At 56.6% G+C, this 113,589-nt stretch carries 111 protein-coding genes, 4 tRNA genes, 1 rRNA gene and 1 pseudogene (1 of these 117 only partly in view); 48 read left to right on the top strand and 69 right to left on the bottom strand.

Going from position 1 to position 113,589, the window contains the following annotated elements; all coding sequences use genetic code 11:
* The 6 genes in view from OSH03_RS19250 to OSH03_RS19225 are tightly spaced (at most 42 nt apart) and all read right to left on the bottom strand, a layout consistent with a single transcriptional unit that may run on beyond the window.
* Positions 1-716: the 5' portion of an amidohydrolase/deacetylase family metallohydrolase gene (locus OSH03_RS19250; protein ID WP_266179836.1), read on the bottom strand. Its footprint begins 418 nt before the window's first position; the window shows 716 of its 1,134 coding nt (coding positions 1-716); it begins with the start codon at positions 714-716; its stop codon lies beyond the left edge, outside the window.
* 42 nt (positions 717-758) lie between these two features.
* Entirely contained in the window at positions 759-1,400 is a 642-nt protein-coding gene (locus OSH03_RS19245; protein ID WP_003856081.1) for a DUF4310 family protein, read from the bottom strand.
* A 13-nt stretch (positions 1,401-1,413) separates the two neighbouring features.
* Positions 1,414-2,190 carry a DUF4311 domain-containing protein gene (locus tag OSH03_RS19240; protein ID WP_023310182.1) on the bottom strand — a complete coding sequence of 259 codons (777 nt, stop codon included), beginning with the start codon at positions 2,188-2,190 and terminating at the stop codon, positions 1,414-1,416.
* A gap of 23 nt (positions 2,191-2,213) precedes the next feature.
* Positions 2,214-2,513, bottom strand: a complete 300-nt coding sequence (locus OSH03_RS19235; protein WP_006810338.1) for a DUF4312 family protein — start codon at positions 2,511-2,513, stop codon at positions 2,214-2,216.
* A 2-nt stretch (positions 2,514-2,515) separates the two neighbouring features.
* Complete coding sequence (locus tag OSH03_RS19230; RefSeq protein ID WP_023293430.1) at positions 2,516-2,878, bottom strand: SFCGS family glycine-rich protein; 363 nt, start codon at positions 2,876-2,878, stop codon at positions 2,516-2,518.
* A 10-nt stretch (positions 2,879-2,888) separates the two neighbouring features.
* Complete coding sequence (locus OSH03_RS19225; RefSeq protein ID WP_119917024.1) at positions 2,889-3,227, bottom strand: PRD domain-containing protein; 339 nt, start codon at positions 3,225-3,227, stop codon at positions 2,889-2,891.
* Between the two features lie 417 nt (positions 3,228-3,644).
* Between OSH03_RS19225 and OSH03_RS19220 the strand changes: the two genes are divergently transcribed.
* A complete protein-coding gene (locus OSH03_RS19220; protein ID WP_041911460.1) occupies positions 3,645-3,800 on the top strand; it encodes a Hok/Gef family protein in 156 nt (51 codons plus the stop codon).
* Between the two features lie 70 nt (positions 3,801-3,870).
* Here the strand turns inward: OSH03_RS19220 and cybC are convergent, their stop codons facing one another.
* Both cybC and pmbA read right to left on the bottom strand, forming a co-directional pair.
* Positions 3,871-4,257 carry a cytochrome b562 gene (cybC, locus tag OSH03_RS19215; protein WP_028015297.1) on the bottom strand — a complete coding sequence of 129 codons (387 nt, stop codon included), beginning with the start codon at positions 4,255-4,257 and terminating at the stop codon, positions 3,871-3,873.
* A gap of 40 nt (positions 4,258-4,297) precedes the next feature.
* Positions 4,298-5,650, bottom strand: a complete 1,353-nt coding sequence (gene pmbA / locus OSH03_RS19210) for a metalloprotease PmbA (protein WP_061099436.1) — start codon at positions 5,648-5,650, stop codon at positions 4,298-4,300.
* Between the two features lie 96 nt (positions 5,651-5,746).
* On the opposite strand from pmbA, the gene yjgA reads away from it, so the two are divergent.
* Entirely contained in the window at positions 5,747-6,298 is a 552-nt protein-coding gene (gene yjgA / locus OSH03_RS19205; protein ID WP_028015295.1) for a ribosome biogenesis factor YjgA, read from the top strand.
* Positions 6,299-6,400: 102 nt separating this feature from the next.
* Here the strand turns inward: yjgA and mpl are convergent, their stop codons facing one another.
* A complete protein-coding gene (gene mpl / locus OSH03_RS19200) occupies positions 6,401-7,774 on the bottom strand; it encodes a UDP-N-acetylmuramate:L-alanyl-gamma-D-glutamyl-meso-diaminopimelate ligase (protein ID WP_061099437.1) in 1,374 nt (457 codons plus the stop codon).
* A gap of 197 nt (positions 7,775-7,971) precedes the next feature.
* Here mpl and fbp point away from each other — a divergent pair, with 197 nt between their 5' ends.
* Positions 7,972-8,970 (top strand): class 1 fructose-bisphosphatase, encoded by a 999-nt coding sequence (gene fbp / locus OSH03_RS19195; protein WP_010427386.1) that lies wholly within the window; start codon positions 7,972-7,974, stop codon positions 8,968-8,970.
* Between the two features lie 150 nt (positions 8,971-9,120).
* Positions 9,121-9,477 (top strand): helix-turn-helix domain-containing protein, encoded by a 357-nt coding sequence (locus OSH03_RS19190; RefSeq protein ID WP_061099438.1) that lies wholly within the window; start codon positions 9,121-9,123, stop codon positions 9,475-9,477.
* Here the strand turns inward: OSH03_RS19190 and OSH03_RS19185 are convergent.
* The 5 genes from OSH03_RS19185 to ytfQ all read right to left on the bottom strand — a co-directional run bounded on the left by OSH03_RS19185 (position 9,449) and on the right by ytfQ (position 15,730).
* Positions 9,449-11,020 carry a methyl-accepting chemotaxis protein gene (locus OSH03_RS19185; protein WP_151413008.1) on the bottom strand — a complete coding sequence of 524 codons (1,572 nt, stop codon included), beginning with the start codon at positions 11,018-11,020 and terminating at the stop codon, positions 9,449-9,451. The two genes, OSH03_RS19190 and OSH03_RS19185, sit on opposite strands and share 29 nt — an antisense overlap.
* 93 nt (positions 11,021-11,113) lie before the next feature.
* Entirely contained in the window at positions 11,114-12,115 is a 1,002-nt protein-coding gene (yjfF, locus tag OSH03_RS19180) for a galactofuranose ABC transporter, permease protein YjfF (RefSeq protein WP_266179833.1), read from the bottom strand.
* On the bottom strand, positions 12,102-13,127 hold the full coding sequence (ytfT, locus tag OSH03_RS19175) for a galactofuranose ABC transporter, ATP-binding protein YtfT (protein ID WP_162196517.1): 1,026 nt from the start codon (positions 13,125-13,127) through the stop codon (positions 12,102-12,104). Before ytfT ends, yjfF begins: the two co-directional genes overlap by 14 nt.
* Before the next feature lie 10 nt (positions 13,128-13,137).
* Entirely contained in the window at positions 13,138-14,640 is a 1,503-nt protein-coding gene (gene ytfR, locus OSH03_RS19170) for a galactofuranose ABC transporter, ATP-binding protein YtfR (protein WP_253540460.1), read from the bottom strand.
* Positions 14,641-14,773: 133 nt separating this feature from the next.
* Positions 14,774-15,730, bottom strand: a complete 957-nt coding sequence (ytfQ, locus tag OSH03_RS19165; protein ID WP_021240696.1) for a galactofuranose ABC transporter substrate-binding protein YtfQ — start codon at positions 15,728-15,730, stop codon at positions 14,774-14,776.
* A 309-nt stretch (positions 15,731-16,039) separates the two neighbouring features.
* Here ytfQ and ppa point away from each other — a divergent pair, with 309 nt between their 5' ends.
* Positions 16,040-16,570: an inorganic diphosphatase gene (gene ppa / locus OSH03_RS19160; protein ID WP_041911466.1), complete on the top strand. Its 531-nt coding sequence runs from the start codon at positions 16,040-16,042 to the stop codon at positions 16,568-16,570.
* A 58-nt stretch (positions 16,571-16,628) separates the two neighbouring features.
* Here the strand turns inward: ppa and OSH03_RS19155 are convergent, their stop codons facing one another.
* The 3 genes from OSH03_RS19155 to tamA are packed head-to-tail and all read right to left on the bottom strand — an operon-like array spanning position 16,629 to position 22,482.
* The gene (locus OSH03_RS19155; RefSeq protein WP_008501424.1) at positions 16,629-16,973 is read right to left on the bottom strand and encodes a gamma-glutamylcyclotransferase family protein; all 345 of its coding nucleotides are present in this window, start codon (positions 16,971-16,973) and stop codon (positions 16,629-16,631) included.
* A 2-nt stretch (positions 16,974-16,975) separates the two neighbouring features.
* Positions 16,976-20,752, bottom strand: a complete 3,777-nt coding sequence (gene tamB / locus OSH03_RS19150; RefSeq protein WP_266179832.1) for an autotransporter assembly complex protein TamB — start codon at positions 20,750-20,752, stop codon at positions 16,976-16,978.
* Positions 20,749-22,482 carry an autotransporter assembly complex protein TamA gene (gene tamA / locus OSH03_RS19145; protein WP_266179831.1) on the bottom strand — a complete coding sequence of 578 codons (1,734 nt, stop codon included), beginning with the start codon at positions 22,480-22,482 and terminating at the stop codon, positions 20,749-20,751. Before tamA ends, tamB begins: the two co-directional genes overlap by 4 nt.
* 223 nt (positions 22,483-22,705) lie before the next feature.
* On the opposite strand from tamA, the gene msrA reads away from it, so the two are divergent.
* Positions 22,706-23,347, top strand: coding sequence for a peptide-methionine (S)-S-oxide reductase MsrA (msrA, locus tag OSH03_RS19140; protein ID WP_061099445.1), 642 nt, complete (start codon positions 22,706-22,708; stop codon positions 23,345-23,347).
* Here the strand turns inward: msrA and OSH03_RS19135 are convergent, their stop codons facing one another.
* Positions 23,348-24,406, bottom strand: a complete 1,059-nt coding sequence (locus tag OSH03_RS19135) for a LacI family DNA-binding transcriptional regulator (protein WP_253540456.1) — start codon at positions 24,404-24,406, stop codon at positions 23,348-23,350. It lies immediately after the preceding gene.
* A gap of 193 nt (positions 24,407-24,599) precedes the next feature.
* On the opposite strand from OSH03_RS19135, the gene OSH03_RS19130 reads away from it, so the two are divergent.
* From OSH03_RS19130 to paeA, 6 genes and pseudogenes are all read left to right on the top strand, one after another.
* Complete coding sequence (locus OSH03_RS19130) at positions 24,600-25,751, top strand: Gfo/Idh/MocA family protein (RefSeq protein ID WP_061099447.1); 1,152 nt, start codon at positions 24,600-24,602, stop codon at positions 25,749-25,751.
* Between the two features lie 15 nt (positions 25,752-25,766).
* Positions 25,767-26,951 carry a Gfo/Idh/MocA family protein gene (locus tag OSH03_RS19125; protein WP_266179830.1) on the top strand — a complete coding sequence of 395 codons (1,185 nt, stop codon included), beginning with the start codon at positions 25,767-25,769 and terminating at the stop codon, positions 26,949-26,951.
* The gene (locus OSH03_RS19120) at positions 26,948-28,015 is read left to right on the top strand and encodes a Gfo/Idh/MocA family protein (protein WP_061099449.1); all 1,068 of its coding nucleotides are present in this window, start codon (positions 26,948-26,950) and stop codon (positions 28,013-28,015) included. The genes OSH03_RS19125 and OSH03_RS19120 overlap by 4 nt, the downstream gene beginning before the upstream one ends.
* Positions 28,016-28,027: 12 nt before the next feature.
* Positions 28,028-29,051 (top strand): annotated as a pseudogene (locus tag OSH03_RS19115) (Gfo/Idh/MocA family protein).
* 79 nt (positions 29,052-29,130) lie between these two features.
* Positions 29,131-30,678 (top strand): MFS transporter, encoded by a 1,548-nt coding sequence (locus tag OSH03_RS19110; protein WP_266179829.1) that lies wholly within the window; start codon positions 29,131-29,133, stop codon positions 30,676-30,678.
* 195 nt (positions 30,679-30,873) lie between these two features.
* Positions 30,874-32,211, top strand: coding sequence for a polyamine export protein PaeA (gene paeA / locus OSH03_RS19105; protein WP_028015283.1), 1,338 nt, complete (start codon positions 30,874-30,876; stop codon positions 32,209-32,211).
* 75 nt (positions 32,212-32,286) lie between these two features.
* Here paeA and OSH03_RS19100 read toward each other — a convergent pair whose 3' ends face one another.
* Complete coding sequence (locus tag OSH03_RS19100; protein WP_008501430.1) at positions 32,287-32,493, bottom strand: DUF1107 domain-containing protein; 207 nt, start codon at positions 32,491-32,493, stop codon at positions 32,287-32,289.
* Between the two features lie 324 nt (positions 32,494-32,817).
* On the opposite strand from OSH03_RS19100, the gene OSH03_RS19095 reads away from it, so the two are divergent.
* On the top strand, positions 32,818-33,375 hold the full coding sequence (locus OSH03_RS19095) for a YtfJ family protein (protein ID WP_063154911.1): 558 nt from the start codon (positions 32,818-32,820) through the stop codon (positions 33,373-33,375).
* Here the strand turns inward: OSH03_RS19095 and cysQ are convergent.
* Positions 33,369-34,109: a 3'(2'),5'-bisphosphate nucleotidase CysQ gene (cysQ, locus tag OSH03_RS19090; RefSeq protein ID WP_061099453.1), complete on the bottom strand. Its 741-nt coding sequence runs from the start codon at positions 34,107-34,109 to the stop codon at positions 33,369-33,371. The two genes, OSH03_RS19095 and cysQ, sit on opposite strands and share 7 nt — an antisense overlap.
* 190 nt (positions 34,110-34,299) lie before the next feature.
* Between cysQ and OSH03_RS19085 the strand changes: the two genes are divergently transcribed.
* Positions 34,300-36,243, top strand: coding sequence for a bifunctional 2',3'-cyclic-nucleotide 2'-phosphodiesterase/3'-nucleotidase (locus OSH03_RS19085; RefSeq protein WP_266179828.1), 1,944 nt, complete (start codon positions 34,300-34,302; stop codon positions 36,241-36,243).
* A 40-nt stretch (positions 36,244-36,283) separates the two neighbouring features.
* Here the strand turns inward: OSH03_RS19085 and OSH03_RS19080 are convergent, their stop codons facing one another.
* Complete coding sequence (locus OSH03_RS19080; protein WP_266179827.1) at positions 36,284-36,670, bottom strand: winged helix-turn-helix transcriptional regulator; 387 nt, start codon at positions 36,668-36,670, stop codon at positions 36,284-36,286.
* 84 nt (positions 36,671-36,754) lie between these two features.
* On the opposite strand from OSH03_RS19080, the gene OSH03_RS19075 reads away from it, so the two are divergent.
* The 3 genes from OSH03_RS19075 to OSH03_RS19065 all read left to right on the top strand — a co-directional run bounded on the left by OSH03_RS19075 (position 36,755) and on the right by OSH03_RS19065 (position 39,550).
* Positions 36,755-37,603 (top strand): SDR family oxidoreductase, encoded by an 849-nt coding sequence (locus tag OSH03_RS19075; protein WP_266179826.1) that lies wholly within the window; start codon positions 36,755-36,757, stop codon positions 37,601-37,603.
* A gap of 81 nt (positions 37,604-37,684) precedes the next feature.
* Positions 37,685-38,509 (top strand): AraC family transcriptional regulator, encoded by an 825-nt coding sequence (locus tag OSH03_RS19070; RefSeq protein WP_266179825.1) that lies wholly within the window; start codon positions 37,685-37,687, stop codon positions 38,507-38,509.
* A gap of 75 nt (positions 38,510-38,584) precedes the next feature.
* Positions 38,585-39,550 carry a DMT family transporter gene (locus tag OSH03_RS19065; protein WP_266179824.1) on the top strand — a complete coding sequence of 322 codons (966 nt, stop codon included), beginning with the start codon at positions 38,585-38,587 and terminating at the stop codon, positions 39,548-39,550.
* 39 nt (positions 39,551-39,589) lie between these two features.
* Here OSH03_RS19065 and OSH03_RS19060 read toward each other — a convergent pair whose 3' ends face one another.
* Positions 39,590-41,239: a methyl-accepting chemotaxis protein gene (locus OSH03_RS19060; RefSeq protein ID WP_266179823.1), complete on the bottom strand. Its 1,650-nt coding sequence runs from the start codon at positions 41,237-41,239 to the stop codon at positions 39,590-39,592.
* A 244-nt stretch (positions 41,240-41,483) separates the two neighbouring features.
* On the opposite strand from OSH03_RS19060, the gene ytfE reads away from it, so the two are divergent.
* Positions 41,484-42,146 (top strand): iron-sulfur cluster repair protein YtfE, encoded by a 663-nt coding sequence (ytfE, locus tag OSH03_RS19055; protein WP_266179822.1) that lies wholly within the window; start codon positions 41,484-41,486, stop codon positions 42,144-42,146.
* 87 nt (positions 42,147-42,233) lie between these two features.
* Here ytfE and cycA read toward each other — a convergent pair whose 3' ends face one another.
* Both cycA and fklB read right to left on the bottom strand, forming a co-directional pair.
* Positions 42,234-43,643, bottom strand: a complete 1,410-nt coding sequence (gene cycA / locus OSH03_RS19050; protein ID WP_266179821.1) for a D-serine/D-alanine/glycine transporter — start codon at positions 43,641-43,643, stop codon at positions 42,234-42,236.
* A gap of 311 nt (positions 43,644-43,954) precedes the next feature.
* On the bottom strand, positions 43,955-44,575 hold the full coding sequence (gene fklB, locus OSH03_RS19045) for a BamJ family beta-barrel-assembly machinery protein (RefSeq protein ID WP_008502892.1): 621 nt from the start codon (positions 44,573-44,575) through the stop codon (positions 43,955-43,957).
* 233 nt (positions 44,576-44,808) lie between these two features.
* On the opposite strand from fklB, the gene OSH03_RS19040 reads away from it, so the two are divergent.
* Positions 44,809-45,453, top strand: a complete 645-nt coding sequence (locus tag OSH03_RS19040; RefSeq protein ID WP_163330679.1) for an OapA family protein — start codon at positions 44,809-44,811, stop codon at positions 45,451-45,453.
* Between the two features lie 46 nt (positions 45,454-45,499).
* On the opposite strand, the gene OSH03_RS19035 is transcribed toward OSH03_RS19040, so the two are convergent.
* From OSH03_RS19035 to rpsF, 5 genes are all read right to left on the bottom strand, one after another.
* Positions 45,500-46,429 carry a DMT family transporter gene (locus OSH03_RS19035; RefSeq protein WP_266179820.1) on the bottom strand — a complete coding sequence of 310 codons (930 nt, stop codon included), beginning with the start codon at positions 46,427-46,429 and terminating at the stop codon, positions 45,500-45,502.
* A 152-nt stretch (positions 46,430-46,581) separates the two neighbouring features.
* Positions 46,582-47,031: a 50S ribosomal protein L9 gene (gene rplI / locus OSH03_RS19030; protein ID WP_006810372.1), complete on the bottom strand. Its 450-nt coding sequence runs from the start codon at positions 47,029-47,031 to the stop codon at positions 46,582-46,584.
* Positions 47,032-47,072: 41 nt separating this feature from the next.
* Positions 47,073-47,300 (bottom strand): 30S ribosomal protein S18, encoded by a 228-nt coding sequence (gene rpsR, locus OSH03_RS19025; RefSeq protein ID WP_000135199.1) that lies wholly within the window; start codon positions 47,298-47,300, stop codon positions 47,073-47,075.
* A 4-nt stretch (positions 47,301-47,304) separates the two neighbouring features.
* Positions 47,305-47,619 carry a primosomal replication protein N gene (priB, locus tag OSH03_RS19020; RefSeq protein WP_028015270.1) on the bottom strand — a complete coding sequence of 105 codons (315 nt, stop codon included), beginning with the start codon at positions 47,617-47,619 and terminating at the stop codon, positions 47,305-47,307.
* Positions 47,620-47,625: 6 nt separating this feature from the next.
* Positions 47,626-48,021, bottom strand: a complete 396-nt coding sequence (gene rpsF / locus OSH03_RS19015) for a 30S ribosomal protein S6 (RefSeq protein WP_014068637.1) — start codon at positions 48,019-48,021, stop codon at positions 47,626-47,628.
* A 340-nt stretch (positions 48,022-48,361) separates the two neighbouring features.
* On the opposite strand from rpsF, the gene yjfY reads away from it, so the two are divergent.
* Complete coding sequence (gene yjfY / locus OSH03_RS19010; RefSeq protein ID WP_151412998.1) at positions 48,362-48,637, top strand: DUF1471 family protein YjfY; 276 nt, start codon at positions 48,362-48,364, stop codon at positions 48,635-48,637.
* A 138-nt stretch (positions 48,638-48,775) separates the two neighbouring features.
* Here yjfY and OSH03_RS19005 read toward each other — a convergent pair whose 3' ends face one another.
* The 6 genes from OSH03_RS19005 to ulaA are packed head-to-tail and all read right to left on the bottom strand — an operon-like array spanning position 48,776 to position 53,183.
* A complete protein-coding gene (locus OSH03_RS19005) occupies positions 48,776-49,462 on the bottom strand; it encodes an L-ribulose-5-phosphate 4-epimerase (protein ID WP_266179819.1) in 687 nt (228 codons plus the stop codon).
* Positions 49,455-50,315, bottom strand: a complete 861-nt coding sequence (locus tag OSH03_RS19000; protein ID WP_266179818.1) for an L-ribulose-5-phosphate 3-epimerase — start codon at positions 50,313-50,315, stop codon at positions 49,455-49,457. The genes OSH03_RS19005 and OSH03_RS19000 overlap by 8 nt, the downstream gene beginning before the upstream one ends.
* A 9-nt stretch (positions 50,316-50,324) precedes the next feature.
* On the bottom strand, positions 50,325-50,975 hold the full coding sequence (gene ulaD / locus OSH03_RS18995) for a 3-keto-L-gulonate-6-phosphate decarboxylase UlaD (protein ID WP_061099467.1): 651 nt from the start codon (positions 50,973-50,975) through the stop codon (positions 50,325-50,327).
* A gap of 12 nt (positions 50,976-50,987) precedes the next feature.
* Positions 50,988-51,455 (bottom strand): PTS ascorbate transporter subunit IIA, encoded by a 468-nt coding sequence (ulaC, locus tag OSH03_RS18990; protein ID WP_061099468.1) that lies wholly within the window; start codon positions 51,453-51,455, stop codon positions 50,988-50,990.
* A 9-nt stretch (positions 51,456-51,464) separates the two neighbouring features.
* On the bottom strand, positions 51,465-51,770 hold the full coding sequence (ulaB, locus tag OSH03_RS18985; protein WP_003856022.1) for a PTS ascorbate transporter subunit IIB: 306 nt from the start codon (positions 51,768-51,770) through the stop codon (positions 51,465-51,467).
* 12 nt (positions 51,771-51,782) lie between these two features.
* The gene (gene ulaA / locus OSH03_RS18980; RefSeq protein WP_266179817.1) at positions 51,783-53,183 is read right to left on the bottom strand and encodes a PTS ascorbate transporter subunit IIC; all 1,401 of its coding nucleotides are present in this window, start codon (positions 53,181-53,183) and stop codon (positions 51,783-51,785) included.
* Between the two features lie 359 nt (positions 53,184-53,542).
* Here ulaA and ulaG point away from each other — a divergent pair, with 359 nt between their 5' ends.
* Both ulaG and ulaR read left to right on the top strand, forming a co-directional pair.
* Complete coding sequence (gene ulaG / locus OSH03_RS18975; RefSeq protein WP_006810379.1) at positions 53,543-54,607, top strand: L-ascorbate 6-phosphate lactonase; 1,065 nt, start codon at positions 53,543-53,545, stop codon at positions 54,605-54,607.
* Positions 54,608-54,717: 110 nt separating this feature from the next.
* Positions 54,718-55,473 (top strand): HTH-type transcriptional regulator UlaR, encoded by a 756-nt coding sequence (gene ulaR, locus OSH03_RS18970; RefSeq protein ID WP_024907324.1) that lies wholly within the window; start codon positions 54,718-54,720, stop codon positions 55,471-55,473.
* Here ulaR and yjfP read toward each other — a convergent pair.
* The gene (gene yjfP / locus OSH03_RS18965) at positions 55,470-56,192 is read right to left on the bottom strand and encodes an esterase (protein WP_061099470.1); all 723 of its coding nucleotides are present in this window, start codon (positions 56,190-56,192) and stop codon (positions 55,470-55,472) included. The two genes, ulaR and yjfP, sit on opposite strands and share 4 nt — an antisense overlap.
* Positions 56,193-56,329: 137 nt before the next feature.
* Between yjfP and bsmA the strand changes: the two genes are divergently transcribed.
* From bsmA to OSH03_RS18950, 3 genes are all read left to right on the top strand, one after another.
* Positions 56,330-56,659: a biofilm peroxide resistance protein BsmA gene (gene bsmA, locus OSH03_RS18960; RefSeq protein ID WP_028015263.1), complete on the top strand. Its 330-nt coding sequence runs from the start codon at positions 56,330-56,332 to the stop codon at positions 56,657-56,659.
* A 136-nt stretch (positions 56,660-56,795) separates the two neighbouring features.
* Entirely contained in the window at positions 56,796-57,083 is a 288-nt protein-coding gene (gene yjfN / locus OSH03_RS18955) for a DUF1471 family protease activator YjfN (protein WP_032644956.1), read from the top strand.
* A 171-nt stretch (positions 57,084-57,254) separates the two neighbouring features.
* Entirely contained in the window at positions 57,255-59,186 is a 1,932-nt protein-coding gene (locus OSH03_RS18950; RefSeq protein ID WP_061099471.1) for a methyl-accepting chemotaxis protein, read from the top strand.
* On the opposite strand, the gene OSH03_RS18945 is transcribed toward OSH03_RS18950, so the two are convergent.
* Complete coding sequence (locus OSH03_RS18945) at positions 59,183-60,805, bottom strand: isovaleryl-CoA dehydrogenase (protein ID WP_266179816.1); 1,623 nt, start codon at positions 60,803-60,805, stop codon at positions 59,183-59,185. The two genes, OSH03_RS18950 and OSH03_RS18945, sit on opposite strands and share 4 nt — an antisense overlap.
* A 194-nt stretch (positions 60,806-60,999) precedes the next feature.
* Between OSH03_RS18945 and OSH03_RS18940 the strand changes: the two genes are divergently transcribed.
* Positions 61,000-62,274: an MFS transporter gene (locus OSH03_RS18940; RefSeq protein WP_266179815.1), complete on the top strand. Its 1,275-nt coding sequence runs from the start codon at positions 61,000-61,002 to the stop codon at positions 62,272-62,274.
* A 90-nt stretch (positions 62,275-62,364) separates the two neighbouring features.
* Here OSH03_RS18940 and rlmB read toward each other — a convergent pair whose 3' ends face one another.
* From rlmB to nnr, 14 genes are all read right to left on the bottom strand, one after another.
* Positions 62,365-63,099: a 23S rRNA (guanosine(2251)-2'-O)-methyltransferase RlmB gene (gene rlmB, locus OSH03_RS18935; protein ID WP_041911487.1), complete on the bottom strand. Its 735-nt coding sequence runs from the start codon at positions 63,097-63,099 to the stop codon at positions 62,365-62,367.
* Between the two features lie 65 nt (positions 63,100-63,164).
* A complete protein-coding gene (gene rnr / locus OSH03_RS18930; RefSeq protein WP_151412993.1) occupies positions 63,165-65,606 on the bottom strand; it encodes a ribonuclease R in 2,442 nt (813 codons plus the stop codon).
* Between the two features lie 38 nt (positions 65,607-65,644).
* Positions 65,645-66,070 carry a nitric oxide-sensing transcriptional repressor NsrR gene (gene nsrR, locus OSH03_RS18925; RefSeq protein WP_061099476.1) on the bottom strand — a complete coding sequence of 142 codons (426 nt, stop codon included), beginning with the start codon at positions 66,068-66,070 and terminating at the stop codon, positions 65,645-65,647.
* Positions 66,071-66,262: 192 nt separating this feature from the next.
* On the bottom strand, positions 66,263-67,561 hold the full coding sequence (locus OSH03_RS18920) for an adenylosuccinate synthase (RefSeq protein WP_024907332.1): 1,299 nt from the start codon (positions 67,559-67,561) through the stop codon (positions 66,263-66,265).
* 104 nt (positions 67,562-67,665) lie between these two features.
* Positions 67,666-67,863, bottom strand: coding sequence for a DUF2065 domain-containing protein (locus OSH03_RS18915; protein ID WP_003855996.1), 198 nt, complete (start codon positions 67,861-67,863; stop codon positions 67,666-67,668).
* 71 nt (positions 67,864-67,934) lie between these two features.
* Positions 67,935-68,939, bottom strand: coding sequence for a protease modulator HflC (gene hflC, locus OSH03_RS18910; RefSeq protein ID WP_266179814.1), 1,005 nt, complete (start codon positions 68,937-68,939; stop codon positions 67,935-67,937).
* 2 nt (positions 68,940-68,941) lie between these two features.
* On the bottom strand, positions 68,942-70,201 hold the full coding sequence (gene hflK, locus OSH03_RS18905) for an FtsH protease activity modulator HflK (RefSeq protein ID WP_028015254.1): 1,260 nt from the start codon (positions 70,199-70,201) through the stop codon (positions 68,942-68,944).
* 56 nt (positions 70,202-70,257) lie between these two features.
* Entirely contained in the window at positions 70,258-71,538 is a 1,281-nt protein-coding gene (gene hflX, locus OSH03_RS18900; protein ID WP_151412992.1) for a ribosome rescue GTPase HflX, read from the bottom strand.
* Positions 71,539-71,611: 73 nt separating this feature from the next.
* Positions 71,612-71,923, bottom strand: coding sequence for an RNA chaperone Hfq (gene hfq, locus OSH03_RS18895; RefSeq protein WP_008502919.1), 312 nt, complete (start codon positions 71,921-71,923; stop codon positions 71,612-71,614).
* An 85-nt stretch (positions 71,924-72,008) separates the two neighbouring features.
* Positions 72,009-72,959 carry a tRNA (adenosine(37)-N6)-dimethylallyltransferase MiaA gene (gene miaA, locus OSH03_RS18890; RefSeq protein WP_116343615.1) on the bottom strand — a complete coding sequence of 317 codons (951 nt, stop codon included), beginning with the start codon at positions 72,957-72,959 and terminating at the stop codon, positions 72,009-72,011.
* Positions 72,952-74,796, bottom strand: coding sequence for a DNA mismatch repair endonuclease MutL (mutL, locus tag OSH03_RS18885; protein ID WP_266179813.1), 1,845 nt, complete (start codon positions 74,794-74,796; stop codon positions 72,952-72,954). Before mutL ends, miaA begins: the two co-directional genes overlap by 8 nt.
* Positions 74,797-74,805: 9 nt before the next feature.
* Positions 74,806-76,140: an N-acetylmuramoyl-L-alanine amidase AmiB gene (gene amiB, locus OSH03_RS18880; RefSeq protein WP_266179812.1), complete on the bottom strand. Its 1,335-nt coding sequence runs from the start codon at positions 76,138-76,140 to the stop codon at positions 74,806-74,808.
* Positions 76,141-76,156: 16 nt separating this feature from the next.
* Positions 76,157-76,618, bottom strand: a complete 462-nt coding sequence (tsaE, locus tag OSH03_RS18875; RefSeq protein ID WP_028015250.1) for a tRNA (adenosine(37)-N6)-threonylcarbamoyltransferase complex ATPase subunit type 1 TsaE — start codon at positions 76,616-76,618, stop codon at positions 76,157-76,159.
* Positions 76,611-78,134, bottom strand: coding sequence for a bifunctional ADP-dependent NAD(P)H-hydrate dehydratase/NAD(P)H-hydrate epimerase (gene nnr / locus OSH03_RS18870; RefSeq protein ID WP_266179811.1), 1,524 nt, complete (start codon positions 78,132-78,134; stop codon positions 76,611-76,613). The genes tsaE and nnr overlap by 8 nt, the downstream gene beginning before the upstream one ends.
* On the opposite strand from nnr, the gene queG reads away from it, so the two are divergent.
* A complete protein-coding gene (queG, locus tag OSH03_RS18865) occupies positions 78,133-79,272 on the top strand; it encodes a tRNA epoxyqueuosine(34) reductase QueG (protein ID WP_061099483.1) in 1,140 nt (379 codons plus the stop codon). The genes nnr and queG overlap by 2 nt on opposite strands.
* Before the next feature lie 270 nt (positions 79,273-79,542).
* Here queG and OSH03_RS18860 read toward each other — a convergent pair.
* The 4 genes from OSH03_RS18860 to orn all read right to left on the bottom strand — a co-directional run bounded on the left by OSH03_RS18860 (position 79,543) and on the right by orn (position 80,705).
* Positions 79,543-79,618, bottom strand: a tRNA-Gly gene (locus OSH03_RS18860).
* A 157-nt stretch (positions 79,619-79,775) separates the two neighbouring features.
* Positions 79,776-79,851 (bottom strand) — tRNA-Gly (locus OSH03_RS18855).
* 36 nt (positions 79,852-79,887) lie between these two features.
* A tRNA-Gly gene (locus OSH03_RS18850) sits at positions 79,888-79,963 on the bottom strand.
* Positions 79,964-80,159: 196 nt separating this feature from the next.
* The gene (orn, locus tag OSH03_RS18845; protein ID WP_061099484.1) at positions 80,160-80,705 is read right to left on the bottom strand and encodes an oligoribonuclease; all 546 of its coding nucleotides are present in this window, start codon (positions 80,703-80,705) and stop codon (positions 80,160-80,162) included.
* A gap of 107 nt (positions 80,706-80,812) precedes the next feature.
* Here orn and rsgA point away from each other — a divergent pair, with 107 nt between their 5' ends.
* From rsgA to mscM, 3 genes are all read left to right on the top strand, one after another.
* Positions 80,813-81,865 (top strand): small ribosomal subunit biogenesis GTPase RsgA, encoded by a 1,053-nt coding sequence (gene rsgA, locus OSH03_RS18840; protein ID WP_248037420.1) that lies wholly within the window; start codon positions 80,813-80,815, stop codon positions 81,863-81,865.
* A 97-nt stretch (positions 81,866-81,962) separates the two neighbouring features.
* Positions 81,963-82,931, top strand: coding sequence for an archaetidylserine decarboxylase (asd, locus tag OSH03_RS18835; RefSeq protein WP_151413451.1), 969 nt, complete (start codon positions 81,963-81,965; stop codon positions 82,929-82,931).
* A gap of 19 nt (positions 82,932-82,950) precedes the next feature.
* The gene (gene mscM, locus OSH03_RS18830) at positions 82,951-86,274 is read left to right on the top strand and encodes a miniconductance mechanosensitive channel MscM (RefSeq protein ID WP_266179810.1); all 3,324 of its coding nucleotides are present in this window, start codon (positions 82,951-82,953) and stop codon (positions 86,272-86,274) included.
* Between the two features lie 37 nt (positions 86,275-86,311).
* Here mscM and yjeM read toward each other — a convergent pair whose 3' ends face one another.
* Together yjeM and epmA are read right to left on the bottom strand one after the other, a co-directional pair.
* Positions 86,312-87,811, bottom strand: coding sequence for a glutamate/gamma-aminobutyrate family transporter YjeM (gene yjeM, locus OSH03_RS18825; RefSeq protein WP_266179809.1), 1,500 nt, complete (start codon positions 87,809-87,811; stop codon positions 86,312-86,314).
* A gap of 199 nt (positions 87,812-88,010) precedes the next feature.
* Entirely contained in the window at positions 88,011-88,988 is a 978-nt protein-coding gene (gene epmA, locus OSH03_RS18820) for an elongation factor P--(R)-beta-lysine ligase (RefSeq protein ID WP_061099488.1), read from the bottom strand.
* A gap of 310 nt (positions 88,989-89,298) precedes the next feature.
* Between epmA and frdA the strand changes: the two genes are divergently transcribed.
* From frdA to frdD, 4 genes are read left to right on the top strand one after another with little or no spacing between them, the layout of a single operon-like run.
* Positions 89,299-91,089: a fumarate reductase (quinol) flavoprotein subunit gene (gene frdA, locus OSH03_RS18815; RefSeq protein WP_116344014.1), complete on the top strand. Its 1,791-nt coding sequence runs from the start codon at positions 89,299-89,301 to the stop codon at positions 91,087-91,089.
* Positions 91,082-91,816, top strand: a complete 735-nt coding sequence (locus OSH03_RS18810) for a succinate dehydrogenase/fumarate reductase iron-sulfur subunit (protein ID WP_041911494.1) — start codon at positions 91,082-91,084, stop codon at positions 91,814-91,816. Before frdA ends, OSH03_RS18810 begins: the two co-directional genes overlap by 8 nt.
* 10 nt (positions 91,817-91,826) lie before the next feature.
* Positions 91,827-92,222 (top strand): fumarate reductase subunit FrdC, encoded by a 396-nt coding sequence (gene frdC / locus OSH03_RS18805; protein ID WP_028015239.1) that lies wholly within the window; start codon positions 91,827-91,829, stop codon positions 92,220-92,222.
* Positions 92,223-92,232: 10 nt separating this feature from the next.
* Entirely contained in the window at positions 92,233-92,592 is a 360-nt protein-coding gene (frdD, locus tag OSH03_RS18800) for a fumarate reductase subunit FrdD (protein WP_045331442.1), read from the top strand.
* A 29-nt stretch (positions 92,593-92,621) separates the two neighbouring features.
* Here frdD and ampR read toward each other — a convergent pair whose 3' ends face one another.
* Entirely contained in the window at positions 92,622-93,497 is an 876-nt protein-coding gene (gene ampR / locus OSH03_RS18795; RefSeq protein ID WP_061099491.1) for a LysR family transcriptional regulator AmpR, read from the bottom strand.
* Between the two features lie 132 nt (positions 93,498-93,629).
* Here ampR and blaACT point away from each other — a divergent pair, with 132 nt between their 5' ends.
* Positions 93,630-94,775 (top strand): ACT family cephalosporin-hydrolyzing class C beta-lactamase, encoded by a 1,146-nt coding sequence (blaACT, locus tag OSH03_RS18790; RefSeq protein WP_266179808.1) that lies wholly within the window; start codon positions 93,630-93,632, stop codon positions 94,773-94,775.
* A gap of 106 nt (positions 94,776-94,881) precedes the next feature.
* Positions 94,882-95,412, top strand: coding sequence for a lipocalin family protein (locus OSH03_RS18785; protein WP_119917119.1), 531 nt, complete (start codon positions 94,882-94,884; stop codon positions 95,410-95,412).
* On the opposite strand, the gene sugE is transcribed toward OSH03_RS18785, so the two are convergent.
* Positions 95,409-95,726: a quaternary ammonium compound efflux SMR transporter SugE gene (sugE, locus tag OSH03_RS18780; protein WP_266179807.1), complete on the bottom strand. Its 318-nt coding sequence runs from the start codon at positions 95,724-95,726 to the stop codon at positions 95,409-95,411. The genes OSH03_RS18785 and sugE overlap by 4 nt on opposite strands.
* A gap of 257 nt (positions 95,727-95,983) precedes the next feature.
* Between sugE and OSH03_RS18775 the strand changes: the two genes are divergently transcribed.
* On the top strand, positions 95,984-96,583 hold the full coding sequence (locus OSH03_RS18775; protein ID WP_151413448.1) for a helix-turn-helix transcriptional regulator: 600 nt from the start codon (positions 95,984-95,986) through the stop codon (positions 96,581-96,583).
* A 37-nt stretch (positions 96,584-96,620) separates the two neighbouring features.
* On the opposite strand, the gene ecnB is transcribed toward OSH03_RS18775, so the two are convergent.
* The 3 genes from ecnB to efp form a co-directional block, all read right to left on the bottom strand.
* Positions 96,621-96,767: a lipoprotein toxin entericidin B gene (gene ecnB / locus OSH03_RS18770; protein WP_003025482.1), complete on the bottom strand. Its 147-nt coding sequence runs from the start codon at positions 96,765-96,767 to the stop codon at positions 96,621-96,623.
* 108 nt (positions 96,768-96,875) lie between these two features.
* A complete protein-coding gene (locus OSH03_RS18765) occupies positions 96,876-97,007 on the bottom strand; it encodes an entericidin A/B family lipoprotein (protein ID WP_028015234.1) in 132 nt (43 codons plus the stop codon).
* Between the two features lie 58 nt (positions 97,008-97,065).
* Entirely contained in the window at positions 97,066-97,632 is a 567-nt protein-coding gene (gene efp, locus OSH03_RS18760) for an elongation factor P (RefSeq protein ID WP_003855940.1), read from the bottom strand.
* 40 nt (positions 97,633-97,672) lie between these two features.
* On the opposite strand from efp, the gene epmB reads away from it, so the two are divergent.
* Positions 97,673-98,701, top strand: a complete 1,029-nt coding sequence (gene epmB, locus OSH03_RS18755; protein WP_061099497.1) for an EF-P beta-lysylation protein EpmB — start codon at positions 97,673-97,675, stop codon at positions 98,699-98,701.
* 65 nt (positions 98,702-98,766) lie between these two features.
* Here epmB and OSH03_RS18750 read toward each other — a convergent pair whose 3' ends face one another.
* Positions 98,767-99,120: a DUF4156 domain-containing protein gene (locus OSH03_RS18750; protein WP_014882205.1), complete on the bottom strand. Its 354-nt coding sequence runs from the start codon at positions 99,118-99,120 to the stop codon at positions 98,767-98,769.
* A 234-nt stretch (positions 99,121-99,354) separates the two neighbouring features.
* On the opposite strand from OSH03_RS18750, the gene OSH03_RS18745 reads away from it, so the two are divergent.
* Genes OSH03_RS18745 through iadA form a run of 3 tightly spaced genes read left to right on the top strand, consistent with a single transcriptional unit; the run spans position 99,355 to position 101,636 of the window.
* A complete protein-coding gene (locus OSH03_RS18745) occupies positions 99,355-100,020 on the top strand; it encodes a nucleoside recognition domain-containing protein (RefSeq protein WP_061099498.1) in 666 nt (221 codons plus the stop codon).
* A complete protein-coding gene (locus OSH03_RS18740) occupies positions 100,001-100,462 on the top strand; it encodes a YjiG family protein (RefSeq protein WP_266179806.1) in 462 nt (153 codons plus the stop codon). The genes OSH03_RS18745 and OSH03_RS18740 overlap by 20 nt, the downstream gene beginning before the upstream one ends.
* 10 nt (positions 100,463-100,472) lie before the next feature.
* On the top strand, positions 100,473-101,636 hold the full coding sequence (gene iadA, locus OSH03_RS18735) for a beta-aspartyl-peptidase (RefSeq protein ID WP_266179805.1): 1,164 nt from the start codon (positions 100,473-100,475) through the stop codon (positions 101,634-101,636).
* Positions 101,637-101,700: 64 nt separating this feature from the next.
* Here iadA and groL read toward each other — a convergent pair whose 3' ends face one another.
* Complete coding sequence (gene groL / locus OSH03_RS18730) at positions 101,701-103,344, bottom strand: chaperonin GroEL (RefSeq protein WP_023310114.1); 1,644 nt, start codon at positions 103,342-103,344, stop codon at positions 101,701-101,703.
* A gap of 31 nt (positions 103,345-103,375) precedes the next feature.
* The gene (locus OSH03_RS18725; protein WP_003855929.1) at positions 103,376-103,669 is read right to left on the bottom strand and encodes a co-chaperone GroES; all 294 of its coding nucleotides are present in this window, start codon (positions 103,667-103,669) and stop codon (positions 103,376-103,378) included.
* Between the two features lie 177 nt (positions 103,670-103,846).
* Here OSH03_RS18725 and yjeH point away from each other — a divergent pair, with 177 nt between their 5' ends.
* Positions 103,847-105,094 carry an L-methionine/branched-chain amino acid transporter gene (gene yjeH, locus OSH03_RS18720; protein WP_266179804.1) on the top strand — a complete coding sequence of 416 codons (1,248 nt, stop codon included), beginning with the start codon at positions 103,847-103,849 and terminating at the stop codon, positions 105,092-105,094.
* A gap of 22 nt (positions 105,095-105,116) precedes the next feature.
* Here yjeH and OSH03_RS18715 read toward each other — a convergent pair whose 3' ends face one another.
* Complete coding sequence (locus OSH03_RS18715) at positions 105,117-105,581, bottom strand: FxsA family protein (protein ID WP_028015228.1); 465 nt, start codon at positions 105,579-105,581, stop codon at positions 105,117-105,119.
* Between the two features lie 335 nt (positions 105,582-105,916).
* On the opposite strand from OSH03_RS18715, the gene aspA reads away from it, so the two are divergent.
* The 5 genes from aspA to OSH03_RS18690 all read left to right on the top strand — a co-directional run bounded on the left by aspA (position 105,917) and on the right by OSH03_RS18690 (position 111,512).
* The gene (aspA, locus tag OSH03_RS18710; RefSeq protein ID WP_003855923.1) at positions 105,917-107,353 is read left to right on the top strand and encodes an aspartate ammonia-lyase; all 1,437 of its coding nucleotides are present in this window, start codon (positions 105,917-105,919) and stop codon (positions 107,351-107,353) included.
* 116 nt (positions 107,354-107,469) lie between these two features.
* Entirely contained in the window at positions 107,470-108,771 is a 1,302-nt protein-coding gene (locus tag OSH03_RS18705) for an anaerobic C4-dicarboxylate transporter (protein ID WP_008502949.1), read from the top strand.
* 113 nt (positions 108,772-108,884) lie between these two features.
* On the top strand, positions 108,885-109,208 hold the full coding sequence (gene cutA / locus OSH03_RS18700; protein WP_014168278.1) for a divalent cation tolerance protein CutA: 324 nt from the start codon (positions 108,885-108,887) through the stop codon (positions 109,206-109,208).
* Positions 109,184-110,887, top strand: a complete 1,704-nt coding sequence (locus OSH03_RS18695) for a protein-disulfide reductase DsbD (RefSeq protein ID WP_266179803.1) — start codon at positions 109,184-109,186, stop codon at positions 110,885-110,887. Before cutA ends, OSH03_RS18695 begins: the two co-directional genes overlap by 25 nt.
* 49 nt (positions 110,888-110,936) lie before the next feature.
* Entirely contained in the window at positions 110,937-111,512 is a 576-nt protein-coding gene (locus OSH03_RS18690) for a transcriptional regulator (RefSeq protein ID WP_028015225.1), read from the top strand.
* Here OSH03_RS18690 and OSH03_RS18685 read toward each other — a convergent pair.
* Positions 111,509-112,099, bottom strand: coding sequence for a LysE family translocator (locus OSH03_RS18685; protein ID WP_266179802.1), 591 nt, complete (start codon positions 112,097-112,099; stop codon positions 111,509-111,511). The two genes, OSH03_RS18690 and OSH03_RS18685, sit on opposite strands and share 4 nt — an antisense overlap.
* Positions 112,100-112,136: 37 nt before the next feature.
* Entirely contained in the window at positions 112,137-112,982 is an 846-nt protein-coding gene (locus OSH03_RS18680; protein WP_253540404.1) for an AraC family transcriptional regulator, read from the bottom strand.
* 168 nt (positions 112,983-113,150) lie between these two features.
* Between OSH03_RS18680 and OSH03_RS18675 the strand changes: the two genes are divergently transcribed.
* Positions 113,151-113,226: transfer RNA gene (locus OSH03_RS18675), tRNA-Phe, on the top strand.
* A gap of 208 nt (positions 113,227-113,434) precedes the next feature.
* Here OSH03_RS18675 and rrf read toward each other — a convergent pair.
* Positions 113,435-113,550, bottom strand: a 5S ribosomal RNA gene (gene rrf, locus OSH03_RS18670).
* Positions 113,551-113,589 lie beyond the last annotated feature (39 nt).

Genomic DNA, 113,589 nt, shown 5'->3' with positions numbered 1-113,589 from the left:
ACGTCCAGACGCACGCCGCGCTTCAGGGCGGAGGTGATGGAGGCGCGCAGCTCGCCGGAAGGCGTCAGAATGCGGTTGGGCTTGCCGTTGTAGCAGTGGGTAATGATGTCGCCGGAACTCAGCAGTTCAGCAATTTCGTCGAGGTTTGGCGGGTTGTTGCCAATATGCACCATCAGCGGCAGGTCGCCGTTCTCTTTCTGAATGGCCTTGGCGCGCTCCAGCGGCGTGATGCCGTTTTCACCGACCACGCTGCTGCTCATGCGCGCCTTCAGGCCGACGATAAAATCCGGGTGGCGCGTCACCGCCTGCTTCACCGCGTCGGCGTCAATATTCGCCATATTGGCTAGCTCGTTCTGGGCAATCAGCCCCACGCGGGAGATGTTCAGCAGGGTAAAGACTTCGGTGGAGGCTTTGCGGGTGATGTCGTAAAAATCGTCCACGTCGTCGGCCCCGGTACTGCCCGCGTCCACCACGGTGGTGACGCCGGTGGCAATGCCCACGCTGTCCGGCTCGTCGTGGTAAATCGGGGAGTTCGGGTAGCAGTGAACGTGGGAATCAATCCAGCCTGCGCTGACGTACACGTCACCGTGAAGCTCAACCGTCTTGCGGGCGGGAGCGTCAATTTCGCCCGTCGCGGCGATCTTCCCGTCCTGAATGGCGATATCGGTCAGGGTATCGTCGGCGAGGCGCGCACGGCGCAGGAGTAAATCAAACATGAGGATCTCCTGATAAGGCGGGCGCCGGAGCGCCCGCGGGTATTAAAGGGCGACCGGGAACAGCCAGCCCAAAATCATTGCGCCGAGGATGGCGCCACCGGTAATCGGCTTCTGCCAGATGTAGAACAGCAGCGCACCGACCAGAGAGCCAACGCCGATTGGAATGGAGGCGGTCATGGCGCTGAGGATAATCAACGGCCCGAGGAAGCGGCCGGAGGCGTTGCCCGCGCCCATCATCACGTCTGCGCCGTAGGTGGAGTTGCTCTGGTTGATGGTGAACTTACGCGCCAGGATGATGACGTAGCCGATCGCCAGGCCAATCACCAGGCCGGTAATCAGCGAGGCGATGAAGTTAGTCACCGGGAACATGATCCCCGCGCCCAGCAGCAGCGCCGGTACGCCGAGGCCCACGCCGGTCTGGATCGCCCCGCCGATGTCGAGAATACCCACCAGCGACCCTTCGATAATGCGGGCGAACAGGAAGCTTGCGCCGAACGCCGCCACCGCGCCGTAGACGCCGGTATCGATCCCCGCTTTCAGCATCGCCACGAAGGCCACTTCGTTAAACGCGCCGATGCCGTAGAGGTAGTACATGTGCGTCCCGGCGAAGACTCCGGAGGAGAGCAGGCCAACGAAGATCGGGAACGACCAGTCGGCATACCAAAAACCTTTATTCTGTTCCATGTAGAGGCTCCTGTTATTTACCGCTGAGCGAGTTGTGGATCATGTCGAGCCAGTTCGGCACGGTCAGATGGAAGGATTCGATCATCTTCATGTCGAAGCCGCGGAAGAAGCCGCTCAGCACGAAGAGCAGGACGATGGCCGCCATCATCACTTTGGTGACGTGGTTCCAGCCGCTCTCTTCCACGCCTTTACCGATCAGGATCCCCAGCACCAGGCCCGGTACGGCGTTGCCCATGATCAGCTGCGCCGCGCCGCCAAAGATGGTGGCCCAGAAGCCCGATTTTTTACCCGCGTCGATGGCCGCCAGCCAGAAGATCACCGGCATTACGGTGTTAACCAGCAGGTTAGCCGCAGGCACCAGCACCTTCACGGCGGTGACCTGAAGCGCTGCCGGCACGGAGGAGGCGGTCAGGTTCAGGAAGGTGACGACGAGCATGCCTATCACGCCGCAGGCAATCGCCATTTTGCGCGGGTCGTGCAGCGTTTCGCCGACGTTACGGTTTTTGATCATCAGTGCAGCAGCACCCCAGTTCGGGATGATGCGGTGGTCTACGTCCTGTGTGAAGGCACCCGCAGCCACGGAAGAGGCCCAGGCGTTAAAGAAGAAACCTAACCCAAAGGAGAAGTGGGACGCCGGATCCCCTTCACAGGAGTTCAGTTCCCCCAACGTACGAAACGCGCCCATACCCTGAGTGGTAGGCGCATGAAACATGCGTGCAGCCCCGGCTCCGACACCGACGCCAACCAGGCCGCCAATGATGAGCGATTTTATTAATATAATTAAGAACATCAGTCTGCCCTTTTTATGAATAATCAGCGTTGCGTGACGAAATCCACCTGGTCGAGATTGATGGCTGTCACGTTGACGGTCACATCCAGCTCCACGCTGTAGGTGCGTCTTTCCCGGCGCAAAAAGAAGAACAGAAACGCTTCTTTACGCACCGCTTCTTGCGCCTGAACAACCTGCACATCCTGTGGCTCAATACGCAGTAAGATATGCGGTGAGGCTTTCATCACCGCGGCCTGAACGTGGTTGAGCGCGTCGGCAAAGGCGCGCGCTTTGGCATCGCCCTTCCCCTTCACTCTCACCGTGGTTGTGAACTGTTCTTTCATGCTTATGCGCCGTATTTTTTCTGCCACGCCTGCACAAGACGCTCGCCCAGCTCTTCTTTATCCATAAAGCCGAAGCCCAGCACGTTGCAGCCTTCGTTGATGGCGGTCACGCCCTCTTCAACCGAACGCATGCCGTATTTGGCCTTGTAGCCATATTTGGTTTGCGCGGTGATAGCGCCCGCGCCGCCGCTGCCGCAGAAGGAGATACCGAAGGTGGCGTTTTCCGCTTTCATCACGTCGCCGAGCTTCATATCCGCCGCCATGCCCGGCACGACAACCGCGCGTCCGCCTGCTTTTTCCACGCCGGCAGCCACTTTCTGACCTTTGCCCAGGCGATCGCCAATCACGACTGTAATCTGTTCCATGTGTTGCTCCTTAAAGGTTGTCTTTCGCGACTTCAAAGTGAACGGAGAGCAGCCAGGCCTCTTCATCAGGAAGGTTGCCAAACTGCGCCACCACTTCACGGGCAAGCTGCATTGAATCTGGTGAAATTTCGTCGAACAGCTCTGCTTCTACCTCCGGCAGCGGCTCGCCGGTTACTGACCGGTGCGCCATTGCGCGCACGTGGGAGGTGAGCATCTGCTCCTGTACCGCATTGGGGATGATGTTGTGCCGGGCCAGCAGGGCATAAACCTGCTGCAGCATGGTGGTCGCGAGCTGTTCTGTTTGCACCGCCTGTTCCCCAACGTCGTTCATTACCGCTCCGTTAATCACTCGTCTTACCCCGTTAATGGCTCTGGAATAAAACTAACGTTGCAAGGGAATGGTTTGTAGCGAGTTGTTTTCCACTTCGAAGTGGAAAGGCGAGCCGCAGCAGTGATCTGTGCCACATAAATGTGGTGAATATGGTTAAACCGATGTATTTACGTGATGAATATCACGCTATTAAGCGGTACTAAACAGGTAAGCAGAGTGGAAAAGTTTACGAGCAGGCTCGTAGAAATGTGACGTGGATAAGGTTTTCTTATGGGGATTCGCTAGAGTGGCTGCGGGTGCTTGAGACTGACCGTCTCAGGCATGGGACGGAAAGTGGAAAGCCCCGCTTGATAGAAAATCAGGGCGGGGGCTCGAAACGACACGTCACGACCGTGGAGTTCGCTACCTCGCCCGCTTTAAAGCAAGGAGGCATCCATGAAACGCCAATCCCCAATTATCCGGGTTTCGATGATTGTTGCTTTGACAATAATCATTTTAACGCTGGTGACGAGGAAAACACTGTGCGAGATCCGTTTTCGAAACGGCTCGCTTGAAGTGACAGCGCGGATGGATTGTCGCTCCGGCCAGTAGGGAGCAAGGATGCGGGGGCGCTTAGTGCGCCTCCGCATACGGGGAAAGGACGTACAGCTCAGGCACCCAATTAACGATATTTCTTGTGATACGTGTTACGCGTCGCCACAAACTGGTCAGCCGCCGCCTGGGCTTCCTTCACTTTGCCTTCGTTAGCCAGCTTCAGCGCGCCGTCGATCTGGCCGACCAGCACGTCAAAGCCGTGGCGATAGTCCTTCATCTCTGCGCTGTCTGCCGCTTTGCTTTCCAGCTTTGGCGGCGTCGCTTTTTGCGCGTCCAGCGCCGCTTCACGCATTTTGGTCAGTGCGCCTTTCATTTCCGCCGCATTGTCCGTTTTCTGCACGACCTTCAGGTTTTGACTGAGGATGTCCATGTTGTCTTCGAGATCGGCAGCAAACGCAGAAGAGCCAAGAACCAGCGTTGAAGCCGCGACGATCGCTAACAGGTGTTTACGCATTGCTCACTTCCTTTTTTATTATTAAAACGCTTTTCGGGTATTACTGGCCGGCGATTTTCATTTCCGGCAGTAATACAGAACCACACTGTATATTGCTACGTGTTTCAATATCGTTACCGACCGTAACGATGTTGCGCCACATGTCCTTCAGGTTGCCGGCGATGGTAATTTCGCTCACCGGATACTGAATTTCGCCGTTTTCGACCCAGAAGCCCGCCGCACCGCGCGAGTAGTCGCCGGTGATGCCGCTTACGCCCTGGCCCATCAGCTCGGTGACGACCAGGCCGGTGCCCATCTCTTTCAGCATCTGCTCAAAGCTCAGGCCCTGACCGGCAATGCGCCAGTTGTGGATCCCGCCCGCATGTCCGGTGCTTTTCAGCCCCAGCTTGCGCGCGGAGTAGTTGGTCAGCAGCCACTGGGTCAGAATGCCGTCTTTAACGATATCGCGGCGTTCCGTACGCACGCCTTCGCTGTCGAACGGCGTGGAGGCCAGCCCTTTCAGCAGGTGCGGATGTTCTTCGATAGTCAGCCAGTCCGGCAGGATCTGCTTGCCCAGCGAGTCGAGCAGAAAGGTCGATTTACGATAAACCGAGCCGCCCGCGATAGCGCCCACCAGATGGCCAAACAGGCCGGTCGCCACTTCATTGGCAAAAATGACCGGGGCTTTCATGGTGGAGAGCTTACGCGGCGACAGGCGAGACAGCGTGCGTTCGGCACACTCTTTACCCACCCACTCAGGGGACTGTAAATCCCCCAGCGCGCGGCCAATGGTGTAGGCGTAGTCTCGCTCCATGTCGCCGTTCTCTTCGGCGATGACGCAGCTTGAGAGCGAGTGACGGGTTGAGCAGTAGCCCTGCAGCATGCCATGCGAGTTGCCGAAGACTTTGATGCCGTAGTGGCTGTTGAAGCTGCCGCCTTCAGTATTCGTGATGCGCTTGTCGGCCTGCAAAGACGCCTGCTCGGCGCGCGCGGCCAGTTCAATGGCTTCATCCGGCGTCACTTCCGCCGGGTGGAAAAGATCGAGATCCGGCGCGTCAAACGCCAGCAGATCTTTATCCGCCACGCCTGCGTAAGGATCCGGCGAGGTATAGCGGGCGATATCCAGCGCCGCCTGCACCGTGCGGGCGATGGCATCCGGGCTGAGATCGGTAGACGACGCGCTGCCTTTGCGGTTCTGGTGATACACCGTGATCCCAAGCGCGCCATCGCTGTTAAATTCTACATTCTCCACTTCGCCATAGCGGGTGCTCACGCTAATGCCGGTGGTTTTGCTGACCGCCACTTCGGCGCCATCTGATTTACCTGAAGCGAGCGTCAGCGCGGTGGAGACGGCTTCTTCCAGAATCTTACGCTGCGCTTCAACTTGTGAGGTTACTTTCATCGCAAATGCCATACTGTAAGAGAGAGTGAAGTGAAGTCTAACAGAGAACCGTTTTTCAGTGCGCGTCTTAACTGGTAACATTAGCCTCTTTTTTTTAAGGAGCCTGACATGACTAAGCAGCCCGAAGACTGGCTCGACGACGTTCCCGGTGATGACATCGAAGACGAAGATGATGAGATCATCTGGGTCAGTAAAAGTGAAATTAAACGTGACGCCGAAGAGTTAAAACAGCTTGGCGCGGAAATGGTAGAACTGGGTAAAAACGCGCTGGATAAGATCCCGCTCGACCAGGATCTGCGTGATGCCATTGAACTGGCACAGAAAATCAAAAAAGAAGGCCGTCGTCGCCAGCTTCAGCTTATCGGTAAAATGCTGCGTCAGCGCGACGTGGATCCGATCCGTCAGGCGCTGGACAAGCTGAAAAACCGCCACAACCAGCAGGTTGCGCTGTTCCATAAGCTGGAGCAGATCCGCGATCGTCTGATTGAACAGGGTGATGATGCGGTACCGGAAGTGCTGAACCTGTGGCCGGATGCCGACCGCCAGCAGCTGCGTTCTTTGATCCGCAACGCGAAGAAAGAGAAAGAAGGGAATAAGCCGCCGAAGTCCGCGCGCCTGATTTTCCAGTATCTGCGCGAGCTGTCTGAGAACGCAGAGTAATATCGAACCGCCTGTTTCCCCCTCACCCCAGCCCTCTCCCCATAGGGGAGAGGGAGAAGAGTAATGTAGGCCCGGTAAGCGCTAGCGCCACCGGGCTTTATTTTACTCTGCGGCCTCGGCTTTCTTCGCCAGACCGTCCAGCAGCTTCTGATGGATCCCACCGAACCCGCCGTTGCTCATCACCAGAATGTGGTCGCCAGGCTGTGCGGCTTTCACCACCATATCCGCTAAGACATCCACGTCCGCGCTCCAGTGCGCAGGCTGAATGCAGGCGTCGGCCACTTCAGCCACCTGCCACGGAATATGCTGCGGCTGCAGCAGGAAGACTTCGTCGGCGCGTCCCAGGGACGGCGCGAGGTCGTCTTTGCAGATGCCCATTTTCATGGTGTTCGAGCGCGGTTCCAGCACCGCCAGAATGCGCGCGGTGCCGCCAACCTTGCCGCGTAACGCCGCAAGCGTCGCCAGAATGGCGGTTGGGTGGTGCGCGAAATCGTCATACACCGTCACGCCGTTCGCTTCACCGCGCAGCTCCAGACGACGGCGGGCGTTGATAAACGTCCCCAGCGCATTAGCGGCATCCGCAGGCAGCACGCCCACGTGGCGCGCCGCAGCGATCGCCATCAGGCCGTTGTGCATGTTGTGCTCGCCCACCAGGCCCCACTTCACCTCGCCCACTTTCTCACCGTCGAGCAGCACTTCCCACTCGGAGGCATCCGCGTTGAGCTTTTTCGCCTGCCAGTGACCCTGCTCGCCCACCAGCTCCTGCTCGCTCCAGCAGCCCATCGCCATGGTCTGCTTCAGATTGATGTCGTTCTCCGGCAGGATAATGCGGCCCTGGCCCGGAACAATGCGCACCAGGTGGTGGAACTGTTTCTGAATCGCTTTCAGGTCGTCAAAGATGTCCGCGTGGTCAAACTCAAGGTTGTTGAGGATCAGCGTGCGCGGGCAGTAATGCACGAACTTGGAGCGCTTGTCGAAGAATGCACAGTCATATTCATCCGCTTCAATCACGAAGAACGGGCTGTCGCCGAGACGCGCAGAGACGTCGAAGTTACCCGGCACGCCGCCAATCACGAAGCCCGGCTTGTAGCCGCAGGCTTCGAGGATCCAGGTCGCCATGCCGGCGGTGGTGGTTTTGCCGTGGGTACCGGCAACGGCAACCACCCAGCGGTCGCGCAGGACGAAGTCATGCAGCCACTGTGGGCCGGACATGAACGGAATATTGCGTTCCAGCACCGCTTCAACGCACGGGTTGCCGCGGGTCATGGCGTTGCCAATGATGACCAGATCCGGCTCCGGATCCAGCTGGCTGGCATCGTAGCCCTGAATCAGCGAGATGCCCTGTTTCTCCAGAAGCGTGCTCATCGGCGGATACACATTGGCGTCCGAACCTGTCACTTCATGGCCCAGCGAGCGCGCCAGCATTGCCAGTCCGCCCATGAAAGTGCCACAAATCCCCAATATATGAATGCGCATACGTCACTATCCTTCTTCAATGTGGCGCACATTTTACTCACATGTTAGCGGCTGTGAAACGCATTTCAGGTAAATCCGTATATTGCTGGCGCGATTCACCTCTGCGCTACTATTTGAATATTTGTTAAGATTGTTGGGCTTTAGTCGTTTTAGTGAACATACAATCGCTCTACTCACAAAGATGCAGGGAAAGTGTTATGAAAACGTTAGGTGAATTTATTGTCGAAAAGCAGCACGAGTTCTCTCATGCTACCGGTGAACTCACTGCTTTGCTGTCGGCAATAAAGCTGGGCGCTAAGATCATCCACCGTGATATCAACAAGGCCGGTCTGGTCGATATCCTGGGTGCCAGCGGTGCCGAGAACGTTCAGGGCGAGGTTCAACAGAAACTCGATCTGTTCGCAAATGAAAAACTGAAAGCTGCACTGCGCGCGCGCGACATCGTTGCGGGTATCGCCTCCGAAGAAGAAGATGAAATTGTTGTTTTCGAAGGGTGTGAACACGCGAAATACGTCGTACTGATGGATCCGCTCGACGGCTCCTCCAACATCGACGTTAACGTTTCTGTCGGTACCATTTTCTCCATCTACCGCCGCGTTACGCCTGTTGGCACGCCGGTAACCGAGGAAGATTTCCTGCAGCCGGGCAGTAACCAGGTTGCGGCCGGTTACGTCGTCTATGGCTCCTCCACCATGCTGGTCTACACCACCGGCTGCGGCGTTCACGCCTTTACCTACGATCCGTCGCTGGGCGTGTTCTGCCTGAGCCAGGAACGTATGCGCTTCCCGGAGAAGGGCAACACCTACTCCATCAACGAAGGCAACTACATCCGATTCCCGAGCGGCGTGAAGAAGTACATCAAATTCTGTCAGGAAGAAGATAAAGCGACCCAGCGCCCGTACACGTCCCGCTATATCGGTTCTTTGGTCGCGGATTTCCACCGTAACCTGCTGAAAGGCGGTATCTACCTCTACCCAAGCACCGCAAGCCACCCGGACGGGAAGCTGCGCCTGCTGTACGAATGCAACCCGATGGCGTTCCTGGCCGAACAGGCGGGCGGCAAGGCGAGCGACGGTAAAGAGCGTATTCTGGACATCGTGCCGGAAAGCCTTCACCAGCGTCGTTCGTTCTTCGTTGGCAACAACCATATGGTTGAAGACGTTGAACGTTTTATCCGTGAGTACCCGGACGCGTAATACCTCTTTCCCGGGGAGCCAGTCTGGCTCCCCAACACATTTATATATTTTACCGTATAAGTGTTTATAAAAAACACGCTTTAATATTCACCCCTGCTCCTGCATTATTTCCATAACAGTTTGACAATTATTTCCTGGAGCAGAATTGCAATGAAAAATTATTCCCGGGCTAATACCGGCATTGATTTAAATCTTATTCCTGTATTTATTGAAGTCGTCCGCTGCGGCAGTATGGCAAAAGCCTCTTTGCGCCTGGAGATGTCCCGTCCTGCGGTGAGCCTGGCGTTGAAGCGCTTTAATCAACTGTTTGATGAGCCGTTATTTTTCCGCAAAGGTTTATATCTTGAGCCGACTGAAAAAGCGTTAGCGTTAACCAGCTCGCTGGAAATATTAATGGGTGATATTCACGATAATATTGCGGCGATAAATTCTGCGAGAAATAAAACCCCGGCACAGAACGCCCCGGGGCTGGGGAATATTATGCCGCAGTCTGAGCCGTCACTTTAAATGATGACATGGCTTCCATCAGCTGACGCGACTGCTCCTCAAGGGAGCGGGTCGCGGCGGAGGATTGCTGCACCAGCGCCGCATTCTGCTGCGCGGTTTCATCCATCTGGTTCACCGCAATATTCACCTGCTCGATGCCGCGGCTCTGCTCCTGAGACGCGGTGGCAATTTCGCGCATTAATTTGGTCATGCGCAGCACTTCGGTAGCAATCTCGTCCATCGTTTCACCCGCCTGCTGGGCCAGCTCGCTGCCCTCGTTAACGTGGGTCTGCGAATCGCTGATAAGAGAACGGATCTCTTTCGCCGCGTCGGCGCTGCGGCTGGCAAGGTTGCGGACTTCACCCGCGACAACGGCAAACCCGCGCCCCTGCTCGCCCGCGCGCGCCGCTTCCACGGAGGCGTTAAGCGCCAGAATGTTGGTCTGGAAGGCAATACCGTCGATCACGCTCAGGATGTCGGCGATGCGCGCCGAGCTGCCGGAGATATCGCGCATTTTTTCAATCACGTAGCAGACCATTTCGCTGCCGTGATCGGCGGTGTCGGAAACGGACTTCGCCAGCTGGTGCGCCTGCTCGGCGTTGTCGGCGTTGAGCTTCACCGTGGCGGTGATCTGCTCCATGCTGGCGGCGGTCTGCTCCAGCGACGTGGCGGTGGATTCGGTGCGCTCGGCAAGATCCCGGTTCCCCGCCGTCAGCTCGCGGCTGCCGGTGTCAATTTGCGAGCTTGCGTCACGTACCCGCAGAACCGAGCTCATCAGCGACTGACGCATCTCCTCTATCGCCGCGTTGAGGCGGTTAAACTCCTGGCTCGCCGGGGCATTCAGCGTGTGGGTTAAATCTCCCGCCGCCACGTTCTCCAGCTGCGCAATGGAGGCCGACAGCGGCTTAAGCAGCATATGGCGCAGCACCAGCCAGGCGAGCACGATAATGCCCGCCGTCAGCAGCGCGGCGACGATAATCAGGATCAGCACGCGGGTTTTGCTCGTCTGCACGGCGCTCACTTCCGCCTGGCCTCGCGCTTCGCTCCATTTCTGAAACGCCTGCATATCGTTATCGAACTGCTTCGCCACCGGGATCAGCGTGTTCTCCAGCAGATCGTAATAGCTGTCCGCGCTCTGGTCATTCAGAGTTTTTAGCATCGGGCCGATCCCCTGCTGGTTATACGTCGCCAGGCTGGCCGCGACTTTATCGAGAAGCTGCTGCCCCTGCTCGTCAGCCACGCCGCCGTCAATCACGCCTTTTAACGTTTTCTGGGCCAGGGCGACTTCCTGATTGATGTTTTTTACCGCTTTGGCCGCATCGTCCAGCATGCCGATTTCCATCATGCGGACGGCCTGCCCCGCCTCATTGCGCGCGCGCAGGATCAGCGTATAGCCGGTATTCAGCTGCACCATCTGCTCACCCTGAAGGTGATTAATGCGCTGCAGTGAAGAAGAACTCTGTGTGAGGGCATAAATGCCGATGCCGCTGACGATCAGCAGCAGAAGGGTCATAACGGCCAGTAAAGAGAGCAAGCCGGTACGAATCGATAGCGTTTTAAGCATGATGTTATTTCCGGTAGCGAGATATTTCTGGGCATAAAAAAAGAGTATCGGCCGCTACCGGAAAATGTTTAGAGTTTAAGCAATTTCAGCATGTTATGGCTCTGTTACCGATGTGTTCACGCGGGTAACAGGTGAGCTTTGCCGGTTCTCCCAGAGCACCGTCAGGCCGCGCTGCAGGGCAATAAAAATAAACAGCAGAATGCCGATGGCGATTTTGGTCCACCAGGAGCTGAGCGTGCCGTCGAAGTTGATATAGGTCTGTATCAGCCCCTGGATCGCCACGCCGAACAGCGTGCCGAGCACCGTCCCTACCCCGCCGCTGAGCAGCGTGCCGCCGATAACCACCGAGGCAATCGCATCCAGCTCCACGCCGACGCCTGCAAGGGCATAGCCCGCCTGGGTATACACCGAGAAGACAATACCTGCCAGCGTCGCCAGGCCGGTCGAGAGCATATAGATGCGGATGGTGGTACTGCGGGTTGAGATCCCCATCAGGTTTGCCGACGTAGCGTTGCCGCCGATGGCGTAAACCTGATTGCCGAACCGGGTGCGGTGGGCGAGGAAGATGCCAATCACGACCACGCCCAGCATCAGCAGCCCCATCGCGCTTAAACGACCGCCGCCGGGGATTTTCCACGCCAGGCTGGAGAGCGTGTCGTACACCGGGTGGTTAATCGGAATCGACTCTTCCGATACCAGATAGCTCACCCCGCGCAGGAAGAACATTCCCGCCAGGGTAATGATAAACGCCGGGATTTTCAGCGCGTCAATCAGCAGCCCCATGAAGGCACCAAACGCGCAGCCCATCGCCAGCACCAGCGGAAACGCCACCAGCGGAGAGATGCCCCAGAAGCCGATCGCCTTCGCGAGGAATACCCCCGTGAACGCGATCACCGAGCCAACGGAGAGATCGATCCCGCCAGAGAGGATCACAAAGGTCATACCGACCGCGATAATGCCTAAAAAGGCGTTGTCCGTCAGGATGTTGCAGATCACGCGCGTCGAGGCGAACCCCGGGAACTGGGTCAGGCAGTAGAGATAGCCCAGCACAAACACGCCCAGCGTGATCATTAACGGTAAATTACGTTTTATCATGGCCACGGATCCCCTTAATGATGCTGACAAAGCGCGGCGACTGGACGATCAGCACGCAGAGTACAACTACCGCTTTTACCACCTGGTTGAGTTCCGGCTGGAACCCCGACAGCAGGATCCCGGTGTTCATGCCCTGAATAATCAGCGCGCCGATCACCGAGAGCAGCAGGTTAAAGCGCCCGCCCATCAGCGACCCACCGCCAATAACCACCGCGAGGATCGCATCCAGCTCCAGCCAGAGTCCGGCGTTGTTGGCATCTGCCCCGCGAATATCGGCGGCGACGATGACACCGGCAATGGCGGCGCAGACGCCGCTCAGCACGTAGGTCAGCATCACCATCAATCGGGTGTTGACCCCGGCGTTGCGCGCGGCGCGGATGTTGATCCCCACCGCCTCAATAAACATGCCGAGTGCCGTTTTGCGGGTGAAGAGCCAAAAGACAACGAGCGTGACCAGAGCAATAATCACCGGCGTCGGGAAGAACAGAAGGTTGCCGCTACCGAGCCACGCCAGGCTCGGGGAGTTGAAGGTGACAATCTGTCCGGAGGTAATCAGCTGCGCCACCCCGCGCCCGGCCACCATCAAAATGAGGGTGGCGACGAAGGGCTGAATTTTCAGTACCGCCACCAGAATACCGTTCCATAGTCCGGCCAGCACGCCGGTGCCTAAGGCCGCCAGCAGCACCACCGGCAGGCTGTGACCGGCCACGGTCATGGAGGCTGCCGTGGCGCCGGCGATAGCCATCACCGCGCCGACGGAGAGATCAATCCCGCCGGTGGCGATCACCAGCGTCATCCCAATCGCCAGCAGCGCCACGGGCGCGGCGCGGTTTAAAATATCGATCGGACTGCCAAACAGGCGGCCATCCTGAACAATAATCTGGAAGAAATGCGGTGCGACAAGGCTGTCTACCAGCAGCACCACCAGCAGCGCCGCAATTTGCGGCGTGCCGGTTGGCCAGCTAAAGCGGCGCTTTGACTCACCGGTTTGCGAAAGCGAACGGGACATCACGATTCACTCCTTACGCCGCGATGGCATTCATGATTGCCGGAACGGACAGTTTATCCAGCGGGATCTCTGCCACCTGTTTGCGATCGCGCATGATGATGACGCGATCGGCATAGCCCACCAGCTCCTCCAGCTCGGATGAGATAACCAGCAGGGCCAGCCCGTCCGCACAGAGCGTTTCGATAAGCCGGATAATTTCGGCGTGCGCGCCCACGTCGATACCGCGCGTCGGCTCGTCGAGGATCAGGAACTGGGGTTTGGTCAGCAGCCAGCGGGAGAGCAGCACCTTCTGCTGGTTACCGCCGGAGAGAAATTCAATTGGCTGTTCCGCGCTCGGGGTGCGGATGCCGAGCTGGCGGATAAAGCGCTCGGCGATGGCGTTTTGCTCTTTACGGGGGATCGGGCGTAGCCAGCCACGCTGCGCCTGAAGCGCCAGAATGATGTTTTCGCGCACCGAGGCGGCGGCAATGATGCCGTCCGTTTTCCGGTCTTCCGGACAGAAGCCGACCCCAAGGCAGGAGGCCTGATGCGGCGATCGCAGCGTTTGCGGTTTGCCCTTGATCAGCGCGGTGCCGCTGTCGGCAGGCTTGATCCCGAAGATCACCTCGGCGGTTTCGGTCCGGCCGGAGCCCAGCAGGCCCGCCAGCCCGACTATTTCGCCGGGACGCACTTCCAGGTTAAACGGCGCGATAGTGCCTTTTTTGCCGTAATCGCTGAATGCGGCGACCGGTTTCTCGCTCAGCAGCGTGCGGCCCGCGCGCTGGAGCGCGTTGGTTTCCAGCTCTCGGCCCAGCATCATTTTCACCAGCTCGATCTGCGGCAGCTCGCGGGTTTCGCGGCAGCCGACAAAGCTGCCGTTGCGCAGCACCGTAATGCGATCGCTCACCTCATACACCTGATCGAGGAAGTGCGTAACGAAGATCAGGCTCACGCCCTGATCGCGCAGCTGGCGCATCAGGGTGAAGAGCATCTCCACTTCCTGGGTATCGAGGCTGGCGGTGGGTTCGTCGAGGATCAGCACCTTCGCAGAAAGATCGATAGCCCGGCAGATGGCGACGATCTGCTGCATCGCCACGGAGAAGCGGTTCAGCGGCTCGCGGACGTCGAGGGAGAAGCCGTACGATTCCATCAGCTTCGTGGCGCGCGCCTCCATCTCTTTGCGGCGGAGCAGGCCAAAGCGGCGTGGCTCGCGGCCAATAAACAGGTTATCCGCCACCGACATATTCGGCAGCAGGTTCACTTCCTGGTAAACCGTTCCGATCCCCAGCTGCTGGGCATGGGCGGTGTTTTTTGGCGAAATGGCGTTGCCTTCCAGCCAGATGGTGCCGCGATCGGCGTGATACACGCCGGTCAGCGATTTAATCAGCGTCGATTTTCCCGCGCCGTTCTCGCCCAGCAGCGCCATGATCTCACCGCGCCGCAGGCTGAAATCAACGCTATCCAGCGCCTTTACGCCGGGGAAGAATTTGCTTAAGCCCTCTGTGCGGAGGATTTCCTGGTGTTGTTCAGTGGTCATGGTTTTCCCCCTCACCCTGACCCTCTCCCCGGAGGGGAGAGGGGACTATTCGTGCCAGTCTTTCATTTTCTGCCCAAACCGCCCTTTTCCCTCTCCCCTCCGGGGAGAGGGCTAGGGTGAGGGAGACTGGGGCTTAGTAGCCCATATTTTTCTTCTTCTCTAACTCTTCTTTCGCCGTATCCGGCAGGTAGAGGGTGGATTTGGTGACCGTCACCTTCTCAGGCATCGTGCCGTCTTTCTTGAATTTCTCCAGCGCGTCGAATGCCGGGCCCGCCATGTTCGGCGTCAGCTCCACGCTGGCGTTGGCTTCACCGTCGATCATCGCTTTGTAGATGTCCGGCACGCCGTCGATAGAGCCGGTGAGGATATCTTTGCCCGGCTTCAGGCCCGCTTCTTTAATCGCCTGAATCGCCCCGATCGCCATGTCATCGTTGTGGGCGTAAACCATGCAGATGTTCTTGCCGTTGTTTTCAGCCTTGATAAAGCTCTCCATTACCTCTTTACCCTTACTGCGGGTAAAGTCGCCAGACTGAGAGCGGATAATCTTGATGTTTGGCGCTTTGGCAATGGCCTCAGCAAAGCCTTTCTTACGGTCGATGGCCACGCTCGCGCCGACGGTGCCCTGCAGTTCAACGACGTTGCACGGCTTGCCGTCGACCTGCTTAATCAGCCAGTCGCCAATTAACTGCCCTTCAAGCACGTTGTTAGCGGTGACGGTGGTCATATAGAGAGATTTGTCTTTTACGTCGATGGAACGGTCGAGCAGGAAGACCGGAATTTCAGCGTCTTTCGCTTCCTTCAGAACCGGTTCCCAGCCGGTCGCCACCACTGGCGCAATAAAGATGGCATCCACGCCCTGGGCGATAAACGAGCGCACGGCTTTGATCTGGTTTTCCTGCTTTTGCTGACCATCGGCGATTTTCAGGGTGATGCCGCGTTTCTGGGCCTCGCTTTTCGCAACGTTGGTTTCTGCCGCACGCCAGCCGGATTCAGAGCCAACTTGCGAAAAACCTACGGTTAAGGGAGCGGCCATCGCCATAGACGACATGGCTGCCGAAACTGCTGTGACAAGAAGTAAGCGCTTCCACATATGAGCGTCCTCGTAGGGGTGTTTATTGTTGGTTAAAAGATGTTCTGCGAAATGACTATAGCCAATGAAATATGTAACGAATTGCGTTACATCACACTTCAGAAAAGTGAATAAAACGTTAATCACAAGTTTGTAATCGCTTTCATTTCACCATTAAAAATGCGGCTGAGTTTATGGATTTTCCTGTCATGGAAACGGTCTGAAAAGTGGGGCTAGCGGGGAGAGAAAGCGAAAAGAGGCGGAGACATTCAGCGTGAGTTGGCTATAATACCTGCCACTTGTTTACCATCCATTTTAAAGGACACCGACATGAGCTTACTCAACGTCCCAGCGGGTAAAGAACTGCCAGAAGACATCTACGTTGTTATCGAAATCCCGGCCAACGCAGATCCAATCAAATACGAAATCGACAAAGACACCGGTGCGCTGTTCGTTGACCGTTTCATGTCTACCGCCATGTTCTATCCGTGCAACTACGGCTACATCAACCACACCCTGTCTCTGGACGGTGACCCGGTTGACGTGCTGGTCCCAACGCCATACCCACTGCAGCCAGGCTCCGTCATTCGCTGCCGTCCTGTCGGCGTGCTGAAGATGACTGACGAAGCGGGTGAAGATGCGAAGCTGGTTGCGGTACCGCACACCAAGCTGAGCAAAGAGTACGATCACATTAAAGATGTGAATGACCTGCCAGAGCTGCTGAAAGCGCAGATCGCCCACTTCTTCGAGCACTACAAAGATCTCGAAAAAGGCAAATGGGTTAAGGTTGACGGCTGGGACAACGCAGAAGCGGCGAAAGCAGAAATCATCGCCTCCTTCGAACGCGCTGCTAAGAAGTAATTCTTACTGCTGCTAAGACACAAAAAACAACGCCACCTCACGGTGGCGTTGTCGTTTTTCAGTACTGGTCTCTGTCTAACCAGTTACCGCTTACAATCCGCGTTAACCCGTCGACCGGACGCTGGTAGACATACATCCACGCGCTTCCGTACGGTGTCTGGATCAACTGGCGAGCGTATTCACCGCCCCTGGTGCGCAAGGCATCAAGTTCGGCAAGTGTCGCATTATCAATACGATAAACTTCACCCTGTACTGTTCCTTCGCCGGGAACCGCGCCTGGATAGTGGCCCAGGCTGTACAACTGGTAGTTCTCGATATTGTAATTCCCCAGTAGCTGGGCATTGGTCATCCAGTGACTGTTGCCTTGCCTGGTTCGTAAACTGCCGTAGACAAATATTCGCATTGCTAAAACTCAAACTGATAGAGCAGATCAAGTGCCTGGTCTACGCCGGACACTGCTTCCAGATATAGCTTAGGCATCAGGCGATAGCGTAACGTGAGTGTTGCCAGTGAGTCAAAGATCCCCACACCATATTTTACCTGCAGACCCGGCAGTACATAGCCGCTGACCACCACCTGCGAGGAGTCACCCACGCCCTGGGTGTCCAGCGCCAGATTGCTTACGCCGAACGTCTCGCCGATTTTACCCACAACCTGCCCACTTTGTGCAACCCCCAGACCGACCAACATTGAGGTCATCGCCGCGCTGTCGCTTTGTCCGCTGTCCAGCCCTTGTCCGCGCAGCAGATAAGAGAGGGCTTCCTGCTGCGACATCGCCGGGTCAGAGAAGATCTCCGCCTTCGGTTCATCGGCAGAGCCGGTGACGCGTACGCCAGCAATGACGTCGTTTTCCGTCGCTTCCGGGTTACGAATTGCTTCGATGTTCAACAGCGGCTGATCCGGTGGGCCGGAGAACAGCAGCTCGCCTTTACGGACAATCAGATCCTGACCATAGGCATGGAAACGCCCTTCAGGAATATTGATCTGCCCGTTGAGGCCAAGCCCTTGTTTATCCTGCGCCACTTTCAGGTCGCCCGTGAGCCTCGCCTTCAGCCCAAACGCATCCAACCGCACGTTATTTCCCACGTGCACGATAAGGTTACTATTAATCGGTATGCCAGCGCTCTTCTCTTCGGCAGGTTTCAGATTTTCATTGAGCATAACTTCATCACTGGAGACGCCGACCGCGCTTTCCGGCACCTCGTGAACCACGATGCGCGCCCACGGCACGTCCACGCGGCCATCCAGGGTGAAGAGGCTTGGCGTCGCCTCAAAGACGACGTCTGGCGAGACGTCCAGGCGCACCATTGGCGGTACGGTGATGCGCACCTTACTGCCTTTCGCGGCAATACGGGCGCGCCAGTTGTCGAGCTGGCTCCAGTCCGCGTCGCCGCTCAGGTTGATTTGCCCCTGCTGAGTTAATACCGAGCCGTTCAGCGTTGAGCTCATGCCGTTGAAGTTCATCGCGATCTGGCTGGGCTGCATATCAAACGGCATGAAGTTACCGTCGATATCCACGCCGCTAAGCCGCAGCTGGCCGAACAGCTGCGGGCTTTGCGCGTCGCCGGCCAGACGCAGATTGGCATTCACCATGCCCTCGGCTTTTTCCCCGCGGGCGAAAATCGGGTTGACCATCGCCAGGTTGAAGTTGCGGATATTGACGTTACCGCCCAGATTGCGCCGCCCCTGCGGATCGGTAATCTGTATCTGCCCGTCCATCTGGCCGTTGTTGGTCAGGCGGATAAGCCACCCCAGCTCCGCACGGTTGTTATGCAGGTCTGCACTCAGGTTCAGGGTGTCGAAGGCCACCGGCAGCGGCGCGTCGTTCACCTCCTGCGTCACCTTCACGTTGCGGCCGGAAAGCGTGACGCTGCCCTGCGGCAGCCCCTCTTTGGTGGTGTCCCAGGCAACATCGGCTTTCCCGCTGAAGACGCCGCTGGCCTGCGTGGTATCCGGCATAAACGGTTTCAGCATCGCCAGATCGAAGCGGTTGAGGTTGATCTGCGCGCGCCCTTCCGCGCCCGCATCAATGGTCTGCGGCACGCACAGTTCCGCGTTCGGGTTGGTCCAGCAGTGCGGCCCAATGCTGATCTTCTGCTCGGCGTTGCGGTAGTCCAGCGCAATGGAGCGCGACAGCACCAGCGGCCCCACCGGGGTGTTGAAGCGGGTGTTGTCCAGCGTCCCTTTCCAGCGCGTGTCTTTGCGGTCGAAGCTGCCGGTCAGGTGAAGCTGGCCGGAGACGGGCTCGCCCTGCACGCGCAGCTGGAGATCGTGCTGCTTCTCGTTCCCTTTGGCGTCCAGAGTGACCAGGCTAATGTTCACGTCCGGCTGGGAAATGCGCTCCACGCGCAGGTTCAGGTTACCGCCGATCTGATCGGTGGATTTCACATCCCCTTCCACGCGGACGCGGGCGACGCTCAGCTCCTGCCAGCGCAGATTATTGGCGGTGATATCCGCCAGCAGCTGCGGCGCCTCCACGGTGCCGCGCACTTTCACGAGCCCTTTCGCCGTGCCGCCCAGACCCGGCAGGGCGTTATCCAGATTCGGCGCGTCGATGGTGGCGTCAAGATTGAGATCTTTCACCCCCAGCTCGCCTTTGATATCCGCCGTGTTGCGGCCCAGCGCCACGTGCAGCCCCGGAATTACCCACTGCAGATAGCTGTTGCCTTTCACCGAGCCTTCAACGTTCACCTTGTTCTGTTTCACGTTCCCGGTGAGCTTGATTTCCGGCACGTCCATCTGCCACGTGCCGCCGTAGAGGCTGCCGCGGGTTTTGATTAGCCCGTCCAGCTTAGACGGCCAGTCCGGCACCTCTTTGGCGGTGTTAATCCCCGTCAGCTTCAGCTCGCCGCGCCAGCTGATTGCCTGCTGCCAGTCGAGCAGCGCGGTCAGCTCGGTTTTGCCCTCCAGCGCCGCAACGGTCAGCTTGTCGAGGTTAACCTGCTGTTCGTTACCTTTTGCATCCAGCGTGATGGTGGCCGGCGGCACGCCCTGCCCCTTCACCGCGGTGCGGAACGAGAGCGTGTAGTCGGTCATTTTGCCGCTCAGCTTCAGCTTCAGATCGTCGGCCTGGTACTGTTTTTCGCCGGTAAACGGCCAGTACAGCTGCTTGCTGACCACCTCAAGATTGAGCGGCAGTCCGGCTTCCGCCAGCTGGGTTTGCGCACGCAGGGCCATGTCTACCGGGCCGGAGAGATTGACTCCGATATCCAGCTTCTCGCGCAGCGCCCCGCCCACTTTGACCTTCACTTTTTCGCCTTTGAGCGGGTCGATGTTCAGGGCGCTATTGAGGGTGATATCCACCGGCCAGCTGTCGCGCAGCAGGGCGTTGCCTGACGCGTTAACCGAGCCCTGGTTGGTGTCGATGTCCAGCGCGTCGAGCTTCATGTTGCCGTCAATGCTGCTGACTTTCAGCAGCATGTTAAAGACCGTCAGATCCGTATCGCCGGTCAGGCGCAGCTGTTCGCCTTTAAACTCCTCAATGTTGAGGTTCAGCGGCAGATGAACGTCGGTCATTTCAGGCAGGACAGGCTTCGAGAAGAGGTCTTTCAGCGTTTCGCCCAGCGGCTTCTCTTCCGGCTGCGGGTTCTGGATTTTTGGCTCGACGATCTCTTCCTGCGCCACGTCCGCCACTTTTGGCAGCGCGATCAGCAGCCCCTGCAGCGAGGTTGGCGTCAGGGTGAGGTTTTTCTCCTGCCAGCGCAGGCCGGAGGTGAAATCCATCACGGAAACGGTGGTGTCATCAATTTTGATATTGACGTTATCCAGCGCCACCCGATAGAGAGCAATCGGGTACGGCGTGGAGAGATTCAGCGGGCCGCTGTCCTCTTCCTCGACCGGCGCAGACGGCGGCATTTTTTTCGAATCTATCGCGACGTTAACGTCTTTTAGCGACAGATCGTTTACGCAGAGCTTGCTGTCCCGCAGGCAGCCCAGCTTCACCGCGAGGTGGAATTCCCCGGCGTTGACCGCCACGCCCGGCTGCTCGTAGCGGATGTTCTTCAGACGCAGGTCGCGCCAGCCGCCCGTCACCTGGCCAATCTCCAGCCCCGGCACCCAGCGGTTCGCGGCGTTAAACAGCAGATGCAGCCCGGTCGTCGTTCCCACCAGAAACGCCACCGTACCGAGCAGCAGCACGATAAAAATCAGCACCCCGAGGCTTATTTTCTTCCATAAACTCATAATTCAGGCCCCAGACCGATGTAAAACTGTAATCCGTGTTCGTCTTTGTCGCCGACCGGCACGGCGAAGTCGAGCTTGATGGGCCCGACGGGTGACTGCCAGCGTACGCCCACGCCTGCACCGGTTTTGAAATCGCTGCGGCGGATATCGTTCACCGCTTCACCGCCGTCAACAAACATGGCGCCCCACCACTTGCCGCTGACGTTGTACTGATACTCCAGCGAGCCGGTCGCCAGTTTGGATGCCCCAGTCAGCTGGCCCTTTTCGTTTTCGGGTGAAATCGATTTGTACTTATACCCGCGGATGCTGCGGTCGCCCCCGGCGAAGAAGCGCAGGTCCGGCGGAACGCGCTCGAAATCACCCGTCTCAATCCAGCCGAGATTGCCGCGCATCACAAAGCGGTGTTTGTCATACAGCGTGCGGATCCAGACGTTTTGCGCCTGAAAGACGGAGAAGTCCACGTCGGAGCCCCAGGCGGTGTTGGAATAATCGATGGAGTAGCGCTGGGAGTCGCCCCAGGTTGGCATCAAGCCTCCACGCGAGCGGGTACGGCTGATCATCACCCCCGGATAAAGCAGCATGGTGGTGTTGGTGACGTTGGCCTGGGTAAAGTGATCGAGGCTCCAGCGCAGGTTAATGGCGCGCTGCCAGCCGCTGGAGAGATCCCAGAAGCGGGAGACCGCAAGCGTCGTCGAATCCTGCTCGGTGTCGTTCAAATCGGTGCGCTTAAAGCCGCCCTGCACAAGGTAATACTGCTCAAGCGGATTTTTCAGCAGCGGCATTTTGTAGCTGAAATCCAGCTGCTGCTCGGGCGCAGAGAGGCTCAGGCTGGTGGTCAGGCTGTGACCGTACGAGTTCATCCACGGTTTTTTCCACGAGGTTTTCACCCGTGGCCCAACGTCCGTCGAGTAGCCAACACCGGTCTCAATGGTGTTCTCGGTGCGCGGCGAGACAACGCCATGCAGCGGCAACACCTTGGTTTTGCGAGACTTATCAAATTCCGGTGCGACAACCACGGAGTTAAACCAGCCGGTAGCGGAAAGACGACGGTTCAGCTCCGCCAGATCGCTCGACTGGTAGTAATCGCCTTTTTTAAACGGCACGAGGTTTTGCAGATACTCTTCACGAATTTGCGAACCTTCAAACGTTACATCGCCAAAGCGGTAGCGCTCACCGCTGTCGTAGTCGATATCCCAGAACGCCTGACGTCGCGCCAGCGCGATGCCCAGCTGGCTTTTATTAAACTGGCTGTCGAAGTAGCCCTTGCGCAGGGAGACGCTCGTCAGCTCTTTTTTGAAGCGATCGTAGTCGCCATGGTTGAGCACGGTGCCGATTTTTGGCCGCGTGCTGAGCAGATCCAGATAGTCACGGTCGGTACGCGCGCCGCCGCGCAGGATGACGTTCGTGCCGCCAATCAGCACCGGCTCGCCCGGCGAGACGCGGGCAATAAGCACCTGACGCCCCTTCTTTGGCGGCGGGCGGAGATCGAAATCAATGGTGGGTTCGTAATACCCCAGCGCTTTTAGCCCTTCACGGATCGCGTCATCCACGCGCGCGCGAAAACGCCGGTCCGGCGTCACCTCATCGCTCTGGATGGTCGACAGCTGCGCACGCACGTTTTTTTCCAGCGTCCCGGATAACCCCTCAACCTGCAAACGGACATTCGCCGCGCTGGCAACCCCGCTTGTCAGCAATAGACTGACTAAACATAACTGGCGGATTTTTGTCACGTTTTCTCCTGAATATCCCTTTTCCACCCTGGAAGCAAATGAAGTGCCGCGGTGCGGCAAAATACGGCCCGGAAGCCAAAAACCCAAATCGTGGGTTGAAAACGGGTGTAACACCCAAATATTTCTTATGATTAAATCTAGTCTCATTCAGCGCATTTATTGTGTTCAATTAAACGCTTCGTGACAACCTTAACCGAAACATCGCACCCCGGGAGGCCCCACCGTGAGTTTATTCGACAAAAAGCATCTGGTTTCACAAGCTGATGCATTACCGGGACGCAACACCCCTATGCCCGTGGCGACCTTACACGCCGTCAATAACCATTCAATGACCAACGTTCCTGATGGAATGGAAATCGCCCTGTTTGCCATGGGCTGCTTCTGGGGCGTTGAGCGCCTCTTCTGGCAGCTACCCGGCGTTTACAGCACCGCGGCCGGCTACACGGGCGGTTACACGCCGAATCCAACCTACCGCGAAGTCTGCTCCGGCGAAACCGGTCATGCGGAAGCGGTCCGCGTGGTGTACGACCCTGCGGTCATTAGCTACGAACAGCTCCTGCAGGTCTTCTGGGAAAACCACGACCCGGCGCAGGGCATGCGTCAGGGCAACGACCACGGCACGCAGTACCGCTCGGCGATTTATCCGCTCACACCTGAGCAGGATGCCGCCGCCCGCGCCAGCCTTGAGCGTTTCCAGCAGGCCATGCGTGAGGCGGGCGATACGCGCGACGTGACGACTGAAATCACTACCGCAAAACCGTTCTACTACGCCGAGGACGATCACCAGCAGTATCTGCATAAAAATCCGTACGGCTACTGCGGTATCGGCGGTATCGGCGTCTGCCTGCCGCCACAGCTGGCCTGATCAGCGCTCCAGCGCCACGCGAGCCGCGTGGCGCGTCGCGTTGCTGACCGAACCGTAATCCATCACCTTTCCCTGCAGCAGCAGGTTAAAGACCGGCGCCTGCGGTCGGTTGAGCCGCGTTTGCAGCAGGTGTACGGCTTCAATCCCCAGCTCGCGGCAGGGCACCGTCACGCCCGTGACCGGTTTTTCCAGACGGTGCGCCAGGTTCCATGCAAAATCGGTCGTAATGAGCGAAATGTCTTCCGGAATGCGCAGGCCGTGGCGGGTTAACGCCCTGATCACCCCTTCCACCATGCTGGTGCTGTTCGGGAAAATGACCTCCGGCCACTGGGATCTGTCATGACTCATCAGCCACGCGTCCAGTGCCCGCTCGGCCTCCTCTGCGGTAAACCACTCCGTCACCAGCAAATCGCGTTGGGGATCAAAAGCCACGTGAAAATGGCGGTACGCCTCTTTGATGCCGTCCAGCCGCGCATACAGCGTCTCACGCCGCAGGCAGGTGAGGGTTAATACTCGCCGGTGTCCCTGCTCAAAAAGATACTGCATGGCGGTGAAGCCAATCGCCCGGTGGTCGGGTGAGACGGCATCCAGCTCCCGATCCCGGTCAACGGAATTAATTAATACGCAGGGCTTATTCAGCGTGCTGGCGAGTTTAAATATGGTGGAATCATCAGTCCCAATAATAATTATCGCGTTAATATTCTTCTGACTGGCCTTTTCCATAAATAATTTCACATCGGCGTGCTGCTCTTCTAATCCACAGCAGCTGACCCACACGTTGTGTCGCGCGCAGGCTTCAGCAATCCCTTTCGTCACCTCCAGATAAAAAATATCCCCGCGTCCCTGAAAGGTTCTTTCTGGCGCAAAAACAGCGATTCCGTTAATTAATAGTCTGCCGCTCGCCATGGACTCCAGGACGCCTAATTCTCTGGCGGTGCGAACGATCGCCTCCCGGGCTTTATCGCTGGTATACGATTTGCCGCTTAATACCCGCGACACAGTACTGACGGAATAGCCCGTCAGGGCCGCAATTTCCTCCATTTTTAACCTGCCGGGCATAGTGTGACCTCGCTCTCATTCAGTTTTTGCAAATATTTGCAGAAACAGCCTTTTGATTTTAAAACTAAATTTCAGAAAGCCTGGAGATTACTTAATCACCTTGCGAGTATTCTCACAAAAACACATTGTCGCTGCGGCTCGCCTTTCCTATTTTCCGGTCATCACTTCTTTTCAACAGAAATTAAGGTGTGACATGGAGAAGGTACGTTTTGGCATTATTGGAATAGGTAATATCGGTACGGTCCACGCACGCTATTTGCTGGCGGGTACCGTCAGCGACGCCTGCCTGGCGGCGGTTTGCGATAATGCCGTCGAAAAGCACCCGGCGATTCGCCAGCTGGTCGGCACCCTCCCGTTGTTCAGCGACGCGCAGGAGATGCTCCAGAGCGGGCTTATCGACGCGGTAATTGTCGCCACGCCGCACTACGAGCATCCGCGCCTGTCGATGCTGGCGATGCGCAACGGCATCCATACCCTGTGTGAAAAACCGGCGGGCGTGTATACGGCGCAGGTGCAGGAGATGAACGCCTGCGCACGTGAGTGCGGCGTGGTGTTTGGCATCATGTACAACCAGCGCCCCAACCCGCTTTACCAGAAGGTGAAAGATCTTATCGACAGCGGCGAGCTGGGTGAGATCCGCCGCTCCAACTGGATCATCACCAACTGGTATCGCTCGCAAAGCTACTACAACTCCGGCGGCTGGCGCGCCACCTGGAAAGGTGAAGGCGGCGGCGTGCTGCTCAACCAGGACCCGCATCAGCTCGATCTCTGGCAGTGGCTGGTGGGGATGCCGGTCCGCCTGCGGGCGTTCTGCCAGTTCGGCAAGCATCGCGATATCGAAGTGGAAGACGAGGTCACCGCCTACGCGGAGTATGCCAACGGCGCGACCGGCGTGTTTATCACCACCGTGGCGGAAACGCCCGGAACCAACCGGCTGGAAATCGTCGGCGACCGCGGCAAGGTGGTCGTCGAAGAGGGCAAGCTGCGCTACTGGCGGCTGCGCGAATCCGAAACCGCCTTCAACGCCCGCTGGCAAAACGGCTTTGGTGAACCCGAATGCTGGGAGGTGACGCTCCCCGTTGCCCCGGAATGCAGCGAACACCACGTCATTACCGCCAACTTTGCTGCCGCCATCCTGCGCGGTGAAACGCTGATTGCGCCGGGTCTGGAAGGGATCCGCGGGCTGACGCTCTCCAACGCCATGCACCTCTCCACCTGGACAGACGACTGGGTCGACCTGCCGCTCAACGAGAAACAGTATCTGCGCCTGCTTCAACAGCGTATCAGCACCTCAGTGGCTAAAGAGACCGCCAGCATCACGCTGGACGCCTCTGGCACCTGGTAACTTCGGAGATAAACGATGTTAAATGTCGCCATCGTGGGAACAGGGAATATCTCGCATAACCATATTCAGGGCTATTTGCAGTTTGGCCAGCGCTGCCGGATCGTCGCGCTGGTCGATATCTACCCGGAAAAAGCCCACGAGAAAAAAGCGCGCTACGGCCTGACGGACGCCCGCGTGTATGCAAGCCACCAGCAGATGCTGGCGTCAGAGACGGATATCGACATTGTCGACGTTTGCACGCCGCCCTACGTCCATGCAGAGATCGGCATTGATGCCCTGAACGCGGGGTGCCACGTGCTGTGCGAAAAACCGATGGCCGCCTCGCTGGAGGAGTGCGACGCGATGATCGCCGCGCAGCAGGCCAGCGGCAAGACCCTCTCCATCATTGCCCAGAACCGCTTTACCGATGCCTTCTGGCGTCTGAAAGCCGCGCTCGATTCCGGCCTTGCGGGAAAAACCTGCCACGCGCAGGTGGATTCGTTCTGGTGGCGCGGGCACTGCTACTACGACCTGTGGTGGCGCGGCACCTGGGAAAAAGAGGGGGGCGGCTGCACGCTTAACCACGCGGTACACCATATCGACGCTATGCAGTGGATGCTCGGCTTCCCGTCCGAGGTGGTGGCGATGATGACCAACGTGGCGCACGACAACGCCGAAGTGGAAGACCTCAGCGCGGCAATTTTCAAATATCCCGGCGGCGCGCTCGCGCAGCTTACCGCCTCGGTCGTGCACCACGGCGAAGATCAGAAAATTATTATTCAGGGCGATAAGGCGCGCATCTCCGCGCCGTGGCAGGCCTTTGCCAGCGTCAGCGCCGATAACGGCTTCCCGCAGGAAACCAACGACCAGCAGCGAGAAGCGCAGCTCAACGCCGTTTTTCAGGACACGCCGAAGCTCGAGTGGACGCTGCACGCCGGGCAGATTAACGACCTGCTTTATGCCATTGAGCACGGCACGGCGCCGTTAGTGGATGGGCTACAGGGCAAACGCTCGCTGGAGCTGATCGCCGCGATTTATAAATCCGCCATTACGCGCAGCGTCGTCACGCTGCCGATTCAGCGCGATGACCCGTTTTACCGTACCGGCGGGATCAACGCCGTCGCCCCCCGTTTTTATGAGAAATCCGCAAGCGTCGCCAACTTCAGCGAAGTGGGCGCTATCCCCCTGGGCAAAGATTTGGATCGAGGAGTGTCAGCATGAACAAGAATGACGGAATGAACTATGCGCCTGTCGGCAAACCCCAGCCGGTGGTTCGCGAGGGGGAATTTGTGTTTGCCGCCGCCGCGCTCGACCACGGCCATATCTACGGGATGTGTAACGGCCTGATTGAAGCCGGGGCCACGCTGAAGTGGGTGTACGACCCCGACCCGGCGAAAGTGGATAAATTCCTTCAGCAGTATCCGCAAGCCAAAGCGGCGGACTCGCTGGACGCGATCCTTAACGACGATGAGGTGCGTCTGGTGGCGGGAGCCGCCATCCCGTCCGAGCGCTGCGCGCTGGGGCTGAAAGCGATGGCGGCGGGCAAGGACTACTTCACGGATAAAGCGCCGCTCACCACCCTTGACCAGTTGGCGGACGCCAAAGCGATGGTGGAGAAAACCGGGAAGAAATACGCGGTGTACTACAGCGAACGCCTGCACGTCGAGAGCGCGGTTTTTGCCGGACAGCTGGTGCAGCAGGGCGCGATTGGCCGCGTGGTGCAAACCCTCGGAACCGGCCCGCACCGGGAAGGCACCGGTCGCCCCGACTGGTTCTACGATCGTCGTTACTTCGGCGGCATTCTGTGCGATATCGGCAGCCACCAGATTGAGCAGTTCCTGTTTTACACCGGAAACAGCGAGGCCTCCGTGGTGGCAAGCCAGGTTCGCAACGTTAAACACCCGCAGTACCCGGCATTTGAAGATTTTGGCGATGCCATGCTGAAAGGGGAAAACGGCGCCAGCGGCTATTTCCGCTGCGACTGGTTTACGCCGGACGGGCTTTCTACCTGGGGCGACGGTCGCCTGACGCTGCTCGGCACCGAAGGCTATATCGAAATCCGTAAATATGTCGATCTCACCCGCGGCGAGCAGGATGTGGTTTACCTCGTCAATAAAGAGGGGGAATTCCGTTATCCGGTGGCCGGGCAGGTCGGCTTCCCGTTCTTTGGCGAGCTTATCCTCGACTGCCTGCACCGAACCGAAAACGCCATGACGCAGGCGCACGCCTTCAAGGCGGCGGAGCTCTGCGTGAAGGCGCAGATGCTGGCCAACGCGACGGCATAACGGGAGGTAACGATGACGATCCTGAACACGGCGGTTATCGGCGCCGGCGCGATTCACGGCTGCCATGTGAACGCCTTACGCCAGATCCCCAACGTCGCGCTGCGCGCGCTGGTAGACATCGACAGCGTCAAAGGACTGAAGCTGGCGATGGATTACCAGTGCCGTTTTTATCAGGATTACCGGGAAATGCTGCTGGACGATGCCATCGACGTGGTCCATATCTGCACGCCGCATTTCGAACATAAGCGCATGATCCTGGACGCGCTCTCTGCCGGGAAGCATGTGTTCTGCGAAAAACCGGTAGGGATGAACAGCAGCGAACTCGACGATATCGCCCGCGCCGCTGAGCAGGCTCCGGGCCTGCTTGGCGTTTGCTATCAGAACCGGCTCAACCCCAGCAGCCTGCGCATCCGGCAGGCGCTGAGCGATGGCGAACTGGGGGAAGATGCTCAGTATGAAAGCGGTGCTGACGTGGTCACGCTCGGGGGCGTACTACACCGAAAGCCCGTGGCGCGGGCGGCTGGCAACGGAAGGCGGCAGCCTGCTGATCAACCAGGCGATCCATACCCTTGACCTGATGCAGTGGTTCGCCGGCGGCGTGACGCGCCTGAAAGGCGTGGTGGATAGCGGTGAGCTGGCGGACGTCACCGAAGGAGAAGACAGCGCGATGGCAACGCTGCACTTTGCCAACGGCGCGCGCGGCCTGTTTTATGCCAGCAACTGCAATACCGTGGATTCCCCTCTCTGGCTGGAAATCCACTGCGAGCGGGGCTCGCTGTTATTGAATGACAACGTGCTCTGGCGCATCACCCCCGGCGAGCGTCGCAGGCTGGTGAGCGATGACTCCCCTGACGGCTCGGTCAAAAGCTACTGGGGGCTGGGACATCAGCAGGCGATCCGCCGTTTTTATCACGCCATTAATCACTCGGGAGAAACGGACTACACCGATATCCATTCTGCCGGAAAATCACTCACGCTTGTGGAGGCTCTCTATCGCTCATCTCAATTAAGACAATGGATAGATATCAATAATTAGAACGTAATGTGTCGTCCAGCAGTAAATAAAAATACGACCTGAAAAACAGGTTAATCATTACCCTACACTGGATATTATTATGGTCAAACCAACTGAACGTAGAGTTGGTTATGGCGTAGCGCTTGGCTACGGCATAACCGATCTGTTTGGCGGAGGCGCTTTCGCCATTATCGGCACCTGGCTGCTATTTTTTTACACCACCTATTGCGGGCTCTCGGTTATTGAAGCGGGTTCGATATTCGCGATTGCCCGCGTCATTGATGCAATCTTAAGCCCGATTATGGGCTATATCACCGATAATTTCGGCAATACGTGGCTCGGCCGTAAATTTGGCCGTCGCCGCTTCTTTTTATTACTCAGCTCCCCATTAATGTTTTTGTATGCCCTGCTGTGGCTGACGGATATGGGCTACTGGTATTACCTGGGAACCTATCTCTCGATTGAACTGCTGTCGGCGATGGTGCTGGTGCCCTGGGAGACGCTGGCGGCGGAAATGACCAACCGCTATGAAGAGCGTAGCCGCCTCTCCGGCGTGCGTATGATCTGCTCCCAGTTGGGCGGTTTCCTTGCGGTTTCCGTCCCCGGCGTGATCATGCAGTTCACGGGGAAAGACAATCCGTTTACCTATACCCTCACCGGGCTGATATTTTCCTGCGTATTTTGCATCGCGGTATTTATTACCTGGTACACCACCTGGGAAGCCAAAGATGTGCAGCAGGAGTCCGATTTTAAAGTGGATAACCAGCGCAGCAGCGGGATGCTTAATCATCTGAAATATCTGGTACTGGATCTCTTTTCCTCATTCCGCATTCGCGCGTTCCGCCTGCACATTATTATTTATATCTTTTCGTTTACGGCGATGGACGTATTCGGGTCGGTGTTTACCTATTATGTCGTGTACTGTCTGAGCCAGGATGCGGCTGCGGTATCCGGCTGGTTGAGCATTGCGGCCTTCGCCTCGGTGCCCGGCACGTACGGGTTTATGCTGCTGCTGAACCGGCTGAATGTTACCCCTTCGGCCGCTCTGCGCCTCTCCTACGGCTGTATTTTCTGCGTGCTGGTATTCCTGTTCACGGTCTATCTGACCAAAACGCAGGTGCCGACGCTGCTGTTCTCGGCGGTCTTTATTCTGCTGGGGGCCGCCCGTTCCGGGCTCTACTATATTCCGTGGAATATTTATAGCTTCATTCCGGATATCGACGAGATGGTGACGCAGCAGCGCCGCGAAGGCATTTTTGCCGGCGTGATGGTCCTGACCCGCAAAAGCACCGTGGCGATTGCCATCATGATTATTGGCCTGGTGCTGCAGGAGTCCGGTTTCGTGAAGGGCAGCGGCGCACAGCCAGAAAGCGCGCTGGGGGCAATTATCGGCCTGATGATCTTCGCAACGGCAGCCCTTCTGGCGGTGAGCTTCTTTACCACCTACAAATTTAAGCTCACCCGCGAGACGCATAAGCTGCTGCTCAAGGAGATCGCTCGCCGGAAATTGGGCGGAGATTACCGCGACTGCGATACCAATACCCGCGTGATCATCAAGCAGTTAACGGGTTATGAGTACGATAAGGTGTGGGGAGGCGATGCCACGCGAAGGACGGTGGGGAGTGCCCACTTGTCTCCCGTGAAATAGCCTTGCGTACCGGGCAGCGCCCCGCTGTCCGGTCTGTTTTTATGCCAAAAACGTGACCTCTGGCAGATTTACACGCCTTTACGCTATACTACCGCTGAAATAATCGGCTCAACGCTACGAGCTGACGTTCTACGTGTTTTCACACAAATGGTATCAACTCCCCTTCTGAGGATCTGGCGAGAAGCCGGATAAACTATGTTAAACAGTATTTTAGTAATACTTTGTCTTATTGCCGTCAGTGCATTTTTCTCGATATCTGAGATCTCGCTGGCCGCGTCCCGAAAAATCAAACTTAAGCTGCTTGCCGACGAGGGCAACATCAATGCCACCCGCATCCTGAAAATGCAGGAAAACCCCGGCATGTTCTTCACCGTGGTGCAGATTGGCCTTAACGCGGTCGCCATTCTCGGCGGTATCGTGGGCGATGCGGCCTTTTCTCCGGCGTTTTATAGCCTCTTTGTGAAGTACATGTCCGCTGAGCTTGCCGAACAGCTGAGCTTTATTCTCTCCTTCTCGCTGGTAACCGGCCTGTTCATCCTCTTTGCAGACCTGACCCCGAAACGCATCGGTATGATTGCGCCAGAAGCTGTGGCTTTGCGTATCATCAACCCGATGCGCTTCTGTCTGTACGTGTTTCGTCCGCTGGTGTGGTTCTTCAACGGCCTGGCGAACGTGATTTTCCGCATCTTTAAGCTGCCAATGGTGCGTAAAGACGACATTACGTCTGACGATATCTATGCGGTGGTGGAAGCCGGCGCGCTGGCCGGGGTGCTGCGCAAGCAGGAACACGAGCTGATTGAGAACGTATTTGAACTGGAATCCCGTACCGTGCCATCTTCCATGACGGGCCGAGAAAACATTATCTGGTTCGATTTACATGAAGATGAGCAGAGCCTGAAGAACAAAGTGGCGCAGCATCCGCACTCCAAGTTCCTGGTCTGTAATGAAGATATCGACCACATCATCGGCTACGTCGACTCCAAAGACCTGCTGAACCGCGTGCTGGCAAACCAGAGCCTGGCGCTCAACAGCGGCGTGCAGATCCGCAATACCCTGATCGTGCCGGACACCCTGACGCTCTCCGAAGCGCTGGAAAGCTTCAAAACCGCCGGGGAAGACTTCGCGGTGATCATGAACGAATACGCGCTGGTGGTGGGCATCATCACCCTGAACGACGTCATGACCACGCTGATGGGCGACCTGGTAGGCCAGGGGCTGGAAGAGCAGATAGTTCAGCGTGACGATAATTCATGGCTGATCGACGGCGGTACGCCGATTGAAGACGTCATGCGCGTGCTGGATATCGACGAGTTCCCGCAGTCCGGTAACTATGAAACCATCGGCGGCTTTATGATGTTTATGCTGCGTAAAATCCCGAAACGCACCGACTCGGTGAAGTTCTCCGGCTACAAGTTTGAGGTGGTGGATATTGATAACTACCGCATCGACCAGCTGCTGGTGACGCGCATCGACAACAAGCCGACCGTGCTGGTGCCGAAACTGCCGGACGCGGAAGAGAAAGTGTCAGCGTAACGTTCCTGCCCCCACAAACATCAACGGCTCCCATCGGGAGCCGTCTTTTTAACTACTTACTGCATAGCACGTTGGTTAAGCCATCTCAGTTTGCAGACGCATAACCTGACGGTTGACTTCGGACATCACAGACAGGTGCTGTTTGTCCTTCACTTTTGGGACAAGGATCTTGCCCTTATCAAACTCAAAAGCGCCAACATCCTTGATGTACAACCGTCCACGGAACAGGATCTTCACGTACTTCGCCACCTGAAGCGGGTTGTAGCGTTGGAAAATTTTCATTCTTGTATCTCCTGCGAATCATACGCTCTTGCGGTGCCACAATCGGCCCGACTGTCCTGAGCGCAAATTTTGATGCCCAATGACTATAGACCAGAACTACGGTGTTACCCAGTGTGCATAAGTTTATTTACCGTTTGATTACAATTATTCAGAATAATCTTTGCAAAGCGTGACAGGGAGCAGTATAAGCCGTCGTTTTTTCATGGATATGTGCGTTCACCCGCAAACTGGCATCGGGATTGCGGGAAAACCACATTGATCGCACTTATGATTAAAAGCGTATGACCAAGTGGTCGGATCACCTGCAAACAATAAGGAAACGCCATGACCCTACGTAACATCCTTGCGGCAGCTTGCCTGCTGCTGCCCCTGTGGGCTTCCGCTCACAGCATTGAAAAAGGACAACGTGTACCGCCAGTCGGCATTGCTGACCGGGGAGAATTGATTCTCGACAATGATAAGTTTAGCTATAAAGCCTGGAATAGCGCACAGCTCGCGGGCAAAGTGAGAGTTGTACAACATATTGCCGGTCGTACATCCGCAAAAGAGAAGAATGCCAACCTCGTGGAGGCGATCAAGGCCGCAAAATTCCCCCATGACCGCTACCAGACCACCACGATTGTGAACACCGATGACGCCATTCCAGGTTCCGGAATGTTTGTGCGCTCAAGCCTTGAGAGCAACAAAAAGCTCTACCCGTGGTCGCAGTTTATCGTCGACAGCAACGGCGTGACGCGTAAGGCCTGGCAGCTAGAGGAAGAGAGTTCCGCGATTGTCGTGCTGGATAAGGACGGCCGCGTGCAGTGGGTGAAAGACGGCGCGTTAACGCAGGAAGAGGTGCAGCAGGTTGTCGCCCTGCTGCACAAGCTGCTGGCTCAGTAAAGAGAGACGCGGAAGCCGGGGTTGAGGAATGATTCGCGCGGGGTATAGTCCAGCGGCTTGCCCTGCCAGTCATGCACGTGCGCCCCGGCGGCCGCAGCCACGGCGTGACCTGCCGCGGTATCCCAGACGTTGGTTGGCCCAAAGCGCGGATACAGCTGCGCCTGACCTTCCGCCACCAGGCAGAACTTCAGCGACGAGCCAATCGAGGTGGTCTGGTGTTCACCCAGCTGTTGCAGGTATTCCTCCAGCTCGCTGTCGCTGTGCGAGCGGCTAATCACCACCAGCGGCGGACGCGCATCGCGCACCTGGATCTGCTTGCGTACGCCGCACTCCTCTTTCCAGGCCTTGCCTTCTGCGGCGCTGTACATCACGTTCATTACCGGCGCGTAGACTACGCCGAGCACCGCTTTACCCTTCTCAATCAGGGCGATATTGACGGTGAATTCACCGTTGCGCTTGATGAACTCTTTTGTCCCGTCCAGCGGGTCGACCAGCCAGTAACGCTGCCAGTGCTGGCGTTCATCCCAGCTTTGCGGCGCTTCTTCTGACAGTACGGGGATCTCCGGCGTTAAGGCCTGCAGCCCCTGCAGGATCACCTTATGCGCGGCGATATCGGCCGCCGTGACCGGGGAGTCGTCCGCCTTGCTGACGACCTCCATCGGTTTTACACCGTCATACACCTGCATGATGGCATCTCCCGCATCCCGTGCGAGCTGACAAATCTTATCTAGCATTTTCCACCTCTTTGTTAACGCAGTGAGGTTAACTCTTTGTTTTAGTTATATCGTAATGTGAACAATTCCGCTATCTGTGAAGCAATTCCGGTTTCAGTGCGCTTTTTTCTGTCAGGATTCACATTTCTGTAAGCAACAAGCGATAGATACATACTCTTTTGTGGAACGGATCGAAAAAAGGACTCCTCTGATGATTAAGTTTAGTGCAACGCTTCTGGCGACGCTGATTGCAGCGAGCGTGCAGGCGGCGACGGTAGATCTGCGTATTCTGGAAACGACCGATCTGCACAGCAATATGATGGACTTCGATTACTACAAAGATACCCCTACGGAAAAATTCGGACTGGTACGCACAGCAAGTTTGATTAACGCCGCGCGCGGTGAAGTCAAAAATAGCGTGCTGGTGGACAACGGCGATCTCATTCAGGGCAGCCCGCTCGGCGATTACATGGCGGCGAAAGGCCTGAAGAAAGGCGAGATCCATCCGGTTTATAAAGCGATGAACACGCTGGATTATGCCGTCGGTAACCTTGGAAACCATGAATTTAACTACGGCCTGAAATACCTGCATGATGCGCTGGCCGGCGCGAAGTTCCCGTACGTTAACGCCAATATCATCGACGTTAAGACGCAAAAGCCGCTCTTTACTCCTTACCTGATTAAAGAGACTAAAGTTGGCGATCGGGACGGGAAAAAGCAGACGCTGAAAATCGGCTATATCGGCTTCGTACCGCCGCAGATCATGACCTGGGATAAAGCCAACCTCGACGGCAAAGTGACCGTTAACGACATTACCGAAACCGCGCGCAAGTACGTGCCGGAAATGCGTGCGAAAGGTGCGGATGTCGTTGTCGTGGTGGCTCACTCAGGACTGTCAGCCGACCCGTACCAGGCCATGGCTGAAAACTCCGTTTATTACCTGAGTGAAGTCCCGGGCGTTGACGCGATCCTGTTCGGCCACGCTCACGCCGTTTTCCCGGGCAAAGATTTCGCCGGCATCAAAGGGGCGGATATCGAGAAAGGGACGCTCAACGGCGTGCCGTCCGTGATGCCGGGCATGTGGGGCGACCATCTCGGCGTGGTGGATCTGGTGCTGAATAACGACGGCGGCAGCTGGAAGGTGACGCAGTCAAAAGCCGAAGCGCGCCCGATTTACGACGCGGCGGCTAAAAAATCCCTGGCGGCTGAAGATAAAAAGCTGGTCGACGTGCTGAAGCACGACCATGACGCCACCCGCGAATTCGTCAGCAAGCCGATCGGCAAATCCGCCGACAATATGTACAGCTTCCTGGCGCTGGTTCAGGACGATCCGACCGTCCAGGTGGTCAATATGGCGCAGAAAGCCTATGCCGAACACTTTGTTCAGGGCGATCCGGATCTGGCCAAACTGCCGGTGCTGTCTGCCGCTGCGCCATTCAAAGTAGGCGGACGCAAGAATGACCCGGCAAGCTACGTTGAGGTCGAAAAAGGCCAGCTGACCTTCCGTAACGCCGCCGATCTCTACCTCTACCCGAATACCCTGGTGGTGGTTAAAGCCACAGGGAAAGAGGTGAAGGAGTGGCTGGAGTGCTCCGCCGGGCAGTTTAACCAGATCGATCCGAACAGCAGTAAACCGCAGTCGCTGATTAACTGGGACGGCTTCCGCACCTACAACTTCGACGTGATCGACGGCGTGAATTACCAGATTGACGTCACCCAGCCGGCGAAATATGACGGCGAGTGCCAGGCCATTAACCCGCAGGCGGAGCGCATTAAAAACCTGACCTTCAACGGCAAGGCGATCGACCCGAATGCCACTTTCCTGGTGGTGACCAATAACTATCGCGCCTACGGCGGCAAGTTTGCCGGTACGGGAGATAGCCACATCGCTTTTGCGTCACCGGACGAAAACCGCTCCGTACTGGCGGCGTGGATCGGCGCGGAGTCGAAGAAGGCGGGCGAAATTCACCCGGCGGTGGACAACAACTGGCGTCTTGCGCCAATTCACAGCGAGACGAAACTGGATATCCGCTTTGAAACGTCACCGTCCGATAAGGCAGCCGCGTTTATTAAGGACAAGGCGCAGTACCCGATGAAGAAGGTTGCGACGGATGATATCGGGTTCGCGATTTATCAGATGGATTTAAGCAGGTAGCGATGATTGTGCCGGGTAAGGCGAAACCGCCCCCCGGCTTTTACGCCGCCCGCTCTTCCCGATTCGCCATCACCTTCGGCGTATTGACCTCAATCCAGTCCGCCAGCGCGGCGACTTTCTCACTCACCTCAACACCCATCGGCGTCAGGCTATACTCAACGTGCGGCGGTACGACCGGATACGACACGCGGTCGACAAACCCGTCCTGCTCCAGCGCCTGAAGCGACTGGGACAGCATCTTTTCGCTCACCCCACCCATTTTACGGCGCAGATCGCTGAAGCGGTGCGTTCCCTCCCGCAGGGCCAGCAGAATCAGTACCCCCCAGCGGCTGGTCACGTGCTTGAGCACCTCCCGTGAGGGGCACTGTTCCGCGAAAAGATTGCCATCGCGCATTTGTTCGCTGAGCGTCGGTATCGTTGTTTTCATACTTACCTTTTTGTACGTACTTACTAAAAGTTAGCTATGGTGATAGTGTGCCACAACACCAGACAAACACGAAGGAGATTCATCATGATCGCGATTACCGGCGCTACCGGCCAGCTTGGCCATTTCGTTATCGAGCAGCTGTTAAAAACCGTACCGGCCAGCCAGATTGTGGCCATCGTGCGTAACCCGGCGAAAGCTGAAGCGTTGAGCCAGCAGGGTATTGTGGTTCGTCAGGCGGACTACACCGACCAGGCGGCGTTCACTGCCGCACTGAACGGCGTGGATAAACTGCTGCTGATCTCCTCCAGCGAAGTGGGCCAGCGCGCAACCCAGCACCAGAACGTCATTAACGCCGCCAGGGCGGCAGGCGTGAAATTTATCGCCTACACCAGCCTGCTCCATGCGGACAAATCACCGCTGGGTCTGCACGTTGAACACGTTGCCACTGAAAAAGCGCTGGCGGCGTCCGGCATTCCTTATGCCCTGCTGCGCAACGGCTGGTATACCGAAAACTACCTGGCGAGCGCGCCGCCCGCGCTGGAGCACGGCGTATTCATTGGTGCCGCAGGCGAAGGCAAAATTGCCTCTGCGACCCGTGCAGACTATGCCGCGGCGGCCGCCAAGGTTATCGCTGAAGAGGGTCATGCGGGCAAGGTATACGAGCTGGCGGGGGATCACGGCTGGACATTGAGCGAACTGGCGGCGGAGCTCAGCAAGCAGAGCGGGAAGCCGGTAACCTATCAGAATCTCAGCGAGGCGGATTTCGCCGCCGCGCTGAAGGGCTTTGGCCTTCCTGCAGGGCTGGCGGATATGCTGGCGGACTCCGACGTGGGCGCGTCCAAAGGCGGCCTGTTTGACGACAGCCGTACCCTGAGCAAGCTGATCGGCCGTCCAACCACGCCGCTGGCGGATAGCGTCAAAGCCATTCTGTAATTGTTACGGATTGGTTATTTTTTGTGGCATCCCCTCGGGTCATCTCTGATAATGAAGCGATGACCCATGAGGAGGCTCAACGTGCAAGGCGTACCGGAACAGTTCATTGATGAGAGAGACAGCGCGCGCTTTCGCCATCTGGCGCAGCTGCCGGGTCTTGAACTCTATCACGCGCATATCTCTGACTACGCCTTTGAGCCCCACACCCATGAAGCCTTCGGGATCGGCACGATTGAAACCGGTGCCGAACGCTTTCGCTATCGCGGCACCCAGCATCTCGCACCTGAAAAATCCGTTGTGACCATGAACCCGGACGAGATCCATACCGGGGAGTCCGCGACCGAAGACGGCTGGCGCTACCGGATGGTTTACATCGAACCTGACCTGCTGGAAGAGGTAACCGGCCTGCGCCACTGGTGGTTCAGCGACGTAACCCGCTATGACCCGCTGCGCTCGCAGCAGATCGGCCAGCTGATTTACGGCCTGTGGCATACGGACGATCCGCTGGCGCAAAAAGGCCTGTTGCTGGATCTGATCGAGACCTTTCAGCCGCTAGCCCATCACGCGCCGGTGGTTCAGGAAGGCGCACACCGGTTCGAACGCGTGCGCGAGTATCTGCACGACAACTATATGCACGCCCTGACGCTGGACGAGCTGGCGAACGTTGTCTCGCTCAGCCCGTACCATTTCCAGCGCCAGTTCAAAGCCCACTTTCACGTTACGCCGCACCAGATGCTGATGGCGATTCGCCTGTGGCGCGCCAAAGCGTTCCTCACCCACGGCATGCCCGCCGCCGAAGTCGCCGCCGCAACGGGGCTGACCGACCAGTCTCATTTAACCCGCGCGTTTACCCGCCGCTACGGCATTACTCCCGTTCGCTACCAGAAGCAGGTCACCCGGCGCTAATGAGCAATCTCATACAATACGCGCCTGTTTGCCCCTCCTACACTGACTGCAACGTGAATCACTCTGGATGGAAAAATGATTAGCGGCGTGTTGTATGCCCTGCTTGCGGGTTTAATGTGGGGGCTGATCTTTGTCGGCCCTCTGATCGTGCCGGAATACCCGGCGATATTGCAGTCGACCGGACGTTATCTGGCGCTGGGGCTGATTGCCCTTCCTCTGGCATGGCTGGGTCGCACGCGCTTGCGCCAGCTCAGCCGTCAGGACTGGGGCACCGCGCTGGCGCTGACCATGATGGGCAATCTCATCTATTACGTTTGTCTGGCAAGCGCCATTCAGCGTACCGGCGCGCCGGTCTCTACCATGATTATCGGCACGCTGCCGGTGGTCATCCCCATCTTCGCGAATCTGCTCTATAGCCACCGGGACGGCAAGCTGGCGTGGTCAAAAATGGTGCCCGCCCTGGCCTGCACCGCAGTGGGGCTGGTGTGCGTCAATATCGCCGAGCTGCGCCACGGGCTGGGCGATTTCAGCTTGTGGCGTTACGGTTCGGGGATCGTTTTAGCGTTCATCTCTGTGGCGTGCTGGGCCTGGTACGCCCTGCGCAATGCGCGCTGGCTGCGGGAAAACCCGGACAAGCACCCGATGATGTGGGCGACGGCGCAGGCGCTGGTCACCTTGCCCGTTTCACTGGTGGGGTATATCGGCGCGTGCGTCTGGTTAGGCCATCAACAGCCAGACTTCGCCCAGCCCTTCGGGCCAAGACCGTGGATATTTATTGGCTTAATGGTTGCGATTGCAGTGCTGTGTTCCTGGGTGGGTGCGCTGTGCTGGAACATTGCCAGCCAGAAGCTGCCGACGGTGATTTTAGGGCCGCTGATTGTCTTCGAAACCCTGGCCGGGCTGCTGTATACCTTCCTGATGCGCCAGAGCGTGCCGCCTTTGCTAACGGCCTGTGGGATTGTGCTGCTGGTCATTGGAGTGGTGATGGCGGTGAGGGCGAAGCCGGAAAAACCGAGGGTCGTTCCGGCGTCGGAGATGTGATTTTTGCCGGGTGGCGGCTACGCCTTACCCGGCATGATGTTAAAACGTTTCCCAGTTCGCTTCAGCTACGGTCGCAGCAGGCTGCGCTTTTGGCACATAGGTTTTCACCGGCGCCGCTTTAACCGCCTGGCTGCGGGTGATTTTAAACACCGCCACCGCTTCGTTCAGGCGTGCCGCCTGATCTTCCAGCGCCGCCGCCGCGGCCGCAGACTCCTCCACCAGCGAGGCGTTCTGCTGGGTCACGCGGTCCATCTCGGCCACCGCCTGACCTACCTGGTCGATACCGCGGCTCTGCTCGTCAGAGGCAGAGGCAATTTCGCCCATGATGTCGGTCACGCGGGTGACCGCATTGACGATCTCCGCCATCGTCGCGCCCGCTTCGTTCACCAGCTGCGAGCCGGCGTTCACGCGCTCGCCGGAATCATCGATCAGCGCTTTGATCTCTTTCGCCGCCTGGGCGCTGCGCTGGGCAAGCGTTCGTACTTCCCCTGCGACTACCGCAAAGCCACGACCCTGTTCGCCCGCGCGCGCCGCTTCCACCGCCGCGTTCAGCGCCAGAATGTTGGTCTGGAAGGCAATACCGTCGATCACGTTAGTAATTTGCGCAATTTTGCTGGAGCTGGTGGCGATTTCGTCCATCGTACGCACCACGCCTTCCACCACGTTGCCGCCCTTCTTCGCGGTTGAGGAGGCATCCAGCGCCAGACGAGACGCCTGACGCGCGTTATCGGCGTTCTGCTTCACGGTTGCCGTCAGCTGTTCCATGCTGGCTGCCGTTTCTTCCAGAGACGCGGCCTGCTGCTCGGTGCGGGAAGAGAGGTCGTTACTCCCGGCAGAAATTTCACCGGCACCGGTGTAGATGGTGTCCGCGCCTTCACGCACCACGCCCACGGTGTTCGCCAGCGAGGTCTGCATCTCCTGAACGTTACGCGCCAGGATCGCCATTTCGTTTTTACCTTCAGCCTGAATCGGCTGGGTTAAATCCCCCGCCGCGATGGCGCGAATATGGTTGATCACCTCTTCCAGCGGCAGGAGCAGCACGCGGCGCATGGCGATCCAGCTGGAGATAATCACCACAATCACCAGCAGCATCACCGCAGAGAGGATCCACAGGATGCGCTTGTAGTCGCTTTCGTTATCCTGAATGCCTTTATCGGTAAGCGTCGCCTGTGCTTCGCGCCACTCGCGGTAAACCGCCTGCATCGCGGTCTGTTTCTGCTCCGCGTTCTGCTTGAACATGTCTTCCAGATTGCCCTGGCTCAGCAGGACGTTCATTTGCGTCAGCGTGGAGGAGTAAATGCGGTACTGCTCTTCCAGACGCTTGGCCAGGTTCTCGTCCAGACCCGGCGTATTCGGCAGGGCGTAGTATTTATCGTAATGGACCTGCGCATCGGCCAGCAGATTTTTCGCGGTGTTAACCAGCTCGTTCAGCTGCCCACCGTTAATCTGGGAGGCCATGCTGCTTTGCAGGCGCAGCATGCCGCGGTTTAGCGTCACCCGCGCCTGGTTGAGGCTGATCCACGCATCGGTAAACTCCGCCACGTTTTTGCTGGAGAGCTGGGATACGGTGAAGTTGTCTTTATCGTTATTCAGCGCGTTGATAAAGATACCCGCGGAAATCACTTGCATGATGCCGAGCACAAGCAGCACCGAAATAAGAAGAGTAATGACTTTTATACGTTTAAACATACGTTGCCTTTGTTATATGCAGGTTTCTCTGACGAGTATCTATCGGCACGCGCGGCGGGTTGTTTACTGTTTCTCCACCTTTAAAAAGTTTCTAAACCACTTTCCTAAGTCCATTCAGGGAGTTAAATGGGACATTTTTTTGTGACCGGTATCGCACTTTTCCCCTTCCCTCTAAAGGGTTATAGCGCCACCTTAAAGATGTATTTAATATACATCTTATATTCTTAATGACGAGGTAACTGCTATGGCCTTTCGCGACCAACCCCTCGGCGAGCTGGCGCTCTCCATCCCTCGCGCTTCCGCGCTGTTCCGCAAATACGATATGGATTACTGCTGCGGCGGTAAACAGACCCTGGCGCGAGCGGCCTCTCGCAAGGAACTGGACGTGGAGGCTATCGAAGCGGAGCTGGCACTTCTGGCCGAACAGCCTGTCGACAAAGACTGGCGCACCGCCCCGCTCGCGGAAATCATCGACCATATCATCATGCGTTACCACGACCGCCACCGTGAACAGCTGCCTGAGCTGATCCTGCAGGCAACGAAAGTTGAGCGCGTACATGCCGACAAGCCTTCCGTACCGCGCGGTCTGGCAAAATACCTGACCATGCTGCACGAAGAGCTTTCCAGCCACATGATGAAAGAAGAGCAGATCCTCTTCCCGATGATTAAACAGGGAATGGGCAGCCAGGCGATGGGGCCTATCAGCGTAATGGAAAGCGAGCACGATGACGCGGGCGAACTGCTGGAGGTGATCAAACATACCACCAACAACGTCACGCCGCCGCCGGAAGCGTGCACCACCTGGAAAGCGATGTACAACGGCATTAACGAGATGATCGACGACCTGATGGAGCACATCAGTCTTGAGAATAACGTGCTGTTTCCGCGGGCATTGGCGGGGGAATAAAAAAGGCCGCTGCGGCCTGCAGATGCCCTCACCCTCTGGGAGAGGGTGCAAAAACCAGAAACGGCAACCGAAGTTGCCGTTTTGCTTTTATCTTACGCCAGCCATACGCTTCTTGCCGATAAACAGCCAGCCCAGCCCCAGCGCGATAAACCACAGCGGCGTGACGATCAGCGCCTGACGGGTATCATCTTCCAGCGTCAGCAGCACCAGCACAAACACGAAGAACGCCATGCACACCCAGCACATCAGCTTGCCCAGCGGCATCTTGTAGCTCGATTTCTCGTGCAGGTGTGGACGCTGTTTGCGGTACACCAGGTACGAGCACAGGATAATGGTCCAGACGAACATGAACAGGATCGCAGAGACCGTGGTGATCATGGTGAACGCGCCAATCACGCTTGGGTTCACGTAGAGCATCACCACGCCACCCAGCAGGCACATGCAGGAGAAGGTCAGCCCTTTCGCCGGCACCGCACGTTTAGAGAGCTTCGCAAAGGCGCTCGGTGCCACGCCCTCCTGCGCCAGACCAAACAGCATACGGCTGGTTGAGAACACGCCGCTGTTCGCAGACGATGCCGCAGAGGTCAGCACTACGAAGTTAATCAGGCTCGCGGCAGCAGGCAGCCCTACCAGCACGAACAGCTCAACGAACGGGCTCTTGCTGGGCACCACGGAGCTCCACGGCGTCACGGACATGATGATGATCAGCGCGAAGACGTAGAACATGATGATGCGCAGCGGAATGGAGTTGATTGCGCGCGGGAGAGATTTCTCCGGATCTTTGGTCTCCGCAGCCGTGGTTCCCACCAGCTCAATGCCCACAAACGCAAACACCGCAATCTGGAAACCGGCAAAGAACCCGCTGATGCCTTTCGGGAACCAGCCGCCGTCGTTCCACAGATGGGTGAAGGACGCCTGAACGCCCGTTGGCGACTGGAAGTGCGTCAGGACCATCACCAGGCCCACCACAATCAGCCCCACGATGGCGACAATCTTGATCATTGCGAACCAGAACTCCATCTCACCGAACATTTTCACGGTGGCGAGGTTGAGGCTCAGCAGCAGAATAATCACCGCCAGCGAGGCGACCCAGTCCGACAGCCCGGGGAACCAGAACTGCGCGTAGGCGGTAATCGCCACGACATCCGCCATGCCGGTGACCACCCAGCAGAACCAGTAGGTCCAGCCGGTAAAGTAGCCCGCCCACGGGCCGAGCAGGTCAGACGCGAAGTCGCTGAAGGATTTGTATTCGAGGTTCGAGAGCAGCAATTCACCCATTGCGCGCATCACGAAGAAGAGCATAAAACCGATGATCATATAGACGAAAATGATCGACGGCCCGGCAAGACTGATGGTTTTGCCCGACCCCATAAACAGCCCGGTGCCGATGGCACCGCCGATGGCGATAAGCTGTATATGACGGTTTGTGAGATTGCGCCGTAGCGACTGTTCAGACGTCGCCTCTTCTGCAGCGGCGACTTTGACCTGATCTACCATGTAATTTTCCTGTTTATGCCTGTCTGTGTTGTTAAGGCTCTTCTGGCCTTTAAAAACGTCAAATAAATGACGGTCCCTTTGTAAGGGTTTATCGATATTAGGTAAGAATCGGCGGGATGAATACTATGATTTAGATATTATGTTAATAATATGTTGGAAGTGAGTGTCATATCACTCATACAGCGCGAAACAGCTCACAAAAATACACGCAACAGTTTCGTTTGCAAGATAAAATGTTGATTCTGTCGTAACTATAGGTTTTATCACTACTTTCCTCTCCCCGGACGGAGAGAGGAAATAAGAAAAGTCGATTACAGGATTTCCAGCAGCTCGACTTCAAATACCAGAGTGCTGAATGGCGGAATGGACGCGCCGGCGCCACGCTCGCCGTAAGCCAGGTTGTGTGGGATGGTCAGTTCCCATTTGGAACCCACTGGCATCAGGGTCAGGGCTTCGATCCAACCCGCGATAACGCCGTTGACCGGGAATTCAGCCGGTTCGCCGCGCGCCACGGAGCTGTCGAACACGGTTCCGTCGATCAGTTTACCGGTGTAGTGCACGCGAACGTGGTCGGTACGCGCCGGGATAGCCCCGTCGCCCTGATTGATCACGCGGAACTGAAGGCCAGACTCGGTGCTATTCACACCTTCGCGCTCGCGGTTCTCTTCCAGATATTTCACGCCTTCGGCTGCCATCTCTTCGAAACGCGCGCGACGCACGGCGTCAGCACGTTCGTGGATTTCACGCAGCGCACGGTGCACAACGTCAACCGGAACGGCAGGCTGTTTACCTTCCAGCGCATCAGCGATACCCGCCACCAGCGCTTCAGGTAACAGACCTTCCAGGCCGGATTCGCTCAGCTGCTGTCCTACCTGCAAGCCGATACCGTAACTTGCCTGCGCTTCGATAGTGTCAAAAGTCGGGGTGGTCATGGGTTTTCCTTCCATCACATTTAAAGTAGCGGGCAGCATATCAGCCATGCCCTTATGGGTAAAACTTTGTCTTAAGTTAAGGTGACAAACCGCGACGAAACAGAAACAATAGAGACAACCAGGATTAATCCCGAACTGATGTCACGGATGTCGGGTTTGCTACGTCGTTCAGGCAGTTAGCGAACTATACTTCGAAGCACAGGATATAAAAGACGCGGAGCAGGAGGAGAGCCATGCCCGGGCGATTTGAACTGAAACCTACCCTGGCGAAAATCTGGCAGGCGCCGGACAATTTTCGCATTATGGACCCGCTGCCTCCTCTGCACCGCAGGGGGATCATCATTGGTGCGCTGATGGTCATCGTGGGCTTCCTGCTTCCATCCGGCGGTGATGATGTCGATACCGCGCCTGTCACCCGCAATGCGCAGCTGGATATTCAGTCGCAGACGCGGCCACAGCCTGACGCGCAGCCCATGCAGACACAGCTGGTGACTCCGTCTAACGATCCGGGCCAGGTCGCGCCGGTTGAACCTGAACCCGTTCAGGATGAACAGCCGCAGGAGCAGGCCGCAGCCCCGTCTGAGCCGCAAACCCAGCAGCCGACCGGCATTGAGCAGCAGTGGCGTTCCTATCGCGTGGAGCCGGGCAAAACGCTGGCACAGCTTTTCCGCGACCATAACCTGCCGCCGACCGACGTGTATGCCATGGCAAAAGTGGAAGGCGCAGGCAAGCCGCTCAGTAACCTGCAGAATGGCCAGATGGTGCAGATTCGTCAGAACGCCAGCGGGGTGGTCACCGGGCTAACGATTGATACCGGGAATGGGCAGCAGGTGCTGTTTACCCGCCAGCCGGACGGTAGTTTCATCAGAGCACGTTAATGGCACAGGCCGGGTATGGCGAAGCCGCCACCCGGCACTTTTGTTCTCAGGCACTCCGTTTATTCACCCACCAGATCCCCGAGCAGACCAGCACCAGCGCAATCGCGTATTTGATATCCAGAATGTTTTCCCCGAGGAAAATGGCGGAAAGCACCGTCCCTGCCACAGGAATGACAAAGTTGAACGGGGCAATCATGCTTACGCGGTTCACTTTCAGTAGCGCGCTCCACAGGGCGAACGCCACGGATGAGAGCAGCGTCAGATACCCCAGCACCGCAACGGCCTTCATGCTGTGCACTTCCAGCGTCCCGCCCGTGGCATAACCTCCCGCAACCAGCGCAGCCCCGCCTATCGCCAGCTGCCAGCCTGTCATCACCGTTGGGTCAACGGTCTGGGAAATACGTTTCCCGTAAAGCGTGGCGGCAGAGAGAATAAAGGCCGCCAGCACCACAAAGCCGTCGCCTTTCCAGATAAACTGGAAATCGCTTAACCCGCTGTGGAAGTTCACCAGCATCACCCCGGCAAACCCGAGAATACAGCCCAGCGTTTTGTTATAGCTGAGTTTGTCGTTGTGGTAGATAAAGTGCGCCAGCAGCACGCTGAAGAAAGTCCCGGTGGCGTTCATGATTGAGCCATTCACCCCCGTCGTGTAGGCCAGCCCTATATAGAAGAAAGTGTACTGAATGGTGGTCTGGGTCAGCCCGAGGATCGTGAGCTGGCCAAACTGCGCGGACGTGAGCCTGCCAATCGGCTTGCGCTGGGCCAGCGCAAACAGCAGCAGCAACGCACCGGCAAACAGAAAACGGTATCCGGCAAAAACAACTTTGGACGGGATGTCATCGGTCGCTATCTGAAAGAGTTCGTAGCCATTTTTAATGGCCGGGTACGAGCTACCCCAAAGCAGGCAGCAGAGCGTGGCGCAGGCGTAGGCCACATGTCGACGGGCAAAGACGGGCGTGGGCAGAGCGGTATCCATGACAAATCTCATAAATAAAATTGCGTTTCATTTTATTATCAAAGAATGCGTCAGGAATAGCGATCGTACAAGACAAAAAGAGAATGTTCGGTAGCCTTAAAAAAGCAAAACGCCGGCACAAGGCCGGCGCTTCGACGCGAGCAGAGTAAAAATTACTCAGCTACAACGTTAACAACCAGTTTAGCGAACACTTCGCTGTGAACCTGGAAGTCAACTTCGTGCTCACCAGTGGTACGCAGAACGCCGTTCGGCATGCGAACTTCGCTCTTAGCCACTTTAACGCCTGCTGCAGTAACTGCATCAGCGATATCGCGGGTACCGATGGAACCGAACAGTTTACCTTCGTCGCCAGCTTTGGAAGCGATGGTAACAGTGCCCAGTGCGTTGATTGCTTCAGCGCGAGCGTTAGCAGCCGCCAGAACGTCAGCCAGTTTGGCTTCCAGTTCAGCGCGACGTGCTTCGAAAAACTCTACGTTTTTCTTAGTAGCTGGAACAGCTTTACCCTGTGGAACCAGGAAGTTACGAGCGTAGCCCGCTTTAACGTTTACCTGATCACCCAGGCTGCCCAGGTTTGCTACTTTATCAAGCAGAATAACTTGCATTACCTTATCCTCTTAAAGTCGTATTAATGGACCGTGCCCGATTACTGATGACGATCAGTGTACGGCAGCAGGGACAGGTAGCGAGCGCGTTTGATAGCGCGAGCCAGCTGACGCTGATATTTTGCACGAGTACCGGTGATACGGCTTGGGACAATCTTACCGCTTTCGGTGATGTAGTTTTTCAGCGTTGCGATATCTTTATAGTCGATCTCTTGAACGCCTTCCGCGGTGAAACGGCAGAACTTGCGACGACGGAAATAACGTGCCATATGGCTAGTCTCCAGTATCTATCAAATCAATCTGCTCGGCATGCAGAACCATTTTGCTCAGGCCGTTCTTTGCCTTGTGGCAAGAGATGAACCCCTGAACGATTACTGCGCTACCGACCGTTAAACTGTGAGTAATGGCCTGGTTTTCGTGTCCGCTAATAATAACGGGCATTTGGCACCACGCCTGCCGGTGAAACCCGGCTTCCTCTTGCACAGAACGATGCTCAAGCACGAACTGGCAATGCGGAATTCCTGATGGACTGACCTTTCGAAGGGGAGCCCTGCATACGATGCCGGACAACGCCAGACGGTTGGTCATCAGAAATTACTCTTCAGAATCCCCAGCATCAGAATCATCTGCGGTTTCGTTTGCGAAATCATCGCGACGCTCACGGCGCTCGTCTTTCGCTTTAACCATCGGAGATGCTTCGGTAACTGCGTTTTTGGTACGCATAACCATGCTGCGGATAACGGCATCGTTGAAGCGGAAGGTAGTTTCCAGCTCATCGATCACTTCCTGCGGCGCTTCAACGTTCATCAGAACGTAGTGTGCTTTGTGCAGTTTGTTGATCGGGTAAGCCAGCTGACGGCGGCCCCAGTCTTCCAGACGGTGGATCGTACCTTCTGCACCAGTGATGGCAGCAGAGTAACGCTCGATCATACCCGGAACCTGTTCGCTCTGGTCAGGATGGACCATAAAAACGATTTCGTAATGACGCATCGAATTGCTCCTTACGGATTATTCAGCCTCCTGTCTGGGTCAGCCGAGGCCCGGGGAGGCAAGGAACGTGTTAAAGGTCGGCTGAAAAATTGACGCGTCATAATACTTGCGCGCCCCTGGAAACTCAAGCTGATTGCACAAATAATTCGCACAAAGCGTAAAGCTGGTCTAAGTGGGTGATTTAAAATTAATCGCATCAGGAAGCGTTGTTTTTTTGAACAACTGCATCAGAAATGGTCACGCATCCCCGCCGGATGAGTGATTACACTTTAATCAGAACCCCACTGAATTAAAGAAGGAGCATTCCCCTCACACAGCACGCAGTCGTGGAGCGCATATCATGAAAAAAATCGCAGTAGCCATTATGGCGGCGCTTTTGCTCAGTGCAAACGCGATGGCAGCCATCAAAATAGACGGCCAGCAGGCCAGAAACATGGATGATGTGCACAGCTTGGGCGTAATCTATATCAATCATAATTTCGCCACTGAAAGCGAAGCAGATCAGGCACTAAATGAAGAGACCGATGCCCAGGGCGCAACCTATTACCACGTGATATTAACCCGTGAGCCCGGCAGCAACGGCAATATGCACGCCAGTGCAGATATCTACCGGTAACGCTTAACGCTAGCACCAGGAAAGCCAACAACGAGAACATAGCCATAGTTGACGTTGCCCCCTGTCCGGGGGCTTTTTTTGTGAATGGCTCCGGAATACCACCGGTTACAACTGTTTTCGGTATTCCAGAGCACTTATTCACTTCTGCCCGTAGTAGGCATTCGGGCCGTGCTTGCGCATGAAATGCTTGTTCATCAGGTAATCGTCAATGCCCTGAAGCTGTGGATTAATGCCGCGGGCAATCCACGCCATTTTAGCCACCTCCTCCATCACGACAGCATTGTGTACCGCGTCGTGAGCATCTTTACCCCAGGAGAACGGACCGTGCTGGTACACCACAATCCCCGGCGTATGCAGCGGTTCCGTTTCACCCAGCGTTTCGATAATCACCTTGCCGGTGTTGCGTTCGTACTCCCCTTCTACTTCAGCCTGCGTCAATGCTCGCGTGCAGGGAATGTCGCCGAAGAAGTAGTCCGCATGCGTCGTGCCCAGCGCCGGGACAGGCAGCCCCGCCTGTGCCCAGGCGGTGGCGTGCGTGGAGTGGGTGTGGACAATACCACCCAGCGACGGATAACGCTGGTACAGCGCCAGATGGGTTGCCGTATCCGAGGAAGGACGCCATTTGCCCTCAACGACGTTTCCTTCGAGATCGACCACCACCATATCGTCCGCTTTCATGGCGTCATACGCCACGCCGCTCGGCTTGATCACAACCAGACCTTGTTCGCGGTCGATGGCGCTCACGTTGCCCCAAGTGAACGTTACCAGGCCATAGCGCGGCAGATCCATATTGGCCTCAAAGACCTGCTGTTTCAGCTTAAGCATGTTCAACCTCCAGCAAACCCGCTCGCGCCATCCGCTCGCGCACCCAGTCCCGCGCTTTTGCCACTTCCGCAGCCGGGTCGTCAGACGTTTCGCTCCACATCTCAATCAGGTAAGGCCCGCAATACCCTGTCTGCTTGAGCGTCTCGAAGCACCGTTCGAAATCCACCACCCCGGTGCCGAACGGTACGTTTTTAAACACGCCAGGACGGGTATCTTTGACGTGCACCGCCACGATATGCCCGATGCCCGCCTGCAGCTCCATCTGCACGTCGTTATCCCAGGCCGACAGGTTGCCGATATCCGGGTAAAGCTGGAACCAGGGGTTATTCAGATAGTGCGCATAGCCCAGCGCCTTGCTGATGGAGTTCATCAACGGGTAGTCCATGATCTCCATCGCCAGCGTGACCTGCGCGCGGCTTGCCATCTCAACGCTCTCTTTCAGGCCGTCACGGAAACGACGGCGCGTTTCGTCGTTGGCTTCCTGATAGTAAACGTCGTAACCCGCCAGCTGGATCACGCGGATGCCGACATCCTGCGCAAAACGAATGGCTTTGCGCATGATCTCCAGCCCTTCAGCGCGCACGGCATCATCTTCACTTCCCAGCGGGAAACGACGATGAGCGCTCAGGCACATGGACGGGACGCGCGCGCCGGTCTCGGCAATGGCGCTCACCAGCGCCAGACGCTGGTCGCGGCTCCAGTCCAGCCGAGAGAGTCGCTCGTTTGTTTCATCCACGGACATTTCGACAAAATCGAAACCCAGCTGTTTTGCCAGCCGTAACCGCTCCAGCCAGCACTCCCCCGCAGGGAGTGCCTTTTCATAGATGCCAAGCGGGACCTGTTTTGACAACATACCCGCTCCTTAGCCCCAAAGCTGAGCGATTGAGCGTTTGAACTGACGCGCCGCTTCCACCGGAGAGGCCGCGTCGCGAATGCTGCGGCCAGCGATAAAGACGTGAATCGGGATGCCCTGGAACAGCGGCAGATCTTCCAGCGCCAGGCCACCGGTGACGGTGACTTTAAAGCCCATATCCGCCAGACGCTTAATCGCGCTGATATCCGCGTCGCCCCACGCCACGCCTGCGGCCTGCGCATCACGGCTGCGGTGATACACCACCTGCTGGATGCCCGCTTCGCGCCACTCCTGCGCCTGCTCCCAGGTCCAGAAACCGGTCAGTTCAATCTGCACGTCGCCGTTAAACTCTTTTGCCACGTCCAGCGCGCCTTTGGCGGTGTTGATATCCGCACAGCAGATCACGGTGACCCAGTCGGCGTTAGCTTCAAAGCACATGCGGGAAAGGATTTTGCCCGCGTCGGCAATTTTGGCATCCGCCAGCACGATTTTGTGCGGATAGAGCGCTTTCAGGTCACGAACGGCGCGCACGCCTTCGCCCACGCACAGAATGGTCCCGACTTCGATGATATCCACCTCTTCCGCAATCAGGCGGGTGGTTTCGTAAGCGTGAGAGAGCGTCTGGTTATCCAGCGCAACTTGCAACATTGGTAATGACATGTTCAATTCCTCTTAAACGGCCGCCGCAGTGGCGTTATCAATTAAATCCAGCACGTCCTGCGCGGTGCGGCAGGCGCGTAAACGGTCAAAATTGGCTTCGTCATCAAACAGGTTGACGATCTGCATGATGCCCACCTCCTGATGGGTGTTGGCATCAACGGCTGCCATGGTGATGAGAATGTCGACCGGGTCGTTATCTTCGTGGTTGAACACCAGCGGCGTTTTCAGGGTCACCAGCGCAAAACCGGTTTTCTTGACGCCCTCTTCCGGGCGGCCGTGCGGCATCGCCAGGCCCGGCGCAATCACGAAATAGGGGCCGTGCTGCGCCACGCCATCCAGAATGGCCTGGTAATAGCGCGGCTCGACAACGTCCGCCTTAACCAGCAGATCCACACTCAGCTTCACCGCTTCCTGCCAGGTGCTGGCGTCGGCCTGTAAAAGGATGGAGTTATTCTCTGCCAGCGAATCACGTAGTTTCATGTGGCGTCCTTACTTCACGTCTTGTGGGAAGTGTTCTTTGATCACTTCCAGCAGTTTTGGCCCGAAATCCGCAGGCGACAGCATGTTGCGTACGCCTACCACATATTTGTTGCCCGACACGCTAATCTCACCGGCAATGTGAGTTGAAGCGATGATGATGTCCGCGCCGTTCAGTTCACTTTTGTATTCACCCACTGCGCAGCTGTTCACCGTGTGGTCGATGTTTGACTGGGTTAAAAACTGGTCCACTTTCATCTTCATGATCATGGAGCTACCTTGCCCATTGCCACACACAGCCAGGATACGTACGGTCATAATCGAAACTCCTTAGTGAGCAGAAACTTCTGCTGTTTGTTTTTCTGCATCTTCTTCTGCTCGCAGCGAACGGCCAGCGAAGAACATATAAGCCAGAGCAATCAGGATGATGACGGCCATAAAGACCAGCCCGATGGAGGCAAAGCCCTGCATCATCGGCGGGGCCAGAATTGACCAGTCCGCCATGCCCATCCAGGCGCTCATACCGGTGAGCTTGACCGCCCACACGCACCCGAAGATTTCCACCATGCCCATCACCAGGCAGATCTTGAGCGCCGCGCGCCAGCCGCCGAAGTGGTTCGCAAACACGCCGATAGTGGCGTTGGAGAAGAACATCGGGATAAAGCCAGGAATAATCAGGATTGAGGAGCCGCAGCCCACCAGGATGCCCACCGCAATCAGCTGGCCGATGGTGCCCCACATAAAGCCCCAGACGACGGCGTTTGGCGCAAAGCTATAGATAGCCGCACAGTCAATCGCCAGTACCGCACCAGGGATCAGGCGCTGGGAGATGCCGTTGAAGGCTTCCGACAGCTCGGCGACGAACATACGCACGCCCTGAGTGATGATGAAAATCGCCACCGCGAAGGAGAAACCGGTCTGCAGGATATAGACCGTCCAGTGGGTTTTACCCGCCATCGCCTGCACGACGTCAATGCCGAAAGAGAGCAAAATGGCGCCGAAGAAGAGGGTCATCACAATCGCGGTTGAGACGATGTTGTCGTGGAAAATATTGAGCCAGCCAGGCAGCTTAAGGTCTTCAACGCTCTCTTCTTTTTTACCCAGGTACGGCGCGACTTTATAAGCAAGCCAGGCGGCAAACTGCTGCTGGTGACCGATGGAGAAGCCGCAGCCGTCGGTTACTATCTGCGTTGGCTTGTACATCATGTTGGACGTGATACCCCAGTAGAGCGAGACCAGCACGGCGGTGCAGATAATCGTGGTCCACATCGGGTAACCAAAGATATAGAGAGAAACCGCGATCAGTCCCGCCTGCTGGAACATGATGTGCCCGGTGAGCATGATGGTGCGAATACCGGTAATGCGGCGCAGCAGAACATAGATAATGTTGAGCGCCAGCGCGAGCAGCACCGCATACCCCACCCAGCTATAGGCATCACCCATGCGATCGATGGTCGCCATCATTGAGGCGTAGGTATCAGAGATAGCCCCGTTAATGCCGTACACTTCCGACATTTTGGCGACAACTGGCTTAAACGTGCTGGTCAGAATGCCTGACCCCGCCTGCAACAGCATGAAACCGATAATGGTTTTGATGGTGCCTTTAATAATCACGCTGACGCTTTTGCGCAGCAGGATGTACCCCAGGCACGTCACGATACCCAGCAACAGCGGGGCGTTGGTCATTACCTGATTAAAGAAAACGGTAAAGACGTTGTAGAGGATCTCCATAACTCTCTCCAGAAATGAGAACACGAGGGGCAATCCCTGTGCGGTTGGTGCCATCACTCTATTAATCACAAATAATCACCACAAGATTGCATTTGATTATTTGTGACGCATCACGCAATTTATTTCCACGCTGTTAGTAATGATTTTCACTACCGCACCACGAAAATAAATTAATCCTTATAATTCATAAAATTAATGTTTAATACAGGATAATCCAACAAGTAAATAGCGGAGAGTCCGTGAAGTCGCGCAGATAAAATTCCTCATTTTTACCATTGCAAAGCGCGTCAAATGGTGCCAGCATTAATCATAACAAATCACAATGTGATTACTTTTGATTAAACCCAGGAGTCAAAACGATGAGTAAAGTGAAAACCATCACCCGTGAATCATGGATTCTGAGCACATTCCCGGAATGGGGTAGCTGGCTGAACGAAGAGATCGAGCAGGAACAGGTTGCTCCTGGCACGTTTGCTATGTGGTGGCTGGGCTGCACCGGTATCTGGCTGAAATCAGAAGGCGGCGCCAATATCTGCGTCGATTTCTGGTGCGGCACCGGCAAACAGAGTCACGGTAACCCGCTGATGAAAAAAGGCCACCAGATGCAGCGTATGGCCGGCGTGGAAAAACTGCAGCCGAACCTGCGCACCACGCCGTTTGTGCTTGATCCTTTTGCCATTCGTCAGATCGACGCCGTCCTCTCTACCCACGATCACAACGATCATATCGACGTGAACGTGGCGGCAGCGGTGATGCAAAACTGCGCGGACGACGTGCCGTTTATTGGGCCGCAAACCTGCGTAGATCTCTGGATTGGCTGGGGCGTGCCGAAAGAGCGCTGCATCGTGATGAAGCCTGGCGACGTGGTTAAAATTAAAGACATTGAAATCCACGCGCTGGATGCCTTTGACCGTACCGCGCTGATTACCCTGCCGGCCGATCAGAAAGCCGCGGGCGTACTGCCGGATGGCATGGACGAGCGCGCAGTGAACTACCTGTTCAAAACGCCGGGCGGCTCCCTGTATCACAGCGGTGATTCCCACTACTCCAACTATTACGCGAAGCACGGCAACGAACATCAGATTGACGTGGCGCTGGGCTCGTACGGCGAAAACCCGCGCGGTATTACGGACAAAATGACCAGCGCCGATATGCTGCGCATGGCGGAAGCGTTGAACACCAAAGTGGTGATCCCGTTCCACCACGATATCTGGTCAAACTTCCAGGCCGATCCGCAGGAAATCCGCGTGCTGTGGGAGATGAAAAAAGATCGCCTGAAGTACGGCTTCAAGCCCTTTATCTGGCAGGTTGGCGGCAAGTTCACCTGGCCTCTGGACAAAGACAATCTCGAGTATCACTACCCGCGCGGCTTCGATGATTGCTTCACCATTGAGCCAGATCTCCCCTTCAAATCCTTCCTCTGATTGTGAGGCCACATCGCCAGACCCTGTGTCTGGCGATTTCATATTTATTTTAGTAATTTCACGCTATTTCAAATATCATCTTTTCAAATCAATTCTTATCGGAATAGCTCATGACGGAAGCGCAACGGCATCAAATTTTACTGGAACTCCTGGCGCAAACAGGGTTTATCACCGTCGAGAAAGTGATCGAACGTTTAGGGATCTCACCCGCCACCGCGCGGCGAGACATCAACAAGCTGGATGAGAGCGGCAAGCTGAAAAAAGTCCGCAACGGCGCGGAAGCCATCAGCCAGCAGCGTCCACGCTGGTCGCCGATGAATATTCATCAGGCCCAGAATCACGATGAAAAGGTTCGGATTGCCAGAGCGGCCTCGCAGCTGGTGAACCCCGGTGAGAGCGTCGTCATCAACTGCGGCTCCACGGCGTTTTTGCTGGGTCGCGAGATGTGCGGCAAGCCGGTGCAAATCATCACCAACTATTTGCCGCTGGCTAACTACCTGATCGATCAGGAACATGAGAGCGTCGTGATCATGGGCGGCCAGTACAACAAAAGCCAGTCCATCACGCTCAGCCCTCAGGACAGCGAAAACAGTCTCTACGCCGGGCACTGGATGTTTACCAGCGGCAAAGGCCTGACCGCTGACGGCCTGTATAAAACCGATATGCTGACCGCGATGGCGGAACAAAACATGCTCAACGTCGTGGGCAAGCTCGTTGTGCTGGTCGACAGCAGCAAAGTCGGTGAACGCGCAGGCATGCTGTTCAGCCGCGCAGAACAGATCGACATGGTGATCACCGGCAAAGGGGCGAACCCCGAGATCCTCCAGAAGCTGGAAGATCAGGGCGTCAAAGTCCTCCGCGTTTAAAGGTGCTGGCGGAAAAACGCCACCGTGGCGTCCAGCGCCGCTGGCGTGATACGGTGGCGGACGCCGGATTCCCACAAACAGGTCAGGTTATCGTCCAGTCCTTCATTCTTTAACGCCTGCTGCAGGCGGAAGGTTCCATCGGGCGGGACCACATCGTCCGCATCACCGTGCCACAGCAGCAGCGGGCGATCGGCCAGGCGCGGCAATGCCCGGGCCACTTCCCACTCTGCCAGCATCGCCGTAGTTTCCGTTAAATCCTGAGGGGGGAAAAGCGTCTTCGCCAGCGAGGTAAAATAGCCAGAGCCCATCAGACAGGCGACAGACTTCACGTCAGGATGATGCGTCATAATCCCCAGCGCCGTCATACCGCCCATCGACGCCCCGGCCACCGCCAGCCGATTGTCGGCCACCAGCCCTGCCTCATAGAGCGCATCGCGCAACCCGGCAAACTCGGTCAGGCTGCCGTGCAGAATGTGCCAGAACTGCCCAAGCCGCGCATGTTCATCGCCCGTGAAGCGCGCGCCGTGGTCAGGCGCATCCGGCATCACCACGCGAAAACCCGCCTGCGCCAGCGCCACCGCAAAATAACTGTAAACCAGCTTCGATGAGGTAAACCCATGATAAAAAACCACAACAGGCAGCGGTTTATCACGTTTCCCTGCCGGCACAGCGTGTAAAATTTCATGTTCACCGAGATGGCGTATTTCAATTTCAATCATTGTCGACCCTGTACGAATGAATGATTCATAATGTTGAGAACTGGATTACGGTTTGACGCTATTTTCATTCGAAAATTACGTCCCAGATAACACTTCGGGAACATTCCCCCAAAACTAAATTCGCAGACAACTACACTATGGCTAACAGGAAACGAGATATGGTTATGCACAGGTTTGCTGCTTTATTGCTGGTGTTTCTGCTCAGCGGCTGTAGCGCACTGCAGGGTACACCGCAACCCGCTCCCCCGGTTGCCGATCATCCGCAGGAGATTCGTCGTAATCAGACGGAAGGATTACAGCGAATGGGCACCGTCTCCGCGCTGGTTCGCGGTTCGCCGGATGACGCAGAAGACGCAATAAAGGCACAAGCCGTCGCCGCCAAAGCAGATTATTACGTCATTATTATGATCGACGAAACCATCATAACGGGACAGTGGTATTCTCAAGCCATTTTGTACCGGAAATAATGGTTTACCTTTGAACGACATTTACACTGGTTTGCGTCCATAGACATTTTCCTGTCCACAATAAACTCCATGCCAGCGACAAGGAATGGGAGTTTATTCGCGAAGGATTGCCCGGCGGATACCGGAAATATGTGAAATGGAGCTGACGATGAAACGAACTCTTGCTTTGACCTCTCTGTTGCTCTCAGCAGGCCTTGTGAGCACCACCGCGCAGTCAGCAGAATTCGCCAGTGCGGATTGCGTAACAGGTCTGAATGAAATAGGCCAAATCTCCGTCAATAACATTCCGGGGAGCCCGCAAGACGTTGAACGTATCGTGGCATTAAAGGCCGATGAACAGGGCGCGTCATGGTATCGCATCATTCAGATGCAGGAAGATAACCATATCGACCAGTGGCGGGTACAGGCCATTCTCTACGTATAAATCCTACCTGATAAAAGCCACTTATTTTTAGTGGCTTTTCGTTTTTGCAAATTTTTTATCTATTTTAAAACCACTCTAAAACAATAAAATAACATTTTGTTACATTAATTCAGTAAACGTAATCTCCGCTCTGCCGTTGAAGAACCATACCTTTTCAATGATGAGCAATTTATGATCAATTTTTTCCGCCGTGCGGGCCTTGGAACAAAGCTATCGCTGCTGACGGGCGTCAGTGTCGCCACGCTGTTTCTGCTTTTCACTTTCCTGCTCAGCCAAAAAGCCAGCCAGCAGCTTGAAGCCCTCGCGGTCGAAGATCTGCATAATCAGTCTACCGGTATGGTCGACATGGTACAGATGTTTAATACCAGCCTGAGCGAAGAAGTCGAAAGCTATACCAGGTTGTTTACGACATTTCTGCCCCAGCCGTTTAGCGTCGATACTCAGCAGACCCGGACCATCAACGGGCTCACCGTTCCCCTGCTGAAGGGCGGCGACGCTGAACTCCATGAAAACACGACGTTTTCTGATGACTTTCTGAGCCGTACAGGAGCAATCTCAACGCTGTTTGTTCGCAGCGGTAACGACTTCATCCGCGTTGCCACTTCCCTGCGCAAAGAGAATGGCGATCGCGCCATGGGAACCGTTCTGGACGCGAGCAGCCCGGCATTTGCTTCCGTTACTAAAGGCGAGGTGTACCGCGGCCTGGCGCTCCTGTTTGGCAAACGCTACATCACCCAGTACCAGCCCGTTAAGAATAGTGAAGGCCAGGTCATTGGGATCATCTTCGTTGGGGTGGATATCACTCACTCCTGGAACGTCATGCGCGAGAAAATCCTCAACCGCCGCCTGGGCGAGAGCGGGCATTTCTTTGTGCTGGACCGCAGCAACGGCAAAACGCGCGGTCAATATCTGTTCCACCCCAGCGAAGAGGGAAAACAGCCGAAGTGGGATAGCGCCACCCAACAGCAATTGCTGAGCGATTCCTCAGGCACGCTGGAACGCGTAAGCGACGACGGCCGCACGCTGAAAATGGCCTATACGCCGCTGCCCGGCTGGAACTGGACCATCGTTGGTGAAGTGGATAAATCTGTCCTGCTCTCGAGCGTTAACGCCATGCGCGACCGTTTCCTGCTGGCCGGCGTAGCGTTGTCTGTCCTTTTCGCGGGCCTCTTTGTAGTGCTCATTCGCCGGATGCTGACCCGTCCGCTGCGTAACGTGATTGACCTTGCCCGCCAGTATGCCGCGGGCGATTTACGCTCCAGCCTGCCCGTCACCCGTCAGGATGAGGTTGGCCAGTTGGTTGAAGCCATTAACGGTATCGGCGATGGGCTACAAAAAATTGTCCTGCAGGTCCGCGAGGCCGCGGGCGAGATCCATCTGGGCACCAATGCGCTGGCCTCCGATACCGGAGACATCTCCGAGCAGATCAACAAGCAGGCCAGCAGCGTTGAAGAGACCTCCGCCAGCATGGAGCAGCTGGCCGCGACCGTGCAGCAAAATGCCGCCAACATGGAGCAAACGCAGCAGCTGGTAGGTGAAACATCGCGCGCGGTTCATCAGGGTGGTGAAACGGTAACCCATGCGGTTGCCACGATGGACGACATTCGCGAAGCGTCAAAACGTATCGAAGACATCACCCGCGTGATCGAGTCCATCGCGTTCCAGACCAATATTCTGGCGCTGAATGCGGCGGTAGAAGCGGCACGCGCTGGCGAGCATGGAAAAGGGTTTGCGGTGGTCGCGCAGGAAGTTCGCGCCCTGGCAGGTCGAAGCGCCAACGCGGTGAAGGAGATTGAACAGCTGATTGGCGATACGCTGCGAAAAGTGGGCGAAGGCCACGCGCTGTCTGAACAGACGCGTCTGGCGATGGATTCCATCATCGTTCATATCGACAACATCAGCCAGCTGGTCACGGAGATTAACCACGCGTCACGCGAGCAGTCCGCGGGGATCGGCCAGGTCAATCTCGCCATGACCCACATTGGCGAAGCGTCGCATATCAATGCCGACCGTATCTCACGCAGCGAGCAAACCGCACGCACGCTGCGCGAAAAAGGATCACACCTGACCCAACTGGTGAGTTTGTTCCAGCTTAAGCGCTAGCCAACCCTGCCCGTGGCGCGCAGCAGCAGATCGCTTTGCACCTGCTCATTCATGAGCGTACCGCCACGGGTATCCAGCATCATGCGGCACCACGCCTGCGCCACGGGCGGCGATGCGTGCCGCAGCATCTGGCTTCCGGCCCCCAGCAAAAAGAGCTGCTGCGCGATCTCCCTCCCCTGCGCCTCCTGCGGTTTACGCAGCTTTTGCTGAAGCTGCCGCCAGCTGCGGTCAAAGTGTCTGTCCTGACCTTTGACCTGGGCAAACTCGTCGGCGAGCAGATCGTGGATCCCTGGCTGCTTTGCCAGCACGCGCAGCACGTCCAGACACATGATATTGCCCGATCCTTCCCAGATGCTGTTTACCGGCATCTCGCGATACAGGCGTGGAAGTTCATTCTCCTCGCAGTACCCGACGCCGCCGAGGGCCTCCATCGCCTCCGCCACAAACGGAATGCCCGCTTTGCACACGCTGAATTTTGCGGCCGGGGTAAAAAGCCGCGCCCAGGCGGCCTCCTGCGGGTCGGTGCGGTTATCCCACGCCCGGGCCAGACGGAACAGCAGCGCCGTGTGTCCCTCCAGCACCAGCGCCATACGGCTTAGCACTTCACGCATTAGCGGCTGGTCGATAAGATTTTTGCCGAAGGTCTGACGCTGATGGGCGTGGTACAGCGCCACGGAGAGCGCCCGGCGCATTAGCCCGTGGCTGCCCAGCGCGCAGTCGAAGCGCGTCAACCCGCCCATCTTCAGGATTTGCCGCACGCCTTCTCCCTCTTCACCCAGCAGCCAGCCGGAGGCATCGAGGAACTCCGCCTCGCTGCTGGCGTTGGAGCGGTTGCCGAGCTTGTCTTTCAGACGTTCCAGCCGTACGGCGTTGCGCTGTCCGTCGGGTAAGAAACGCGGAACAAAGAAGCAGGACAAACCGCCTTTCGCCTGCGCCAGCACCAGATGCGCATCGCTCTGCGGCACGGAGAAAAACCACTTGTGGCCCACCAGCCGGTAGCTGCCGTCGCTACATTTTTCCGCTCTGGTGGTGTTGCTGAGCACGTCCGAGCCGCCCTGCTTTTCCGTCATTCCCATGCCGATCAGCAGGCCGCGCTTTTGCCCACCCGGCGCGAGATGGGGATCGTAACGGTCGCTCATCAGCGGCGTTAACCATTCATGAAACGGTTTGGGCAGCGACTGCTGCAACAGCGGCGTGGCGGCAAAGGTCATGGTCACCGGGCATAACGTCCCCGCTTCTACCTGAGCATGGAGCACGAAGCGCGCGGCCCTGGCGACGAAAGACCCTTTTCGTGCCTCTTCCTCCCAAGCCAGATTATGTACCCGGTTGGCGCAGAGCCCCTGCATCAGCAGGTGCCATGCCGGATGAAAGCGGACGTCATCCAGCCGCTCTCCCGTGGGGTCGTAGCGTAATAGCTCCGGCGGATTGACGTTCGCCAGCCTGCCCAGCTCCAGCGACTCCGCAGTGCCTAACTGCTGTCCGATGCTGGCAAGAAGATCCATATCCCACTCGGCCCCCTCGCGCACAACCGCATCGCGCAGGGCGCAGTCAGAGAGGAAAAGGTTGCTATTAGAGAGTGGGGCTGGTTGATTAAAAACGGTATGGGTCTGCCAGTGCATGCTGTCTCCCTCCTTCAGTGGCAATGAAGGTAAGTATGGACAGACCGCATGAACGCTGCATGGGAGTGAGGTCACACGATGGCGATCCCGCTGATATCATTCGTGAAATAGCTCACAGAACATAAGAATAAACTATTTCATTACTCCGCTTATGCTGAATAATTTATTCTTAACCCGTCTTTGTGAGGATCGTTATGCAACAGGATGCACACAAGCGAGCATTAATTGCAGGCTCCATTGGTAACTTCATCGAGTGGTATGAGTTTGCGGTCTACGGTTTTCTGGCGACCGTGATTGCGAAGAACTTCTTCCAGCTTGAGGGAGAGGCGGGACTGACCAGTCTGATCCTCACCTGGGCCTCGTTTGCCATCGCCTTCTTCTTCCGTCCGCTGGGTGCGGTGGTATTTGGCCGCATGGGCGACAGGATTGGGCGAAAACCGACGCTGATTATTGTGCTGGTGCTGATGACGCTCGCCACCACGGCCATCGGCATCGTGCCCGTCTACGCCAGCATCGGCATTGCTGCGCCGCTGATCGTTACGCTGCTGCGCATCCTGCAGGGCCTGTTCGCGGGCGGCGAGTACGGCGGTGCGGTCTCGCTGATGACGGAGTTCGCCCCGCGCGGCAAGCGCGGTCTGTACGGCGCGTGGCAGTCCTTTACCGTGGCGCTCGGGCTGCTAGCGGGCGCAGGTATTGTCGCGCTGCTCTCTGCCCTCCTCACCCCTGAAGCCCTGCACGACTGGGGCTGGCGCATTCCGTTCTTCCTTGCCCTGCCGATGGGCGCGGTCGCGCTATGGCTGCGGGTGAGTATGGAAGAGACGCCGAGCTTTGTGCAGCAGCAGGAAAAACCGGCTGTTGCTCGGGCCAGCACCTCCGCCACGTTCAAAATCATCCTGATGGGCATTGGCCGCGTGATGGTCTGGTCCGCAGCGGGGTATACCTATCTGGTGATTATGCCAACCTATCTGCAGTCAGCCCTGCACACCGGCTTTAACCAGGCGCTGCTGATCGCGGTGATTTCGAACATCGGTTTTGCGCTGACGATTATCCCGGCCGGGATCCTGAGCGACAGGATTGGCCGCCGCACGGTGATGATTATCGCCACCGCGCTGCTGCTGGTCCTCGCCCTGCCGCTGCTGAAAATTTTGCAGGCGGAGTCCGGCACGCTGGCCGTCAAAGCGATTGTAGTGTTGATTGCGGGCGGCCTGGTGGGGATGCTGGCAGGGCCAGGGCCAGCGATGCTGTCTGAAATGTTCCCGACGCGCGTGCGTTATACGGGGCTGGGGCTGGCCTATTCCTTGTCGAACGCGATCTTCTCGGGCTGCGCGGGGCTAATTATTACCGGGCTGATTAAAGAGACGGGCAACCTGGATATTCCGGCGTACTACGTGATGGCAACGGCGGTGGTGAGTATTTTCGCGCTGATGACGCTGAGGAAGGATGACCATTTGCGGTCGTTAGAGGAGTGAGGTTGTCACCGTCTGGTGGCCTCACCTCGGCCCTCTCCCACGGGGAGAGGGAGAAAACACAAAAGGCCGTCCTTTGAACGGCCTTACTGTTTATTCTCCGCGCTGACGCACCGCTTCAAACAGGCAGATACCCGTCGCAACGGAAACGTTCAGAGACGACACGCTGCCCGCCATCGGGATGCTAATCAGCTCGTCGCAGTGCTCGCGCGTCAGACGACGCATGCCTTCACCTTCCGCACCCATCACCAGCGCCAGGCGGCCGGTCATTTTGCTCTGGTACAGGGTATGATCCGCTTCGCCAGCGGTACCGACGATCCAGATATTCTCTTCCTGCAGCAGACGCATGGTGCGCGCCAGGTTGGTCACGCGGATCAGCGGAACGTTTTCCGCCGCGCCGCAGGCCACTTTCTTCGCCGTCGCGTTCAGTTGAGCAGAGCGATCTTTCGGTACGATCACTGCGTGCACGCCCGCCGCATCCGCGCTGCGCAGGCACGCGCCGAGGTTATGCGGATCGGTTACGCCATCGAGGATCAGGAAGAACGGGTTTTCCAGCGCGGCAATCAGATCCGGCAGATCGTTTTCCTGATACTGACGGCCCGGCTTCACGCGGGCAATGATCCCCTGGTGCACCGCGCCTTCGCTTTTCTCATCCAGGAACTGGCGGTTCGCCAGCTGGATCACCACGCCCTGCGCTTCCAGCGCGTGGATCAGCGGCATCAGACGTTTGTCTTCACGCCCTTTCAGAATAAACACTTCCTGAAAACGCTCCGGTGCGCGCTCGAGAAGGGCCTGCACCGCGTGGATGCCGTAAATCATTTCACTCATTGATGGTTCTCGTAATAAGTATTTCCCCTCTCCCGGTTGGGGAGAGGGTCAGGGTGAGGGGAGAATTACTCCGCCTGCTTTTTCTTGGCTGCGCGCTTCGCTTTGGTGGCGGCAGCAATTTTCTGCGTCTTCGCGGAAGGCTTTTTCGCTGAGCGAGCCTCTTTCTTCGCCGCCTTTGGCTTCTGCTTCTTCTCGCCGCGGAACGCGCTGTCCGGCTCGAAGTTTACCTTTTTGCCCGCCTGGCGACGTTTACCGCTCGCTTTGCCATTTCCGCCTTTTTTCGCCCTTTCACGCTCGGTTTTACCCACGTTACGCGGCGCGCGCTCGCTGGAGATCAGGCTGAAGTCGATTTTACGGTCGTCCATGTTCACGGCTTCAACCTTCACTTCCACGCGATCGCCCAGACGGTAGGTCTGGCCGCCAGATTCGCCAATCAGACGCTGGCCGACCTGGTCGAAGCGGTAGTAGTCGTTATCCAGGCTGGAGACGTGCACCAGGCCGTCGATAAACAGCTCGTCCAGACGAACGAAGAAACCAAAGCCGGTCACGCTGGCAATCACGCCTTTGAAGACGTTGCCCACCTGGTCCAGCATAAAGTCACACTTCAGCCAGTCCGCTACGTCACGCGTGGCTTCATCAGCACGGCGTTCGGTCATGGAGCAGTGCTGCCCCAGCTGCAGCATCTCTTCCATCGAGTAGTGGTAACCGCCGGTTTCGGTAGTGTTCCCTTTATGGCCCTGCTCCTGCGCCAGCAGATACTTGATCGCGCGGTGCAGGGACAGGTCAGGATAGCGACGGATCGGCGAGGTAAAGTGCGCATAAGACTGCAGCGCCAGGCCGAAGTGTCCCCGGTTTTCCGGATCGTAAATCGCCTGCTTCATGGAACGCAGCAGCATCGTCTGCAGCATTTCTGCGTCAGGACGGTCGCTAATGGATTCCAGCAGTTCGGCATAATCGCGCGGCTCAGGCTTGTTACCGCCCGGCAGCTCCAGACCGAGTTCAGCGAGCACGGAGCGGAACGCAGTAATGGCTTCCGTCGACGGCTTATCGTGAATGCGGAACAGCGCAGGCTCTTTCGCTTTCTCAACGAAACGCGCCGCCGAGATGTTCGCCAGGATCATACACTCTTCGATCAGCTTGTGCGCATCGTTACGCTGGGTCTGTTCGATACGCTCAATACGACGTTCTGCGTTGAAGATGAACTTCGCTTCTTCGCTCTCAAACGAGATCCCGCCGCGCTCTTCGCGCGCCTGATCCAGCGTTTTGTAGAGGTTATGCAGCTCTTCAATGTGCTTAACCAGCGGCGCGTACTGCTCGCGAAGGTCCTGGTCGCCCTGCAGCATATGCCAGACCTTGGTATAGGTCAGACGCGCGTGCGAGCTCATTACCGCTTCGTAGAATTTATAACCCGTTAAGCGCCCTTTGTTGGAGATGGTCATCTCACAAACCATACAGAGGCGGTCAACCTGCGGGTTCAGGGAGCACAGGCCGTTGGAGAGCACTTCCGGCAGCATCGGTACAACCTGAGACGGGAAGTAGACCGACGTACCGCGGCTGCGCGCTTCGTTATCCAGCGGCGTGTGCGGACGAACGTAGTAGCTTACGTCAGCGATAGCCACCCACAGACGCCAGCCGCCGCCGCGCTTTTTCTCGCAGTAGACGGCATCATCGAAGTCGCGAGCGTCTTCGCCATCAATGGTGACCAGCGGCAGGGAGCGCAGATCCACACGGCCCGCTTTGGACTCTTCCGGCACTTCTTCACGCAGGTTTTCGATCTGCTCTTCGACCGCTTTCGGCCAGACGTACGGGATCTCATGCGTGCGCAGCGCCATATCAACGGCCATCCCGGTGCCCATATTATCGCCCAGCACTTCGACGATTTTCCCAACCGCTTTGGTGCGGCGGGTCGGACGCTGGGTGAGTTCTACCACCACCACAAAGCCCATGCGCGCGCCCATCACCTCTTCAGGTGGGATCAGAATGTCGAAGCTCAGACGGCTGTCGTCCGGTACCACAAAGCCCACGCCTGCATCGGTAAAGTAGCGGCCCACAATCTGGCTGGTTTTCGGCACCAGCACGCGAACCACGCGCGCTTCGCGGCGGCCTTTACGGTCAGCGCCCAGCGGCTGCGCCAGGATCTGGTCGCCGTGGATGCACATTTTCATCTGTTCAGATGAGAGGTACAGGTCGTCTTTACGGCCTTCCACGCGCAGGAAGCCAAAGCCGTCACGGTGACCGATCACGGTGCCTTTCAGCAGGTCGAGGCGTTCTGGCAGCGCGTAGCACTGACGGCGGGTAAAGACCAGTTGCCCGTCGCGCTCCATCGCGCGCAGGCGGCGGCGAAGGGCTTCAATTTGCTCTTCACCTTCAATATTTAATTCAACGGCAAGTTCTTCACGATTGGCGGGTTTTTCGCGTTTTGTTAAGTGTTCAATGATGAACTCGCGGCTGGGGATAGGATTCGCGTATTTTTCGGCTTCGCGTTCCTGGAAAGGATCTTGTGACATGTCGGTTCCTCCGTTGTCAGCTCCGGTGGAAATTTTCTTCATTCCACCAGCAATAATTTATAAAGCGGTTGATTCTCTTCAACCAAATCGGCCAGCGTGTAGTTATCCAGTTCCTTGAGAAAACTTTGCACGGCCTTAGAAAGCGCCTGTTTCAGGCGGCAAGCGGGCGTAATGTGGCAGAACTCGCTGCTGCAGTTCACCAGAGACAAAGGCTCCAGCTCGCGTACCACATCCCCGATACGAATGCTCTGTGCCGGTTTACCAAGACGGATCCCTCCATTCTTCCCGCGGACGGCAGCAACGTATCCGGCACGGCTAAGTTGATTGATTATTTTGACCATATGATTACGGGATACACCGTATACCTCTGTCACTTCAGAGATACTGGTCATCTTCCCTTCGGGTAACGACGCCATGTAAATCAGCGCGCGTAAGCCGTAATCGGTGAAACTTGTTAACTGCACATCAACCTCAGGAAAAAGGGAAAACGCGGTTAAACCGCAGAGATATTCATTAATGATGATAAACCAGCCAGATAGTTAGGGGCTAATTTATTTGACAGACGGGGCGAAAAAGCGGAGATCCAGGAGCGGTCGCCGGTTGGCGCTACGCTTATCCGGCCTACGGGTCTCCCCGCAGGCCAGCAGTCACGAAGATTATGCGTCGAACGGGTCGCGCAGGATCATCGTTTCAGTACGATCCGGGCCGGTAGAAATAATATCGATCGGCACTTCGGTCAGTTCTTCAATGCGCTTGATGTAATCCAGCGCCGCCTGCGGCAGGCCGCTACGCTCTTTCACACCGAAGGTGGTCTCAGACCAGCCCGGCATGGTTTCGTAGATTGGCTCAATGCCTTCCCAGTCGTCAGCGGCCAGCGGAGTGGTGGTCACTTCGCGGCCATCCGGCATGCGGTAGCCTACGCAGATTTTCACTTCTTTCAGGCCGTCCAGCACGTCCAGCTTGGTCAGGCAGAAGCCAGACAGGGAGTTGATCTGCACTGCGCGACGCACTGCAACCGCGTCCAGCCAGCCGGTACGACGACGACGACCGGTGGTCGCGCCAAACTCGTTACCCTGCTTGCACAGGAACTCGCCGGTTTCATCAAACAGCTCGGTCGGGAATGGACCCGCACCCACGCGAGTGGAGTAAGCTTTGATGATGCCCAGAACGTAATCCACATAACGTGGACCCAGGCCGGAGCCGGTCGCCACGCCACCTGCAGTGGTGTTCGAGGAGGTTACGTACGGATAGGTACCGTGGTCGATGTCCAGCAGCGTACCCTGCGCACCTTCGAACATGACGAAATCGCCACGCTTGCGCGCCTGGTCCAGCAGATCGGACACATCAACAACCATACCGGTCAGAATGTCTGCAATCGCCATGACGTCATCCAGCACTTTCTGGTAGTCAACAGCGTCAGCTTTGTAGAAATTCACCAGCTGGAAGTTGTGATATTCCATCACTTCTTTCAGTTTTTCAGCGAAGGTTGCTTTGTCGAAGAGGTCACCGACGCGCAGACCGCGACGTGCAACTTTATCTTCATATGCCGGGCCAATACCACGACCGGTGGTGCCGATCGCTTTCGCGCCACGCGCTTTTTCACGCGCCACGTCCAGCGCCACGTGATAGTCCAGGATCAGCGGGCAGGCTTCGGAGAGCAGCAGACGCTCACGAACAGGGATACCACGGTCTTCCAGACCTTTCATCTCTTTCATCAGCGCAGCAGGAGACAGCACAACGCCGTTACCGATGATGCTGGTGACGTTATCGCGAAGAATGCCTGATGGAATAAGATGGAGGACGGTTTTTTCACCGTTGATTACGAGAGTATGGCCTGCGTTGTGACCGCCCTGGTAGCGTACAACATATTTAGCCCGTTCAGTCAGAAGATCAACAATCTTCCCTTTACCTTCGTCACCCCATTGGGTGCCCAGTACGACGACGTTGTTACCCATTTTTTTCAAAATCACCGTTTGCTTAAAAATGGATTCTACCATCGCTTTTTCAGATATACAGCACTTTTTGACCCTAAAATATGCCAATTGCGGCTAGTTTTTGATCAGCCAATCGTTTTCCTCAACATGTAGTAGATAACGATACCGGCAACCACAAGACCACCACCGAAACGACGCAAAATATTATCCGGCAGCTGGCTCATGGTCGCGATCATACGACGCCATGCGCGCGGATAGAGCATCGGGCCGAGGCCTTCGAGCACCAGAACCAGGGCCAGCGCGAGCCAGATCGTTGAATTCATTTTTCATCCTTATAAAAGAAAACCACCGCTCCGTTGGGAGCGGTGGTTTGAATACTCAAACGAGCCTGAGTTTATCGCGTTGCGTTGGTCGGCGTCTTCATATAACGGAAGAAATCGCTGTCCGGGCTGAGCACCATCACGTCCTGGTTGCTCTTAAAGCTGTTCTCGTAAGCGCGCAGGCTACGGATAAAGGCGTAGAAGTCTGGATCCTGGCTGAAGGCATCGGCGAACAGCTTCGCGGCTTCCGCATCGCCTTCACCGCGCAGGATACGGCCCTGACGCTCTGATTCCGCCAGCGTCTTGGTCACTTCATAGTCCGCTGCCGCACGCAGTTTTTCAGCCTCTTCCTGACCCTGTGAACGGTGACGACGGGCTACCGCTTCACGCTCGGCGCGCATACGGTTGTAAATCGCCTCGGACACTTCAACTGGCAGGTTGATCTGCTTGATACGCACGTCAACCACTTCGATACCCAGCGCTGCCATACTGTTCGGGTTGATCACCGGCACTTTGCCGTTGGTTTCAGCCTGAACGCGTTCAGCGGCTTTAGCAATCGCGTCATCCGCTGCTGGCGTTTCCACTTCGTCTTCGGTGCCCGCTGTACCGGAGTTCAGCGCATCGCGCACTTCCAGGGTCAGACGACCGCGGGAGTCGGTCACGATGTCTTTCACATCCAGACGACCAATCTCGGAGCGCAGACGGTCAGAGAACTTACGTTTCAGCAGCACTTCCGCCTGAGAAACGTCACCGCCGCCCGTTGCCAGGAAGTAGCGGCTGAAATCGCTGATGCGCCATTTGATATAAGAATCAACGATCAGGTCTTTCTTCTCTTTGGTCACGAAACGGTCAGCCTGGTTATCCATGGTCTGGATACGCGCATCCAGCGTTTTCACTGACTGAATAAACGGCACCTTGAAGTGCAGGCCCGGCTCATAAATGACCGGACGTTTGTCACTGTCACGCACGACGCTGCTGAACTGGAATTTGATCCCACGCTCGCCCTCTTTCACCACAAAGATCGAGGTATACAGCACGACCAGTACGATGACGACGATCGCAATAACTGACTTACGCATCCTTATTCCCCCTGACGCTGGTAGTCGTTACGCTGCGCGTTAGCACGGCGTTGGTCCATAATGTCACCATCGTTCGAAGAAGGCGTTGTGTTCGCGCTGGAGCTGCCTGATGAGGCTGGCGGCAGACGCAGCAGGTTGTTCGCTCCGCTGGTGTCTTTCGCTGCCGGTGCAGAACCGCCTTTCAGCATCTGATCCAGCGGCAGAACCATCAGGTTTCCACCTTTGCTGTCGTTAACCAACACTTTGCGGGTGTGGCTCAGCACTTTTTCCATGGTCTCGATATACAGACGCTCGCGGGTAATTTCCGGAGCGGCTTTGTATTCCGGCAGGATGCGCGCGAAGCGAGCCACTTCACCCTGAGCTTCCAGGATGGTCTGGGTCTTATACGCACGCGCCTCTTCAAGAATACGCTGCGCCTGACCGTTAGCACGCGGCTGCACTTCGTTGGTGTACGCTTCTGCTTCACGGATGTACTGCTGTTCGTTTTCACGGGCAGCAATCGCATCATCAAACGCGGCTTTTACCTCTTCCGGCGGACGCGCAGCCTGGAAGTTGACGTCCAGCAGGGTGATACCCATGTTGTACGGACGAATGGTCTCTTCCAGCTCGCGCTGGGTATCGCTACGAATAACGGTACGACCCTCGGTCAGAATGCGGTCCATGGTGTATTTACCGATCACACCACGCAGGGCGCTGTCGGTCGCCTGACGCAGGCTGTCATCGGCGCTGGTCACGCTAAACAGATAACGCTCAGGATCGGTCACGCGGTACTGCACGTTCATCTCGACGCGCACCACGTTCTCGTCAGACGTCAGCATCACGCCGGAAGCCGCCAGTTCACGGACGGACTCCACGTTGACCGCAGTGACATCGTCAATGAAGGTCGGTTTCCAGTTCAGGCCCGGCTCAACCAGATGGCTGAACTTACCGAAACGGGTGACCACGCCGCGTTCTGCTTCTTTAATGGTGTAGAACCCGCTGGCTGCCCAGACGATCACCAGCCCGGCAGCAACGATGCCCACCAGGCGGCCACCTAATTGCGGGCGCGGTCCCTGGCTGGAACTGCCACCCGAGCCAGAACCTTTTCCTCCGCCAAGGCCACCAAGCTTTTTGCTCAGCTTGCGGAAGATATCATCCAGATCCGGCGGCCCCTGCTCGCGACCACCTTTGTTGCCATTTCCCCCAGAGTTGCCGCCTTGATTATTGCTGCTTCCCCACGGGTCGCGGTCTTGTCCGTTATTACCGGGCTGATTCCACGCCATGTATATGCTCCATATTTGTTATGCAAGGGCGAATTTTTCAGGCTTCCCCTTTCTGATCAGACGATATAGTCCGCCAGCGCAGGTTCTTGTTTACAGAGGCGACGCCAGTCAACGATCGGCATACGCACCTGCATCCCCACGCTGCCGTCATCCTCCATCCACTCTTTTTCTATCGCCTGAAGCTGATAAAACCGGCTGCGCAGCCTGCCTTCCTGTGGCGGCAGTCGCAGCGTGTGCTGAGCTACCTCACCGGAAAGACGTTCTGTCAAAGCCTGGAAAAGCAGTGGCACACCAACACCGGCCTGAGCAGAAAGCCAGACCCGTATCGGTTTGTTCTCTTCATCACGGTCGATACGCGGTTCGAAATCTTCCAGCATATCGATCTTATTCATCACCAACAGCGTGGGAATTTCGTGGGCGTCAATTTCTTCCAGCACCACGTTCACCGCGTCGATGTTCTCCTGCACGCGTACGTCAGCCGCATCAATCACGTGCAGCAGCAGGGTCGCCTGACGCGTCTCCTGCAACGTCGCCTTAAACGCCGCTACCAGATCGTGCGGCAGATGGCGGATAAACCCTACGGTATCCGCCAGCACTGTTTCACCCACGTCTGCAACGTCAATACGGCGCAGCGTCGGGTCCAGGGTCGCAAACAGCTGGTCTGCGGCATACACCTGGGCCTCGGTTATCTGGTTAAACAGGGTGGATTTACCGGCGTTGGTATAGCCCACCAGCGACACCGTTGGGATGTCGGCTTTGGTTCGCGCCCGACGCCCCTGTTCACGCTGTTTCTCTACACGTTCCAGACGAGAGAGGATCTGGGTAATACGGCCACGCAGCAAACGGCGGTCGGTTTCGAGCTGGGTTTCACCCGGACCGCGCAAACCAATCCCGCCTTTTTGTCTTTCAAGGTGGGTCCAGCCACGCACCAGACGCGTCGCCAGATGGCGCAACTGCGCCAGCTCAACCTGCAGTTTCCCCTCGTGGGTACGGGCACGCTGAGCAAAAATATCTAAAATCAATCCCGTGCGATCGATAACACGGCATTCGCAGAGAGCTTCCAGGTTGCGCTCCTGGGCTGGAGACAGCGCATGATCAAACAACACGACTGACGCGCCGGTTGCTTTTACGGCATCCGCAATTTCTACTGCTTTACCTTCACCAACAAAATACTTTGGGTGCGGCGCTTTACGGCTACCGGTAATCACCTGCATTGCTTCGACACCGGCGGAAGAGACCAGAGATTCAAACTCCTGGAGGTCTTCCATATCTTTGTCTTGCGAAAAATAGATGTGTACCAGCACCGCCTGCTCACCGGCATCATAACGGTCAAACAAGCGTAAACCTCTCTAAAAAGATCAGCGGGGAACGCAGGATCCCTGGCTCCCCGTGTGGATAACAGCTAAAACCTTATTCGGTCTCGTCGCTGTCCTGCGCTGGCGTTGAAGAACCCTGCGCGTTGCTGCCATGATGGTAGTTACTGCCTGTGCCGCCGCCAGCGTTATTGCTGTGATGAGAGACCGGACGGGACGGAACAACAGTAGAGATAGCGTGCTTGTAGACCATCTGGCTGACCGTGTTTTTCAACAGGATCACGAACTGATCGAAAGACTCAATCTGACCTTGCAGCTTAATACCATTCACCAAATAAATAGAAACTGGAACACGTTCCCGACGCAATGCGTTCAGGAACGGATCTTGTAAAGATTGCCCCTTAGCCATTCTATCTTTTCCTTATATGCTTGTTTTGTACTTAGAACCTTGCGATTCTGAAAAATTGCGCACGATACGTCTCAATTGTACACATTCAGTGGGCGATATCACCAACAACCTCAATCACCTCGTTTAACGCCTGTTGCGGTTTTTCACTGTCTAACCAGTGAACTCCCTCCCAACCGCGCAGCCAGGTGATCTGGCGCTTCGCTAACTGTCTCGTGGCGCAAACACCTCGATAAACCATTTCATCGTATGAAATCTCACCTTCAAGATACGACCACATCTGGCGGTATCCCACACAACGAACGGAAGGCATATCCGTATGCAAATCTCCACGGGCAAATAGCGCCCGCACTTCTGCTTCAAAATCTGAAGCCAACATCTGATGAAAACGCTGCTCAATTCGTTGATGGAGCAGTTCACGGCTCGCCGGGGCGATGGCGAACTGATGCACCTGATACGGCAGAGCGTCTCCTGACGTTTGCGTCAGTTCCGTTAAAGTTTTACCCGAAATGAAAAAAACTTCCAGTGCCCGGGAAAGCCTTTGCGGATCATTTGGATGGATCCGCGCTGCCGCAACCGGGTCAACCTCCGCCAGCTGCTTGTGCAATACGTCCCAACCCTGCTCTGCCGCCTGCTGCTCAATCTTTGCTCTCACTTCAGGGTCCGCGGAAGGTAATGGTGACAATCCTTCCAGCAGCGCCTTGAAGTAAAGCATGGTTCCGCCAACCAACAGCGGTATACGCCCCGCGGCGGTGATCTCGGCCATCTCAGCTAAGGCATCCCGGCGGAAGTCCGCTGCGGAGTAAGCCTCTGCCGGGTCGAGAATGTCCAGCAAACGGTGCGGTGCCGCACGCAGTTCGTCTGCGCCGGGCTTCGCCGTGCCGATGTCCATCCCTCGGTAGATGAGGGCGGAGTCGACGCTAATCAACTCTACAGGCAAAACTTTACGTAGCTCAATGGCTAACGCCGTTTTACCGGAGGCCGTTGGGCCCATTAAAAAAATTGCCTTTGGCAGGCTCGCCTTACTTACGTCAGTCATGTTTCAGGGCGGTCATCGCCGTTTTTAAATCAACAGGTTGTAATAACCCACCCGGCGGCGCTTTCACCAGCTGTGGGCAGAGGCGTTCCACCTCCGCCAGCACGGTAATCGCCTGCGCCATACTCCACGGTGAATGTTCGCTGGCCAGATGGCGGGCGATCCACTGCGCGGTGTTGGCAGCCTCAAACGATGTTTGCTGCGCCAGGTAGCCTATCAGTTCAGGAATCAAGTTTTGTAAATTTTGTTGGCGTAAGGGTAAAGGCACTGCGCGAATTGTCACATGTTGTGGTTCGAGCACAATTTCAATGCCCATTTGCGCTAGCTGGGCCTCTGCACGCTGCAATACCCTTGTTTCTTCAGCGGATATTTTCAGGCGAACCGGGATCAATAGCGGCTGTGCACAGGCCGCATTTTCCCCCGGCGTCAGCTGCGCCTGCTTGAGCCAGCGTTCGGCAACCGGCAGCGCCAGAAGCAGCAGTTTGCCGTCGCGCTCAAGCAGAGCCATATCCGGTGCGATAATCGTCAGCACCCGGCCAAAACTCTGGCTATGGCCTTCAAGGGAAGGTGTCGCCACCGAAACGTGCTCTTTGCGCTCGACTGCGGGCGTTTCGAGCAGTTTACGGTACAGCGCTCCCTGCTGCTTTTGATAGCCGGGCTGAGCGTTCGGGTAGTTCGCGCCCGTCGGACGCGGCGCGGCTCCTGCAGAGGAAAAACGCGGAGCGTCCGGTTCACGCGCGACGGCTGGCTCCGCAAAATGGTTGCGGCCCGCAGCGACACGGTTTTCCGGAATGGGGCGCGGTGCGGAGTCTTCTTTTTCCAGCGGCAGCGTAGGTTCAAGCTTCTGTTGCAGCACGCTCAGCACGCCCTGGTAGATAAAATCATGCACCAGGCGCGACTGGTGGAAACGCACCTCATGCTTGGCAGGATGGACGTTGACATCCACCTGATGCGGGTCGATCTCCAGATAAAGCACAAAGGCCGGTTGCTGATCGGCCCCGAGCTTGTCTTCACAGGCCTGGCGAATGGCGTGGTTAATGAGGCGGTCGCGCATCATGCGGCCGTTCACGTAGCAATACTGAATTTCAGAGAACGCCGCGCTGCTGGCGTTTGGATCGGCCACCCAGCCACGTAAAGCCAGATCGCCGTGCTGCCACTCGATAGCCAGCGCCTGCTCCAGGAACGGCGTCCCGCAGATAGCCCCTAAACGTCGCTCTTTCTGCCCACCTTCAGCCACCGCGCGGTACTGGCGCATCACCTTGCCGTTATGGCTGAGGTTGATGGTGACGTCAAAACGGGCGAGCGCAATTCGGCGGATGATCTCGTCGATATGGCCGAACTCGGTTTTTTCGGTACGCATAAACTTGCGGCGGGCGGGAGTGTTGTAGAACAGGTCCAGAACTTCCAGCGTGGTACCGACAGGGTGCGCCGCGGGCTTGACCGTCACGTCCATATCCCGCCCTTCAGCGTAGGCCTGCCAGGCTTCCTGCTGTTCAGCGGTGCGGGAGGTCAGCGTTAAACGAGAAACCGAGCTGATACTGGCCAGCGCCTCGCCGCGAAAACCGAGGCTGATAATCGCTTCCAGGTCATCCAGAGAGGCAATTTTACTGGTGGCATGACGCGCCAGCGCCAGCGCCAGCTCCTCTTTTTTGATGCCGAAGCCGTTATCGCGAATGCGGATGAGCTTTGCGCCGCCGCGTTCGATATCAATATCAATGCGGGTGGCGCCCGCATCGAGGCTGTTTTCAACCAGCTCCTTCACCACCGACGCAGGGCGTTCCACCACCTCACCGGCGGCGATTTGGTTCGCGAGCTGCGGCGGCAGAACCTGAATCGGCATGAATTCTCCTTAATTTGTGGCGGTCAACTCGCCCGGCTGCGCGGCGCTGGCCGTCTGGGCTGCTCCGCCCTGCGGCGCGGACTGCAGAGGATGCGCCTCAAAATAGTTACGTAAACCGTTATAAATCGCTTCGGCAATTTGCTGCTGGTAGCTGTCGCTGCCCAGCAGGCGCTCTTCACTGTTATTGCTGATAAAGCCCGTCTCCACCAGAATTGACGGAATATCCGGCGAACGCAGAACGCCCAGGCTCGCATGTTCCGGGCGACGCTTGTGCAATGCCCCGATGCCCTGCAGCTGATTCAATACGTTAGTCGCGACATCATACCCGACGCGCTGAGAATGGCCGAACTGTAAATCCAGCACCGCCTGGCTGAGATACGGGTCAGACTGGCTGTTTGCCAGCACGTCACCCGCGCCGCCTAACAGTTCAGACTGTTTCTCATGCTCTTCCAGCCAGTTGGCCATTTCGCTGTTCGCCCGGCGGTTCGACAGAACCCATACCGAGGCCCCCGTCGCGTTACGGTTCGGTGCGGCATCCGCGTGAATGGAGACCAGGAAATTGGCGTTTTGCTTACGCGCCACGTCTGAGCGGCCCATCACAGAGATAAAATAGTCGCCGTCGCGGGTCAGTACGCCTTTAAACATCGGATCATCGTTTAACAGCGTCCGCAGCTTGCGGGCCACCGCAATCGTGACATTTTTCTCTCGCGTGCCGCCCGGGCCAATCGCACCAGGATCCTGTCCACCGTGTCCGGCATCAATGGCGATAATCACTTTGTCACCGCTGACCGCGCGCCGTGCGCTGGCCGCCGGACGCGTTACCGTGTTGCTGCTGGTCGCCGCGGTGATGCGATCGTTCTGCGATTTAAACGGATTACGCGCAGGTTCCGATGGGCGCGGCGTATACACAGGCTCTTCCACGCGTTTCGCGACAACCGGTGGCGGCGGAGGCGGCGGAACGTCGGCATTGATGGTGAAGACCACCGTATAGTTCGCCCCGTTTTGCTGCTTCACCGCCTTCGTTTTGCCCTTTTCGGTCAGATCGACCACCAGGCGCAATGACTGGCTGTCCTGAGGGGTACCCGAGCGGATACTTTTCACCAGGTTATTACCGCTAAACCGCAGCGGTAACCCCTGGATCACGCCAGTCTGTTTAATATCCAGCGCCACGCTGTGGCTGTCTGGCTGTGAAAACGCGTATTCAGGGTCACCCATAAAGCTGAACGTGATCCGGGCCTGGCTTTCACCGTTTGACACCTGAATATCCGATAGGCTTGCCGCCCCGGCCTGCGCGCACAGCAGCACCGTCGCAGCCAACACCCAACCTTTAACGCGACTAATCATCCCGTCATCCCTACTCTTAACCGGCGAGACGCGCCAGTAAGGAACACCCTGATGAGGAAACCGCACTGATGCGAGCCTCACGCCCTTGAGCCTGGTAATCTAAGTGAATTTCGACATCCGGGTCAGGCAGCACACCCGCACCTTGTTGCGGCCACTCCACCAGGCAGATGGCGTCGTTGGCAAAATAATCACGGATCCCCATAAATTCCAGCTCCTCAGGATCCGCAAGGCGGTATAAATCAAAGTGGTACACCATTAGATTGTCGAGGGTGTACGGCTCAACCAGCGTATAGGTGGGGCTTTTCACGTTCCCGTTGTGTCCTAACGCCTGCAAAAAACCCCGGCTGAAGGTGGTTTTACCCGCACCTAAATCACCATACAGATAAATGACGGTTGCCCCCTGACAGGCCTGCGCCACGCGCTTGCCGAGATCTAAAGTGGCTTGTTCATCAGGTAAAGGAATCGCTCGATTAGTCATTTTCTACGTCAATCACATCCGGGTTAACAACACGCCGCAGCGTGCAAAAAAGATCGGTGGCCAGCATACCGCGTGTACCCTCTCGTGCAGCAAGCCTGTCAGCCGCCGCGCCGTGGGCCACGCAGCCCGCACAGGCTGCATCATAAAGGGGAAGTTTCTGTCCAAGCAATGCGCCGATGATGCCTGAAAGCACATCGCCCATACCGCCGCTCGCCATGCCCGCATTTCCGGCATCAATAATGCCCTGCGTCTCGTCACTGGCGACAACGGTTCCTGCCCCTTTCAAAACGGCAACACCTCCGTAACGTTTTACCAGACGCTGAGCAGAAAGTAAGCGATCGCTTTCAATTTCTGCCACGCTGCAGTTAAGCAGGCGCGCGGCTTCGCCGGGGTGTGGCGTCAGAATGCGATTGTGACGCTTATCCGGATTTATTGCCAGAAGGTTAAGCGCGTCGGCATCCCACAGCATCGGTTTACGAAAATTCTCGACCTTTTGCAGGGCCTGTTTACCCCATGACTGTTGCCCAAGCCCGGGACCAATGACCACCACATCCGCCCATTCGAGGCTTTCTTCCAGCGCCTGGGGCGTAAGCTCATGGACCATTAGCTCCGGCCGGGCTGTGATGATTGGCGCAATATTTTCAATGCGAGTGAGTACTCGCACTAATCCGGCACCGCTGCGCAGTGCCGCCTCACCGGTCATGCGAACCGCTCCTGCCGTACCGCGATCGCCACCAATAATTACCAGCCTGCCGTGGTCGCCCTTATGGGAGGTTGGGCTGCGCGGCGGAAGCCACTCTATTAGCTGCGAGGAATCAAAGCGCGACAGGCGCGTTTCCTGCCCAACGAGCCAGCTCTCCAGCCCCAGCGCGTTATGGTGCAATACGCCGACCACATCCCGCGCTTTTCCGGTTAACAAGCCCGGCTTCAGGGCGATAAAGGTCACGGTGTGCGCAGCCTGAATAACGGCGCCAGGCGTCGCGCCGGTCTGCGCGATCAGGCCAGACGGAATATCCAGCGCGACTACCGGCGCGGAGTGCCCGTTAGCGTGTTTAATAAGCGCGGCGATGTTCTCGCGAGGCGCGCTGCGTAGCCCGGTCCCCAGCAGACCATCAACAATCAGATCAACATCTTCCGGCCAGACGATATCAGGGGCATGAATCACGCCGCCTGCGTTTAGCCATGCCTTCCGCGCCGCATCGGCTTCCTCCGGCAGAGGCTTATCGCTCTCCAGCGCCAGCAGGGTAACGCGCAGACCGGCCGCAACCGCGAGACGCGCAACAACGTAGCCGTCGCCGCCGTTATTGCCGTGCCCGCACAAAATCAGCCAGTGAGTGGACTGCGGGTATGCGCTGCGGGCAACGTTAAACGCCGCCTCTCCCGCTCGCTGCATCAGTTCATAAAGGGTAATGCCGAGGCTGTCTGCGGCCTCTTTTTCGGCGCGCCGGAGGTCATCCGCATGCCAGATGGAATGTGGTATACTTGCGGGGTTTTTCTTCACCGTATGGTCCGTCATGTCACAGCCCCTCGATCTCAATGAATTAGCGCAAAAAATAAAACAGTGGGGTGCTGAGCTTGGCTTCCAGAAGGTAGGCATTACCGATACCGACCTCTCTGCCAGCGAGCCAAAACTGCAGGCCTGGCTGGACAAACAATACCACGGCGAAATGGAGTGGATGGCGCGTCACGGCATGATGCGCGCCCGTCCACATGAGCTTTTACCGGGTACATTGCGCGTCATCAGCGTGCGCATGAACTACCTGCCTGCCAACGCGGCCTTTGCGCGCACGCTAAAAAATCCCTCCCTGGGTTACGTCAGCCGGTACGCCCTGGGACGTGATTACCATAAGCTTCTGCGTAACCGTCTAAAAAAACTTGGAGAAACTATTCAGCAGCACTGTGTTTCGCTGAATTTTAGACCCTTTGTCGATTCCGCGCCTATTCTTGAGCGCCCGATCGCCGAAAAAGCCGGGCTCGGCTGGACAGGTAAGCACTCACTTATCCTTAGCCGCGACGCCGGATCGTTCTTCTTCCTCGGTGAACTGCTGATTGATTTGCCTCTGCCGGTAGATGGCCCGGTGGAGGAAGGCTGTGGCCGCTGCGTGGCCTGCATGACCATCTGCCCGACGGGCGCCATCGTTGAGCCGTATACCGTCGATGCGCGCCGCTGCATTTCCTATCTCACCATCGAGCTCGAAGGGGCGATCCCGGAAGAGTTTCGACCGCTTATCGGCAACCGCATCTACGGCTGCGACGACTGCCAGCTGATCTGCCCGTGGAACCGCTATTCACAGCTGACGGACGAGGAAGACTTCAGTCCGCGCAAGGCGCTACATGCCCCGCCGTTGATCGAGCTATTCGCCTGGACCGAGGCCTGGTTCCTGAAGGTGACGGAAGGTTCCGCCATTCGGCGTATCGGCCATCTGCGCTGGCTGCGAAACGTGGCCGTCGCGCTGGGCAATGCCCCGTGGGATGAAGCGAATATTCAGGCGCTCGAAAGCCGTAGAGGTGAGCACCCACTTCTTGATGAACACATAGAATGGGCGATTGCGCAGCAAATCGAGAAGCGAAATGCCTGCGTGGTCGAGGTGCAGCTTCCAAAGAAACAGCGGCTGGTTAGGGTGATCGAAAAAGGGCTTACGCGGGATGCGTGATATATTCACAGCCTGTGAATAAAAATAAAAACTCAAGCGCCATCTGGGCTTGATAAGAGGTCAAGTGATCTCGATAACATTTTGAAATGAAAATTTATCCAAATAATACAATAGGTTGTGAGGATATTATTCACCCTGCTAACTTTCTGTACAGTTTGGGCAAAGCGCGAATTCTGTGGATAACTCTGTTTACAACAGTATTTCAGATGCAATAGAAAACGTCCCCAGCGCGTCTTTTCGCTGTGGATATTTTAGAGATGAAGAAGAATTTGGAGCGGGAAACGAGACTCGAACTCGCGACCCCGACCTTGGCAAGGTCGTGCTCTACCAACTGAGCTATTCCCGCTTAATCTGTGTCTTTCAAGCTGCCACTGCGTTGGCTGCCTTCACTCACCTTAGTCACTTACTTAAGTAAGCTCCTAAGGATTCGTTCAGTTGCCGCCTTGCTGCAACTCGAAATCCCACGATTTGGTGGTCCGTGCTTTAGAAGCACTTTCAAATTTTGGAGCGGGAAACGAGACTCGAACTCGCGACCCCGACCTTGGCAAGGTCGTGCTCTACCAACTGAGCTATTCCCGCTTGGGCAGTCTGTGCTGTGGAAGCACTTTCAAATTTTGGAGCGGGAAACGAGACTCGAACTCGCGACCCCGACCTTGGCAAGGTCGTGCTCTACCAACTGAGCTATTCCCGCAAATCTGTACTGCTTTTGTTGCTGTCGTAACGTGTAATTCTCTGTCGTTACGGGAGGCGCATTATACGAGAAATCCTTTTAGCTGCAACCCCCCTTAAAGTGATTTTTTCGAAATTCAGTTCAAATGCTTATTTAATCGGCAAGCTGAACAATTTAACGACAAAAACCCGGCCACGCAAGGCGCCGGATCTCAAAATCACAGCTTAATAAAGTTTTCGCGGTAGTACGCGAGTTCCGCCACGGACTCGCGGATATCGTCCATCGCCTGGTGCGTACCCTGTTTTTTAAAGCCGTCCAGAATTTCAGGTTTCCAGCGACGCGCCAGCTCTTTCAGGGTGCTCACATCCAGATAGCGGTAATGGAAGTAAGACTCCAGCTCCGGCATGTACTTAAACAGAAAACGGCGATCCTGACCGATGCTGTTCCCGCAGATCGGCGATTTGCCCGCCGGTACCCACTGCTTCAGAAATTCGAGCGTCGCCAGTTCCGCCTCACGGTCACCGAAGTTACTGGCCTTCACGCGCTCGACGAGGCCGCTGCCGGTATGGGTACGCACGTTCCACTCATCCATCAGCGCTAGCTGGTCGTCTGACTGATGCACCGCAATCGTTGGCCCTTCGGCCAGGATATTCAGGTTGGCATCGGTCACCAGGGTTGCAATCTCAATAATGCGATCGCGCTCGGGATCAAGCCCGGTCATTTCGAGATCGATCCAAATCAGGTTGTTTTCATCCGCGCTCATGTTATTTTCCACCCTTCTCGCATAACCGGCAGTAGCAGGTTAACTAGTATTAATTAGAGTGTATCATAGAGGTTTTGCCCCCTACGGGCGACCAGGAGCCAGTGCGATTGAGTAAAAATAAACTCTCCAAAGGGCAGCAGCGCCGCGTAAATGCCAATCACCAGCGCCGTCTTAAAACCACTTCGGAGAAGGTCGATTACGACGACAACCTGTTTGGCGAACCAACGGAAGGCGTAGTCATCAGCCGTTTCGGTATGCACGCCGACGTGGAATCCGCCGATGGCGAAATCCACCGCTGCAACATTCGCCGAACCATTCGTTCTCTGGTCACCGGCGACCGCGTCGTCTGGCGACCGGGTAAAGAGGCGGCAGAGGGCGTTACCGTAAAAGGTATCGTTGAAGCGGTCCATGAGCGTACGTCCGTATTAACCCGTCCCGATTTTTACGACGGGGTGAAGCCGATTGCCGCCAACATTAACCAGATTGTTATCGTATCGGCGATTTTGCCCGAACTTTCGCTCAATATTATCGACCGATATCTCGTCGCCTGCGAAACGCTGCAGGTTGAACCGATTATCGTGCTGAACAAAATCGATCTGCTGGATGACGAAGGCATGGCTTTCGTTAATGAGCAGATGGATATCTATCGCAAGATTGGCTATCGCGTCCTGATGGTCTCCAGCCATACCAAAGATGGCCTGAAACCGCTTGAAGAGGCGCTTACCGATCGCATCAGCATCTTTGCAGGCCAGTCCGGCGTGGGCAAATCGAGCCTGCTGAACAATCTGCTCGGCCTCCAGCAGGAGATCCTCACCAACGATGTGTCTGATGTCTCGGGTCTGGGCCAGCACACCACCACCGCATCACGCCTGTATCACTTCCCGCACGGCGGCGATGTCATCGACTCCCCGGGCGTGCGTGAATTCGGGTTATGGCACCTTGAGCCGGAACAAATCTTTAATGGATTTGTCGAATTCCATGATTATTTAGGCGCTTGCAAATACCGCGACTGTAAACACGATAACGATCCAGGCTGCGCTATCCGCGAAGCGGTGGAGAAAGGTGAGATTGCGGAAACCCGCTTCGAGAATTACCACCGCATTCTTGAGAGCATGGATCAGGTAAAAACGCGTAAAAACTTTTCTGATTCTGATAACTGACAACTAAGCTAAGCATCGCTAAAATCGTCCCCTTTTTTCAGGTTCCGGCGGCTTACCGCCGGATCAGGAACGGCAAAACAATGGCCTGGAGGCTACCTTGTTAAACGCATTTAAACTTTCGCTTCAATACATTCTGCCAAAACTGTGGCTCACTCGCCTGGCGGGCTGGGGCGCAAGCAAACGCGCGGGCTGGCTGACCAAACTGGTCATCGACCTTTTCGTGAAGTATTACAAGGTCGACATGAAAGAAGCGCAGAAGCCGGACACCGCCAGCTACCGCACGTTCAACGAGTTTTTCGTGCGCCCGCTGCGCGACGAAGTGCGCCCGCTGAACACCGATCCTAACGTCCTGGTGATGCCAGCAGACGGCGTGATCAGCCAGTTGGGTAACATCGAAGACGACAAAATCCTGCAGGCGAAAGGCCACAACTACAGCCTGGAAGCGCTGCTGGCGGGCAACTACCTGATGGCGGACCTGTTCCGCAACGGCACCTTTGCCACCACCTATCTGTCACCGCGCGACTACCACCGCGTGCACATGCCGTGTAACGGTATTCTGCGTGAGATGATCTACGTGCCGGGCGATCTGTTCTCCGTGAACCACCTGACCGCGCAAAACGTACCGAACCTGTTTGCCCGTAACGAACGCGTCATCTGCCTGTTCGATACTGAATTCGGCCCTATGGCGCAGATTCTGGTAGGCGCGACCATTGTCGGCAGCATCGAAACCGTCTGGGCTGGCACCATCACTCCGCCGCGTGAAGGCGTGATCAAGCGCTGGACGTGGCCTGCCGGTGAAGAGGAAGGCTCTGTCGCCCTGCTGAAAGGCCAGGAGATGGGTCGCTTCAAGCTGGGCTCTACCGTCATCAACCTGTTTGCGCCGGGCAAAGTGAAGCTGGCTGAACAGCTCGAAAGCCTGTCGGTGACTAAGCTTGGCCAGCCGCTGGCGGTCTCTACCGAAACCTTCGTGACGCCGGACGCAGAGCCTGCTCCGCTGCCGCAAGAAGAGATTGAGGCCGAGCACGACGCCAGCCCGCTGGTTGACGACAAAAAAGACGAAGGCTAACAACAGAAGGAACGCTGACGTGCGCCCGATTATCGTTTTACTGATGGCCTGGTGCCTCAGCATGGGGGCGTACGCAGCGACAGCCCCCGACGCCAAACAGATAACCCAGGAGCTGGAGCAGGCGAAAGCGGCCAAACCCGCTCAGCCAGAGACCGTTGAGTCGCTCCAGTCCGCACTGAACGCGCTTGAGGAGCGGAAAGGCTCTCTTGAGCGCGCTCAGCAGTATCAGCAGGTTATCGACAACTTCCCTAAACTCTCACAAACGCTGCGCGCGCAGCTCGCTAATCTGCGCGATGAGCCGCGCGAAGTGCCGGAAGGCATGACCACCGACGCCCTGAATCAGGAAATCCTGCAGGTCAGCAGCCAGCTTCTGGAAAAGAGCCGCCTGGCTCAGCAGGAGCAGGAGCGGGCGCGTGAAATTGCCGACTCCCTCAGCCAGCTTCCGCAGCAGCAAACCGACGCCCGCCGCCAGCTTAACGAAGTGGAACGCCGTGTGGGTACGCAAAGCGGCAACACGCCGCAGGCTCAGGCACAAAATGTGGGTCTGCAGGCCGAATCTGCTCGTCTGAAAGCCCTTGTGGATGAGCTGGAGCTGGCGCAACTTTCCGCCAACAACCGCCAGGAGCTGGCGCGGATGCGCTCTGAACTCGCTCAGAAGCAGAGCGAGCAGCTGGATGCGTACCTTCAGGCCCTGCGTAATTTGCTTAACAGCCAGCGCCAGCGTGAAGCCGAGCGAGCGCTTGAAAGCACCGAGCTGCTGGCGGAAAACAGCGCCAATCTGCCAGAAGGTATCGTCGATCAGTTCAAGGTCAACCGCGAGCTTTCAGCCGCCCTGAATCAGCAGGCGCAGCGTATGGATCTGGTTGCCTCCCAGCAGCGCCAGGCGACGAATCAAACCCTGCAGGTGCGCCAGGCGCTCAACACCCTGCGCGAGCAGTCCCAGTGGCTCGGGTCATCAAACCTGCTGGGCGAAGCGTTACGCGCCCAGGTTGCGCGCCTGCCGGAAATGCCGAAGCCGCAGCAGCTGGATACCGAGATGGCCCAGCTGCGCGTGCAGCGGCTGCACTTTGAAGATCTTCTCAATAAGCAGCCGCAAATTCGCCAGATCCGTCAGGCTGACGGGCAACCTCTGACCAGCGAGCAAAACCGTATTCTGGAAGCCCAGCTGCGCACCCAGCGCGAACTGCTGAACTCCCTGCTGCAGGGCGGGGATACGCTGATTCTGGAACTGACTAAGCTCAAAGTCTCTAACAGCCAGCTGGAAGACGCGCTGAAAGAGGTGAACGAGGCTACGCACCGTTATCTCTTCTGGACGTCCGACGTGCGTCCAATGACCTTCTCGTGGCCAATTGAGATCGTTCAGGATCTGCGCCGCCTGATTTCGCTCGACACCTTCAGCCAGCTCGGACAGGCCAGCGTGATGATGCTGACCAGTAAAGAGACGATTTTCCCGCTGCTGGGCGCGTTGATCCTGGTAGGCTTCAGCATTTACTCACGCAGACATTTCACCCGCTTCCTGGAACGTTCCAGCGCGCGGGTGGGGAAAGTCACTCAGGATCACTTCTGGCTGACGTTGCGCACCGTGTTCTGGTCGATTCTCGTCGCGTCTCCGCTACCGGTGCTGTGGATGACGCTTGGCTACGGCCTGCGGGAAGCCTGGCCCTATCCGCTCGCGGTTGCCATTGGCGATGGCGTCACCGCCACGGTGCCGCTGCTGTGGGCGGTGATGATTTGTGCGACGTTTGCACGGCCCAACGGCCTTTTCATCGCACACTTTGGCTGGCCGCGTAACCGCGTGGCGCGCGCCATGCGCTACTACCTGATGAGCATCGGGCTGATTGTGCCGCTGATTATGGCGCTGATCATGTTTGATAATCTCAACGACCGGGAGTTCTCAGGCTCGCTGGGCCGCCTCTGCTTTATGCTGATCTGTGGCGCGCTGGCCATCGTCACGCTCAGCCTGAAACGCGCGGGGATACCGCTCTATCTGGATAAATCCGGCAGCGGCGACAACATGTTCAACCGGCTGCTCTGGAACCTGCTGCTGAGCGCTCCTCTGATTGCGATGCTGGCAGCGGCGGTAGGTTACCTGGCAACCTCGCAGGCGCTGCTGGCGCGACTGGAAACGTCGGTGGCGATCTGGTTCCTGCTGCTGGTGGTGTATCACGTGATCCGTCGCGGGATGCTGATCCAGCGCCGCCGTCTGGCCTTTGACCGCGCCAAGCATCGCCGGGCGGAGATCCTCGCTCAGCGTGCCCGTGGCGAGGAAGAGCCAACCCATGTCAACAGCACGGAAGGCACGATGGATGCGGACGAGGTCGAACTGGATCTGGATGCCATCAGTACCCAGTCTCTGCGGCTGGTGCGTTCCCTCCTGATGCTGATTGCCCTTCTGTCGGTGATCTTCCTGTGGTCGGAAATTCATTCCGCGTTTGGCTTCCTGGAGAACATCTCTCTGTGGGACGTGACGTCCACGGTGCAGGGCGTTGAAAGCCTGGAGCCGATCACCTTAGGCGCGGTGCTGATTGCCATTCTGGTGCTGATCATCACCACCCAGCTGGTGCGTAACTTCCCGGCGCTGCTGGAGCTGGCGCTGCTGCAGCATCTGGATTTAACCCCCGGCACGGGATACGCCATTACGACCATTACGAAATACCTGATACTGCTGTTTGGCGGGATGGTCGGGTTCTCAATGATGGGTATTGAGTGGTCTAAACTGCAGTGGCTGGTGGCCGCGCTAACGTTTGGCCTTGGCTTTGGCATGCAGGAGATTTTCGCCAACTTTGTATCCGGCCTGATCATCCTGTTTGAAAAGCCGATTCGTATTGGCGATACGGTGACGATCCGCGATCTGACCGGGAGCGTGACGAAGATCAACACCCGCGCCACCACGATCAGCGACTGGGACCGTAAAGAGATCATCGTGCCGAACAAGGCATTTATTACCGAGCAGTTTATCAACTGGTCCCTGTCGGATTCCGTTACGCGTGTGGTGCTTACGGTACCAGCGCCGTCGGATGCCAACAGTGAAGAGGTCACCCAGATCCTCTACACCGCTGCCGAACGCTGTACGCTGGTGCTCGATAACCCCGTACCGGAAGTGTTCCTGGTCGATTTACAGCAGGGGATCCAGATTTTCGAACTGCGTATTTACGCTGCCGAAATGGGGCACCGCATGCCGCTGCGTCATGAGATCCACCAGCTGATTCTGGCGGGCTTCCGCGAGCATGGTATTGATATGCCGTTCCCACCGTTCCAGATGCGTCTGGAGAGCATGGACGGACGTAAGATGGGTAAAACGCTCACGTCGGCGGCAAGATCGCGCCCGGCGGGAAGTCTGTAATCTTTCGCCCCTCCCTTTCGGGAGGGGCATTTTACCGCTACGCCACTTCCGCGACGTACGCTATTGAGCGCCGACGGTAATTCTCATAAATCCCCATCGCCAGCAGCGAGAAGAAGACAGGCCCACCGACCATCCACAGCGCGCTGTTCCAGTCGTTCGCCTCAACCACGGGCTGAATAACGGTAAAGATATTGGCAAACGCTACCACCAGCACCACCACCGTGGTCGCCAGCAGCGTTGCAGCGGGGGTTTTGAAGATCACAAACGGACGCTCAAGATCCCGCTTCGCCTTAAAGAACGGGAACGCCAGGGTCAGGAAGAGGTACGGCAGCGTCATCGACACGTTCGCCATCAGGGTCAGCTTGTTATAGAACGCAGACGCGGTATCACCGCCAAATGACACCAGCAGAATGAACACGCACACCAGCAGACACTGCATCCACATGGCGTTGGCAGGCATGCCTGCGGTGTTGAGCTGCGTCATGCGCGCTGGCCACAGCGCTTTAGGCGTACCCTGGATGATGGCTTTCAGCGGCGAGTAGATTAGCGTGAAGAACGCGCCGGTATAGGCAAGGAACATCGACAGACCGGTAATGCGCGCGAACCAGATCCCCATGGTGGCCGATGCTTCCGGCGTCAGGTGCATGGCGTTACCCAGCGTCATCCCCAGGCTTTTCATCAGCACGTAGGTGATGTTCCCGAGGTTGGTGGTGTCATTACTCAACACCTGCTGCCAGCTGGTGCTGACGCCCCAGAGGAAAATCGCCAGCGAATAGCCGATGGAGATGACGATGGCGGCAAAAATAATCCCTTTGGCAAAGTTCTTTTCCGGGTTCTCGGTCTTATCGACCAGCCCACCGACCGCTTCAATACCGCCGTAGGCAAAAATGGCAAACACCACGAAGGAGAGCATAGCCAGCCCGGACTGATAGCCCGGATTAGGCGATGAAACGAAGTCCACCTCCTGAGCAAAGTGTCCGCCGTTCAGGCACAGAATGGCGATACTCACCAGCAGCAGCACCAGGTTCAGGCACATCACGGAAATACCGCCAACGGCGGTGATACGGGCAATCTTGTTGATGCCTTTTGACGCCACCAGCGTGACCACCACCATCCAGCACACCGCCAGAATACCGACCACCTGCGTGGAGCTCAGCCCCGTCAGAGACCATATCTGCGTTTTATCCGCCCCGAAAAGAAACGTTGAGAACGGCACCCAGACTTTGGCCGCCGTGCTGACCATCCAGACGACGTAGGAGGAGAACCACATAAACGTGCCGATAAACGCATAGCGCGGGCCGATGCTGTTGTTCATCCATGAATAGATACCGCCCTCTTCTTTCCGGTAAGCCGAGCCCATCTCCGCCATCATCAGCGCAAACGGGATAAAGAAGAACAGAGCGGACACGATATAAAACGGCGTCGCGCTGTAGCCCATCAGATAGAAGGCTGACGGGCTATTGGCAAAGCCAAAGACTGACGTAAAAATCATCAGGATGAGCCCGGTGAGGGTCATCTTTTTAAGTGAGTGGGACATATCGCCATCCGAAGAGGAATTAAAACTGCGCGGATGGTAGCAGATGACCAGACTAATATTGTGGCTATACGAGGCAATTTAAGAAAAAGACCCGTGTACAGAGAAAATGGCAGTTTTTAATGTTGCCGATAAGAAATGGAAAGGAATATTGCCACAGGTAATCTATGCCGGGTGAGCGACAGCGCCACCCGGCAATTCTTTAGGCGCGATCGACCGTAAACGCAATCACGTCGCCCAGCTGCTCGGCGTCCAGCGCCAGCATGACCAGACGATCCACGCCCAGCGCCACGCCGGAGCAATCCGGCAGACCGGCTTTTAATGCTTCCAGCAGGTTAACATCAATCGGCTGCTGCGGCAGACCTCGCGCGGCGCGCTTGCGGTTATCCTGCTCGAAACGCTGCTGCTGTTCGCGCGCGTCGGTCAGCTCGTGGAAGCCGTTCGCCAGCTCGATGCCTTTGTAGTAGACCTCAAAACGCTCTGCCACGCGGTGATCTTCGGTGCTGATCTGCGCCAGAGACGCCTGGCTTGCCGGGAAGTGATAGACAAACGTTGGGCGATCTTTGCCGATCTGCGGTTCCACGCCGAAGGTGAACAGCAGCTGCAGCAGCGTGTCGCGATCCTCCTCGGTATCCGCCACGTTGCTCAGATCCAGTTTTGCCGCCACTTCACGCAGCTGGGCTTTGTCCGCCGACAGCGGATCGATTTCCAGATGGCGCTGGAAGGCCTGCTGATAGGAGAGCGTTTCGGCTTCTGAGCAGTCCAGTACCTGCTGCAGCAGATCGTCCACCTCGTTCATCAGGCGGTACATATCATAGTGCGGGCGGTACCACTCCAGCATGGTGAATTCCGGGTTGTGGTGACGCCCCATCTCTTCATTTCGGAAGCTGCGGCACAGCTGATACACCGGACCACACCCCGCCGCCAGCAGGCGCTTCATGTGATATTCCGGGCTGGTCATCAGATACAGATTCATGCCCTGAGAGTGGCCAGGACCAACAAAACGGGTTTCAAACGGGACCAGATGAATATCCGTTACCGTTGCCTGACTCATGCACGGGGTTTCCACCTCCAGGACGCCGCGGTCGGCAAAGAAACGGCGGATCTCCGTCATAATTGCGGCGCGTTTTAACAGATTTGGGATGGATGCGCTCGGCTGCCAGGTGGCCGTTTCGCTCATGAGTATTTCTCCGATTTCAGACAAGGGCACGAAGTCTACTCGTTAGCAGGGGCAGAGACAAATTTTGCGCAGTAAAAATGCGCATTTCATTTAGGTGGATTATTCCGTGATGCAATTCATCAATCACGATGATAAATCACCGCACAGAACAGCAAAAAAATCGAACACGTCAAATTTCCCTGACATCTACACGGTTATACTCTTTTACCCATAAAGGAGCAGTGGAAACGCTTTCGCAATCGTCCCGTTGGGCGGGTGAACTACCTTTAGTTTGTCGCATTGCGAAATAACAAAAATCTGGAGGAATGTCGTGCAAACTTTTCAAGCCGATCTTGCCGTAATAGGCGCTGGCGGGGCGGGATTACGTGCTGCGATTGCTGCAGCACAAGCTAATCCTGACGCTAAAATCGCATTGATTTCAAAAGTCTATCCAATGCGCAGCCACACAGTGGCAGCAGAAGGAGGGTCCGCTGCCGTTGCGCAGGATCATGACAGCTTTGAATACCATTTCCACGACACGGTTGCAGGGGGCGACTGGCTTTGCGAACAGGATGTCGTTGACTACTTCGTGCACCATTGCCCAACGGAGATGACCCAGCTTGAGCAGTGGGGATGTCCGTGGAGCCGCCGGCCGGACGGGAGCGTTAACGTCCGCCGCTTCGGTGGGATGAAAATCGAACGCACCTGGTTCGCCGCCGATAAGACCGGCTTCCACATGCTGCATACCCTGTTCCAGACCTCCCTTCAGTTCCCACAAATCCAGCGCTTTGATGAACATTTCGTCCTCGACATTCTGGTCGACGACGGTCATGCACGTGGCCTGGTGGCGATGAACATGATGGAAGGCACGCTCGTCCAGATCCGCGCCAATGCGGTGGTGATGGCAACGGGCGGTGCGGGACGCGTCTATCGCTACAACACCAACGGCGGCATCGTCACCGGCGACGGGATGGGCATGGCGCTGAGCCACGGCGTGCCGCTGCGCGATATGGAGTTTGTGCAGTATCACCCAACCGGCCTGCCGGGCTCCGGCATTTTGATGACGGAAGGCTGCCGCGGTGAAGGCGGTATTCTGGTCAACAAAAACGGCTACCGCTATCTGCAGGATTACGGCATGGGCCCGGAAACCCCGCTCGGCGAGCCGAAGAACAAATACATGGAACTCGGCCCGCGCGACAAAGTTTCTCAGGCCTTCTGGCACGAGTGGCGCAAGGGCAACACCATCTCAACGCCGCGCGGCGACGTGGTCTATCTCGACCTGCGTCACCTGGGCGAGAAGAAACTGCTGGAGCGTCTGCCGTTTATCTGCGAACTGGCAAAAGCTTACGTCGGCGTCGATCCGGTGAAAGAGCCGATTCCGGTACGCCCAACCGCGCACTACACCATGGGCGGGATTGAAACCGACCAGCAGTGTGAAACCCGCATTAAAGGGCTGTTCGCCGTGGGCGAGTGTTCCTCCGTCGGCCTGCACGGCGCCAACCGTCTGGGCTCTAACTCGCTGGCAGAGCTGGTCGTCTTTGGCCGCATGGCGGGCGAGCGCGCGATGGAGCGTGCGGCGACCGCAGGCGAAGCAAACGGCGCGGCGCTGGATGCGCAGGTCACAGACGTTGAAAAACGCCTGAAGGATCTGGTGAACCAGGAAGGCAACGAGAACTGGTCGAAGATCCGCGACGAGATGGGCCTGTCGATGGAAGAAGGCTGCGGTATCTACCGTACGCCGGAGCTGATGCAGAAAACCGTCGACAAGCTGGCGGAGCTTCAGGAGCGCTTCAAGCGCGTGCGCATCACCGACACCTCCAGCGTCTTCAATACCGACCTGCTCTATACCATTGAGCTGGGCCACGGCCTGAACGTCGCAGAATGTATGGCGCACTCTGCGCTGGCGCGTAAAGAGTCTCGCGGCGCCCACCAGCGTCTGGACGAAGGCTGTACCGAACGTGACGACGTCAATTTCCTGAAACACACTCTCGCCTGGCGCGATGCGGATGGCACCACGCGTCTGGACTACAGCGACGTGAAAATCACCACGCTGCCACCGGCTAAACGCGTGTACGGCGCAGAAGCAGAAGCCGCCGAGAAGAAGGAGAAGGCGAATGGCTGAGATGCAAAAACTGAAAGTTGAAGTGGTGCGCTACAACCCGGAAGTGGATACCGCCCCCCACAGCGCTTTCTACGAAGTGCCTTATGACGAGCAAACCTCCCTGCTGGATGCGCTCGGCTATATCAAAGACAACCTGGCGCCGGACCTGAGCTACCGCTGGTCTTGCCGCATGGCGATCTGCGGCTCCTGCGGCATGATGGTCAACAAGGTGCCGAAGCTGGCGTGTAAAACCTTCCTGCGCGATTACACCAAAGGCATCAAGGTTGAAGCGCTGGGCAACTTCCCGATCGAGCGCGATTTAGTGGTCGATATGACCCACTTTATTGAAAGCCTGGAAGCGATTAAGCCGTACATCATCGGCAACCCGCGCACGCCGGACCAGGGTCCGAACACCCAGACGCCGGCGCAGATGGCGAAATACCATCAGTTCTCCGGCTGCATCAACTGCGGCCTGTGCTACGCCGCCTGTCCACAGTTTGGCCTGAACCCGGAGTTCATCGGCCCGGCCGCCATTACCCTGGCGCACCGCTATAACGAAGACAGCCGCGACCACGGCAAAAAAGAACGTATGGCGCAGCTTAACGGCCAGAACGGCGTCTGGACCTGTACCTTTGTGGGCTACTGCTCCGAAGTCTGTCCGAAGCACGTCGACCCGGCCGCCGCCATTCAGCAGGGTAAAGTGGAAAGCTCGAAAGACTTTCTTATCGCTACCCTGAAACCACGCTAAGGAGTGCATGATGACGACTAAACGCAAAGCCTACGTGCGGCCAGTGCCGTCCACCTGGTGGAAAAACCTGCCGTTTTATCGCTTCTATATGCTGCGTGAAGGCACGGCGGTACCGGCGGTGTGGTTCAGCCTTGAGTTAATGTATGGCGTTTTTGCCCTTAAACACGGGCCGGAAACCTGGGCGAATTTTGTCGGTTTCCTGCAAAACCCAATCATCGTGGTTCTGAACCTGATCGCGCTCGCGGCGGCGCTGCTTCATACCAAAACCTGGTTTGAACTGGCGCCAAAAGCGGCGAACATCATCATTAAAGACGAAAAAATGGGGCCGGAGCCAGTCATTAAAGGGCTGTGGGCAGTGACGATCCTGGTCACTGTGGTCATTCTGTTTGTCGCACTGTTCTGGTAAGGAGACTACTGTGATCAATCCAAATCCAAAACGTTCAGACGAGCCGGTCTTCTGGGGCCTGTTTGGCGCAGGCGGCATGTGGAGTGCCATCATCGCCCCGGTTATTATCCTGCTGGTCGGCATTATGCTGCCGCTGGGGCTGTTCCCGGGCGATGCGCTGAGCTACGAGCGCGTGCTGGCGTTTGCGAGCAGCTTTATTGGCCGCGTGTTCATCTTCCTGACGATCGTCCTGCCGCTGTGGTGCGGCCTGCACCGTATTCACCATGCGATGCACGATCTGAAAATCCATGTGCCGAGCGGTAAATGGGTGTTCTACGGGCTGGCAACCATCCTGACCGTGGTGACGCTAATTGCCGTGGTCACTATCTGACGCTTCAGGCCCGCCATCCGGCGGGCCTTTTATTTCTGCATTTTTCCCACCAGCCACTGGGCAAATTCACGCATTGCGGACGTTTCAGCCCGCGACTGCAGCCTTGTTAACCAGTAACTGCCCAGATCAATTTGCGTGGTAAACGGCTGCACAATGCGCTCGCTGTTCAGCAAATGGGTAAACATATCGACAGGCGCAATGGCAATGCCCATACCTGCCTGCGCGGCTTCCAGCATGGTGACAGACGAATCAAATACCATCACCCGGTGCGTTGGCGATGGGGGATGCTCGCCTGCCGCCTGCATCCACGCCGACCATTCGTCGCGTCGGTAAGAGCGTAGCAGGGTAAACTTCAGGATATCGGCCGGAGACTGGAGCACGGCGGCGATGTCAGGCGAGCAAAGCGGCGCCAGCGGCGCGGGGCACAAGAACTGCGCCTCGGTGCCGTGCCACGCCCCACCGCCGTAGCGGATCGTATAATCAAGCCCTTCAGCCGCCGGATCGACGCGGTTGTTATGGGTGGAAAGGTGAAGATCGATATGCGGATAACAGCGGCGAAAGTCCGCGAGCTGAGAGAACAGGATACCCGTGGCGAAAGTCCCTACTACGCCAATTTTTAGCTTCTCCTGGGCGCGCTGGCTGGCAAAGCGATCCAGCATTCCGGCGATGCGATCGAATGAATCATTCAGCACCGGCAGCAGATTTTCCCCCTCCGTGGTCAACATCAGGCCGCGCGAGACGCGGACAAACAGCTGACAGTTCAGATGCTGCTCCAGCGCCTTAACGTGCTGGCTGATGGCAGAATGGGTGACGTTCAGCTCTATCGCAGCATGCGTAAAACTGAGGTGCCGGGCGGCCGCTTCGAAGGCGCGAAGCGAATTAAGCGGAAGATAGCTGCGGGTCATTGTTCCATCCGTTAGAAAAATTAACAGCTCATGCTAAATTTAACCGTTTGTCAGCCATAGTCAAATCCCACAGACTACAGCGGTCTGCCGGGCCCGGACACTCCCTTGACCTGCTATTATGGAAGATAATTGATGATGAAAAAATTCCTTTGCTGCGCCCTGCTGCTCAGCACATCCTGCTCTGTACTCGCCGCGCCGATGTCGGAAAAACAGCTGGCTGACGTGGTAGAACGCCACGTTACGCCCCTGATGAAAGCGCAGGGTATTCCAGGCATGGCGGTGGCCGTGATTTATCAGGGCCAGCCACACTACTTTACCTTCGGAAAGGCCGATATCGCGGCGAACAAACCCGTCACCCCGCAAACCCTGTTCGAGCTGGGCTCTATAAGTAAAACCTTCACCGGCGTGCTGGGGGGCGATGCCATTGCCCGCGGTGAAATTTCGCTGGGCGATCCGGTGACTAAATACTGGCCTGAGCTGACGGGCAAGCAGTGGCAGGGAATTCGCATGCTCGATCTGGCGACCTATACCGCCGGTGGCCTGCCGCTCCAGGTGCCGGACGAGGTGACTGATAATGCCTCCCTGCTGCGCTTTTATCAGAACTGGCAGCCACAGTGGAAGCCGGGCACCACGCGTCTTTACGCCAACTCCAGCATCGGTCTTTTTGGCGCGCTGGCGGTCAAACCTTCCGGCATGAGCTATGAGCAGGCCATGACGACGCGGGTCTTTAAGCCGCTCAGGCTGGACCACACCTGGATTAACGTTCCGAAAGCGGAGGAGACGCACTACGCCTGGGGATATCGTGACGGTAAAGCGGTCCACGTTTCACCGGGCATGCTGGACGCAGAGGCGTATGGCGTGAAAACCAACGTGCAGGATATGGCGAGCTGGGTGATGGCCAACATGGCACCTGACGCGCTGCAGGATACGTCCCTGAAGCAAGGCATTACGCTGGCGCAGTCTCGCTACTGGCGCGTGGGGGCCATGTATCAGGGGTTAGGCTGGGAGATGCTCAACTGGCCGGTCGATGCCAAAACCGTGGTCGGAGGCAGCGATAACAAGGTGGCGCTGGCACCGTTGCCTGCAAGAGAAGTGAGTCCACCCGTTCCCCCGGTTAAGGCCTCATGGGTGCACAAAACGGGCTCAACCGGCGGGTTTGGCAGCTACGTGGCCTTTATTCCTGAAAAGCAGCTCGGCATTGTGATGCTGGCGAATAAAAGCTATCCGAACCCGGCGCGAGTTGAGGCGGCATACCGTATCCTCGACGCGCTGCAGTAAAACATTGCCGGGTGGCGCTGCGCTTACCCGGCGAAACACACCGCACAAAAACCCCATTTTCCTTGCCGTCATCTACACTTAACAAAAAAACAGTAAGGAAACTCCTATGCGCATTCTGCCTGTTATCGCCGCGGTGACAGCCGCGTTTTTAGTGGTTGCCTGCAGTTCCCCTACCCCACCGCCCGGCGTCACCGTCGTCACGCCTTTTGATGCACAACGATTCCTCGGAACATGGTACGAAATCGCACGACTCGATCATCGGTTTGAGCAGGGCCTGGAGAAGGTCACGGCACATTACAGCCCGATGGATGATGGCGGTATTCAGGTGATCAACCGGGGCTATAATCCCGACCGGGAGATGTGGCAGCAGTCGGTGGGGAAAGCCTACTTCACTGGCGACCCGCGACGGGCCGCGCTCAAAGTCTCTTTCTTCGGCCCGTTTTATGGCGGCTATAACGTGATAGCGCTCGACAGAGAGTACCGTCACGCGCTGGTCTGCGGGCCGGATCGCGACTATCTTTGGATACTTTCCCGCACGCCAACTATTTCGTCAGAGATGAAACAGCAGATGCTGGACGTCGCGACCCGACAGGGGTTTGATGTGTCGAAACTCATCTGGGTAAAACAGCCCCGTTAATGGGTGCTGAGCTTCAGTCCAATGATACCGGCCACAATCAGAGCGAGGCTGGCAATGCGCGCCAGGCTCGCTGACTCACCCAGCAGCAGAATGCCGGTAATCGCCGCGCCTACGGCACCGATCCCCGTCCAGACGGCATAGGCCGTTCCCACCGGCAGGGAACGCATCGCCCACGAGAGCAGAATAATACTCACGATCATCGCAGTAACGGTAATGACGCTGGGCGTCAGGCGGGTAAATCCGTGGGTGTACTTGAGGCCAATCGCCCATACCACTTCGAGCAGGCCAGCAATTAAAAGAATAATCCAGGACATCTCGGGCTCCTTAACTTAAAAAGTTGGGGCCGTCCCCGATGAAAGAAGCGCTTACGGGTCGTCCCGCAAGGCAGATAACACCCCATATTTTGGTTAGCGTGCGATTTTTTTTCAATCATTTTTTGATGAACGCGTTAAGCCCAGAAATAGCCGCAGTATGGCGCGGAGTTCAGGCATTTATAGCTCATCGGACTTCTCTATGATGATGTGCTTTCTGATGGCAGGAAGCCAAACCACTAGCCGACTGCGAATAAAATATGTTCAAGATTCTTTTGATTGACCGTTGTCACTTCACCCGCACCGGGTTTGAAGCCTGGCTCAATCATTCCGGTTTGTTCCCGGGGCACTATGTTGTGACCGGGCTGAACAATCTTTTCCTCGCCAGAGAACACATTCTGCAATGGAAACCTGCGCTGGTTATCGCTGACCTGCATGGTTTCAGGCAGGATATTCACCATTTCCAGCAATTCTCTTCCTTGCTGAACGCCAGCGAAAAATTACCTTTTATAATGCTGCAATCAGGAGAGGACAGGGACATGACGGCCTGGCTGGAGAACTTCCCGGTCTGGTCTACGTTAATGAAAAACGCCCCTCTTGAGGAACTCGCGGAGGTTATTAATGACGCGTTAATCTCGGGCGCAAGCACGCACAGACCAACCGTGGCCGCTCCCTTGCTAACCCGACAGGAAGAGAAAGTGCTGACGTTGTGGATGGACGGCGCGAGCAATCAAAAAATTGCCGCTCACCTGAGTATCAATGGCAAAACGGTTTATACCTATAAACGCAATATCCGCATGAAGCTGCATATGGATACGCGCTTTTCACCGTTTTTATCCCTGCAGGAGTCAGAAAGCTGACGGTACGAAACCCATTCGGTCCCGTACCGTTTGTTAATTACTGCTGAGCTTTCGTCGCCGCACCAGAGATCGCGCTACCACCTTCAGAAATATCCTGACCGACGCCGCGCGTGGTATTACAGGCCGTTAACACTGAAGAAAGTACCAGCACTGAAAAGATCGCTGCAATTGTTTTCTTAACCATAATATCTTCCTTTTATAGCCAAAGTTGTTTTGTGTATAGCAACTTAAGAATAGACAAGATCCCGCCGATTGACGGAAAAGGAAGCATTTTTAGGAAAATTAGACGAGCTTAGCTGGCAGCGTGAGAAATGATATGACCGAGGTCCTGGATATCTTCCCCCATGCCACGGGCGGTGTTACAGCCGGAAAGCAGTACGCTGGAAAGCGCTAACAGAAGCAGAATTTTAACGGTACGTTTCATCATCCCTGCCTGCAAAAATCAGGCGCAGCGGGCGCTGCGCCTCGAATCATGACGTAAATTACTTCACGCGGGATACGTATTCGCCGGAACGAGTATCCACTTTGATCACTTCACCGATCTGAACGAACAGTGGCACTTTCACCACAGCGCCGGTGGAGAGCGTTGCTGGCTTGCCGCCAGTACCCGCGGTGTCACCTTTCAGACCTGGATCGGTTTCAACGATTTCCAGCTCAACAAAGTTTGGCGGGGTAACAGCGATAGGCTGGCCGTTCCACAGGGTCACGATGCACTCGGCCTGATCCAGCAGCCACTTCGCGTTATCGCCAATCGCTTTTGCGTCAGCAGACAGCTGCTCGAACGTTTCGTTGTTCATGAAGTGCCAGAACTCACCGTCGTTGTACAGGTAAGTCAGGTTCATATCGACAACATCAGCGCCTTCGGCGGAGTCAGTAGATTTGAAGGTTTTCTCAACACGGGTACCGGTCAGCAGGCGGCGCAGCTTAACGCGTGCGAATGCCTGGCCTTTACCTGGTTTAACGAATTCGCTGGCTTCAACCGCGTACGGTTCGCCGTCCATCATGATTTTAAGACCAGCACGAAAATCGTTGCTATAGTACGTTGCCATAAGGCCCTCTAAATTTGTTAACTGGTAGCTAAGCCACAAAATGGCGCATATTGTAACCCTAAACACCCCATCCAGAGAAGATTGGTTATCGCAACTTGCCGATGTAATCACCAGTCCTGATGAATTGCTGCGTCTTTTAGACCTCGATCAGCACCCGGAGTTGCTTGCCGGCCGTGAGGCAAAGCGGCTTTTCGCCCTGCGCGTTCCCCGCGCGTTTGTTGCGCGCATGGAAAAAGGCAACCCTGACGATCCTTTATTAAAACAAACCCTTACGTCGCAGGATGAGTTTATTACCGCGCCGGGCTACAGCACCGATCCGCTGGAAGAGCAAAACAGCGTGGTGCCAGGTTTACTGCACAAATATCTCAATCGCGCCCTGCTGCTGGTAAAAGGCGGCTGCGCGGTAAATTGTCGTTATTGCTTCCGTCGGCACTTCCCGTACGCCGAAAACCAGGGAAATAAGCGTAACTGGCAGGTTGCGCTGGACTATATCGCCGCCCATCCAGAGCTGGATGAGATTATTTTTTCCGGCGGAGACCCGCTGATGGCAAAAGATCATGAGCTGGACTGGCTTTTGACGCAGCTTGAAGCCATCCCGCACATCAAGCGTCTGCGCATTCACAGCCGTTTACCGATTGTCATTCCGGCACGTATCACTGACGGCCTGGCTGCACGCCTGGAGCAGTCCCGCCTGCAGGTGCTGCTGGTAAACCATATTAACCACGCGAACGAAATCGACGATGAATTTCGCGCGGCGATGGCGCGCCTGCGTAAGGCGGGCGTCACGCTGCTCAACCAAAGCGTCCTGCTGCGCGGCGTGAACGATAATGCCCGCGTGCTGGCCGATCTCAGCAACGCCTTGTTTGACGCAGGCGTGATGCCCTATTACCTGCACGTGCTGGATCGCGTGCAGGGAGCGGCGCATTTTATGGTGACGGATGACGAAGCCCGACAGATTATGCGCGAACTGTTAACGCTGGTTTCAGGGTATATGGTGCCGAAGCTGGCACGCGAGATTGGCGGAGAGCCGAGTAAAACGCCGCTGGATTTGCAGCTGCGGCAGCGCTAAAAGGCAGGTGGCGCTACGCTTACCTGCCCTACGAGGTGGGGGCGCAGCGCCATCAGCAAGTTAACTCAGTTCGGGCACTTATAGACCTGGCCGCTCATCTGGCTGGCCGTTGGCACGAAGCTGGAGAGCATTCCCTGCGTCGGGCTGCTCACGCCGTAAATCACGTTACCACCCATAGCAGCAGCCTGGTTACGCAGGGCATTCGCCGCGCCGCGCATAGAACCGCCTTCTTCACCGTGCTGACCCGACATCCAGTTGCTTTGTTCACCGGTGGCTGTACCTAACAGCTGGCATTCGCTGCCTGGCTTATCTTCCACAAAGCGAACGCCCTGGCCCGCTGCCGACAGTTCATTGCTGGAGCTACAACCCGCCAGCAGCAACGCTGCTCCTACGATCCCTGCACAGACTTTTACGCGCATGTTATTCCTCGTTTTCAATAAGCTGGACAGTAATTGTCCGTGTGTAAATCTTATACCTAAAAGATGACTAAAAGAAAAATCCCCGCGCATTTCTGCGAGCCAGATTCCGTACGTCACTCCTCCGATATCTTAAATGAATTCTGATAATGCCCTTTGGGATATCGTGTTTTAGCCCCCGATCGTTTTTAGTGTTGTGACGTACAACTTTTGTACGCGATTAAAACAGGGGGTTTCATGAGTGCATCATCCTCAGGAGAGGAAAAGGTAACATGGGTGGGCTATCTGGCGTTTGTGCTCACCATCGTATTTTTCTCGGGCTTTTTCGCCAAAAGTACCGAATGGTGGCGCGTGCTGGATTTTACCGTCCTAAACGGCAGCTTTGGTTCGGTGAACGGCGCGCTAACGTTTCGCGGCGAGGGCGGCACGGGGGCGAAAGACGGTTTCTTATTTGCCCTTGAGCTGGCGCCTTCGGTCATTTTATCGCTCGGGATCATTGCCGTCACCGAGGGGCTGGGCGGGCTGCGTGCCGCGCAACAGCTGATGACGCCCATTTTGCGCCCGCTGCTTGGCGTACCGGGCATCTGCTCTCTGGCCCTCATCGCCAACCTGCAAAATACCGATGCCGCAGCAGGGATGACCAAAGAGTTGACCGACGAAGGGGCTATTACCGATCGCGAGCGCGCCATTTTCGCCACCTTCCAGACCAGCGGTAGCGCCATCATTACTAACTATTTTTCTTCCGGTGCCGCACTCTTCACGTTTATTACCGTCCCGGTAATCACGCCGCTGGCCGTCATACTGGTGTTTAAATTTGTTGGCGCGAACTTCCTGCGTCTGTGGATCGCTCACATGGAAGATCGTTGTATTCAGGAGGAAAAAAATGATCGCCCAGCCGCGTAAAAATGTCATGGACATGTTTATTGATGGCGCCCGCCGAGGCTTTACCATCGCCACCACCAGCCTGCTGCCGAACGTGGTTATGGCGTTTGTCATCATTCAGGCGCTCAAGGTGACAGGCCTGCTGGATATTGTTGGCAATATTTGCGAGCCGATCATGGCGCTGTGGGGGCTTCCGGGCGCGGCGGCAACGGTCCTTCTGGCCTCGGTGATGAGTATGGGCGGGGGCGTGGGGGTTTGCGCCAGCCTGGTGGCTGCCGGCACGCTCAACGGCTACGATGCCACCGTCCTGCTTCCCGCCATCTATCTGATGGGCAACCCGGTACAAAACACGGGCCGCTGTCTTGGTACCGCAGGGGTTAACCCCAAATATTACCCGCACATCATTACGATCTGCGTCATTAACGCCCTGCTCTCAATGTGGGTAATGCAGCTACTCTTCTGAGGAGATAAAAATGGATTTTTCAGTGCTGGAACCCCATCTTTTCCGCAATGTGCATCTTTACGCGCCGGAGAATCGGGGATATTGCGACCTGCTGATCGCCGGGGGAAAAATCGTCGCGATTGAAAAAACGAATCGCGCAACAGCGCGGCTTAACTGTCCTGAAAGCGATCTCGCCGGGGCGGTGGTTTGCCCGGGCTTTATCGATCAGCACGTGCACCTGATCGGCGGCGGCGGTGAAGCCGGTCCGCACACCCGGACGCCTGAGGTACGGTTATCCGCGCTGGTGGCGGCGGGCATCACCTCCGTTGTTGGCCTGCTGGGTACCGACGGCGTGACCCGCCATCCCGAATCCCTGCTGGCAAAAACGCGGGCGCTTGAGCATGAAGGGATCAGCGCGTGGATGCTGACAGGCGCGTACGGACTGCCTTCTCCGACGATTACCGGCAGCGTCGAAAAGGATGTGGCGCTGATTGATAAAATCATCGGCGTGAAATGCGCGATTTCCGACCATCGCTCTTCCGCACCGACGGATGACCAGCTCGCGAATATGGCCGCTCAGTCGCGCGTCGGCGGGCTGCTGGGCGCCAAAGCGGGCATATCCGTGTTTCACCTCGGCAACAGCCCGAAGCTGCTGGAGCCGCTGTTTAACATCCTCGATAACGCCGACGTTCCCCGTACGAAGCTGCTGCCAACCCACGTTAACCGCGACCAGGCGCTGTTCCTCGCCGCGCTTAACTATGCCCGCGAAGGGGGTTATATCGATATTACCACCAGCATTCGAGAGCCCATTGATGCCGCCACCGCCATCGTGACGGCCCGTGAAGCGCAGGTGCCGTTTAACCGGCTTACGCTCAGCTCGGACGGTAACGGCAGCCAGCCGATTTTTGATGCGAACGGTAATCTGGTGGGCATTGGCGTAGCGGGCTTCGAGTCCCTGCCCGAAACCCTACAGCAGCTGGTCAACCGGTATCATCTGCCGCTGGAGGAGGCGCTTCTGCCGTTTACGCGTAACGTGGCGGAGTTTCTCGGGCTGGAGCATAAGGGGCGGATCGCGCCCGGATGCGATGCCGATTTCCTGGTGCTGACGGATGACCTGAAGATCCGCGAGGTCTGGGCGAAAGGCCGCCAGATGGTGCGCGAAAGCGTAGCATGCCTGAAGGGAACATTTGAGTAGCGGCAATAAAAAACCCCGGACATTTCTGTCCGGGGTTCGTTCTGAGAGGTTCAGAACAGCATGATTACATCATGCCGCCCATTCCACCCATGCCGCCCATACCAGCAGCACCTAAGTCAGGCGCGTCGCCTTTTGGCAGGTCGGTCACCATGCACTCGGTAGTGATCATCAGGCCAGCTACAGATGCCGCGTACTGCAGAGCAGAACGGGTCACTTTAGTTGGGTCCAGGATACCGAAGTCGATCATGTTGCCGTATTCTTCAGTTGCAGCGTTGTAACCGTAGTTACCTTCGCCCGCTTTCACGTTGTTCGCAACGACAGATGGCTCTTCACCGGCGTTGGACACGATCTGACGCAGAGGAGCTTCCATTGCGCGCAGCGCAACTTTGATACCCACGTTCTGGTCTTCGTTCTGAGCGGTCAGGCCAGCCAGTTTAGCGGCTACACGCACCAGCGCGACACCACCACCAGCAACGACGCCTTCTTCTACCGCAGCACGGGTCGCGTGCAGGGCATCGTCAACGCGTGCTTTCTTCTCTTTCATTTCAACTTCGGTCGCCGCACCAACTTTGATTACCGCAACGCCGCCTGCCAGTTTCGCTACGCGCTCCTGCAGTTTTTCACGGTCGTAATCGGAAGTGGCTTCTTCGATCTGCTTACGGATCTGACCAACACGGCCCTGAATAGCGGCTTCTTCACCCACACCGTCGATGATAGTGGTGGTGTCTTTGTTGATCACAACGCGTTTTGCCTGGCCCAGGTCTTCCAGAGTCGCTTTTTCCAGCTCCATACCGATCTCTTCAGAGATCACGGTACCGCCGGTCAGGGTAGCGATATCCTGCAGCATTGCTTTACGGCGATCGCCGAAGCCAGGTGCTTTAACCGCAGCCACTTTCACGATGCCGCGCATGGTGTTAACCACCAGGGTCGCCAGCGCTTCGCCTTCAACGTCTTCAGCGATAATAACCAGCGGCTTGCCTGCTTTCGCAACGGCTTCCAGCACAGGCAGCATTTCGCGGATGTTGGAGATTTTCTTGTCAGCCAGCAGGATGAACGGGCTTTCCAGCTCAACAGCGCCAGTTTCTGGCTTGTTGATGAAGTATGGGGACAGGTAACCGCGGTCGAACTGCATACCTTCAACCACGTCCAGTTCGTCTTCCAGACCGGTACCGTCTTCAACGGTGATCACGCCTTCTTTACCGACTTTATCCATCGCTTCAGCGATCAGTTTACCTACGGTTTCGTCGGAGTTAGCGGAGATGGTACCAACCTGAGCAATGGCTTTAGAGTCAGAGCACGGTACGGACAGCGCTTTCAGTTCTTCAACAGCGGAGGCGACAGCTTTGTCGATACCACGTTTCAGATCCATTGGGTTCATGCCCGCAGCAACGGCTTTCAGACCTTCGGTGATGATTGCCTGCGCCAGTACGGTCGCGGTGGTGGTACCGTCACCCGCAGCGTCGTTCGCTTTAGAGGCAACTTCTTTCACCATCTGCGCGCCCATGTTTTCGAACTTGTCTTCCAGCTCGATTTCACGTGCAACGGAAACACCATCTTTAGTGATGGTTGGCGCGCCGAAGGATTTATCCAGCACTACGTTACGGCCTTTCGGGCCCAGGGTCACTTTAACTGCATCTGCCAGTACGTTTACGCCGCGGAGCATTTTTACACGAGCGTCGTTACCGAATTTTACGTCTTTAGCTGCCATGTTCTTATTTCCTCAAATTCTCGTGCGTAAATTACGCTTCAACAATTGCCAGAATGTCGCTCTCGGACATGATCAACACTTCTTCATTGTCGATCTTCTCGGATTTCACGCCGTAGCCATCGTTGAAAATTACGATGTCACCAACTTTAACGTCCAGCGGCTGCACAGTTCCGTTTTCCAGGATGCGGCCCTTACCGACAGCGATGATTTCGCCACGCGTTGATTTGGCTGCTGCAGAACCGGTCAGAACGATGCCGCCAGCAGACTTGGTTTCAACTTCTTTACGTTTGACGATCACACGATCATGTAACGGACGAATACTCATTGATAGCTCTCCTTTGAGAAAGTCATTATCAGTTATGGATGACGCCGGCCCGCATGCGGTTTTCCGACTAGTGCCCTGAGAGATGGGGATAGCTTTTTACCCCTTCAAGGGGGAATCGAAAAAAAATTTGCGAAAGTGTTACCATCCACTCTCTTTTGATGGTGGCGGGACAGGTAAATGAGCGGACTCAGGCAGGAGCTGGGGCTGGCGCAGGGCGTTGGCCTGCTTTCAACCTCCTTGTTAGGTACGGGCGTGTTTGCCGTACCGGCACTGGCGGCGCTGGTCGCCGGAAATAACAGCCTTTGGGCATGGCCGGTGCTGATCCTGCTGGTTTTCCCGGTGGCGATTGTGTTTGCCATCCTCGGACGACATTTCCCCAGCGCGGGCGGCGTGGCGCATTTTGTCGGCATGGCGTTTGGTCCGCGCATGGAGCGCGTGATCGGCTGGCTGTTTTTGTCGGTAATACCCGTTGGCCTTCCGGCAGCCCTGCATATCGCCACCGGCTTTGGACAGGCGCTGTTTGGCTGGCACGACGAGCAGCTGCTGATGGCTGAACTGGGTACGCTGGCGATTGTCTGGTGGGTGGGCTCGCGCGGGGCCAGCTCAAGCGCGAATCTGCAAACGCTGGTTGCAGCGTTGATCGTCGTGCTGATCGTCGCCATCTGGTTTGCGGGTAACATTACCGTGGCGGATATCCCCTTCCCTGCGATAAACGATATCGACCATTCACAGCTTTTCGCTGCGTTATCCGTCATGTTCTGGTGTTTCGTTGGTCTTGAAGCATTCGCTCACCTGGCATCCGAGTTTAAACAGCCCGAGCGTGATTTTCCCCGCGCGCTGATGATTGGTCTGCTGCTGGCAGGCACCGTATATTGGGCCTGTACCGTGCTGGTGCTGCACTTCAACGCGTTCGGCGAAGATAAAGCCGCTGCCGCATCGCTACCGGGTATCGTGGTTGAACTGTTCGGCGTGAAGGCGCTATGGGTGGCCTGCGTGATTGGCTATCTCGCCTGCTTTGCCAGCCTCAACATTTATATCCAGAGTTTCGCCCGTCTGGTGTGGTCACAGGCGCGCGACAAACCCGAGAGCCGCCTCGCGCGGTTGTCTAAACGTCAACTTCCGATGAATGCGCTGAATGCCGTGCTGGGCTGCTGCGTCCTGAGCTCGCTGGGCATTTATATTCTCGACATCAACCTTGATGCGCTAATTATTTACGCCAACGGCATTTTCATCATGATCTACCTGCTGTGCATGCTGGCGGGTTGTCGTCTGCTGAAAGGTCGCTATAAAGCACTGGCGGTCGTCGGGGGCGTGCTTTGCCTGCTGCTGCTGGCGATGGTGGGATGGAAGAGTGTGTACGCCATCGTCATGCTGGCGGGACTGTGGGCGTTTTTACCGAAGCGGAAAAATCCGCAGGCCCGGTAAGCGAAGCCACCGGGCAATAAAATTATCGATCGTCTTTATGGTCTAAACGGTCGCGCTGTTCATCCTTGCGCTGATACTCCCCTTCGAAGGTATCGCCTGGCCCTGTGCTGAACCCGCCGCCCGGCATGCGGCTAAAGCGCAGATGCGGCAGCAGCTTCATGGTCAGGTGCTTCTGTACCGGCGGCAACAGCAACAGCAGGCCGAGGAAGTCGGTGAAGAACCCCGGCAGGATCAGCAGCAGGCCCGCAATAATCAGCGACACGCTTTTGATCATCTCTTCTGCCGGGCTTTCGCCTGCGGCCATCTTCTGCTGCATTATCAGGAAATTTTTGAAACCCTGATTACGCACCAGTGACATGCCGATGACGGAGGTGAAGATCACCAGAATCAGCGTCAGCAGGACGCCCAGCACGTGGGCAACCTGGATAAAAATGGAAATCTCAATGTAAACATAGAGAAAGAAAGCAATAAACGGTATCCAGCGCACTGGCATCTCCTGTAGGGCAGGTGCCGTCGGGCCCCTGTCTGAATGTGTTCGCGACGCGCGTTTGAATGAGATGGTGACGGTTAGCGAAAATTCAATCGGTTTGCACGGATATTTTTTTTGGAAATATTAAAGCGGTGACCCATTTCACAGATTAATAATTATCATGGAATCGGCTCGATAATAAGTGATCCAGCTTACGGCAATTCGCTATCATCAGCATATGATCTCGAACATCTGGCTGATTGAGGGAATAATCGTCGGTCAGAAAATATTCAAAACCACATAAATACTGTGTGTTTAGTACAATCCATCGGCAGCTTGAAAAGAAGGTTCACATGTTAAACAACATTCGTATCGAAGAAGACTTGTTGGGTACCAGGGAAGTTCCAGCGGATGCCTACTATGGTGTTCACACTCTGAGAGCGATTGAAAACTTCTACATCAGCAACAGCAAAATCAGCGACATCCCTGAGTTTGTCCGTGGCATGGTGATGGTGAAGAAAGCCGCAGCGCTGGCGAACAAAGAGCTGCAAACCATTCCTAAAAGCGCGGCAAATGCGATTATCGCTGCCTGCGATGAAGTGCTGAACAACGGCAAATGTATGGACCAGTTCCCGGTTGACGTCTATCAGGGCGGCGCGGGTACCTCCGTCAACATGAACACTAACGAAGTACTGGCAAACATTGGCCTGGAGCTGATGGGTCACCAGAAAGGTGAGTACCAGTACCTGAACCCGAACGACCACGTTAACAAATGCCAGTCCACCAACGACGCCTACCCAACCGGCTTCCGCATCGCGGTGTATGCCTCCGTGGTCAAACTGGTGGACGCGATCAACCAGCTGGGCGATGGCTTCCAGCGTAAAGCGGTTGAGTTCCAGGACATTCTGAAAATGGGTCGTACCCAGCTGCAGGACGCGGTGCCAATGACGCTGGGTCAGGAATTCCACGCGTTTAACGTGCTGCTGAACGAAGAGACCAAAAACCTGCTGCGCACTTCCGAGCTGCTGCTGGAAGTGAACCTGGGCGCAACCGCCATCGGTACGCGTCTGAACACCCCGGATGGCTATCAGCAGCTGGCGGTTCAGAAGCTGGCGGAAGTGTCTAACCTGCCGGTGGTACCTGCGGAAGACCTGATTGAAGCCACCTCCGACTGCGGCGCGTACGTGATGGTACACAGCGCCCTGAAACGTCTGGCGGTGAAACTGTCCAAAATCTGTAATGACCTGCGCCTGCTCTCCTCCGGCCCGCGCGCTGGCCTGAACGAAATCAACCTGCCAGAACTGCAGGCCGGTTCGTCCATCATGCCAGCCAAGGTAAACCCGGTTGTGCCGGAAGTGGTGAACCAGGTGTGCTTCAAAGTCATCGGTAACGACACCACCGTGACGATGGCCTCCGAAGCGGGTCAGCTGCAGCTGAACGTGATGGAGCCGGTGATTGGCCAGGCGATGTTTGAATCCATTCACATCCTGACAAACGCCTGCTACAACCTGCTGGAAAAATGCATTAACGGCATCACCGCGAATAAAGAAGTCTGTGAAGGCTATGTTTATAACTCTATCGGGATCGTTACTTACCTCAACCCGTTCATCGGCCACCACAACGGTGACATCGTTGGTAAGATTTGTGCCGAAACCGGTAAGAGCGTGCGTGAAGTCGTGCTGGAGCGCGGACTGTTGACCGAAGCTGAGCTGGACGATATCTTCTCGGCCCAGAACCTGATGCACCCGGCATATAAAGCGAAACGATATACTGATGAAAGCGAACAGTAACAGTTCAGGCTAGGCTTCCGAAAGGCACGTCACTTGTGACGTGCCTTTTTTCTTTTTAGGCGTTACCTAAATACAACAATTCAATATCAACTTGTTAATAAGCAAGGCAGGTCTTTATGTTTGGAGCAGAACTCGTCATCGTCCTGTTGGCGATTTATTTGGGCGCGCGGCTCGGGGGTATCGGCATTGGTTTTGCCGGTGGTCTCGGGGTGCTCGTACTTACCCTTATCTTTCAGATTAAACCCGGCGCAATCCCTTTTGACGTTATCGAAATCATCATGGCGGTTATTGCCGCTATTGCGGCCATGCAGGTGGCAGGCGGTATGGACTACCTGGTGAGCCTGGCGGAGCGCATGCTGCGCCGCCATCCGAAATATATAACCTTCCTTGCCCCGCTGGTGACCTGGTTTATGACCATTCTCGCGGGAACCGGCCACACGGCGTTCTCCACGCTGCCGGTGATCACTGAAGTGGCAAAAGAACAGGGTATTCGCCCGTCTCGTCCGCTCTCTATTGCCGTGGTGGCATCGCAGATTGCGATCACCGCGTCGCCAATCTCAGCCGCCGTAGTCTTTTTCGCGGGTATCCTTGAGCCGATGGGCGTGAGCTACCTGACGCTGCTGGCGATCTGTATTCCAGTTACGCTGATTGCGGTGATGATTACCGCCGTGCTGTGTAACTTCCTCGGCGCCGAGCTGAAAGACGATCCGGTTTACCAGGAGCGTCTGGCAAAAGGTGAAGTAAGCCTGCGCGGTAGCCAGGTCTTCGAACTGAAGCCGCACGCGAAGCGCTCCGTGCTGCTGTTCCTGATCGGTATCGTCGCCGTGATGTTCTACGCGACCGCCATCAGCGACACCGTGGGGCTGATTCAGAACCCGGTGCTGCCGCGTAACGAAGCGATCGTGGTGTTCATGTTGACCATCGCAACGCTGATTAGCATCACCTGTAAAATCGACACCAGCGAAGTGCTGAACGCCAGCACCTTCAAATCCGGTATGAGCGCCTGCGTGTGCGTACTGGGCGTGGCGTGGCTCGGTGACACCTTCGTGAAAGCGCACATCAGCGACATCCAGACCGTTGCCGGCGACCTGCTGCACAACTACCCGTGGCTGCTGGCGGTGGTACTGTTCTTTGCCGCGACGCTGCTTTACTCCCAGGCTGCCACCACCAAAGCGCTGATGCCTGCGGCACTGATGCTGGGCGTGACGCCGCTGACGGCGATTGCCTCTTTCGCGGCGGTTTCTGCGCTGTTCGTTCTGCCAACCTACCCAACCCTGCTGGCGGCGGTTGAGATGGACGATACCGGCTCAACCCGCATCGGTAAGTACGTGTTTAACCACGCGTTCCTGATCCCGGGCGTGGTGGCGATTACGCTTTGCGTCGTCCTCGGCTTTATCATCGGCGGCATTGTGCTGTAAACCGTTAGCCGTTGTAAAAATAGTTAAAATCGGGCCGCTCTGCGGCCCGTTTCATTAATGACCAATCGTCTTGCGTGATATAGTGAAGACTTTCGTGATGAGGAGGTCGACTTGTGAACACGCCTGATGCTGTCGTCGTACTGTGTACCGCCCCTGATGAAGCCTCTGCCCAGGATCTCGCCGCCAAGGTGCTGGCCGAAAAACTGGCAGCCTGCGTAACGCTGCTCCCCGGCGCGACCTCCCTCTATTACTGGGAAGGCAAGCTGGAGCAGGAGTATGAAGTCCAGATGTTACTTAAAACCAATCTGGCGAATCAGCAGGCGCTCCTTGACTGCCTCAAGTCTCATCATCCTTACCAAACCCCGGAGCTGCTGGTGCTGCCAGTGGTCCACGGCGATAACGACTATCTCTCATGGCTCAACGCTTCTTTACGCTGATCCTGCTGCTGTGCAGCACGTCAGTATTTGCCGGGTTGTTTGACGCACCCGGCCGTTCAAACTTTATTCCTGCCGATCAGGCGTTTGTTTTCGACTTTCAGCAAAACCAGCACGATCTCAATCTGACCTGGCAGGTGAAAGAGGGCTACTACCTCTACCGCAAGCAGGTCAGCATCACGCCTGCAAAGGCTAGCGTCGGCGCACCGCAGATGCCCGCAGGCGAGTGGCACGAGGACGAGTTCTACGGTAAAAGTGAAATCTATCGCCAGCGCCTGAGCGTGCCCGTCACGGTGAATCAGGCGGATAAAGATGCCACGCTGACGGTGACGTATCAGGGCTGTGCCGACGCGGGCTTCTGCTACCCCCCTGAAACGAAGGTCGTTCCGCTTAGTGAAGTTAAAGCGGCTGCCTCCCCTCTTCCCTCAGGGGAGAGGGCAAGGGTGAGGGGTGAAGGCGAAGCTGCTTCTGAGCTGCCTTTCTCAGCGCTTTGGGCCTTACTGATTGGTATCAGCATTGCCTTTACCCCGTGTGTCCTGCCGATGTACCCGCTTATCTCCGGGATTGTCCTGGGCGGCAAACAGCGTCTTTCTACCGCCCGCGCGCTGCTCCTGGCGTTTATCTACGTGCAGGGTATGGCGCTCACCTATACCGCGCTCGGCCTAGTGGTCGCCGCGGCTGGGCTGCAGTTCCAGGCGGCGCTTCAGCACCCTTACGTGCTTATCGGCCTGTCCGTCGTATTTATCCTGTTAGCGCTGTCGATGTTTGGCCTGTTCACGCTGCAGCTGCCCTCTTCGCTGCAAACCCGCTTAACGCTGATGAGCAATCGCCAGCAGGGCGGCTCTGCGGGCGGCGTGTTCGCAATGGGTGCCATCGCCGGGCTGATCTGCTCCCCCTGCACCACCGCACCGCTCAGCGCTATCCTGCTGTACATTGCCCAAAGCGGCAACATGTGGCTCGGCGGGGGTACGCTGTATCTTTACGCGCTGGGGATGGGCCTGCCGCTGATTCTGGTGACGGTGTTTGGCAACCGCCTGCTGCCGAAGAGCGGCCCGTGGATGGAGACGGTGAAAACCGCGTTTGGCTTTGTCATCCTGGCGCTTCCGGTGTTCCTGCTGGAACGCATTATTGGTGACGCGTGGGGTCTGCGCCTGTGGGCCATGCTCGGCGTGGCGTTCTTCTCCTGGGCGTTTATCGTTAGCCTGGGGGCAAAAAAAGCGTGGATGCGTCTGGTGCAAATTCTCCTGCTCGCCGCCGCGCTGGTGAGCGTGCGTCCGCTTCAGGATTGGGCGTTCGGCTCGCCTGTGGGCCAGACGCAGGCACATTTAAACTTTATACACATTAAGAACGTCGATGAGCTCAACAGCGCGCTGGCGCAGGCAAAAGGCAAACCGGTGATGCTCGATCTCTATGCCGACTGGTGTGTCGCCTGCAAAGAGTTTGAAAAATACACCTTTAGCGATCCGCAGGTGCAAAATGCCCTGAAAGAGACGGTACTCCTTCAGGCAAACGTCACAGCCAACAATGCGCAGGATAAGGCCCTGCTTAAACACCTTACCGTACTCGGGCTGCCGACTATTCTGTTCTTTAATGAGCAGGGGGAAGAGCAGCCAGAACAGCGTGTAACCGGGTTTATGGATGCAACGGCATTCAGCGCGCATTTGCGCAATCGCCAACCGTAAACAACACTTTAGACGGGACATACCGTTGGGAATAGCGGAGGAGATAACCGTGCAACGCGAAGACGTACTGGGACAAGCCCTGCAACTACTTGAGATTCAAGGGATCGCCAGCACCACGCTTGAGATGGTAGCCGACCGTATCGATTACCCTCTGGATGAGCTAAAGCGCTTCTGGCCGGATAAAGAGGCGCTGCTTTATGATGCCCTACGCTATCTTAGCCAGCAGGTGGATATCTGGCGCAGGCAGCTAATGTTGAATGAAGAGCTGACGGCTGAGCAAAAGCTGTTGGCGCGCTACACCGCCCTGACAGAATGCGTCAGCAACAATCGTTATCCAGGCTGCCTGTTTATTGCTGCCTGTACGTTTTACCCCGATCCTGGCCATCCAATACACCAGCTGGCGGATCAGCAAAAACGTGCGGCGCATGACTTCACCCACGAACTGCTGACAACGCTTGAAGTGGATGACCCGGCAATGGTCGCTAAGCAGATGGAGCTCGTACTGGAAGGTTGCCTGAGCCGCATGCTGGTGAACCGTAGCCAGGCCGATGTGGATACGGCGCACCGCCTGGCGGAAGACATTCTGCGCTTTGCCCAGTGTCGTATGGGCGGGGCACTGACCTAAACCAGCATGCCTGCCCAGGCGGAGACGAGCAGACATAGCGCCATCATGCGCTGAAACCGCACCATCGCCACGGTGGTGCGAAACACCCGGTTTACCGCCTTCCCCAGCCACGCCCAGCACATCAGGCACATCACAGAAATCACTAAGAACCATAGCGCCATCAGCGCAATATCTCTTAACGGATGAATGCTCGCGGGGGCAAAAAGACTCACTACCGCCAGCGCCATCATCCACGTTTTCGGATTCACCACCTGCAGGAGCGTTGCGGCTTGCGCGGTGAAGCGATGAGGCGCCTTCTCAGAAAGATTCGCCGCAGGCGCGCGATACAGTTGCCAGCTCATCCAGGTGAGCCACACTACGCCCGCCCAGCTCATTGCCTGGCGTATCAGAGGAAACTGACGCAGCACCTCTCCGGCGCCTGCGCCCGATATCAGCACAATCAGACTCGCCGTAATACATCCCCCCAAAATGGCGGGGACGGTATTTTTCACACCAAAGTGCTGGCTGTTAGTGAGAACGAGGATATTCGTCGGGCCGGGCGTTATCGACGCGACAAAGGCAAACAGCAGATAAGGCATCAGACTCACAGAGGGCTCCTTTTTTCTTAGAGCCATCACTGTGCCGCTATTTTCTGGAAACGTCTGGAAGGTTTGTGCATAACCGGCGGTAGTGGGCAGGGGAAATACGGTATGCACGCTGGAACCAGCGTCCCAGATGGCTTTGGTCGGCAAAGCCGAGCGCTGTAGCCACGTTAACAGGCTGCTCGCCGTGCGCCAGCAGCTGTCGCGCCTTTGCCAGACGCAGCTGAATAAGCCAGGCGTGCGGCGCCATGTTGAACTCGCGCTTAAAACAGCGCGTCAGCGTAAAGCGATCCGTGCCCGTCTCGCGCGCAAGGTCTGACAAGCCCACGTTCTCGCCGATATGCGCATAAAGATAGTCGCGTGCGCGGTGCGCCACGGCAGCGCTTTGTAGCTGCGACGGGAGTTTCTTACGCCAGTGGCAATGGGAGGTGATCTGAGAGAGCAGCTTATCCATTGTGCTCTGCTGAACAATTTTCATCTCATCGCTATGCAGCGCGTTAAACGTCTCGCCGATAGAACGGACCAGCTGAGGTTCTCGCGTTAGCGTTTGAGCAAAGTGAAGCGAGTAGCGATCCGGCGTGGCTTCATATAATCCCCGGAGGGTGCGCGTCAGCCACTGCTCGTCAAGATAGAAGGTAAGATAGGTAAAGCCCCCTTCCACAGGCGCGTCGCCGTCGTGAATTTCACCCGGCTCCAGTAAGAACGCATCACCCGGACGGCTGTGATGACGTTCGCGACGACAGTGGAACTGCTGGGTGCCTGAAAGGGTAATCCCGACCAGATAGCTATCGTGCCAGTGGGGATCGAAGGCATGGCCTTCGAAGTGCGCTTTGATCGTTTCAATGCCGGTATCCGCATGCTGACGGAGCTCAAGCCAGTCGTTTGCCATACTGCCCTCCTGTTGTTATCAGCATTGCCGCGCGGCCCGGTATTGTCTGGAAGATTTGTGCATTTTCACGGCGAAAACGAACAGATTGCCGCAAACTTAAGCAGTTGAACAGCTTTTCCTGAAATAATGTTGACGATAAGGCGCGATTGCGGTTTAATGCGCTCCGTTGCCCGGATAGCTCAGTCGGTAGAGCAGGGGATTGAAAATCCCCGTGTCCTTGGTTCGATTCCGAGTCCGGGCACCACTATTTAAAGAACCCAGCCTATGGCTGGGTTTTTGCTTTTCTGCGTTTATAAATCCCTTCTTTATATTCTTGCTTCTCTTTGCCGTGGGACCGTGCGGTCTGCTTTGCGGGCTGGCGCTGTGTTTACCGGGCCTGCGGCTCCTGGCGGAATGGAAAAACAAAAGCAAAAAACCCCGCACCTTTCGGTACGGGGTTCTTATTAATTAATGCCTGGCAGTTCCCTACTCTCACATGGGGAGACCCCACACTACCATCGGCGCTACGGCGTTTCACTTCTGAGTTCGGCATGGGGTCAGGTGGGACCACCGCGCTAAAGCCGCCAGGCAAATTCTGTTCATCTGTATCAGGCTGAAATTGATTGTT

This window comes from Enterobacter nematophilus (genome assembly GCF_026344075.1).
In the GTDB taxonomy this organism is placed as follows: Bacteria; Pseudomonadota; Gammaproteobacteria; order Enterobacterales; family Enterobacteriaceae; genus Enterobacter; species Enterobacter nematophilus.
This window is presented reverse-complemented; position numbering and strand designations above follow the sequence as displayed.

Coding starts and splice junctions, on each gene's coding strand:
- ampR (WP_061099491.1), bottom strand. CDS start 93,497: ATGACCCGCAGCTATCTTCCGCTTAATTCGCTTCGCGCCTTCGAAGCG.
- epmB (WP_061099497.1), top strand. CDS start 97,673: ATGGCGCATATTGTAACCCTAAACACCCCATCCAGAGAAGATTGGTTA.
- ulaB (WP_003856022.1), bottom strand. CDS start 51,770: ATGACCGTACGTATCCTGGCTGTGTGTGGCAATGGGCAAGGTAGCTCC.
- orn (WP_061099484.1), bottom strand. CDS start 80,705: ATGAGCGCGGATGAAAACAACCTGATTTGGATCGATCTCGAAATGACC.
- OSH03_RS18745 (WP_061099498.1), top strand. CDS start 99,355: ATGAGTGCATCATCCTCAGGAGAGGAAAAGGTAACATGGGTGGGCTAT.
- yjfY (WP_151412998.1), top strand. CDS start 48,362: ATGAAAAAAATCGCAGTAGCCATTATGGCGGCGCTTTTGCTCAGTGCA.
- sugE (WP_266179807.1), bottom strand. CDS start 95,726: ATGTCCTGGATTATTCTTTTAATTGCTGGCCTGCTCGAAGTGGTATGG.
- OSH03_RS19235 (WP_006810338.1), bottom strand. CDS start 2,513: ATGAAAGAACAGTTCACAACCACGGTGAGAGTGAAGGGGAAGGGCGAT.
- fklB (WP_008502892.1), bottom strand. CDS start 44,575: ATGACCACCCCGACTTTTGACACTATCGAAGCGCAGGCAAGTTACGGT.
- mutL (WP_266179813.1), bottom strand. CDS start 74,796: ATGCCGATTCAGGTTCTGCCGCCGCAGCTCGCGAACCAAATCGCCGCC.
- nnr (WP_266179811.1), bottom strand. CDS start 78,134: ATGACGGACCATACGGTGAAGAAAAACCCCGCAAGTATACCACATTCC.
- mpl (WP_061099437.1), bottom strand. CDS start 7,774: ATGCGCATTCATATATTGGGGATTTGTGGCACTTTCATGGGCGGACTG.
- efp (WP_003855940.1), bottom strand. CDS start 97,632: ATGGCAACGTACTATAGCAACGATTTTCGTGCTGGTCTTAAAATCATG.
- OSH03_RS19240 (WP_023310182.1), bottom strand. CDS start 2,190: ATGTTCTTAATTATATTAATAAAATCGCTCATCATTGGCGGCCTGGTT.
- hfq (WP_008502919.1), bottom strand. CDS start 71,923: ATGGCTAAGGGGCAATCTTTACAAGATCCGTTCCTGAACGCATTGCGT.
- miaA (WP_116343615.1), bottom strand. CDS start 72,959: ATGACTGACGTAAGTAAGGCGAGCCTGCCAAAGGCAATTTTTTTAATG.
- rplI (WP_006810372.1), bottom strand. CDS start 47,031: ATGCAAGTTATTCTGCTTGATAAAGTAGCAAACCTGGGCAGCCTGGGT.
- OSH03_RS18680 (WP_253540404.1), bottom strand. CDS start 112,982: ATGGCAAACGACTGGCTTGAGCTCCGTCAGCATGCGGATACCGGCATT.
- OSH03_RS19000 (WP_266179818.1), bottom strand. CDS start 50,315: ATGTTGTCAAAACAGGTCCCGCTTGGCATCTATGAAAAGGCACTCCCT.
- OSH03_RS18765 (WP_028015234.1), bottom strand. CDS start 97,007: ATGAAACGTACCGTTAAAATTCTGCTTCTGTTAGCGCTTTCCAGCGTA.
- OSH03_RS19060 (WP_266179823.1), bottom strand. CDS start 41,239: ATGTTTAAACGTATAAAAGTCATTACTCTTCTTATTTCGGTGCTGCTT.
- yjeM (WP_266179809.1), bottom strand. CDS start 87,811: ATGTCCCACTCACTTAAAAAGATGACCCTCACCGGGCTCATCCTGATG.
- OSH03_RS19040 (WP_163330679.1), top strand. CDS start 44,809: ATGCCCGGGCGATTTGAACTGAAACCTACCCTGGCGAAAATCTGGCAG.
- pmbA (WP_061099436.1), bottom strand. CDS start 5,650: ATGGCATTTGCGATGAAAGTAACCTCACAAGTTGAAGCGCAGCGTAAG.
- frdC (WP_028015239.1), top strand. CDS start 91,827: ATGACGACTAAACGCAAAGCCTACGTGCGGCCAGTGCCGTCCACCTGG.
- ulaC (WP_061099468.1), bottom strand. CDS start 51,455: ATGAAACTACGTGATTCGCTGGCAGAGAATAACTCCATCCTTTTACAG.
- OSH03_RS19155 (WP_008501424.1), bottom strand. CDS start 16,973: ATGCGAATATTTGTCTACGGCAGTTTACGAACCAGGCAAGGCAACAGT.
- ulaR (WP_024907324.1), top strand. CDS start 54,718: ATGACGGAAGCGCAACGGCATCAAATTTTACTGGAACTCCTGGCGCAA.
- OSH03_RS19110 (WP_266179829.1), top strand. CDS start 29,131: ATGGTCAAACCAACTGAACGTAGAGTTGGTTATGGCGTAGCGCTTGGC.
- cycA (WP_266179821.1), bottom strand. CDS start 43,643: ATGGTAGATCAGGTCAAAGTCGCCGCTGCAGAAGAGGCGACGTCTGAA.
- OSH03_RS18920 (WP_024907332.1), bottom strand. CDS start 67,561: ATGGGTAACAACGTCGTCGTACTGGGCACCCAATGGGGTGACGAAGGT.
- OSH03_RS19005 (WP_266179819.1), bottom strand. CDS start 49,462: ATGCTTAAGCTGAAACAGCAGGTCTTTGAGGCCAATATGGATCTGCCG.
- aspA (WP_003855923.1), top strand. CDS start 105,917: ATGTTAAACAACATTCGTATCGAAGAAGACTTGTTGGGTACCAGGGAA.
- paeA (WP_028015283.1), top strand. CDS start 30,874: ATGTTAAACAGTATTTTAGTAATACTTTGTCTTATTGCCGTCAGTGCA.
- OSH03_RS19085 (WP_266179828.1), top strand. CDS start 34,300: ATGATTAAGTTTAGTGCAACGCTTCTGGCGACGCTGATTGCAGCGAGC.
- tamB (WP_266179832.1), bottom strand. CDS start 20,752: ATGAGTTTATGGAAGAAAATAAGCCTCGGGGTGCTGATTTTTATCGTG.
- ecnB (WP_003025482.1), bottom strand. CDS start 96,767: ATGGTTAAGAAAACAATTGCAGCGATCTTTTCAGTGCTGGTACTTTCT.
- OSH03_RS18785 (WP_119917119.1), top strand. CDS start 94,882: ATGCGCATTCTGCCTGTTATCGCCGCGGTGACAGCCGCGTTTTTAGTG.
- rnr (WP_151412993.1), bottom strand. CDS start 65,606: ATGTCACAAGATCCTTTCCAGGAACGCGAAGCCGAAAAATACGCGAAT.
- OSH03_RS18705 (WP_008502949.1), top strand. CDS start 107,470: ATGTTTGGAGCAGAACTCGTCATCGTCCTGTTGGCGATTTATTTGGGC.
- iadA (WP_266179805.1), top strand. CDS start 100,473: ATGGATTTTTCAGTGCTGGAACCCCATCTTTTCCGCAATGTGCATCTT.
- OSH03_RS18915 (WP_003855996.1), bottom strand. CDS start 67,863: ATGAATTCAACGATCTGGCTCGCGCTGGCCCTGGTTCTGGTGCTCGAA.
- yjfN (WP_032644956.1), top strand. CDS start 56,796: ATGGAGCTGACGATGAAACGAACTCTTGCTTTGACCTCTCTGTTGCTC.
- yjeH (WP_266179804.1), top strand. CDS start 103,847: ATGAGCGGACTCAGGCAGGAGCTGGGGCTGGCGCAGGGCGTTGGCCTG.
- hflC (WP_266179814.1), bottom strand. CDS start 68,939: ATGCGTAAGTCAGTTATTGCGATCGTCGTCATCGTACTGGTCGTGCTG.
- hflK (WP_028015254.1), bottom strand. CDS start 70,201: ATGGCGTGGAATCAGCCCGGTAATAACGGACAAGACCGCGACCCGTGG.
- rlmB (WP_041911487.1), bottom strand. CDS start 63,099: ATGAGTGAAATGATTTACGGCATCCACGCGGTGCAGGCCCTTCTCGAG.
- OSH03_RS19190 (WP_061099438.1), top strand. CDS start 9,121: ATGAAAAATTATTCCCGGGCTAATACCGGCATTGATTTAAATCTTATT.
- ytfQ (WP_021240696.1), bottom strand. CDS start 15,730: ATGTGGAAGCGCTTACTTCTTGTCACAGCAGTTTCGGCAGCCATGTCG.
- OSH03_RS19080 (WP_266179827.1), bottom strand. CDS start 36,670: ATGAAAACAACGATACCGACGCTCAGCGAACAAATGCGCGATGGCAAT.
- OSH03_RS19230 (WP_023293430.1), bottom strand. CDS start 2,878: ATGGAACAGATTACAGTCGTGATTGGCGATCGCCTGGGCAAAGGTCAG.
- ulaG (WP_006810379.1), top strand. CDS start 53,543: ATGAGTAAAGTGAAAACCATCACCCGTGAATCATGGATTCTGAGCACA.
- rpsF (WP_014068637.1), bottom strand. CDS start 48,021: ATGCGTCATTACGAAATCGTTTTTATGGTCCATCCTGACCAGAGCGAA.
- OSH03_RS18775 (WP_151413448.1), top strand. CDS start 95,984: ATGTTCAAGATTCTTTTGATTGACCGTTGTCACTTCACCCGCACCGGG.
- OSH03_RS18950 (WP_061099471.1), top strand. CDS start 57,255: ATGATCAATTTTTTCCGCCGTGCGGGCCTTGGAACAAAGCTATCGCTG.
- rpsR (WP_000135199.1), bottom strand. CDS start 47,300: ATGGCACGTTATTTCCGTCGTCGCAAGTTCTGCCGTTTCACCGCGGAA.
- OSH03_RS19035 (WP_266179820.1), bottom strand. CDS start 46,429: ATGGATACCGCTCTGCCCACGCCCGTCTTTGCCCGTCGACATGTGGCC.
- OSH03_RS19245 (WP_003856081.1), bottom strand. CDS start 1,400: ATGGAACAGAATAAAGGTTTTTGGTATGCCGACTGGTCGTTCCCGATC.
- OSH03_RS18695 (WP_266179803.1), top strand. CDS start 109,184: ATGGCTCAACGCTTCTTTACGCTGATCCTGCTGCTGTGCAGCACGTCA.
- yjfP (WP_061099470.1), bottom strand. CDS start 56,192: ATGATTGAAATTGAAATACGCCATCTCGGTGAACATGAAATTTTACAC.
- ytfR (WP_253540460.1), bottom strand. CDS start 14,640: ATGACCACTGAACAACACCAGGAAATCCTCCGCACAGAGGGCTTAAGC.
- OSH03_RS18725 (WP_003855929.1), bottom strand. CDS start 103,669: ATGAGTATTCGTCCGTTACATGATCGTGTGATCGTCAAACGTAAAGAA.
- OSH03_RS18945 (WP_266179816.1), bottom strand. CDS start 60,805: ATGCACTGGCAGACCCATACCGTTTTTAATCAACCAGCCCCACTCTCT.
- OSH03_RS19120 (WP_061099449.1), top strand. CDS start 26,948: ATGAACAAGAATGACGGAATGAACTATGCGCCTGTCGGCAAACCCCAG.
- OSH03_RS19075 (WP_266179826.1), top strand. CDS start 36,755: ATGATCGCGATTACCGGCGCTACCGGCCAGCTTGGCCATTTCGTTATC.
- cybC (WP_028015297.1), bottom strand. CDS start 4,257: ATGCGTAAACACCTGTTAGCGATCGTCGCGGCTTCAACGCTGGTTCTT.
- queG (WP_061099483.1), top strand. CDS start 78,133: ATGTCACAGCCCCTCGATCTCAATGAATTAGCGCAAAAAATAAAACAG.
- OSH03_RS19130 (WP_061099447.1), top strand. CDS start 24,600: ATGGAGAAGGTACGTTTTGGCATTATTGGAATAGGTAATATCGGTACG.
- OSH03_RS18750 (WP_014882205.1), bottom strand. CDS start 99,120: ATGCGCGTAAAAGTCTGTGCAGGGATCGTAGGAGCAGCGTTGCTGCTG.
- OSH03_RS19135 (WP_253540456.1), bottom strand. CDS start 24,406: ATGCCCGGCAGGTTAAAAATGGAGGAAATTGCGGCCCTGACGGGCTAT.
- yjgA (WP_028015295.1), top strand. CDS start 5,747: ATGACTAAGCAGCCCGAAGACTGGCTCGACGACGTTCCCGGTGATGAC.
- priB (WP_028015270.1), bottom strand. CDS start 47,619: ATGACCAACCGTCTGGCGTTGTCCGGCATCGTATGCAGGGCTCCCCTT.
- OSH03_RS18940 (WP_266179815.1), top strand. CDS start 61,000: ATGCAACAGGATGCACACAAGCGAGCATTAATTGCAGGCTCCATTGGT.
- ulaD (WP_061099467.1), bottom strand. CDS start 50,975: ATGTCATTACCAATGTTGCAAGTTGCGCTGGATAACCAGACGCTCTCT.
- ulaA (WP_266179817.1), bottom strand. CDS start 53,183: ATGGAGATCCTCTACAACGTCTTTACCGTTTTCTTTAATCAGGTAATG.
- ppa (WP_041911466.1), top strand. CDS start 16,040: ATGAGCTTACTCAACGTCCCAGCGGGTAAAGAACTGCCAGAAGACATC.
- epmA (WP_061099488.1), bottom strand. CDS start 88,988: ATGAGCGAAACGGCCACCTGGCAGCCGAGCGCATCCATCCCAAATCTG.
- cysQ (WP_061099453.1), bottom strand. CDS start 34,109: ATGCTAGATAAGATTTGTCAGCTCGCACGGGATGCGGGAGATGCCATC.
- amiB (WP_266179812.1), bottom strand. CDS start 76,140: ATGATTAGTCGCGTTAAAGGTTGGGTGTTGGCTGCGACGGTGCTGCTG.
- groL (WP_023310114.1), bottom strand. CDS start 103,344: ATGGCAGCTAAAGACGTAAAATTCGGTAACGACGCTCGTGTAAAAATG.
- tsaE (WP_028015250.1), bottom strand. CDS start 76,618: ATGACTAATCGAGCGATTCCTTTACCTGATGAACAAGCCACTTTAGAT.
- OSH03_RS19100 (WP_008501430.1), bottom strand. CDS start 32,493: ATGAAAATTTTCCAACGCTACAACCCGCTTCAGGTGGCGAAGTACGTG.
- fbp (WP_010427386.1), top strand. CDS start 7,972: ATGAAAACGTTAGGTGAATTTATTGTCGAAAAGCAGCACGAGTTCTCT.
- OSH03_RS18810 (WP_041911494.1), top strand. CDS start 91,082: ATGGCTGAGATGCAAAAACTGAAAGTTGAAGTGGTGCGCTACAACCCG.
- OSH03_RS18740 (WP_266179806.1), top strand. CDS start 100,001: ATGATCGCCCAGCCGCGTAAAAATGTCATGGACATGTTTATTGATGGC.
- ytfE (WP_266179822.1), top strand. CDS start 41,484: ATGGCCTTTCGCGACCAACCCCTCGGCGAGCTGGCGCTCTCCATCCCT.
- OSH03_RS19095 (WP_063154911.1), top strand. CDS start 32,818: ATGACCCTACGTAACATCCTTGCGGCAGCTTGCCTGCTGCTGCCCCTG.
- bsmA (WP_028015263.1), top strand. CDS start 56,330: ATGGCTAACAGGAAACGAGATATGGTTATGCACAGGTTTGCTGCTTTA.
- OSH03_RS19065 (WP_266179824.1), top strand. CDS start 38,585: ATGATTAGCGGCGTGTTGTATGCCCTGCTTGCGGGTTTAATGTGGGGG.
- yjfF (WP_266179833.1), bottom strand. CDS start 12,115: ATGATAAAACGTAATTTACCGTTAATGATCACGCTGGGCGTGTTTGTG.
- OSH03_RS19185 (WP_151413008.1), bottom strand. CDS start 11,020: ATGCTTAAAACGCTATCGATTCGTACCGGCTTGCTCTCTTTACTGGCC.
- OSH03_RS19220 (WP_041911460.1), top strand. CDS start 3,645: ATGAAACGCCAATCCCCAATTATCCGGGTTTCGATGATTGTTGCTTTG.
- OSH03_RS19125 (WP_266179830.1), top strand. CDS start 25,767: ATGTTAAATGTCGCCATCGTGGGAACAGGGAATATCTCGCATAACCAT.
- blaACT (WP_266179808.1), top strand. CDS start 93,630: ATGATGAAAAAATTCCTTTGCTGCGCCCTGCTGCTCAGCACATCCTGC.